General features: G+C 66.9%; 100 protein-coding genes, 1 tRNA gene, 1 other RNA gene and 1 pseudogene (2 of these 103 running past the window's edge). 41 read left to right on the top strand and 62 right to left on the bottom strand.

Features of this window, described 5'->3' with window-relative positions; translation table 11 throughout:
* Positions 1 to 37, bottom strand: the 5' end (the start) of a protein-coding gene (locus SOM39_RS13080; RefSeq protein WP_320458560.1) for an AraC family transcriptional regulator. It extends 692 nt beyond the left edge of the window; the window shows 37 of its 729 coding nt (coding positions 1-37); it begins with the start codon at positions 35 to 37; the stop codon falls past the left edge of the window.
* A 143-nt stretch (positions 38 to 180) separates the two neighbouring features.
* Between SOM39_RS13080 and SOM39_RS13075 the strand changes: the two genes are divergently transcribed.
* On the top strand, positions 181 to 666 hold the full coding sequence (locus SOM39_RS13075; protein WP_095363867.1) for a GNAT family N-acetyltransferase: 486 nt from the start codon (positions 181 to 183) through the stop codon (positions 664 to 666).
* Between the two features lie 6 nt (positions 667 to 672).
* On the opposite strand, the gene SOM39_RS13070 is transcribed toward SOM39_RS13075, so the two are convergent.
* From SOM39_RS13070 to kdsA, 5 genes are all read right to left on the bottom strand, one after another.
* Positions 673 to 957, bottom strand: coding sequence for a hypothetical protein (locus tag SOM39_RS13070; protein ID WP_068851393.1), 285 nt, complete (start codon positions 955 to 957; stop codon positions 673 to 675).
* 155 nt (positions 958 to 1,112) lie between these two features.
* A complete protein-coding gene (locus tag SOM39_RS13065) occupies positions 1,113 to 1,562 on the bottom strand; it encodes a PA2169 family four-helix-bundle protein (RefSeq protein ID WP_093534455.1) in 450 nt (149 codons plus the stop codon).
* A gap of 249 nt (positions 1,563 to 1,811) precedes the next feature.
* Positions 1,812 to 1,934, bottom strand: a complete 123-nt coding sequence (locus SOM39_RS13060) for a hypothetical protein (RefSeq protein WP_255220500.1) — start codon at positions 1,932 to 1,934, stop codon at positions 1,812 to 1,814.
* Between the two features lie 186 nt (positions 1,935 to 2,120).
* Positions 2,121 to 2,197: transfer RNA gene (locus SOM39_RS13055), tRNA-Arg, on the bottom strand.
* Between the two features lie 123 nt (positions 2,198 to 2,320).
* Positions 2,321 to 3,166, bottom strand: coding sequence for a 3-deoxy-8-phosphooctulonate synthase (kdsA, locus tag SOM39_RS13050; protein ID WP_093534453.1), 846 nt, complete (start codon positions 3,164 to 3,166; stop codon positions 2,321 to 2,323).
* A gap of 180 nt (positions 3,167 to 3,346) precedes the next feature.
* On the opposite strand from kdsA, the gene SOM39_RS13045 reads away from it, so the two are divergent.
* Genes SOM39_RS13045 through SOM39_RS13015 form a run of 7 tightly spaced genes read left to right on the top strand, consistent with a single transcriptional unit; the run spans position 3,347 to position 9,791 of the window.
* The gene (locus tag SOM39_RS13045; protein WP_320458559.1) at positions 3,347 to 4,879 is read left to right on the top strand and encodes an aldehyde dehydrogenase family protein; all 1,533 of its coding nucleotides are present in this window, start codon (positions 3,347 to 3,349) and stop codon (positions 4,877 to 4,879) included.
* Complete coding sequence (locus SOM39_RS13040) at positions 4,879 to 5,646, top strand: SDR family NAD(P)-dependent oxidoreductase (protein WP_320458558.1); 768 nt, start codon at positions 4,879 to 4,881, stop codon at positions 5,644 to 5,646. Before SOM39_RS13045 ends, SOM39_RS13040 begins: the two co-directional genes overlap by 1 nt.
* A 51-nt stretch (positions 5,647 to 5,697) precedes the next feature.
* Complete coding sequence (locus SOM39_RS13035; RefSeq protein WP_068851376.1) at positions 5,698 to 5,982, top strand: DUF4190 domain-containing protein; 285 nt, start codon at positions 5,698 to 5,700, stop codon at positions 5,980 to 5,982.
* A 7-nt stretch (positions 5,983 to 5,989) separates the two neighbouring features.
* A complete protein-coding gene (locus SOM39_RS13030; RefSeq protein ID WP_320458557.1) occupies positions 5,990 to 6,760 on the top strand; it encodes a class I SAM-dependent methyltransferase in 771 nt (256 codons plus the stop codon).
* Positions 6,761 to 6,769: 9 nt separating this feature from the next.
* The gene (locus tag SOM39_RS13025) at positions 6,770 to 7,825 is read left to right on the top strand and encodes a quinone-dependent dihydroorotate dehydrogenase (RefSeq protein ID WP_093534445.1); all 1,056 of its coding nucleotides are present in this window, start codon (positions 6,770 to 6,772) and stop codon (positions 7,823 to 7,825) included.
* Entirely contained in the window at positions 7,822 to 8,871 is a 1,050-nt protein-coding gene (murB, locus tag SOM39_RS13020) for a UDP-N-acetylmuramate dehydrogenase (RefSeq protein ID WP_320458556.1), read from the top strand. Before SOM39_RS13025 ends, murB begins: the two co-directional genes overlap by 4 nt.
* Positions 8,872 to 8,903: 32 nt before the next feature.
* The gene (locus SOM39_RS13015) at positions 8,904 to 9,791 is read left to right on the top strand and encodes a DMT family transporter (protein WP_320458694.1); all 888 of its coding nucleotides are present in this window, start codon (positions 8,904 to 8,906) and stop codon (positions 9,789 to 9,791) included.
* A 19-nt stretch (positions 9,792 to 9,810) separates the two neighbouring features.
* Here the strand turns inward: SOM39_RS13015 and SOM39_RS13010 are convergent, their stop codons facing one another.
* The 6 genes and pseudogenes from SOM39_RS13010 to SOM39_RS12985 all read right to left on the bottom strand — a co-directional run bounded on the left by SOM39_RS13010 (position 9,811) and on the right by SOM39_RS12985 (position 15,878).
* A complete protein-coding gene (locus tag SOM39_RS13010) occupies positions 9,811 to 10,836 on the bottom strand; it encodes an aminoglycoside phosphotransferase family protein (protein ID WP_320458555.1) in 1,026 nt (341 codons plus the stop codon).
* Between the two features lie 114 nt (positions 10,837 to 10,950).
* On the bottom strand, positions 10,951 to 13,149 hold the full coding sequence (locus tag SOM39_RS13005) for a hypothetical protein (RefSeq protein ID WP_320458554.1): 2,199 nt from the start codon (positions 13,147 to 13,149) through the stop codon (positions 10,951 to 10,953).
* Positions 13,146 to 14,357: a helix-turn-helix transcriptional regulator gene (locus SOM39_RS13000; RefSeq protein WP_320458553.1), complete on the bottom strand. Its 1,212-nt coding sequence runs from the start codon at positions 14,355 to 14,357 to the stop codon at positions 13,146 to 13,148. Before SOM39_RS13000 ends, SOM39_RS13005 begins: the two co-directional genes overlap by 4 nt.
* Positions 14,358 to 14,447: 90 nt before the next feature.
* A complete protein-coding gene (locus tag SOM39_RS12995) occupies positions 14,448 to 14,972 on the bottom strand; it encodes a DUF3592 domain-containing protein (protein WP_320458552.1) in 525 nt (174 codons plus the stop codon).
* Positions 14,973 to 15,122: 150 nt separating this feature from the next.
* Entirely contained in the window at positions 15,123 to 15,635 is a 513-nt protein-coding gene (locus SOM39_RS12990; protein WP_320458551.1) for a DNA-binding protein, read from the bottom strand.
* Positions 15,636 to 15,657: 22 nt separating this feature from the next.
* Positions 15,658 to 15,878 (bottom strand): annotated as a pseudogene (locus tag SOM39_RS12985) (hypothetical protein).
* A gap of 243 nt (positions 15,879 to 16,121) precedes the next feature.
* Here SOM39_RS12985 and SOM39_RS12980 point away from each other — a divergent pair.
* On the top strand, positions 16,122 to 19,211 hold the full coding sequence (locus SOM39_RS12980; RefSeq protein WP_320458550.1) for a discoidin domain-containing protein: 3,090 nt from the start codon (positions 16,122 to 16,124) through the stop codon (positions 19,209 to 19,211).
* Between the two features lie 24 nt (positions 19,212 to 19,235).
* Here the strand turns inward: SOM39_RS12980 and SOM39_RS12975 are convergent, their stop codons facing one another.
* The gene (locus SOM39_RS12975) at positions 19,236 to 19,733 is read right to left on the bottom strand and encodes a hypothetical protein (protein WP_320458549.1); all 498 of its coding nucleotides are present in this window, start codon (positions 19,731 to 19,733) and stop codon (positions 19,236 to 19,238) included.
* Between the two features lie 85 nt (positions 19,734 to 19,818).
* Positions 19,819 to 20,406 carry a TetR/AcrR family transcriptional regulator gene (locus SOM39_RS12970; protein ID WP_320458548.1) on the bottom strand — a complete coding sequence of 196 codons (588 nt, stop codon included), beginning with the start codon at positions 20,404 to 20,406 and terminating at the stop codon, positions 19,819 to 19,821.
* Between the two features lie 96 nt (positions 20,407 to 20,502).
* Here SOM39_RS12970 and SOM39_RS12965 point away from each other — a divergent pair, with 96 nt between their 5' ends.
* A complete protein-coding gene (locus tag SOM39_RS12965; protein ID WP_320458547.1) occupies positions 20,503 to 21,612 on the top strand; it encodes a two-component system response regulator in 1,110 nt (369 codons plus the stop codon).
* Positions 21,609 to 26,036, top strand: coding sequence for a response regulator (locus tag SOM39_RS12960; protein WP_320458546.1), 4,428 nt, complete (start codon positions 21,609 to 21,611; stop codon positions 26,034 to 26,036). Before SOM39_RS12965 ends, SOM39_RS12960 begins: the two co-directional genes overlap by 4 nt.
* Before the next feature lie 48 nt (positions 26,037 to 26,084).
* Here SOM39_RS12960 and guaA read toward each other — a convergent pair whose 3' ends face one another.
* The 12 genes from guaA to ndk form a co-directional block, all read right to left on the bottom strand.
* Complete coding sequence (guaA, locus tag SOM39_RS12955; protein ID WP_320458545.1) at positions 26,085 to 27,650, bottom strand: glutamine-hydrolyzing GMP synthase; 1,566 nt, start codon at positions 27,648 to 27,650, stop codon at positions 26,085 to 26,087.
* A gap of 112 nt (positions 27,651 to 27,762) precedes the next feature.
* A complete protein-coding gene (gene guaB, locus SOM39_RS12950) occupies positions 27,763 to 29,217 on the bottom strand; it encodes an IMP dehydrogenase (RefSeq protein WP_068854633.1) in 1,455 nt (484 codons plus the stop codon).
* Positions 29,218 to 29,405: 188 nt separating this feature from the next.
* Positions 29,406 to 30,281 carry a bifunctional methylenetetrahydrofolate dehydrogenase/methenyltetrahydrofolate cyclohydrolase FolD gene (gene folD / locus SOM39_RS12945; RefSeq protein ID WP_068851333.1) on the bottom strand — a complete coding sequence of 292 codons (876 nt, stop codon included), beginning with the start codon at positions 30,279 to 30,281 and terminating at the stop codon, positions 29,406 to 29,408.
* Between the two features lie 39 nt (positions 30,282 to 30,320).
* Positions 30,321 to 32,150 carry a monovalent cation:proton antiporter-2 (CPA2) family protein gene (locus SOM39_RS12940; RefSeq protein WP_320458544.1) on the bottom strand — a complete coding sequence of 610 codons (1,830 nt, stop codon included), beginning with the start codon at positions 32,148 to 32,150 and terminating at the stop codon, positions 30,321 to 30,323.
* 125 nt (positions 32,151 to 32,275) lie between these two features.
* Entirely contained in the window at positions 32,276 to 33,415 is a 1,140-nt protein-coding gene (gene moeB / locus SOM39_RS12935; RefSeq protein WP_320458543.1) for a molybdopterin-synthase adenylyltransferase MoeB, read from the bottom strand.
* Between the two features lie 92 nt (positions 33,416 to 33,507).
* Positions 33,508 to 34,905, bottom strand: a complete 1,398-nt coding sequence (gene der, locus SOM39_RS12930; protein ID WP_068851324.1) for a ribosome biogenesis GTPase Der — start codon at positions 34,903 to 34,905, stop codon at positions 33,508 to 33,510.
* Between the two features lie 12 nt (positions 34,906 to 34,917).
* Complete coding sequence (gene bamB / locus SOM39_RS12925) at positions 34,918 to 36,126, bottom strand: outer membrane protein assembly factor BamB (RefSeq protein ID WP_320458542.1); 1,209 nt, start codon at positions 36,124 to 36,126, stop codon at positions 34,918 to 34,920.
* Positions 36,126 to 36,764, bottom strand: a complete 639-nt coding sequence (locus SOM39_RS12920; RefSeq protein ID WP_184123873.1) for a YfgM family protein — start codon at positions 36,762 to 36,764, stop codon at positions 36,126 to 36,128. The genes bamB and SOM39_RS12920 overlap by 1 nt, the downstream gene beginning before the upstream one ends.
* A gap of 72 nt (positions 36,765 to 36,836) precedes the next feature.
* Positions 36,837 to 37,703 carry a helix-turn-helix domain-containing protein gene (locus SOM39_RS12915; protein WP_320458541.1) on the bottom strand — a complete coding sequence of 289 codons (867 nt, stop codon included), beginning with the start codon at positions 37,701 to 37,703 and terminating at the stop codon, positions 36,837 to 36,839.
* A gap of 6 nt (positions 37,704 to 37,709) precedes the next feature.
* Positions 37,710 to 38,507, bottom strand: coding sequence for a tetratricopeptide repeat protein (locus SOM39_RS12910; protein WP_068851312.1), 798 nt, complete (start codon positions 38,505 to 38,507; stop codon positions 37,710 to 37,712).
* Positions 38,494 to 39,699 (bottom strand): 23S rRNA (adenine(2503)-C(2))-methyltransferase RlmN, encoded by a 1,206-nt coding sequence (gene rlmN, locus SOM39_RS12905; protein ID WP_093534407.1) that lies wholly within the window; start codon positions 39,697 to 39,699, stop codon positions 38,494 to 38,496. Before rlmN ends, SOM39_RS12910 begins: the two co-directional genes overlap by 14 nt.
* 10 nt (positions 39,700 to 39,709) lie before the next feature.
* Positions 39,710 to 40,135, bottom strand: coding sequence for a nucleoside-diphosphate kinase (gene ndk, locus SOM39_RS12900; RefSeq protein WP_068851305.1), 426 nt, complete (start codon positions 40,133 to 40,135; stop codon positions 39,710 to 39,712).
* 275 nt (positions 40,136 to 40,410) lie between these two features.
* On the opposite strand from ndk, the gene SOM39_RS12895 reads away from it, so the two are divergent.
* The 3 genes from SOM39_RS12895 (at position 40,411) to SOM39_RS12885 (ending at position 44,744) form a co-directional block, all read left to right on the top strand.
* Positions 40,411 to 41,073, top strand: coding sequence for a TetR/AcrR family transcriptional regulator (locus tag SOM39_RS12895; RefSeq protein ID WP_210132339.1), 663 nt, complete (start codon positions 40,411 to 40,413; stop codon positions 41,071 to 41,073).
* Between the two features lie 70 nt (positions 41,074 to 41,143).
* Complete coding sequence (locus SOM39_RS12890) at positions 41,144 to 43,516, top strand: 3-hydroxyacyl-CoA dehydrogenase/enoyl-CoA hydratase family protein (RefSeq protein ID WP_217538379.1); 2,373 nt, start codon at positions 41,144 to 41,146, stop codon at positions 43,514 to 43,516.
* A gap of 19 nt (positions 43,517 to 43,535) precedes the next feature.
* Positions 43,536 to 44,744 (top strand): acetyl-CoA C-acyltransferase, encoded by a 1,209-nt coding sequence (locus tag SOM39_RS12885; RefSeq protein ID WP_068851296.1) that lies wholly within the window; start codon positions 43,536 to 43,538, stop codon positions 44,742 to 44,744.
* A gap of 139 nt (positions 44,745 to 44,883) precedes the next feature.
* Here SOM39_RS12885 and galU read toward each other — a convergent pair whose 3' ends face one another.
* From galU to cmk, 8 genes are all read right to left on the bottom strand, one after another.
* The gene (gene galU / locus SOM39_RS12880) at positions 44,884 to 45,774 is read right to left on the bottom strand and encodes a UTP--glucose-1-phosphate uridylyltransferase GalU (RefSeq protein ID WP_068851293.1); all 891 of its coding nucleotides are present in this window, start codon (positions 45,772 to 45,774) and stop codon (positions 44,884 to 44,886) included.
* Positions 45,771 to 47,678 (bottom strand): nucleoside-diphosphate sugar epimerase/dehydratase, encoded by a 1,908-nt coding sequence (locus SOM39_RS12875; protein ID WP_320458540.1) that lies wholly within the window; start codon positions 47,676 to 47,678, stop codon positions 45,771 to 45,773. Before SOM39_RS12875 ends, galU begins: the two co-directional genes overlap by 4 nt.
* 16 nt (positions 47,679 to 47,694) lie before the next feature.
* Positions 47,695 to 48,669: an MraY family glycosyltransferase gene (locus SOM39_RS12870; RefSeq protein WP_217538373.1), complete on the bottom strand. Its 975-nt coding sequence runs from the start codon at positions 48,667 to 48,669 to the stop codon at positions 47,695 to 47,697.
* A 3-nt stretch (positions 48,670 to 48,672) separates the two neighbouring features.
* On the bottom strand, positions 48,673 to 49,851 hold the full coding sequence (lapB, locus tag SOM39_RS12865; RefSeq protein ID WP_068851284.1) for a lipopolysaccharide assembly protein LapB: 1,179 nt from the start codon (positions 49,849 to 49,851) through the stop codon (positions 48,673 to 48,675).
* A gap of 6 nt (positions 49,852 to 49,857) precedes the next feature.
* Complete coding sequence (locus SOM39_RS12860; protein WP_320458539.1) at positions 49,858 to 50,142, bottom strand: LapA family protein; 285 nt, start codon at positions 50,140 to 50,142, stop codon at positions 49,858 to 49,860.
* A gap of 56 nt (positions 50,143 to 50,198) precedes the next feature.
* Positions 50,199 to 50,504 (bottom strand): integration host factor subunit beta, encoded by a 306-nt coding sequence (locus SOM39_RS12855; RefSeq protein ID WP_017355596.1) that lies wholly within the window; start codon positions 50,502 to 50,504, stop codon positions 50,199 to 50,201.
* 90 nt (positions 50,505 to 50,594) lie between these two features.
* Positions 50,595 to 52,280, bottom strand: a complete 1,686-nt coding sequence (gene rpsA / locus SOM39_RS12850) for a 30S ribosomal protein S1 (protein ID WP_068851279.1) — start codon at positions 52,278 to 52,280, stop codon at positions 50,595 to 50,597.
* Positions 52,281 to 52,474: 194 nt separating this feature from the next.
* Positions 52,475 to 53,155: a (d)CMP kinase gene (gene cmk, locus SOM39_RS12845; protein WP_068851276.1), complete on the bottom strand. Its 681-nt coding sequence runs from the start codon at positions 53,153 to 53,155 to the stop codon at positions 52,475 to 52,477.
* A 193-nt stretch (positions 53,156 to 53,348) separates the two neighbouring features.
* Here cmk and ykgO point away from each other — a divergent pair, with 193 nt between their 5' ends.
* The 6 genes from ykgO (at position 53,349) to SOM39_RS12815 (ending at position 58,293) form a co-directional block, all read left to right on the top strand.
* Positions 53,349 to 53,474, top strand: a complete 126-nt coding sequence (ykgO, locus tag SOM39_RS12840; RefSeq protein ID WP_017355593.1) for a type B 50S ribosomal protein L36 — start codon at positions 53,349 to 53,351, stop codon at positions 53,472 to 53,474.
* A gap of 148 nt (positions 53,475 to 53,622) precedes the next feature.
* Positions 53,623 to 53,949, top strand: a complete 327-nt coding sequence (locus SOM39_RS12835) for a hypothetical protein (protein ID WP_068851273.1) — start codon at positions 53,623 to 53,625, stop codon at positions 53,947 to 53,949.
* A 44-nt stretch (positions 53,950 to 53,993) separates the two neighbouring features.
* Positions 53,994 to 55,031, top strand: coding sequence for an agmatine deiminase family protein (locus SOM39_RS12830; RefSeq protein ID WP_320458538.1), 1,038 nt, complete (start codon positions 53,994 to 53,996; stop codon positions 55,029 to 55,031).
* A gap of 592 nt (positions 55,032 to 55,623) precedes the next feature.
* Complete coding sequence (locus tag SOM39_RS12825; RefSeq protein ID WP_095364215.1) at positions 55,624 to 56,511, top strand: carbon-nitrogen hydrolase; 888 nt, start codon at positions 55,624 to 55,626, stop codon at positions 56,509 to 56,511.
* A gap of 23 nt (positions 56,512 to 56,534) precedes the next feature.
* Positions 56,535 to 57,065, top strand: a complete 531-nt coding sequence (locus SOM39_RS12820; RefSeq protein ID WP_320458537.1) for an N-acetyltransferase family protein — start codon at positions 56,535 to 56,537, stop codon at positions 57,063 to 57,065.
* Positions 57,058 to 58,293 carry a TraB/GumN family protein gene (locus SOM39_RS12815; protein ID WP_068851262.1) on the top strand — a complete coding sequence of 412 codons (1,236 nt, stop codon included), beginning with the start codon at positions 57,058 to 57,060 and terminating at the stop codon, positions 58,291 to 58,293. The genes SOM39_RS12820 and SOM39_RS12815 overlap by 8 nt, the downstream gene beginning before the upstream one ends.
* A gap of 118 nt (positions 58,294 to 58,411) precedes the next feature.
* Here SOM39_RS12815 and SOM39_RS12810 read toward each other — a convergent pair whose 3' ends face one another.
* From SOM39_RS12810 to SOM39_RS12800, 3 genes are read right to left on the bottom strand one after another with little or no spacing between them, the layout of a single operon-like run.
* A complete protein-coding gene (locus tag SOM39_RS12810) occupies positions 58,412 to 61,507 on the bottom strand; it encodes an efflux RND transporter permease subunit (RefSeq protein ID WP_320458536.1) in 3,096 nt (1,031 codons plus the stop codon).
* Complete coding sequence (locus SOM39_RS12805) at positions 61,504 to 65,019, bottom strand: efflux RND transporter permease subunit (protein WP_320458535.1); 3,516 nt, start codon at positions 65,017 to 65,019, stop codon at positions 61,504 to 61,506. Before SOM39_RS12805 ends, SOM39_RS12810 begins: the two co-directional genes overlap by 4 nt.
* Positions 65,016 to 66,164: an efflux RND transporter periplasmic adaptor subunit gene (locus tag SOM39_RS12800; protein WP_068851252.1), complete on the bottom strand. Its 1,149-nt coding sequence runs from the start codon at positions 66,162 to 66,164 to the stop codon at positions 65,016 to 65,018. The genes SOM39_RS12805 and SOM39_RS12800 overlap by 4 nt, the downstream gene beginning before the upstream one ends.
* Before the next feature lie 206 nt (positions 66,165 to 66,370).
* Here SOM39_RS12800 and SOM39_RS12795 point away from each other — a divergent pair, with 206 nt between their 5' ends.
* A complete protein-coding gene (locus tag SOM39_RS12795) occupies positions 66,371 to 66,766 on the top strand; it encodes a c-type cytochrome (protein ID WP_068851249.1) in 396 nt (131 codons plus the stop codon).
* An 8-nt stretch (positions 66,767 to 66,774) separates the two neighbouring features.
* Positions 66,775 to 67,236: a c-type cytochrome gene (locus SOM39_RS12790; RefSeq protein ID WP_320458534.1), complete on the top strand. Its 462-nt coding sequence runs from the start codon at positions 66,775 to 66,777 to the stop codon at positions 67,234 to 67,236.
* A gap of 204 nt (positions 67,237 to 67,440) precedes the next feature.
* Here the strand turns inward: SOM39_RS12790 and SOM39_RS12785 are convergent, their stop codons facing one another.
* Complete coding sequence (locus tag SOM39_RS12785) at positions 67,441 to 69,336, bottom strand: ATP-binding cassette domain-containing protein (RefSeq protein ID WP_217538363.1); 1,896 nt, start codon at positions 69,334 to 69,336, stop codon at positions 67,441 to 67,443.
* A 36-nt stretch (positions 69,337 to 69,372) separates the two neighbouring features.
* Positions 69,373 to 70,275, bottom strand: a complete 903-nt coding sequence (locus tag SOM39_RS12780) for a LysR family transcriptional regulator (RefSeq protein ID WP_320458533.1) — start codon at positions 70,273 to 70,275, stop codon at positions 69,373 to 69,375.
* Between the two features lie 114 nt (positions 70,276 to 70,389).
* Here SOM39_RS12780 and SOM39_RS12775 point away from each other — a divergent pair, with 114 nt between their 5' ends.
* Together SOM39_RS12775 and dbpA are read left to right on the top strand one after the other, a co-directional pair.
* Positions 70,390 to 71,454: a YeiH family protein gene (locus tag SOM39_RS12775; protein WP_320458532.1), complete on the top strand. Its 1,065-nt coding sequence runs from the start codon at positions 70,390 to 70,392 to the stop codon at positions 71,452 to 71,454.
* Positions 71,455 to 71,470: 16 nt separating this feature from the next.
* Entirely contained in the window at positions 71,471 to 72,847 is a 1,377-nt protein-coding gene (gene dbpA / locus SOM39_RS12770) for an ATP-dependent RNA helicase DbpA (RefSeq protein ID WP_068851234.1), read from the top strand.
* On the opposite strand, the gene SOM39_RS12765 is transcribed toward dbpA, so the two are convergent.
* The 5 genes from SOM39_RS12765 to SOM39_RS12745 form a co-directional block, all read right to left on the bottom strand.
* Complete coding sequence (locus SOM39_RS12765; RefSeq protein WP_320458531.1) at positions 72,848 to 73,384, bottom strand: adenine phosphoribosyltransferase; 537 nt, start codon at positions 73,382 to 73,384, stop codon at positions 72,848 to 72,850.
* 40 nt (positions 73,385 to 73,424) lie between these two features.
* The gene (locus SOM39_RS12760; protein ID WP_320458530.1) at positions 73,425 to 74,990 is read right to left on the bottom strand and encodes a protein adenylyltransferase SelO; all 1,566 of its coding nucleotides are present in this window, start codon (positions 74,988 to 74,990) and stop codon (positions 73,425 to 73,427) included.
* A 37-nt stretch (positions 74,991 to 75,027) separates the two neighbouring features.
* Complete coding sequence (locus tag SOM39_RS12755) at positions 75,028 to 75,720, bottom strand: glutathione S-transferase (protein ID WP_320458529.1); 693 nt, start codon at positions 75,718 to 75,720, stop codon at positions 75,028 to 75,030.
* 102 nt (positions 75,721 to 75,822) lie between these two features.
* On the bottom strand, positions 75,823 to 76,032 hold the full coding sequence (locus SOM39_RS12750) for a cold-shock protein (protein WP_068851222.1): 210 nt from the start codon (positions 76,030 to 76,032) through the stop codon (positions 75,823 to 75,825).
* A 321-nt stretch (positions 76,033 to 76,353) separates the two neighbouring features.
* Positions 76,354 to 77,238 carry a pseudouridine synthase gene (locus SOM39_RS12745; protein ID WP_320458528.1) on the bottom strand — a complete coding sequence of 295 codons (885 nt, stop codon included), beginning with the start codon at positions 77,236 to 77,238 and terminating at the stop codon, positions 76,354 to 76,356.
* Between the two features lie 42 nt (positions 77,239 to 77,280).
* Between SOM39_RS12745 and SOM39_RS12740 the strand changes: the two genes are divergently transcribed.
* The 3 genes from SOM39_RS12740 (at position 77,281) to SOM39_RS12730 (ending at position 81,190) form a co-directional block, all read left to right on the top strand.
* Positions 77,281 to 77,835: a YaeQ family protein gene (locus SOM39_RS12740; protein WP_184123933.1), complete on the top strand. Its 555-nt coding sequence runs from the start codon at positions 77,281 to 77,283 to the stop codon at positions 77,833 to 77,835.
* A 10-nt stretch (positions 77,836 to 77,845) separates the two neighbouring features.
* Positions 77,846 to 79,030 (top strand): NAD(P)/FAD-dependent oxidoreductase, encoded by a 1,185-nt coding sequence (locus SOM39_RS12735; RefSeq protein ID WP_320458527.1) that lies wholly within the window; start codon positions 77,846 to 77,848, stop codon positions 79,028 to 79,030.
* A gap of 90 nt (positions 79,031 to 79,120) precedes the next feature.
* Positions 79,121 to 81,190, top strand: a complete 2,070-nt coding sequence (locus SOM39_RS12730) for a GGDEF/EAL domain-containing response regulator (protein ID WP_320458526.1) — start codon at positions 79,121 to 79,123, stop codon at positions 81,188 to 81,190.
* 461 nt (positions 81,191 to 81,651) lie between these two features.
* On the opposite strand, the gene fabV is transcribed toward SOM39_RS12730, so the two are convergent.
* The 6 genes from fabV to queA all read right to left on the bottom strand — a co-directional run bounded on the left by fabV (position 81,652) and on the right by queA (position 88,714).
* Positions 81,652 to 82,908, bottom strand: coding sequence for an enoyl-ACP reductase FabV (fabV, locus tag SOM39_RS12725; protein ID WP_320458525.1), 1,257 nt, complete (start codon positions 82,906 to 82,908; stop codon positions 81,652 to 81,654).
* Between the two features lie 172 nt (positions 82,909 to 83,080).
* The gene (gene secF / locus SOM39_RS12720; RefSeq protein WP_068851203.1) at positions 83,081 to 84,061 is read right to left on the bottom strand and encodes a protein translocase subunit SecF; all 981 of its coding nucleotides are present in this window, start codon (positions 84,059 to 84,061) and stop codon (positions 83,081 to 83,083) included.
* Positions 84,062 to 84,077: 16 nt separating this feature from the next.
* Positions 84,078 to 85,934, bottom strand: a complete 1,857-nt coding sequence (gene secD / locus SOM39_RS12715) for a protein translocase subunit SecD (protein ID WP_068851200.1) — start codon at positions 85,932 to 85,934, stop codon at positions 84,078 to 84,080.
* A 61-nt stretch (positions 85,935 to 85,995) separates the two neighbouring features.
* Positions 85,996 to 86,340, bottom strand: a complete 345-nt coding sequence (gene yajC / locus SOM39_RS12710) for a preprotein translocase subunit YajC (RefSeq protein ID WP_068851197.1) — start codon at positions 86,338 to 86,340, stop codon at positions 85,996 to 85,998.
* Positions 86,341 to 86,493: 153 nt separating this feature from the next.
* Positions 86,494 to 87,624: a tRNA guanosine(34) transglycosylase Tgt gene (gene tgt, locus SOM39_RS12705; protein WP_184123948.1), complete on the bottom strand. Its 1,131-nt coding sequence runs from the start codon at positions 87,622 to 87,624 to the stop codon at positions 86,494 to 86,496.
* A gap of 58 nt (positions 87,625 to 87,682) precedes the next feature.
* Positions 87,683 to 88,714, bottom strand: a complete 1,032-nt coding sequence (gene queA, locus SOM39_RS12700) for a tRNA preQ1(34) S-adenosylmethionine ribosyltransferase-isomerase QueA (protein ID WP_099047392.1) — start codon at positions 88,712 to 88,714, stop codon at positions 87,683 to 87,685.
* A gap of 248 nt (positions 88,715 to 88,962) precedes the next feature.
* Between queA and SOM39_RS12695 the strand changes: the two genes are divergently transcribed.
* Together SOM39_RS12695 and SOM39_RS12690 are read left to right on the top strand one after the other, a co-directional pair.
* Positions 88,963 to 90,459: an aminotransferase class III-fold pyridoxal phosphate-dependent enzyme gene (locus tag SOM39_RS12695; protein WP_320458524.1), complete on the top strand. Its 1,497-nt coding sequence runs from the start codon at positions 88,963 to 88,965 to the stop codon at positions 90,457 to 90,459.
* Between the two features lie 41 nt (positions 90,460 to 90,500).
* Positions 90,501 to 91,100 carry a TIGR00730 family Rossman fold protein gene (locus SOM39_RS12690; RefSeq protein WP_068851186.1) on the top strand — a complete coding sequence of 200 codons (600 nt, stop codon included), beginning with the start codon at positions 90,501 to 90,503 and terminating at the stop codon, positions 91,098 to 91,100.
* Here SOM39_RS12690 and SOM39_RS12685 read toward each other — a convergent pair.
* On the bottom strand, positions 91,090 to 93,975 hold the full coding sequence (locus SOM39_RS12685) for a bifunctional diguanylate cyclase/phosphodiesterase (protein WP_093534353.1): 2,886 nt from the start codon (positions 93,973 to 93,975) through the stop codon (positions 91,090 to 91,092). The genes SOM39_RS12690 and SOM39_RS12685 overlap by 11 nt on opposite strands.
* A 205-nt stretch (positions 93,976 to 94,180) precedes the next feature.
* Between SOM39_RS12685 and SOM39_RS12680 the strand changes: the two genes are divergently transcribed.
* The 5 genes from SOM39_RS12680 to SOM39_RS12660 all read left to right on the top strand — a co-directional run bounded on the left by SOM39_RS12680 (position 94,181) and on the right by SOM39_RS12660 (position 98,302).
* Positions 94,181 to 94,735, top strand: coding sequence for an RNA polymerase sigma factor (locus tag SOM39_RS12680; RefSeq protein ID WP_068851180.1), 555 nt, complete (start codon positions 94,181 to 94,183; stop codon positions 94,733 to 94,735).
* Entirely contained in the window at positions 94,732 to 95,667 is a 936-nt protein-coding gene (locus SOM39_RS12675) for a hypothetical protein (protein ID WP_320458523.1), read from the top strand. Before SOM39_RS12680 ends, SOM39_RS12675 begins: the two co-directional genes overlap by 4 nt.
* Before the next feature lie 10 nt (positions 95,668 to 95,677).
* Complete coding sequence (locus SOM39_RS12670) at positions 95,678 to 96,286, top strand: IMPACT family protein (protein WP_307107116.1); 609 nt, start codon at positions 95,678 to 95,680, stop codon at positions 96,284 to 96,286.
* On the top strand, positions 96,279 to 98,045 hold the full coding sequence (locus SOM39_RS12665) for an ABC transporter transmembrane domain-containing protein (RefSeq protein WP_068851174.1): 1,767 nt from the start codon (positions 96,279 to 96,281) through the stop codon (positions 98,043 to 98,045). The genes SOM39_RS12670 and SOM39_RS12665 overlap by 8 nt, the downstream gene beginning before the upstream one ends.
* Before the next feature lie 68 nt (positions 98,046 to 98,113).
* Entirely contained in the window at positions 98,114 to 98,302 is a 189-nt protein-coding gene (locus tag SOM39_RS12660; protein ID WP_095364199.1) for a hypothetical protein, read from the top strand.
* A gap of 116 nt (positions 98,303 to 98,418) precedes the next feature.
* On the opposite strand, the gene SOM39_RS12655 is transcribed toward SOM39_RS12660, so the two are convergent.
* The 6 genes from SOM39_RS12655 to hrcA all read right to left on the bottom strand — a co-directional run bounded on the left by SOM39_RS12655 (position 98,419) and on the right by hrcA (position 105,563).
* On the bottom strand, positions 98,419 to 99,531 hold the full coding sequence (locus tag SOM39_RS12655) for a prephenate dehydrogenase (RefSeq protein ID WP_320458522.1): 1,113 nt from the start codon (positions 99,529 to 99,531) through the stop codon (positions 98,419 to 98,421).
* Positions 99,528 to 100,436, bottom strand: a complete 909-nt coding sequence (gene pdxY / locus SOM39_RS12650) for a pyridoxal kinase (protein ID WP_320458521.1) — start codon at positions 100,434 to 100,436, stop codon at positions 99,528 to 99,530. The genes SOM39_RS12655 and pdxY overlap by 4 nt, the downstream gene beginning before the upstream one ends.
* Positions 100,437 to 100,544: 108 nt before the next feature.
* Complete coding sequence (dnaJ, locus tag SOM39_RS12645) at positions 100,545 to 101,672, bottom strand: molecular chaperone DnaJ (RefSeq protein WP_068851162.1); 1,128 nt, start codon at positions 101,670 to 101,672, stop codon at positions 100,545 to 100,547.
* 160 nt (positions 101,673 to 101,832) lie between these two features.
* Positions 101,833 to 103,767, bottom strand: a complete 1,935-nt coding sequence (gene dnaK / locus SOM39_RS12640; protein WP_068851160.1) for a molecular chaperone DnaK — start codon at positions 103,765 to 103,767, stop codon at positions 101,833 to 101,835.
* Between the two features lie 130 nt (positions 103,768 to 103,897).
* Positions 103,898 to 104,413: a nucleotide exchange factor GrpE gene (gene grpE / locus SOM39_RS12635; protein WP_068851157.1), complete on the bottom strand. Its 516-nt coding sequence runs from the start codon at positions 104,411 to 104,413 to the stop codon at positions 103,898 to 103,900.
* 82 nt (positions 104,414 to 104,495) lie between these two features.
* Positions 104,496 to 105,563, bottom strand: a complete 1,068-nt coding sequence (gene hrcA, locus SOM39_RS12630; protein WP_068851154.1) for a heat-inducible transcriptional repressor HrcA — start codon at positions 105,561 to 105,563, stop codon at positions 104,496 to 104,498.
* A 92-nt stretch (positions 105,564 to 105,655) separates the two neighbouring features.
* Between hrcA and recN the strand changes: the two genes are divergently transcribed.
* Positions 105,656 to 107,320 (top strand): DNA repair protein RecN, encoded by a 1,665-nt coding sequence (gene recN / locus SOM39_RS12625; protein WP_320458520.1) that lies wholly within the window; start codon positions 105,656 to 105,658, stop codon positions 107,318 to 107,320.
* Between the two features lie 45 nt (positions 107,321 to 107,365).
* On the opposite strand, the gene SOM39_RS12620 is transcribed toward recN, so the two are convergent.
* Positions 107,366 to 108,283 (bottom strand): LysR family transcriptional regulator, encoded by a 918-nt coding sequence (locus SOM39_RS12620; RefSeq protein ID WP_320458519.1) that lies wholly within the window; start codon positions 108,281 to 108,283, stop codon positions 107,366 to 107,368.
* 96 nt (positions 108,284 to 108,379) lie between these two features.
* Here SOM39_RS12620 and SOM39_RS12615 point away from each other — a divergent pair, with 96 nt between their 5' ends.
* On the top strand, positions 108,380 to 109,612 hold the full coding sequence (locus SOM39_RS12615) for an SGNH/GDSL hydrolase family protein (protein WP_320458518.1): 1,233 nt from the start codon (positions 108,380 to 108,382) through the stop codon (positions 109,610 to 109,612).
* A gap of 51 nt (positions 109,613 to 109,663) precedes the next feature.
* Here the strand turns inward: SOM39_RS12615 and fur are convergent, their stop codons facing one another.
* Positions 109,664 to 110,080, bottom strand: a complete 417-nt coding sequence (gene fur / locus SOM39_RS12610) for a ferric iron uptake transcriptional regulator (RefSeq protein WP_068851145.1) — start codon at positions 110,078 to 110,080, stop codon at positions 109,664 to 109,666.
* Between the two features lie 104 nt (positions 110,081 to 110,184).
* On the opposite strand from fur, the gene SOM39_RS12605 reads away from it, so the two are divergent.
* Positions 110,185 to 110,580, top strand: a complete 396-nt coding sequence (locus SOM39_RS12605) for an outer membrane protein assembly factor BamE (RefSeq protein ID WP_068851142.1) — start codon at positions 110,185 to 110,187, stop codon at positions 110,578 to 110,580.
* 50 nt (positions 110,581 to 110,630) lie between these two features.
* On the opposite strand, the gene SOM39_RS12600 is transcribed toward SOM39_RS12605, so the two are convergent.
* Positions 110,631 to 110,888 carry an RnfH family protein gene (locus SOM39_RS12600; RefSeq protein ID WP_217538738.1) on the bottom strand — a complete coding sequence of 86 codons (258 nt, stop codon included), beginning with the start codon at positions 110,886 to 110,888 and terminating at the stop codon, positions 110,631 to 110,633.
* Positions 110,889 to 110,891: 3 nt separating this feature from the next.
* A complete protein-coding gene (locus SOM39_RS12595; RefSeq protein WP_068851136.1) occupies positions 110,892 to 111,320 on the bottom strand; it encodes a type II toxin-antitoxin system RatA family toxin in 429 nt (142 codons plus the stop codon).
* 56 nt (positions 111,321 to 111,376) lie between these two features.
* Here SOM39_RS12595 and smpB point away from each other — a divergent pair, with 56 nt between their 5' ends.
* From smpB to ssrA, 3 genes are all read left to right on the top strand, one after another.
* On the top strand, positions 111,377 to 111,880 hold the full coding sequence (gene smpB, locus SOM39_RS12590) for an SsrA-binding protein SmpB (protein WP_068851133.1): 504 nt from the start codon (positions 111,377 to 111,379) through the stop codon (positions 111,878 to 111,880).
* A 69-nt stretch (positions 111,881 to 111,949) separates the two neighbouring features.
* On the top strand, positions 111,950 to 112,306 hold the full coding sequence (locus SOM39_RS12585) for a hypothetical protein (protein WP_184123990.1): 357 nt from the start codon (positions 111,950 to 111,952) through the stop codon (positions 112,304 to 112,306).
* A 111-nt stretch (positions 112,307 to 112,417) separates the two neighbouring features.
* Positions 112,418 to 112,810: a transfer-messenger RNA gene (gene ssrA, locus SOM39_RS12580) on the top strand.
* Positions 112,811 to 112,877: 67 nt separating this feature from the next.
* On the opposite strand, the gene SOM39_RS12575 is transcribed toward ssrA, so the two are convergent.
* Complete coding sequence (locus tag SOM39_RS12575; RefSeq protein ID WP_095364192.1) at positions 112,878 to 113,189, bottom strand: hypothetical protein; 312 nt, start codon at positions 113,187 to 113,189, stop codon at positions 112,878 to 112,880.
* A gap of 391 nt (positions 113,190 to 113,580) precedes the next feature.
* On the opposite strand from SOM39_RS12575, the gene SOM39_RS12570 reads away from it, so the two are divergent.
* Positions 113,581 to 113,797: the 5' portion of a deaminase domain-containing protein gene (locus tag SOM39_RS12570; protein ID WP_320458517.1), read on the top strand. Its footprint extends 7,328 nt past the window's final position; only the first 217 of its 7,545 coding nucleotides appear in the window; the start codon lies at positions 113,581 to 113,583; its stop codon lies off the right edge, out of view.

The following is a 113,797-nucleotide window of genomic DNA, read 5'->3' as shown; positions in this document are numbered from 1 at the left end:
GGCCATAGCGGCGAAGGTTGAACGCGGGTGAAGACATTGTGAGCGCAGGCGTGACCGAGGATCCAAGTCTGCGCGCGGTTCTCAAAACCTGCAACGCGTCACGGCAAGGGGCCAATACCCCAGTGGTATAACGGGGGCGTAGTCATGGGAAGTACCGTCGCGCCGTACAGGGAGTACCCGATGCCGTTTCTGACCCTGAGCCATGCACCGCACCTGTTGCCCGTTGTTGCACGCTGGTATTTCGACACCTGGGGCCACCGCGTGCCCGGTTGGACGCTGGAAGACGAACAGCAGCGGCTGGAAGTGTTCCTGCACGACAACGAGCTCCCCGTGCTGCTGATGGCCACCGACAACGAGGTGCCCGTTGCTGCCGCGCAGCTCAAATTCCATGAACGCACTGAACGCCCCGAGCGGCTGCACTGGCTGGGTGGCGTTTACGTGCGTCCGTCGCATCGTGGCCATGCGCTCGCCAGCGAACTGATCGCGGCACTGATGCAGAAAGCGCAGGGCTACGGCGTGCGCGAAGTGTTCCTGCAGACCGAGCACGATGATGGTGGCCTGTATGCGCAGCTCGGCTGGGAGCCACTGGAGCGGCAGACACATCGCACGGGCGTGCCGGTGCGCATCATGCGCCGGGTACTGCCCCTCGCCCGCCAGGCAAGGTAGCCTGGCTCAGCGGAAGCGCACCGGCTGCGGCGCTGGGCGATCGGCAAGCGAGCCCATGGTGAAGGTGTAACCGGCTTTTTCCAGCAGCTCCCGCATGCGCAGCTCGGCCCGCTTCGGGTAGGCCAGCGAAGTGGGCGCGTGCAGCGCATAGGCGGTCGAGCGGCCGTCCGTATCGCGGGTCACCGACGACTGGTTCGTCTCGCACGCGTTGGACCACAGGTCCTTGAGAACGCCAGGACCGATGGACTGGTTATTGCCAAGACGAAGCGTGAGCCAACGCATGTGTTCCATGAGCAATTCCGCCGGTAACTGTGATCGAGTATGCACCATATCCGACAGGGCCGTACGCGGGTGTGTGGAGTCGCTTCGCCGGCCGATACGCAGACGCCCCGGGCTGAACCGGGGCGTCTGCTTACAGGACGGGCGACCGGGGTCGCCGCGGCCGGTTAGTGCTTCATGGCGTGCTTGCGGTTGCGCATCACGTCGTGGGTTTCCTGGACCAGCGGCAGCAGGCGGCTGACTTCCGCGCGGGCGGCCGGCGGGGTGTCGCTGTCGGTCAGGGTGTCCTTGAACGCCTTCAGCAGGCGGTCTTCGGATTCCTCGAGTTCGGCAACGTAGCCGTACTGGGTATCGCCCAGCGTGGCGCGGACCTTGCCGTAGAACTGCTGCATCGAGCCCACCACGGTGCCATGCTCGGCCGGCTTGGCGCCGGTGGCGGCAACGGTGCTGCTCAGCGAGGTGACAATCTGCGACTTGACGCCGGCAATCTTGGTAAACAGCGCGGACAGCTCAGCATCTTTTACCTTGTCGGCCGCTTCGGTGTAGAAGTCCTGGCCATCGCGGGCAATCTCGATGATGTCGTTGAGGGTATGCGCGGTCTTGGATTCGGTGCTCACTGATTTCTACTCCTGAAAGAATTTCGTGTTGACCCGTGTCGGGGTGAGTCCACTTTTCCGCAACTGCAATGAAGTCGGCGTGACCTTTGAGCCCTCGGAAAATGCGGCGTTAAGTGTTGTCTGCGCCATGGAAAGCTGGCGTCGTCAGGACGTGTTCGCACCGCGACAGCACCATCACGTCGGCGTACGACACATCCTCGCCACAACAAAAAACGCCGCATTGAATGCGGCGTCTCAGCAACAAGCGTGTCATTCCTGGCGGGAAGGAACCGGCGCCTCCAGCGGCGGCTCCGCCGGTGGAGGATCACCTTCGGGCGGCGCTTCGCTGGGTGGCTCGGTGACCGGCGGCTCGCGCAGAGGCGGCTCTTCCATCGGCGGCTCCGGTGCAGCAGGAGACGGCTCGGGCGCAGGCACCTGAGCAACCGGTTGCCACGGAAATTCGAGACGGTTGTCCAAGGTCGACATGGGGGTTCCTTCGGTGGCGTCGAAGCAACCCTGACAGGTGGTTCGTCAATGGACAGCGAGGGAAGCGTGCAGACAGCGTCCTGCGGGACGTGATGGTGACCCCGGCCCGATTCGAACGGGCGACCTTCCCCTTAGGAGGGGGACGCTCTATCCAGCTGAGCTACGGGGCCATGTGCCGGCCAGGCGTGCAGCCTGGCTGCAGGCTGCATGCACCTTGCGTGCATGCAGCGGTGAAGGATACCGGTATTCAGCGACAGGACCAAGGCCGATGGTGCCGCACGGGTACGCCCGGATCAGCGGATTTCCAGCTCCGCGAAGCCCTTGACCAGCTCGTCCACGGCCTTGATCTGGGCCAGGAACGGTTCCAGCGCGCTCAGCGGCAGGGCGCTGGGGCCGTCGCAACGGGCATGGTCCGGGTCGCGGTGCGCTTCCAGGAACAGGCCGGCCAGGCCCAGCGCCATGCCCGAGCGGGCCAGTTCGGCCACCTGGCGGCGGCGGCCACCGGAGGCCTCGCTGCCGGCATCGCGGCGCTGCAGGCTGTGGGTGACATCGAAGATGGCCGGCAGGCCCCCGGTGGATTCAATCATTTCGCGGAAGCCGAGCATGTCCACGACCAGGTTGTCATAGCCGAACTGCGAACCGCGTTCGCACAGGATGATGTTCTCGTTACCCGCTTCGCGGATCTTGGACACGATGTGCTTGATCTGCGTGGGGCTGAGGAACTGCGGCTTCTTGATGTTCACGGCACGGCCGGTCTGGGCGATGGCCACCACCAGGTCGGTCTGGCGGGCCAGGAACGCCGGAATCTGCAGCACGTCGACCACTTCGGCCACCGGGGCGGCCTGGGCGACTTCATGCACGTCGGTGATCACCGGCACGCCGAGCTGGCGCTTCACTTCCTCGAAGATGCGCAGCCCTTCGTCCAGGCCCACGCCGCGGAAGGAATGGATCGAAGAGCGGTTGGCCTTGTCGAACGAAGCCTTGAACACGTACGGGATGCCCAGCTTGGCCGTGACCTTGGTGAAGTGTTCGGCCGCGTGCAGGGTCGAATCGAGGTCTTCGAGCACATTCAGGCCGCCAAACAGCACGAACGGGAGACGGTTCCCGACGACCACGCCTTCTGCAACGGTAACGTTCATTCAGATTCCTGGGGGGCGAACAATGGTGTCCATTCTAGCGGCCGCCGCGACCGGGCGGGCGGCGCCGTGTGGCGCTGCGGCAATGCCGGCGGGGCGCTCCTGATAGAATGGCGGGTCTGCACGCCGCACCCCCCACCCTGCCAGCGGCTGCGCCCTTTTCGATCCGCAACAGGAGTTTGCATGTCCTCTGACCTGCTCAAGGCGCTCGGCCTCGACGCGACCAACGCTGGCACCTACCTCGGCAACGGCGAGTGGTCGTCGGCCACCAGCGCGGGCGTGATCACCTCGGTCAACCCGACCACCGGCGAGGCCATCGCCCAGGTGCACGCCACCACCGACGCCGACTACGAAACCATCGTGGCCCGTGCCCAGGAAGCCTTCAAGGTGTGGCGCACCACCCCGGCCCCGCGCCGTGGCGAAGCCGTTCGCCTGTGCGGCGAAGCGCTGCGCGCCAACAAGGATGCGCTGGGTTCGCTGGTTGCGCTGGAAATGGGCAAGAGCAAGCCGGAAGGCGACGGTGAAGTGCAGGAGATGATCGACATCGCCGACTTCGCCGTGGGCCAGAGCCGCATGCTGTACGGCTACACCATGCATTCCGAGCGCCCCGGCCACCGCATGTACGAGCAGTACCAGCCGCTGGGCCTGGTCGGCATCATCAGCGCGTTCAACTTCCCGGTCGCCGTGTGGGCATGGAACTCGTTCCTGGCCGCGATCTGCGGTGATGTGTGCCTGTGGAAGCCGTCCAACAAGACGCCGCTGACCGCCATCGCGTCCATGCGCATCTGCAACGAAGCACTGCGTGGCGCCGGCTTCCCGGATATCTTCTTCCTGGTCAACGACGCCGGCACCGAGCTGTCGCAGAAGCTGGTGGCCGACAAGCGCGTGCCGCTGATCAGCTTCACCGGTTCGACCCAGGTCGGCCGCCAGGTCGCCGAAAAGGTTGCCCACCGCCTTGGCCGCTGCCTGCTGGAACTGGGCGGCAACAACGCCATCATCCTGGATGAGAGCGCGGACCTGAAGCTGGCCATCCCGGGCATCGTATTCGGCGCGGTCGGCACTGCCGGCCAGCGCTGCACCACCACGCGCCGCCTGATCGTGCATGAATCCATCTACGACAACGTGCTGGCCACGCTGGTCAAGGCGTACAAGCAGGTGGAGGGCAAGATCGGCGATCCGACCGATGCGGCCAACCTGATGGGCCCGCTCAACAGCGACAGCGCCGTGCAGCAGTTCCTGGCCTCGATCGAAAAGGCCAAGGCCAGCGGCGGCACCATCGAAACCGGCGGTACCCGCATCGACCGCGCCGGCAACTTCGTGCTGCCGGCCATTGTCACCGGGCTGAAGAACAGCGACGAAGTGGTGCAGCACGAAACCTTCGCGCCGATCCTGTACGTGATGAGGTACAGCACCCTGGACGAAGCCATCGACATGCAGAACGGCGTGCCGCAGGGCCTGTCTTCGTCGATCTTCACCCAGAACCTGAAGGTGGCCGAGCGTTTCCTGTCGGCAGCCGGTTCGGACTGTGGCATCGCCAACGTCAACATCGGCACCTCTGGTGCGGAAATCGGCGGCGCGTTCGGCGGCGAGAAGGACACCGGCGGTGGCCGTGAGTCCGGTTCGGATGCATGGAAGGTCTACATGCGCCGCCAGACCAACACCATCAACTACTCCGATTCGCTGCCGCTGGCCCAGGGCATCAAATTCGACCTGTGATGGTTGAACGCCCCAGCCTGGATTACACCGGCCGCCGCGTACTGGTGGCCGGTGGCAGCAAAGGCATCGGCCGCGCGATGGCGCTGGCCTTTGCCGCTGCCGGTGCCCGTGTCTCGGTGTGCGCCCGCGGCGAACCCGGCCTGGCCGCACTGCGCGATGACGCCGCCGCCCAGGGACTGTCGCTGCACACCGCGGTGGCCGATCTTTCGCGCCTGGCCGATATCGAGCACTGGCTGGCCAGTGCCGCCGATGCCCTCGGCGGTATCGATGTGCTGATCAACAACGCCACCGGCTACGGCATGAGCGACGATGAAGCCGGCTGGGAAGCCAGCCTCGGCGTCGACCTGATGTCGGCGGTGCGTGCCTCCCGCCTCGCCCTGCCCTGGCTGAAGCAGTCGCCCGAGGCCTGCATCCTCAACCTGGCCTCGATCGCCGCCCAGCAGCCGCGCCCCGGCGCCGCCCCGTATGGCGCCGCCAAGGCCGCACTGATGCACTACACCACCTCGCAGGCGTTGGCGCTCGCCCCGCACCGGATCCGGGTGAATGCCATTGCCCCGGGCTCGATCGAGTTCGAGGACGGGCTGTGGGCACGCCGGCGCGAGCAGGACCCCGACCTCTACCACGGCACCCTGGCCAGGATCCCGTTCGGCCGCTTCGGGCAGCCGCAGGAAATCGCCGATGCCGCCCTGTTCCTGTGCTCGCCGATGGCGCGCTGGATCACCGGGCATACCTTGAATGTCGATGGCGGCCAGGTCCTGATGGGATAAACCCGTCGCTGGCCCTATGATTCCCTTGTCCCACCTTCCCCCAGGAGCCGCATGAGCCTCCCGCCCCGCCAAACCAGCGCCATGGCCCTGATCAGCCTGATCGCCGGCATCCTCGGCTGGACCGCCCTTCCCTTCCTGGGCAGCGTGGTCGCCATCGTCACCGGGCACATGGCCCGCGCCGAAATCCGCCGCCGCCCGCTGGAACTGGAAGGCGATGGCCTGGCCTTGGCCGGCCTGATCATGGGCTGGGTGGTGGTGATCGGCAGCCTGTTGGCGCTGCTGGCCATCGTGCTGTTCTTCGGCGGGCTGGCCTGGTTCGTTTCCCTGCAATCGTGAGGTGCCCATGAGCGGATCGGACGCAACCGGACGTTTCAGCAACCGCGTGGCGGATTACGTCCGCTACCGTCCCGACTACCCACCGGCGCTGCTGGACTGGGTGCATGGCGAGATGGGCGTGCCCACCGAAACCCTGGTCGCCGACATCGGCGCCGGCACCGGCATCTCCACACGCCTGTTCCTGGCCACCGGGCATCCGGTGATCGCGGTGGAACCCAATGCGCCGATGCGCGAGGCGGCCGAGAAGCTGCTGGCCGCCGAGTACCTGCGCCTGAAGCTGGTGGACGGCACCGCCGAAGCCACCACGCTGGCCGACGACAGCGTCGGCCTGGTCGCAGCGGCGCAGGCCTTCCACTGGTTCGACACCGATGCGGTGCGCACGGAATGGAAGCGCATCCTGCACCCGCAGGGCCTTGCGTTGGTGTTCTGGAACTCGCGCCTGCTCGACGCCTCGCCGTTCCTGGTCGGCTACGAACAGCTGCTGCTGGAGTTCGGCACCGATTACACCCAGGTGGCTGAGCGCTACCAGGATGACGATGCCATGCGCGCGTGGTTCGGCCCGGGCCTGCGCGGCACCGCCCGGTTCCCGAACGCGCAGTACATGGATGCCGACGGCCTGCGCGGTCGCCTGCTGTCGTCGTCCTATGCCCCGCCGCTGGGCCACCCGCGCCACGCCCCCATGCTGGACGCGCTGCAGCAGCTGTTCGATGCGCACGCGGTCGATGGCAAAATCGCTTTTGAATACCAAACCCGTGCCTTCATCGGCACGCTGGACTGACTGGACGCCATGTACTCGCTTGCCCGACCCTTCCTGTTTTCCCTGGACGCCGAACGCGCCCATGGCCTGGGCCTGAGTGCGCTGGACCTCGCCTACCGTACCGGCACCACGCCGCTGCTGGCACGCCGCCCGGCCCCGTTGCCGACCAACGTGTTCGGGCTGAACTTCCCCAACCCGGTCGGTCTGGGCGCCGGCCTGGACAAGAACGGCGAGCACATCGACGCGCTGTTCGCGCTGGGCTTCGGGTTCGTGGAGATCGGCACCATCACGCCGCGTCCGCAGGAAGGCAATCCCAAGCCGCGCCTGTTCCGGCTGCCCGCCCACCAGGCGATCATCAACCGCATGGGCTTCAACAACCTCGGCGTGGATGCACTGGTGCGCAATGTTGAACGCGCGCAGCGCCGCAGCGGCCTGCTTGGCATCAACATCGGCAAGAACAAGGACACTCCCAACGAGCAGGCGTTCGACGATTACCAGCACTGCCTGCAGAAGGTGTACCCGCTGGCCGATTACATCACCGTCAACATCTCTTCGCCCAACACCGCCGGCCTGCGTGAACTGCAGGAAGAAACCGCGCTGCGCCAGCTGGTTTCGCAGCTGCGCGAAAGCCAGGAAGCGCTGGCGGCCAAGCATGGCAAGCGCGTTCCGATGCTGGTCAAGGTCGCCCCGGACCTGAGCGACCGCGACATCGATGCCGCAGCGCGCGTGCTGGGCGAATTGAAGGTGGACGGAGTGATCGCCACCAACACCACCATTGACCGCAGTTCGGTTGCCGCCGACCGGCATGCCAGCGAAGCCGGCGGCCTGTCCGGCGCGCCGCTGCTGGGCCAGTCCACCCTGGTGCTGCGCCGCCTGCGCGCGCGCCTGCCCGAATCCACCCCGTTGATCGGTGTCGGCGGCATCCTGTCCGGTGCCGATGCCGTGGCCAAGATGGCTGCTGGTGCCGCGCTGGTGCAGTGCTACAGCGGCCTGATCTTCCGCGGCCCGGCGCTGGTGCACGACTGCGTGGAGGCGATCCGCCGACGCCGCGAAGCACCGAGCCGTGGCGCGGTGGCCCCCCTATGAGTACTGCAATGCCTGCCTGGTCACTGACCGAAAACGCCTCGCTGAAGGCCCTCAACACCTTCCACGTCGACGCGGTTGCCGAACAGCTGCTGGAGCTGCACGACGCGGCCCTGCTGCCCGATGTGCTGGCCCTGCCCCAGGTCGCCGGCCACCCCCTGCTGGTACTGGGCAGCGGCAGCAACGTGCTGATCGCCGACGACGTGCCCGGCACCGTACTGGTATTCGCCAACCGCTCGATCGAAGTGCTGGAACACCGCGCCGACCACACCGTGGTGCGTGCCGGCGCCGGCGTGAACTGGCATGGGCTGGTGATGTGGTCGCTGCAGAACGGCCTGTCGGGGCTGGAGAACCTGGCGCTGATTCCCGGCACGGCCGGTGCGGCCCCGATCCAGAACATCGGCGCCTATGGCGTGCAGGTTGATGAGTTCATCCAGGCGGTGGAAGCCTGGGACCGCCAGAACAACGAATGGGTGCGGCTGGATGCCGACGCGTGCGCCTTCAGCTACCGCGACAGCGTCTTCAAGCACGATGCGGACCGCTACCTGATCAGCGCCATCGAACTGCGCCTGCCCCTGTTGCATGACCTGCGCCTGGGCTATGCAGGCATTGCCGAGGAAATGCAGGCGATGGGCGTGGAGCTGCCGGTGGCCGCCGACGTGGCCAATGCGGTGATCGCCATCCGCCGGCGCAAGCTGCCCGACCCGGATGTGCTGGGCAATGCCGGCAGCTTCTTCAAGAACCCGGTACTGCCGCTGGAACAGGTGGAGGTGCTGCTGCAGCACTTCCCCGGCCTGCCGGTGTACCCGGCCGACCAGGACGACCGGCGCAAGCTCTCGGCCGCCTGGATGATCGAAGCCTGCGGCTGGAAGGGCTTCCGCGAAAGCGATGCCGGCGTGGCGCCCCAGCATGCCCTGGTGCTGGTCAACCACGGCGACGCCACCGGTGCCGAACTGCTCGCGCTGGCGCGGCGCATTTCCGCCTCGGTGCTGGAGAAATTCGGCGTCCCCATCGAACCGGAGCCGCGCCTGATCGGCGCACAGTGGTGACCGTCCAGCTTGCCCTTCCCGCGCCGACACCGATGCGTGCGGCGCTGCTGATGCTGGGCAGTACCCTGGCCTTCGGGTTGATGGCCGTGGCGATCCGCTATGCCACCCGCTACGTGCCCACCCAGGAAGTGGCGTTCTTCCGCAACGCGTTCGGCCTGCTGGCGCTGCTGCCGTTCCTGTTGCGCCCGGGCAGCTCGCCGTTCCGCACGACACAGTTGCCCCGCTATTTCGTGCGCAGCCTGATCGGGCTGGCCTCGATGCTCTGTGCGTTCTGGGCCATCGGCCACCTGCCGATGTCGCAGGCGATCTCGCTGTCGTACTCCACGCCCCTGTTCGTCACCATCGCGGCCGTGCTGTTCCTTGGCGAGAAGGTACGCGCGCGCCGTTGGGCGGCCGTGGTCTGTGGCTTCATCGGGGTCCTGATCATCGTTCGCCCCGGCGCCGCCACCTTCAGCCCGGGCGTGCTGGTGGCGGTGCTGGCCGCCGTGCTCAGTTCGCTGGTCGCCATCCAGATCAAGCAGCTGACCCGCGTGGACGGGGCCGATACCGTGGTGTTCTACACCTACGTGTTCTGGGTACCGCTGTCGCTGGTGCCTGCCCTGTTCGGCTGGGTCTGGCCCAGCGGCGTTGCGTGGACCTGGCTGGCCGCTACCGGCGTGCTGGGCACGTTGGGCCAGCTGTTGTGGACCCGCGCGTTGCGGTTGGGCGAAGTGTCGGCGCTGACCCCGATCAGCTTCATGCAGCTGCCGCTGGTCAGCCTGCTGGGCTGGCTGCTGTTCAATGAAACGCTGGACCGCTGGACCGTCATCGGGGCGGGCATTATTCTTGCCGCCAATGCCTACATCGCGCACCGCGAGGCGGTACTGGTGCGGCGCGCGGCATCCGAAGCCGCCACGGCCGGCGCCAAGCCGGGCGAGTAAGCACGGTCGACGACCCGCGCTACGCCACGGCAGCCCAACTGCGGGCAGCTGCGTCGATCACGTTGCCCGGCGCGAACTGCTCCTCCATGAAACGCAACGCCTGGCGGCGCTGGCTGGGCGGACGCGAGGCCGCACCCGGCTCCAGCAGCAGGTCGTGGAACTCCTGCAGGTCGTGCAGGATCCGCCAGTGGCGGTAGTACGCCAGCCGGACCGGATCCAGCGCCACCGCGCCATAGCCTTCGCGGAACCGCGGCGGATCATCGCGTCCCCAGCGACCGCCCACCCCTGCGCCGACGAACATCAGGTCGCGCTCGCGCGGCGCCAGCACCATGTCGTCCCAGTCGATCAGGTGCAGCCCACCATCGGCGCGCAGCAACAGGTTGCCGGCGTGCAGGTCGCCATGGCACAACCCCCGTGACCAGTGCTGCCCGGCAAGGCGCTCACGCAGCGCCATGCAGTGCTGCCAGACCTCGGCCACCCGCGCCTGCCGCTGCCGCCAGACCCGCCGGTAGTCCTCCGCCAGGGCATCGGGAATGGGCCAACGCTCATCACCGCGCTGCAGCCACGACCCCACCCGCTCCACCGCCGTGTCATCGTCGAAACCCGGTTGCGCAAGACCGGATGCCAACCGGGCCGGCAACGCGGTGTCGTGCACCTGGCGCAACACCTGGCCCAGCCGGTGCCACTGCGCCTGCGACAGGGCCACTTCGAACCCCGACTCGCCCTCCACATAGGCAAACAGCGTCCACTGCAGGCCCTCGGCATACGTGGCCGGGGCACCATCAAGCGCGGGCTGCGGGGCCACCACCTCGTCCAGGCCGAGCGCGCAGCGCAAATGCTGCATGACCTCCCACACGGCATCGGCCACGGCATAGCGGCGGCACTTCAACCACCAGCGCGTGCCGTCATCGGAGGTCACCTGGTACACCGTGGCGCCCGCATCGGCACCCGCCGGCCGCTGCATGACGTGGCTGACCTGCAGGCCGTAGGCCTGGGCCAGCACGGCGCCGATCTGCGACGAAGACAAATCCTGTGGATGCAGCATCAACTCCGCCGTGGCGCACGAACATCGCACCACTATCCCAGAATCGCGTCGATACACACAGGGAAATGCGTCACGAAGAGACGTAATTTCTCATTCGTTATCTTGATACGGGAGTCATACCGCCGCGCCCAGCGCCTGCAGTTCGCGCTGCAGCAGTGCCTGCACTTCTTCACGCTGGAACTGGGTAACGAACACCGGCACCGCAAATACGTAGGGCAACCCATCGGCGTCACGGCGAACCACATACGCCAGCTGCAACCGTGCCAGGGCGTGGCGGACCTGCTCCGGATCGACCCGCGCGCCCGCCGCATCGAATGCAGCCAATAGTTCCACCAGGGTGATGCCACGCTCGCCGCTGCCGACCAGCTGCGCACCGGCGACCTGGTACACCACGATGCGGTCGATACGGCACGCCAGGGGATCGGGACTCAGCCGCGCCCAGCCGGCCAATGCATCGAACATCGGCTCGCTCACCAGCGCCGCGTGTACCTGCGTTGCATCCAGTACGCGCTGGCCACGGTCCAGCTGGCCCAGCAGCTGCTGGCAGGCAATGGCGACCAGGTTGGCGCGGCGACCACACGCCGCCACCAGCCGCTGCGGCAGGTCCGGGCTGGCAAAGTGCACGCCCAGGCGCGCCATCGGTTCGGTCGCCAAGGCCACGCAGGCGTCCTGTTCCAGCCCGCCGATATGGATCACCTCGCCGAAGTTGCGCAGCGGCGATGCGAAATCCAGGGTGACCGCTTCGTACAGGTCCCAGAACCCGGCCAGCATGAAGTGGCAGCGTCCCTCTTCGCTCAGCGCGCGCAGCGCCGCCAGCTGCGGATAACCCTGTGCCGCTTCCGCGCGCAGGAACAGGTCGGTCTCGTCGATCAGCAGCAGCAGGCCGCGCCCCGCTGCCCGCGCGGACAACTCGGCGACCAGCGCATCGATCCCGGTGTCCTCGGCCAGGCCCAGTTCCAGCGCCAGCCGCATTGTCAGCCGATGATCGCGCAGCGACAGATACACACAGTGCACGCGCGGGTGGCCGACAAAGCGTCGCTCGATGGCCTTCATCAAACTTGTCTTGCCCAGCTGCCGACCGCCCACCAACAGGTAGTTGCCGGGCTCGCGGTTGAGCACGCGCGCCAGCAGCGACTCGCGTCCAAAGAAGGCCGCCGGACGGGTGATGCCGCCGTGGGTCTGGTAGGGCGAGATGCGGGTCACCCGGAGCTGCCGGGCCAGCAGCCCGACCAGCGCGTCGAGCGCGCCCGGCTGCAGCAGCCAGCGGGTCTGGGCGGCCTGGCCAAGGCACACGCACAGGTTGGCCGGATCCTCGGCGTAGGCAGCCAGTTCGGCATCGACCGCCAGCGATGGGCTCACCACCAGCACCACGTCCTGCCCGTTGGGCATGGCGCGCAACTGCTGCACGATGGCATCGGCCGCCAACGCCGGATCGGGCTGGTACAGCCACAGCCGTTCCAGGGCCAACGGCAGCTTGTCCGGCAGGGTCCATTCGCGCACCAGGCCGGTGAGCGACCAGCCCGTTGCCGGCGCATCGATCGCACCGATGCGCGCGGCCAGCTGCAATGCGCGTGTGCTTGGCGTGGCCTGCAGGTGGCGCAGCGCGTCGCGCCAGCGCACCGTGGCGATCCCGGCACCGGCCAGGACGCGATCTCTGAGCCGCAGCCATCCCAATTGGCGGTCGATGGCGGGCAATGCCTGCAACGGCTGGGCAAGCAGCCCTTGTGGCTCGCGCACGATGTCGGCCACCGCCGGTCGCACCCAGTACCAGAGCATGCCAAGCCCGGCCAGGCCCAGCACCGACAGCCCCAGCACCACCGACAGCCACTGCACGATGCCCCACGGTGCCTGTGCCCGGCAGTTGGCCGGCAACCAGCGTGACGGTGGCGCAGGATCGCCAGGGCGGCAACGCCAGTACTGGGTGCGCGGCTCCAGCGTCTGCTCGATCACCGCACCGCGCAGTCCGCTGTTGGCCGGGAAGCGGTCGGTGAAGCGCAGGCGCAGCACGAACGGCTGCGGCAGTTCGGCAACCACCAGCGTTTCTTCCGGATCATGCACGCCCGGCACGTGCACCTGCTGCGGCCAGCTTTCATGCTGCAGCCAATACGACAACGCCTCTTCGCGAAGGAACATCATGTCGATGTTCGCCCGCTGCATGAGCATCATGCTTTCGCCGTCGCGCTGCATGCGCAGCAGCTGCACCGGGTTGAGCCAGGGCACGAACAGGTAGCTGCCGACGAACCAGGTCAGGCCGGCCACCAGCAGCAGCCACCACCAGCGCAGTACCGGCTGCCGGCGCGGTGGCCTGCTCATGCGGTCTGCACCTGCATGCCATCGATCACCTGCCGCACGGCGCGGCGGATCGCCTCGCAGCGCCATTCCAGGCAGTGCCCCTGCGGGTGCGGGCGCGCGGTCAGCAGGTTGTTCCAGTACAGGTGGCGAAGCAGCGGATCGGCCAGGTACGGCCGCGCCGGCGCCACCACCGGCTGTGCCAGCCAGCCCTGCACGGCGGCACGCGCCGCGTCATCCCGCAACAGCGGTACCAGCGCTTCCCACAGGCGCGGATGGCTGGACAGCGTATCGGTGACCGCCTCATCGTCGACAGTAGTGTCAACGAGCAACGTCAACGCCGCCTGCGCCAACAGCGGATGCCCGCCGGACAACCGCAGCGCGCGCGACAGCGTGTCATCGCCAATGCCAGGGGCACTGCGCCGCATGTCCTCGATTCCCAGCTCCGGCCAGCTCTCGCTGGCCGCGATGTTGAGCAGCGAAAGATCGCCGCCCTGGTACTTCAGGTCGGCCAGCGCGGCCCCGCCACAGATCAGCAGGTGCAGCTTGCCGCTGTACATTTCGCTGAGGCTGCGCAGGATGCCGGCCAGCACGTCGCGCGGCCCGGACTCCCCCTGCTCGAACCGGCTCACCAGGCAGAACAGCGCACCGGGCTGCTGCAGCCGACGCGCCAGCGCCATCTCGAAACTGGCGTCCGAGCCAACGCCGTCCAGCCCGCACTGCGCGGCCAGCAAGGCAAAGTAGTCCTGGTCGCCCTCGCCGGAGCGGAACGGCGGCTGCAGGTGCAGCACGCGCGCCTGCCCATAGCGTGTGGCTGCTTCAACGAGAATCGCCGCGCGCTCGGGGGGCTGCCCCCAATGGGCCTGGGTCAACAGCAGGCTCACCGGATACGGGCGCAGCAACTGCAGCCGGTCGAACAACCGGGTGACGGTGGGCGGAACCGAAACGGCGGGATCGGCGTGCTCTTCCCGTGCCGATACCGGCTCCACCGGGAATTCCGGCTCGAACCCCACCGACTGCAGCAATGCATTGCATTCGGTTTCGGTCAGGCGCAGGTAATTGGCGCAGGCCAGTACCCGGTCGCGGTGCCGGCGGCTTGGCCGCGAGGTGCCGGCCCGCCAGTTGTTGACCGCCTCGCGGCTGATGCCGATTTCGGCGGCCACCCCCCCGGCACTGGCCCGGATCCGCCGCATGTGTCGAGACAGCAGGTCCGCGAACTCAGGGGCAGGCATCGGAAACGACCAGAACGGAAGAGAGTCGCACACCCTACCGTGACCGTATGGACTGTCAACCATGCCTGCGCTCCCCTGCCTGCCGCCGGCTCAGACCGCAGGAAGCGCAGGGCCCTGGCGCACGAACAGCTTGCGCGTCACCAGCAGGTGCACCACGAAGACCAGGATCGCCAGCATGCCCAGCGCCACGATCACCCGGCCCAGTACCGAACCCAGCCCTTTCTGGCCTTCGAGCCGATCAAGCCGATCGAACTGCGCGGGGTTGCTGCGTGCGTAAGCCACGTCGACCTGCGGCGCTTCGCCCAGGTACGGCGTGGCGTTGTCCTCGGAGGTGGAGAAGTGGCCGGTGTACTCAACGCCATCAACGCTGAAGTCGTAGCGGAAGTGGTACTGGTAGGACACCCGCCCCTTGCGGCGCTTTTCCTCGATGTGGTCGACCTGTACCGGTGCCTGCACGGTCACCGCATCCTTGAGGATGGCTTCGGCCTGGCGGTGTCCGCTGAGGGCCGACCAGGCAAAGAACACTGCAAGGAAGGCGTAGCCGATGCTGCACAGCCAGCGCGAGGCGCGGGACAGGCGGGCATGCGAGGTGTCTGAAACAGGAATGCTGATCATCTGGTTTTCCCCTTGATGGTTCGACTGCGTCGGCAGCCGGGTGGCTGTGACTTCGTGAACCAGTCTGGGGAAAGCGCGGGCATGCTTGAACCAGCAGCCCGTCAAGTCGCGGCCTGCACCACTTGACGATTCGTCAAGGCAGGCAGGTGCTCAGTTCGCTCCGGCAGGATTCGACCGGGAACGCCGCATCCCTTCCCTGGCGACATTCACTTCGAGCGCTGCCCGGGCAACTTCCACAAGGCCCGCGGTCAACGCATAGCCACCGCGTGCCTGCAGCCAGGCCAGGACATCGGCCAGGTGCCAGATCGAGGTGCTGCCGTCGTGTACGGGGAGGGGAAAACTGTCTGGATGGGACAGCATCAGTTTCCGCATGTTCTGCCGCGACACCCCTACCAGGGCAGCGACGTCGGTGAGGCCGACCAGATCGGGCGTCACCTCGATCAGGGTCGCGCCTGGCAGGGCACGCCGCACATCGTCAAGCGCACTGCGCACCGCAGCCTCAGCACTCCCGGCCTCACGCGTGAACTCCAGCGCGATGCGGCCTGGCAATCCGGTACCGACCAGGGCGTCATCGCACCCCTGCTCCCCGAGCTGTTCAACCAGCGCCTGCAGGTCGCCGTGGGCGTCTGGCAACTGGTACTTCAGGGTGAAGATGTACTCCATGATCCTGCTCCTCGGACATTGATCACCTGCGCTTCGCGCAGTTGTTTACGACGCGACGCAATGCGTCTGCGTGGTTGCCTGGATTCTTCGGCGTACTCCACCACAGCGGCAGTCCTTGTCGTTGAAGGGGCAGTAGATGCGCCCCCATGCATGGCTCCCGCCAACCACTACCCGCCAACCCATCAATTCGGCGTGCGCGATGGCAGCTTCTACTTCCCGCTTTGGATGCTTCGGTCTTGCCATCGGACGGCTCCAGTGTGGCGGTGCGGGCAGCAGTTGTCAACTGACAACCATCACCCTCTTCCGTGAACAGGTGTCCTGATCGTGCTTTGCTGGGCGGACTCCTTCCACCTCTATGTGAAGAATGTGTGGAGTACCGCACCTTTACGCGGGTCCCGATATTGCATCGCGTCGTGTAACCGATTACAGCGCCTGATAGCGTTGGCGCTACCTCATTGGCGAGGCATATCAGGCAAGGACTTTTTGATGGGTTTGCACATCGCTCGTCGCGCCGCGCTGCTTTCCGTTCTCGGCCTGGCCTTCGCTCCGGCCAGCCTGGCCCAGGACCTCCCTGACCTTGGTCAGTGGCGTGCCAGCAGTTCCTCCCAGCAAGTCCCGGCCATGGCGGTCAGCCACCTCATCGACGGCGATCCCAAGACCGTCACCGGGGGAGCGTTCAGCCCGGGCCACTGGTTCCAGGTGGATCTGGGAAGAACCAGCACGCTCAGCGGCGCGCGCCTCACTTGGGACGTCTCAAACCCGGAGGGCTACAGCCTGCAGACCTCGCTGGATGGAACGCAGTGGCAGACCGCTTACACCATGCGCGACTCGCTCGGCGGCATCGAAACCCTCTACTTCACGCCGCGCCAGGCCCGCTACCTGCGGCTGGCCAGTCCTGAGCGGACATCGGACTGGGGCGTGTCCATCTTCGAACTCGAGCCGCTGGACCAGCGCGCGACAGCACGCATGCCCGGATTGGACGCGACCCAGGCAGCGGCCGTGTGGCAAGGCGGCAGCGCCGTGGCCATCCCCGCCGGGAAGGACGGCAGTCACGTGTTGGAGATCTCTCTGCCGAGGGCCCTCTCCACCACCGGGTTGGCAGTGGACTGGGCAGGCGCACACGGCGGCGCGCGCCTTCAGGTACAGGATGCACACGGACGCTGGAGCGAACTCGCGCATGACCCGCAGGCCGGCAGCCGGCAGCAGAGCTGGCTGGCCGGCACCGCGCCGGTAACAGCACAGGCGCTGCGCCTGCAGGTGCAGGGTGATGCGCCGAAGATCGCGCGCCTGCGCCTGCTCGGTCCGGCGGCAGTGATGACGCCGATGAAGCGCTACCAGAGCGCGGCCAACGGTGCGCGCCGGGCCCTGTTCCCGGCCTCCCTGCACCTGCAGCAGACCTACTGGACGGCGGTGGGCGTGCACGGCGGCCTGCAGAAATCGATCTTCGACGAGTACGGCAACATCGAGGCGTTCAAGGGCGCACCGTTGGTACAGCCGATCTGGCGCAATGCCGATGGCACCGCCGCCGGCGGCGCCGACCAGCCAGTGCGGCACGCGCTGCGCGACGGTTGGAAGCCGATGCCGTCGGTGACATGGAAACCGCAACGCGGCCTGGAATTGAACAGCGAGGCCTTCGCCGTGGAGCTGGGCGGGCAACCGGTCACGCTGGTGCGCCACCGCCTGCGCAACGTGGGCACTGCGCCCATCGCCGGCAGCCTGTCGCTGGTGACGCGCCCGATGCAGATGAATCCGCCGTGGCAGAACGGAGGCCTCTCGCCGATCCGCTCGGTGGCCATCGACGGCACCACGGTGCGGGTCAACGGGCGCTCACTGCTGCATTCGCTGACGCCGGTGGATGCTTCAGGCGTGGCGCCGTTCGGCCCCGATGGCAGCACCGAGATCACCGCTGCGGTGGCGAAAGGCGAACTGCCCACTGCGCAACACGCCGATGACCCGGATGGCCTGGCCGCGGCCGCCCTCGCCTACCGCATCGACCTCGCCCCGGGCGCCACCCAGTCGGTCGTGGTCGCGTTCCCGCTGGGTACCGCGGCTGCCAACGGCGACGGCGCGCTTCCGGAGCCGCCGCCGATCGCGTTCGGCGTCAACAGCCGCGATCCCGATGCGATTTTCGACAGCCTTGCCACCCGCGTTTCCGGAGATTGGCAGACGCGGCTGGGCCAGGTCGGCCTGCGCCTGCCCGACCCTTCGCTGGTGGATATGCTGCGCGCCCAAGCAGCGTACATGCTGATCAACCAGACCGGCCCGGCGATGCAACCGGGGCCGCGCAACTACAACCGCTCCTTCATCCGCGACGGCATGGCCACCTCGGCAGTGCTGCTGCGCATGGGCGAATCACGGATCGCGCGCGACTACCTGGCCTGGTACACCGAACATGGCGTGCACGCCAACGGCCTGGTTTCGCCGATCCTCAACAACGACGGCAGCGTCAACACCGGCTTCGGTTCGGACATCGAATACGACAGCCAAGGCCAATACGTTGCGTTGGTAGCCGATGTCGCGCGTCTGGACGGTGGCCCGGAATCGGTGCGCGCCTACCTGCCGAAGGTGAAAGCAGCCCTGCGCTTCCTGCAGGAGCTGCGCGAGCGCACGCTGGTGCCCGGCTACATGGCCAGCCAGCCCGCACCGGAGCGGTTCGCCGGCATCCTGGCACCGTCGATCAGTCACGAAGGCTACCCCTCGCCGACCCACAGTTACTGGGACGACTACTGGGGTCTGAAGGGCTGGCACGACGGTGCGTGGCTGGCCGAATCGCTGGGTGATCACGAAACCGCCGCGTGGGCGCGCGAACAGTACCGCTTGCTGCACGACGCGCTGGCCGCTTCGATCCGCGCCACCATGGCGTGGAAGGGCATCGACTTCATCCCCTCCTCCGCCGACCTGGGCGATGGCGACCCTACCGGCGTTTCGATCGCGCTGGACCCCACCGGCGCGCAGGACGTGCTGCCCGAGCAGGCCCTGCGCACCACCTTCGCGCGCTACCTGGAAGACGTGCGCAAGCGCAACCAGCCCGACGCGCTGTATGCCTACACGCCGTACGAAATCCGCAATGTGCTCAGCTACGTGCACCTGGACCAGCCCGACGCCGCAGACGAACTGCTGCAGGGCCTGCTGCGCGACCGCCGGCCGCTGGAATGGCAGGTGCTGGCGGAAGTCGTCCACTCGCGGCTGCGCTTCCCGCGCTACCTGGGCGACATGCCGCACACGTGGATTGGTGCCGAGTACGGGCGCACGTTGTTCGGCATGTTGATGCGCGAAGACGACGATGCGCTGTCGCTGCTGCCGGGTACGCCGCCGTCGTGGCTGGCGGGCGACGGGTTGGCGGTGGAGCGGTTGCCAACGGCGTTCGGGACGCTGCAGATGGACGCGGCGCAGCGTGGCAACACGCTCAAGGTGGCGTTGGGCAAGGGCCTGCGGAACGATGCTGCGGTCCGGGTGTGGTGGCCTTCGCGCACGCGGCCCACCCAGGTGCGGGTGGATGGGCGGGATGTGCAGGACTTTGATGCGAAAGGGGTTCTGATCAGCAAGCCGTTCCGGACGCTGGAAGCAGTCTGGTAGAGCCAAGCCCTGCCCGGCTGCACGTCACTCCATGCGCCTGTTGCGCGCATGGATCATCCAGCCCTGTGCGGTGATGCCGATGAGGTACACGACAAAGCAACCCAGCAGGGTCTGCAGCACTACCGGCGCCATCGGTGCGGCGGCCAGCGGATGCGACACCGGCAGGCGGGTCAGCGATTCATTGACGGCAGGCACCAACCCGAGCAGGAAACTGAAGGACAGTGCGAAGGCGGACAGGTACGGTCGCAGTCGCCCAAGGAAGCCGATCCGGTTCACCAGCACCCCGCCGAACGCCACCAGCAGCACCACGATGCCAAATGCGTGGCCGGGGTTGAGGCCACCGGTGCTGGAGACGGTAAACGAGGTCGCCACAGCAAGCACCAGGCCGACCAGATAGAGCTTTCCGGCCCCGGTCGCGGGGTCGATTTTCCGATGGCGCACGAAGCCGTAGATGCCTGCGAGCACCGGGATGAGGCTGATGGCGGTATGCAGTACACCGAGTGCGGAGAGCGGGTGTGTCATGGGAGCAATCCTCAAATAAACCTACTAGTAGGTAGGTACGCTGGTCATGGAATAGCCCGCACAAGGCGGGCTTACGAAAAATTGTTCAACGCTGTGCAGTCACCCGCGCAACCGACAGCCGCGCCAGGGCAGCGAACGTCTGCGCGTCACCAAACCCACGCGCGGCGAGCATCGCCCCATGCACGGAGGCCATGAAGGCCTTGGCCTCATCCGAAGGGGCGCCCTGCAGCTGGAACTGCCCCTGCGCTACCCCCTTCTCCAAGGTGGCGGTCAGCCAGCCACTGAGATCCTCGAAATGCCCGCGCACTTCTTCTGCGATTTCCGGCGGAATCATCGGCGACTCCGCCGCCAGCATGGCGCAGATGCAGAACGAGGCCGTGCCACCTGCGATGCAGCTGGACCAGTAGTCGACGTACGCATTGAGCTCTTTCAGCGGATCACCCAGCTGCCGGTCCAACATGGCCAGGCCTTCACGGGCCTCGGCGCGGTACAGCGCCACCACCGTGCGAACCAGCTCGGACTTGCTCGGAAAGTGATGATGAATGCTGGCCTTGCTGATGTTCACCCTGGCCGAGATATCGGCATAGCTGAAGCCGTTGTAGCCGCCGGCCTCCAGCAACGTACGGGCGTGGGCGACGATTTCAGCGGCTTTCGGGGAGAGGTCGTGAACCATTCCTCATCCTACTAGTTGGTAGCCTGCTGATCAAGACCGCTTGCACGTGTCCCGTCGGCTGGAGGATAGTGCCGAAAATGAACCGGGGGTAAGGGAATGGATACCGTTACGGAAGCCGCTTCCCGCCCGACCATACTTGCGGTCGACGATTCACCCGAGAACCTCTGGCTGATCTCCGGCCTGTTGAAGTCGCGTTATCGAATCAGGATGGTCAACTCCGGCGAGGCAGGCCTCGAGGCCGCTGGCACCGAACCGCTTCCCGACCTGATTCTCCTGGACGTCATGATGCCCGGCCTCTCAGGACATGATGTCTGCAGGGCACTGAAGGCATCACCGGTGACCCGGCACATTCCGATCATCTTCCTCACGGCAATGGCCGAACCCGAAGATGAAAAGAAAGGGCTGGAACTCGGGGCGGCGGACTTCATCACCAAACCGATCAACCCGCCAGTCCTGATCGCCCGTGTCGCCACGCAACTGCAGGCCAAGGCAGCAGCCGATTTCCTGCGGGACCAGAACGCATTCCTTGAAAACGAGGTACAGCGACGCACGCGCGAGCTGACCGCGATCCAGGACGTCACCATCCATGCCCTCGCGTCGCTCGCCGAAACGCGCGACAACGAAACCGGCAATCACATCCGCCGCACCCAGCATTATGTCCGTGCCCTGGCGACTGCGCTCCAGAATCACCCGCGTTTTCGTTCGCAGCTGGATGACGCCACCATCGACAGCCTGTTCAAGTCCGCCCCCCTGCATGACATCGGCAAGGTGGGCATCCCGGACAGCATCCTGCTCAAGCCCGGCCCCTTCGAACCCCACGAGTTCGAGATCATGAAGACCCACACCACGCTGGGGCGCGACGCGATTCAGCACGCAGAAGACGCGCTCGGCATGCCGGTGGAGTTCCTGGCGTACGCAAAGGAAATCGCTTACGGGCACCAGGAGAAATGGGACGGCAGCGGGTATCCGCAGGGGCTTGCAGGCGAGGCGATCCCGTTGTCGGCGCGGATCATGGCGGTCGCGGATGTGTATGACGCGCTGCTCAGCCGTCGGGGCTACAAGAAGGCCATGTCCCAGGAAGAAGCGGTCGCGATCATGCGTGAGGGCCGCGCCAGGCATTTCGACCCTGACATCCTGGATGCTTTTCTCGGGCTGCTCCCCGAGCTGGAGCGGATATCCCGTCAGTTCGAGGACACTTCGCGATGAACGCCCTGAGCCGCTACCTGCAGGGTGCGTCGCTGGGCCACAAACTGGCGGCGGCCTTCGCCGTCATGCTGTTGCTGGCCGTGGGGCTGGGCATCCTCGGCGTCCACGCGCTGGGCAGGTTCAGCGCGGAGATCCAGCGCATGTACGAAAAAGACCTGCAGGGGGTCTCCAACGCGCGCGCCGTGCAGTTCCACTACGCGACCATGGGCCGCCACCTGCGCCAGGCGCTGCTCACCGCCGATCCGTCGCTGCAGGCCTTGGCGTCACAGCAGATCGAACGCGAGCACGCGCAGCTGCAGCGAGAGCTGGACCAGCTGCACCAGCGTGTCTTCCGCGACATCAACCGTGCGCACCTGGCGGTGTTCGAGCGGGACTACGCCACCTACCGGCGGAACATGACCGCCGTACTCCAGCTGGCGCGCCAAGGCAGGCTCCAGGAAGCGCGTGCTCAAGCATCGAGCCCGCAGTTCGCTGATATGGGCGACGCGGTAGCCAACGCCATGGAAGCGGTCGCCACGACCAAGGAAGAAGGCGCGCGGCTGTCGTTGCAGAAGGTGCAGGCACTGGCCGTTGATACGAAGTGGTGGGTGTGGACGATCCTGCTCCTGGGTGGTGTGTTCAGCACGATCTTCGCCTGGCTGATCACGCGCTCGATCGGCATCCCCGCAGTCGAGCTGAGGAAGGCGGTGGAGCGCATTGCGGGCGGGGACCTCCAGCACGAGGTACCGCATACCGCATATCCCAATGACATGGGCGCCCTCGCCCGCGCCGTTGCCGTCCTTCAGGTGGCTGCGCGTGAGCTGGAAGACCAGCGTTGGGTCAAGGCATCGTCGGCCGCCTTGTCGGCCGAACTGCAGTCCGCGACGAGTACCCAGGAACTCGCCAAGGTCTTCTTTGCCTTCATGGCGCCCCTGCTCGGCGTCGGCCGGGGTGCCCTGTACCTCCATGACGAAGTGCATAACAGGCTGCGCCTGCTCTCGGGCTTCGCCAACGATGGCCATGACGCCCCGCCGGGCCAGATCCGCCTGGGCGAGGGCCTGGTCGGCCAGTGCGCGGCAAGCAGAGCGCCGATCCTCCTTACCGATCCGCCCGCCGACTACCTGCGCATCGGCTCCGCGCTGGGCAGCGCGGCGGCAAGGTCCGTAAGCGTGATCCCACTGATCCGGGGTGCCCGACTGCTCGGCGTACTCGAAGTCGCCAGCCTCGACCTACCCAGCCCTGCGCGGCAGGCGTTGCTCGAGGCCGCCTTGCCTGCGCTGGCGGGCAATCTGGAGATCATGCAACGCGCCGAGCATACCCAGCTGCTGCTTGAGGAAACCCGGGCCCAGGCCTCGGAACTGGAAATCCAGTCCACCGAATTGGCCGCACAGAAGGATGCGATCCAGGCGACCGAAGCATGGTACCGGGGCATCTTCGATTCCTCCCCCGATGGGTTGCTGGTGGCCGGCGCGGACGGCCGCATCACCATGGTCAACCCTCAACTCGAGCGCATGTTCGGCTATGCCACTGGCGAGCTGCACGGCAAGCTCATCGAAACGCTGGTGCCCGATGCCGTGCGCGCGGCCCATCCCGGACTGCGAGACGGTTTCATGCAGGCCGGCGGCATGCGTTCCATGGCGGTGCGCAACAACGAACTGTCGGGGCGACGCCGGGACGGCAGCACATTCCCGATCGACGTGGGCCTGTCGCGGCTTCCCGCGTTCGGGGGCGGCGGGGTCTGCGTATGCGCGGCAGTGCGCGATGTCACCCGCCTGCGTGCCACCGAGCAACGGCTGGGCTTCGCCCTGCGCGGCGGCAACCTTGGCCTGTGGGACTGGGACGTGGCCACGGGCACCAGCGAGGTCAACACGATATGGGCGCAGATGCTGGGATACACCTTGGATGAGCTGAGCAGTGCCGGTGGAGCGGCGAAAGCGTGGAACGCGATGCTGCATCCGGATGACAGCGTCGAGGTCCATCGACAGTTCGACCATTGCATCAACGACCCCGAGGCCGACGACTTCGACGCCCATTTCCGCATGCGGGACCGTTCGGGCGCGTGGCGCTGGATCCACTCGTTGGGTCGCGCCACCGAACGTGACCACGGCGGACGCGCCGTGCGCCTGGTCGGCATCCACCAGGACGTGACCGAGCGCAGGCAGCTGGAGGATGAGACGCTTCGGGCCAAGGAAGCAGCCGAAGAAGCGACCCGCGCCAAGAGCGAATTCCTGGCGAACATGAGCCACGAGATACGTACGCCGATGAACGCCATCATCGGCATGTCCCACCTTGCGCTGCAGACCGAACTCGCGCCACGGCAGCGAAACTACATCGAAAAGGTGAACCGCTCTGCCGAAGCGCTGCTGGGCATCATCAACGACATCCTGGACTTCTCCAAGATCGAGGCCGGCAAGATGGGGATGGAGCGCCTCGACTTCCGGCTGGAGGACGTACTCGACCACGTAGCCAATCTGGTGTCGATGAAGGCGGAGGATAAAGGGCTCGAACTTCTGTTCAGCTGCGCTGCGGACGTCCCTACGGCGCTGGTCGGCGACGCGCTTCGTCTTGGCCAGGTGCTGCTGAACCTGTGCAGCAACGCGCTCAAGTTCACCGAGCGTGGCGAAGTGATCCTGGGCATTGAAACCGCGGCCCGCACCGAGGACGGTATCGCGCTGCACTTCTGGGTGAAGGACACCGGCATCGGGATGACCCCGGAGCAATGCGCCCGCATGTTCCAGTCCTTCAGCCAGGCCGACGGTTCGACAACGCGCCGGTACGGCGGCACCGGGCTGGGGCTGGCGATCTCGCGCACCCTGGTGGAGCTGATGGGTGGCCGGATCTGGGTGGACAGCATGCCGGACCAAGGCTCCACCTTCCACTTCCATGCGCACTTTGGCCTGCAGGCGGACCCTGCCCCGCGCCGCATGTTCCGGGCGGAGGAACTGCAGGGGCTGCGCGTACTCGTGGTCGACGACAACGCGGCGGCGCGCGAGATCCTGTCGACGATGGCCAGGCAGTTCGGGCTGGAGGTGGATACCGCGCGCAACGGCACGCAGGGGCTGCGCATGGTGCGCCAGGCCTACGCAAAGCAGCTTGCCTACGACCTGGTACTGATGGACTGGAAAATGCCGGCGATGGACGGCGTGGAAGTCGTCCGCAGGCTGCAGTCGCTCAGCGAGGGCGAGGCACCGGCGGTCATCATGGTGACCGCCTTCGGGCGGGACGAAGCGATTGCCGAAGCGGCGACCACCGGGGCGCGCCTGAAGGGTGTGCTGACCAAGCCGGTTACGCCGTCAACCCTGCTTGAGTCGATCGGCCAGGCACTCGGCACGGGCACCGTTGGCGATGACCGCATTGAACTCAAGGCGTCAGCCGGTTCAACGCGGTTCGAGCAGCTGCGGGGTTCGCGTGTGCTGCTGGTCGAGGACAATGAACTGAACCAGGAGGTTGCGCGCGAATTCCTTGGTCAGGCCGGCATCGAGGTCACGTTGGCGGTCAACGGGCAGGAAGCATTGGACATCCTGTCGCGCGAATCCACGTTTGATGGCGTGCTGATGGACTGCCAGATGCCGGTGATGGACGGCTACGAGGCGACCCGTCGCCTGCGCGCCCAGCCGCGGTTCCAGCACCTTCCCATCATCGCCATGACCGCCAATGCGATGGCAGGCGACCGCGAAAAGGTCCTGGCCGCTGGAATGGTCGACCATATCGCCAAGCCCCTGCGCATGGAGGCCATGTTTGCGTGCATGGCAAAGTGGATCGGCACCGACCGCGCCTTCAGTGCGGCGTCCGCGGTCCGCGTCAGCGCCCCCCCCGCTTCCGCGTTCCCCGCCATCACGGGCATTGATGTCGCCCGGAGCCTGGCCGGCGTCGATAACGATGTGAAGTTCTACCGTCGCCTGCTGGGCCTGTTCCGGACCGAGAACATGAGCTTTCTGGGCGATTTCACCCGGGCCCTGCGCGAGGGCGATGCCGAAGCCACGATGCGCCGTGCCCACACGCTTCGAGGGACGGCCGGAACCGTGGGCGCCACTGGCGTTGCGGAAGCGGCGGCCAGGCTGGAAAGGGCGTGCCTCGACCGCGCCGACACGGACAGCTTGGAAGCCCTCCTGGCCGAGACGGTGGGGCGGCTGCAGCCGGTACTTGACGCGATTGCGTCGGCAGGCATCGATGAACGCCGGACAGCAGCCGACGCTCCCGTGACTGGCGTGCCAACGGCCGCTCCCGGGCCAGCCGCGGCGCTGCTGCTGACGCGCCTGCGCGCGCTGCTGTCGGAGAACGATGCCGACGCCCAGGAGGTATTCGAACGCCTCACGCATCAACTGCACGCAGAAGGCAATCCATTGGCTGCAGCGTTGGCGCCGATGGCCCGCTTGATCGACACCATCCGCTTTGTCGAAGCGCTCGACTGTCTGGATGCAGCGATGCGCGCCGATGGGCCATGACCCGTTTCGGCAGGGCGCAGCGGGGCAGAGCCCCGCTCTACCGGGTGGTTACTCCCACTCGATGGTTGCCGGCGGCTTGCCGGAAATGTCGTAGACCACGCGCGAGACGCCACGCAGCTCATTGATGATCCGGTTGCTCACCGTGCCCAGGAAGTCATACGGCAGGTGCGCCCAGTGCGCGGTCATGAAGTCGATGGTTTCCACCGCGCGCAGCGCGATCACCCACTCATACGCGCGGGCATCGCCCACCACGCCCACCGACTTCACCGGCAGGAACACCGCGAAGGCCTGGCTGGTCTTGTCGTACAGGTCGGCCTTGCGCAGCTCGTCGATGAAGATCGCATCGGCCTTGGCCAGCAGCTCGGCGTACTCACGCTTCACTTCGCCCAGGATGCGCACGCCCAGGCCCGGGCCCGGGAACGGATGGCGGTAGACCATGCTGCGCGGCAGGCCGAGTTCGACGCCGAGGCGGCGCACTTCGTCCTTGAACAACTCGCGCAGCGGTTCCACCAGGCCCAGCTTCATGTGCTCGGGCAGGCCGCCGACGTTGTGGTGGCTCTTGATCACGTGGGCCTTGCCGGTCTTGCTGCCGGCCGACTCGATCACGTCGGGGTAGATGGTGCCCTGCGCCAGCCACTTGGCGTTGCTGAGCTTGTTGGACTCTTCATCGAAGATGTCCACGAACAGGTTGCCGATGATCTTGCGCTTGGCTTCCGGGTCGCTCACGCCTTCCAGCTTGCTGAAGTAGCGGTCCGCTGCATTTACGCGGATCACCTTGACGCCCATGTGCTCGGCGAACATCGCCATCACCTGGTCGCCTTCCTGCCAGCGCAGCAGGCCGGTGTCGACGAACACGCAGGTCAGCTTGTCGCCGATCGCCTTGTGCAGCAGCGCGGCAACCACCGACGAATCGACGCCGCCGGACAGGCCCAGGATCACTTCGTCATCGCCCACCTGCTCGCGCACGCGCGCGATCTGGTCGTCGATGATGTTGGCCGCGGTCCACAGGGTCTGGCAGCCGCACACGTCCACCACGAAGCGGCGCAGCAGCGCCTGGCCCTGCAGGGTGTGGGTGACTTCCGGGTGGAACTGCACGCCGTACCAGCGCTTTTCCTCGTTGGCCATCGCGGCCACGGGAATGCGATCGGTGGTGGCGGTGATGGTGAAGCCCGGGGGCGCCACCGAAACGTGGTCGCCGTGGCTCATCCACACATTCAACTTCGGCTCGCCGCCGTGGTCGCTCAGGCCCTTGAACAGCGCGTCCGGGTGCACGACGTTGACTTCGGCATGGCCGAACTCGCGCTGGTCGGCCGCTTCGGTAGCGCCGCCGAGCTGGGCCGCCAGGGTCTGCATGCCATAGCAGATGCCGAAGATCGGCAGCCCGCTGTCGAACACTTCCTGCGGCGCGGCCGGCGCGCCCGGCAGCGTGGTGGATTCGGGGCCGCCAGACAGGATGATGCCCTTGGCGCCGAACGCGGCAATGTCCGCCGGGTTGTGGTCCCACGCCCAGATTTCGCAGTACACGCCGAGCTCGCGGATGCGGCGCGCGATCAGCTGGGTGTACTGCGCGCCGAAATCGAGGATGAGGATCTTGTCGTTATGGATGTTGGTCATGGCGCCCGGCAATGCTGGATGGAAAACGGAGAAACGAAAATCAGGCAACGAATGGCAGATAGAGAAAGAGGAACGGGAATCAGCTTCCTCGTTCCTCTTCGCTCATGCCGCGTCAGGCGCGGTAGTTCGGCGGCTCTTTGGTGATCTGCACGTCATGGACGTGGCTCTCACGTTGGCCGGCGCCACTGATCTTGACGAACTTCGGCTTGCTGCGCATGTCTTCGATGGTGCCGCAGCCCACGTAGCCCATGGTGGCGCGCAGGCCGCCCATCAGCTGGTGGATGATGCCGCCGACCGGGCCGCGATACGGCACGCGGCCTTCGATGCCTTCGGGCACCAGCTTGTCGGCACTGGAAGCATCCTGGAAGTAGCGGTCCTTGGACCCCTTCTCCATCGCCGCCAGCGAACCCATGCCGCGGTAGCTCTTGTACGAACGGCCCTGGAACAGCTCGGTTTCACCGGGCGATTCCTCGGTACCGGCCAGCAGGCCGCCGATCATGATGGTCGATGCACCGGCGGCCAGCGCCTTGCCGATGTCGCCGGAGTAGCGGATGCCACCGTCGGCGATCAGCGGGATGCGGTCCTGCAGCGCTTCGGCCACCAGGTCGATGGCGGTGATCTGCGGCACGCCGACACCGGCGACCACGCGGGTGGTGCAGATCGAGCCCGGGCCGATGCCGACCTTGACCGCGTCTGCGCCGCTGTCCAGCAGCGCCAGTGCGGCTTCGCCGGTGCAGATGTTGCCCCCCACGACCTGCACCTGCGGGAAGTGCTTCTTGACCCAGCTGACGCGGTCCAGCACGCCCTGCGAATGGCCGTGCGCGGTGTCCACCACCAGCACGTCCACGCCGGCAGCGACCAGCGCTTCGACGCGGCGATCGGTATCGCCGCCGACGCCCACCGCGGCACCCACCAGCAGGCGCGTGGCGACGTCCTTGGCGGCGTTGGGGTAATCGGTGTTCTTCTGGATGTCCTTGACGGTGATCAGGCCGCGCAGGGCGAAATCATCGTTGACCACCAGGATCTTTTCGATGCGGTTGCGATGCAGCAGCTGCAGCACTTCCTCGGACGCGGCGCCTTCCTTGACCGTGATCAGGCGATCCTTCTTGGTCATGATGTGGCGGACCGGATCGTCCAGCTCGGTTTCAAAGCGCATGTCGCGGTGGGTCACGATGCCCACCAGCTGGCCGCCATCGACCACCGGCACGCCGGAGATGTTGCGCGCCTGGGTCAGCGCCAGCACGTCGCGGATGGTGGTTTCCGGGCCGACCGTGATCGGATCGCGGATGACACCCGCTTCGAACTTCTTGACCTTGGCCACTTCGGCGGCCTGCTGGTCCACGCTCAGGTTCTTGTGGATGATGCCCATGCCGCCGAGCTGGGCCATGGCGATGGCCAGGCGTGCTTCGGTGACGGTATCCATGGCAGCCGACAGGATCGGAAGCTTCAGCCGCAGGTCTCGCGTCAGGCGCGTTTCCAGGGTGACATCCTTCGGCAGGATGATGGAATGGGCGGGGACGAGCGAGACGTCGTCGTAAGTCAGTGCTTCAGCCTGGATGCGCAGCATCGGCATACCCGAGATGTGGGGAAGCGCGACATTTTACCCTGATTTCGCCCCGTTGGGCAGGGGGCGGATGCGACGCTGTGTCGCGCCGGCGCGGCGCGTTCATGCAGCGGTTCGGCGGCCGGGCCGCACGACCAACGGTCGTGCGCTACCGGTAGGTGACGACCGTTGGTCGCCACGGCGGTCCGGCGTCAGGACGCTTCAGCAGCTTCGATGGTGTTCTGCATGAGGGTGGCCACGGTCATCGGCCCTACCCCGCCCGGGACCGGGGTGATCCAGCTGGCCCGTGCGGCCGCCGCCTCGAAGCCCACGTCGCCGACCAGGCGGCCATCGTCCAGGCGGTTGATGCCCACGTCGATCACCACCGCGCCCGGCTTGACCCACTCGCCCGGCACGATGCCGGGGCGGCCTACCGCCACCACCAGGATGTCGGCATTGCGCACCGACTGCTCCAGCACGTCCTTGGGGGTGAACTTGTGGCAGCTGGTGACGGTGCAGCCGGCGATCAGCAGCTCCAGGCCCATCGGCCGGCCCACGTGGTTGCTCACGCCGACGATGGTGGCGTTGCGGCCGCGCACCGGCTGGTCGGTATGGCCCAGCAGCGTGGTGATGCCACGCGGGGTGCACGGGCGCAGGCCGAATTCGCGCAGGGCCAGGTGGCCGACGTTCTCCGGGTGGAAGCCGTCCACGTCCTTGCGCGGGTCGATGCGGTGGATCAGGCGGCTGGCGTCGGGGATCCCCGGCAGCGGCAGCTGGACCAGGATGCCGTGGATCTTCGGGTCGGCATTGAGCTGGTCGATCAGGGTCAGCAGCTCGGCTTCACCGGTGCCGGCCGGCAGGTCGTAATCGAACGCCTCGATCCCGACCTTTTCGGCGGCACGGCGCTTGTTGCGCACATACACCGTCGAGGCCGGGTCGCCGCCCACCAGCACCACGGCCAGCCCCGGCCGACTGCCACCGGCCGCCAGGCGGGCGTCTACGCGCACCTTCAGGCTGTCCAGCAGGTCTTCGGCGATGCGGCGTCCGTCCAGGATGCGGGCGGAATGACGGGGGGCGGAATCGTTCATCGAATGCGGGGCGTGCGGCGGCGGGGACGGTATTGTCCCCTATTCCTCTTCTTCCGGCACTTCGTCGGCGTTGAGGGTGCGTGCCTTGCGCTTGGGCGCGGTGAACGGGGTCGGCGTGGGCACGCCCGGCAGCGCGGTGCCGAACACCATGTGCGCACCGGCACGCAGGTCGCCGCCGGCCATCTCCAGCTCGAAGCGCTCGGCGTCGCGTTCGCGGATCTGCTCGGCGATGTCGCGTGCGTCGTCCTCGTCGGCGCCCAGCTCGACCAGCGCGGCCTGGCCGAACATCAGCGCGGATTCGAAGGTTTCGCGGATCTGGAAGTCCACCCCGGCGTGGATCAGGCGCAGCGAGTGCTCACGGTCGAACGAACGCACCAGCAGCTTGGCCTGCGGGAACTCGTGCGCGACCAGTTCGACGATGCGGTCCGCATCCTGTGCGTTGTTGACGCACACCGCGATCGCGCGCGCGGTGGCCGCGCCCGATGCATGCAGCACGTCCAGGCGGGTGCCGTCGCCGTAGTAGATCTTGAAGCCGAAGCGCTCGGCGTTGTGGATCATGTCCACGTCGTTGTCGATGATGGTCACGTCCACGTCGCGGGCCAGCAGCGACTGGCTGGCCACCTGGCCGAAGCGGCCGAAGCCGATCATCAGCACGCTGCCGGACATGCCCTCGGCGGTGTCCACGCCTTCCAGCGAGACTTCCCGCGCCGGCATCAGCTTGTCGTGCAGCAGCACGAACAGCGGGGTGAGCGCCATCGACAGCACCACGATGGCGGTCAGGTTGGCGTTGACCTCGATACCGATGACACCGGCAGCAGCGGCGGCCGAGAACAGCACGAAGGCGAATTCGCCGCCCTGTGCCATCACCACGCCACGATCCAGCGCCTGCCGGTGGTCGCTGCCCAGGATGCGCGCCACGGTGTAGATGCACACCGCCTTGGCCAGCATCAGCGCCAGCACGCCGGACACGATCAGCGGCCAGTTGTTGGCCACCACGGTCAGGTCCAGCGCCATGCCCACGCTGAGGAAGAACAACCCGAGCAGGATGCCGCGGAACGGTTCGATGTCGGCTTCGATCTGGTGGCGGAAGGTGGATTCGCTGAGCAGCACGCCGGCCAGGAACGCGCCCATTGCCATCGACAGCCCGCCCAGCTGCATCAGCAGTGCCGCGCCCAGCACCACCAGCAATGCGGCGGCGGTCATCACCTCGCGCGCCTTGGCGGCGGCCAGGATGCGGAACAGCGGGTTGAGCAGGAAGCGGCCGACCAGCACCAGCCCGATGATCGCGCCGGCGGCGATGGCCACGCTGATCCAGCGCGAGCCGGTACCGGCATCGGCCTGCACCGGCGCCATGAAGGCGACCACCGCCAGCAGCGGCACGATCAGCAGGTCCTCGAACAACAGGATCGAGACGATCTTCTGCCCGGACGGCAGCGCGATATCCCCGCGCTCGGCCAGCAGCTGCATCACTACGGCGGTGGAGGTCAGCACGAAACCGGCCGCACCGATGAAGGCCACCGGCAGCGGGAAGCCGAACAGCATGCACACGCCGGTGAGTACCGCACCGCAGACCACGATCTGCAGCGTGCCCAGTCCGAAGATTTCCCTGCGCAGGCTCCACAGGTGCGAAGGTCGCATTTCCAGTCCGATCACGAACAGGAACATCACCACGCCCAGTTCGGCCGTATGCAGGATCGCCTGCGGATCGGAGAACCAGCCGAAGCCGAATGGACCGATCGCCAGCCCGGCCGCGAAATAGCCCAGCACCGAGCCCAATCCCAGCCGGCGGAACAACGGCACCATCACCACTGCCGCCCCCAGCAGGGCGACTACTTTCACCAGTTCACTGGCACCTGCTTCCACCGCCATGCGGTTTGTTCCTTGCAACTCCGATCAGCCATCACGATAGGACAAGTTGATGCAGGGACATAGCACGCAGGTGCGCAAGATCGTGCCGGGAATGGAACGATCGGTCAGCAAATCGCCATATCGTCCTACGGACCTGCGCAGAATGCGGCGAAGTCGATGTAACCCGGGAACGCCTGCCCGGGCGCACACAGTGGGCAGGCGGGGTCCGGCCCGAGGCGGATCTCGCGGAACCGCATGCCCAGCGCGTCGAACGTCAGCAGGCGCCCCACCAGCGGCTCACCGATCCCAAGCAGCAGCTTGAGCACTTCCGTGGCCTGCAGCAGGCCGACCATGCCCGGCAGCACGCCCAGCACCCCGGCCTCGGCACAGTTGGGCGCGAACTCCGGCGGCGGCGGCTCGGGGAACAGGCAGCGGTAGCACGGCGCCTGTCCGCGATGGCGGCCGGCGTCGAATACCGACACCTGGCCGGTGAAACGCTCGACCGCGCCGTAGACCAGCGGGATCGCGTGCTGGATGCAGGCATCGTTGAGCAGGTAGCGCAGCGGGAAGTTGTCCGAGCCGTCCAGCACCACGTCCACGCGGTCGAGCAGCGCGTCGATGTTGTCCGAGGTCACCCGCGCCTGCACCGCTTCCACGTCCAGCCGGGGGTTGAGCGCCAGCAGCCGCGCGCGGGCCGAATGCACCTTGGGTTCGCCGATGCTGGCGTCGGTATGCAGGATCTGCCGCTGCAGGTTGCTGCGCTCCACCACGTCGTCGTCGGCGATGCGCAGGTGCCCTACCCCGGCGGCGGCGAGGTAGAAGGCGGCCGGCGAGCCAAGCCCGCCCGCGCCAAGCAGCAGTACCCGGGCGCCGAGCAGCGCCTGCTGGCCGGCAACGCCGACCTGCGGCAGCAGCAGGTGGCGTGAGTAGCGTTCGTTGAAATCGCGCTCGTCGTCGCTCTGCAGCGGCTGCACGAGTGGCAGCCCGGCAGCACGCCAGGCAGTGGTGCCGCCGTGGACGGACGCGATGTGGGTGTAGCCGAGATCGAGCAGGGCCTGCGCGGCGTCCATGGAGCGTTTGCCGCTCTGGCAGATCAGCAGGATCTCGCGGTCAAGCGCTGGGAGCTGCGTGCTGGCTTCGCTCAGGAGATCGCCCTGCGCGACTCCCCTTGCGCCCTCGGCCATGCCGGTAGCGCGCTCGTGCGGTTCACGCACGTCGATCAGCAGCGCGCCGTGGAGGGTGCGTTGGCGGGCGTGCTCGGGGCTGAGTTCGGGTACTGCGGTCATGGCCCATTATGGGCGGGTTGGGTCCGCCTGGGACACGCGTGGCGTGTCGCTACCGTGGGATGGCGCCCCGGTGTGCCGGGACGCCATGGGCTTCAGCGACCCTTGACGTGCTTGATCAGGCGCTTCTTCTTGGCAATCTGGCGTTCGCTCAGCACGTTCTTCTTGCCTTCGTACGGGTTGGCACCCTCGCGGAAGATGAACTGTACCGGCGTGCCGATCAGCTTGAAGCGCTTGCGGAAGAAGTTTTCCAGGTAGCGCTTGTACGACTCCGGCAGCTCCTTCAGGCGCGTGCCATGCACGATGAAGGTCGGCGGATTGGAGCCGCCCGGGTGCACGTAACGCAGCTTGGACACGTGACCCCGGATCGCCGGCGGCGGGTTGGTCTCGTAGGCGATTTCCAGCGCCTTGTTGACTTCGCTGGTGCTGAACTCGTGGGTCGCCGAGGCATGCGCCTGGTGGATCGCACGGAACAGCTCGCGCAGGCCCGAGCCGTGCTTGGCCGAGATGCGCACCGTTTCAGCCCACGGCACGAAGCCGAGCTTGCGCGAGACCAGCGCTTCGGCCTGTTCGCGCTGGTAATCGGTCAGGCCATCCCACTTGTTGATCGCCACCACCAACGCGCGGCCGGCATCCAGCACCGCGCCCAGCACGGTAGCGTCCTGATCGGTCACGCCTTCGCTGGCGTCCAGCATCAGCACCGCCACCTGGCATTGCTCGATGGCCTGCAGGGTCTTGATGACGCTGAACTTTTCCACCACCTCTTCGACCCGGCCGCGGCGACGCAGGCCGGCGGTGTCGATCAGGCGGTATTCGCGGCCGTCACGCTCCAGGTCCACCGCGATCGAGTCGCGGGTGGTGCCGGGCACTTCCGAGGCGATCATCCGTTCTTCGCCGAGAATGCGGTTGACCAGGGTCGACTTGCCCACGTTGGGGCGGCCGACGAAGGCAATGCGCATCCGGTTCGGATCGTTGTCCATCTCCTCGCCGCTGCCCTCTTCGGGCAGGCGCTGGACCACTTCTTCAAGCAGGTCGTCCAGGCCCTGGCGGTGGGCAGCGGACACGGTCAGCATTTCGCTGAACCCGTAGCGGGCGAATTCCGCGCGCACGGTGTCTTCGTTGGTGCCGTCGATCTTGTTGATCAACAGCAGGGTCGGCCGCGACAGCTTGCGCAGCCACGACAGGATCTCGTCATCCAGCGCGGAGGTCCCGTCACGGGCATCCACCACGAACAGGATCAGATCGGCTTCGCCGGCGGCAGCACGTGCCTGGTCGGCGGTTGCGCCGGCCAGGCCTTCGTCATCCTCCGAGATACCGCCCGTGTCGACGACGAGGAACGGGTTGTCCTCGTCCAGACGGCAAACACCATAGTTGCGGTCCCGGGTGACGCCGGGCTGGTCATGGACCAGGGCGTCACGGGTACGGGTCAGCGCATTGAAGATGGTGGACTTGCCGACGTTCGGCCGTCCAACCAGGGCGACCAAGGGCAGCATCGCGGTAACTCCTTATTGTGCCAACCGGAATGCGGTCAGCTTTCCATCAACGTTCTGCACCAGCAGAATCCCATCGGCGACCACCGGCTGCGCCAGCAGGGCATCGCCGCCACTCTTGGCGCGCGCGGCCAGTTCACCATTGTCTGTCCGCAACCAGTGCAGATAACCCTTGTAGTCACCCACCACAACGTAATCGCCGTGGATGGCCGGCCCGGTCAACGAGCGGCGGGCCAGGCCGGTCTGCGACCACATGGCGCTGCCGCTGGCCTTGTCCAGGCCGAACACGCCGCCCTTGTTGTCGGTGACGATCACATTGCCCGAGGTCAGGGCCACGCCACCGGCGCCGCCATGGTCACGTGCCCACAGCGGGCGGCCGGTCGGGCCTTCGATCGCCATGGTCTGGTTCTTGAAGCTGCTCACGAACAGGGTATTGCCTTCCAGCACCGGCGCGCCGTCCACGTCGGACATGCGCTCCAGTTCGGTACGGCCTTCACCGTTGGAGACCGTCTGGTCCCACACGGTACGGCCGTCCTGCATGCCCAACGCGGCCACGCTGCCGTCATCGTTGCCGATGAACAGCACGCCCGGGCCGGCCACCACCGGCGCGTTGCCGCGCACCGTCAGCATGGGCAGCTCACGCGGGTTGAACCACTTCTGGGTGCCGTTGCCGGCATCAAAGGCGGTCACCCGGCCATCGTTGCTGCGCACGAACACGATGCCCTGGGCGATCGCCGGCGCGGCGATCACTTCGCCCGGCACCTTGGCGCGCCACTTTTCGCTGCCGTCGTTGGCGTCCAGCGCGATGACCTGGCCATCCAGCGTACCGATCACCACCAGGCCTTCGCCGACGCCCGGGCCACCGGACAGACGCAGCTTGGGCTGCTTCTTGACCTTGGCCGGCTCGTAGGTCCAGACCGTCTTGCCGGTCTGCAGGTCCAGCGCATGCACGCCGCCGGTGATCGCGGCCGCGTACACGCGGCCATCGGCCACGACCGGGCCCTGGCGCACGCCGATGCGCTTCTCGCCCTTGCCCAGGTTGGCGCTCCAGATCCGGTCGACCTTGGCGGTCGGCTCGAACTTGACCAGCTCTGCCGGTTCCAGCGCCTTCTTCGCCTCCGCGTCCTTGCCGGCGAACCAGCCCTTGACGGTGGTGCAGCCGGACAATGCCACGCCCATCAATACCAGGGTGGCTACGCGCTTGATCATGACCATCTGCTTCATTACACCGACTCCGCAGGCTCGGTGACGGTGCCACCGGCATCCATCACTTTGGTTTCCAGCACGCGCCGCTGGGGCGCTGCCACATCCAGCGTCTTGAGCGCCTTCTCATACTGCCCGCGGGCTTCGTCACGCTTGCCCAGCGCCATCAAGGCGTCGCCATGGATTTCCAGGCTCGCACTGTCGGTGGCACTGCCCAGCAGCGCGATGGCTTCATCGTTCTTGCCGGTGGCGATCAGCAGGCGCGCAATGCGCTGATCGATCGCCGCCTTGTATTCCGGGTCGGCCTTGATGGCACGAAGGGTGGCCAGGGCCTCCTCGTTCTTGCCTGCATCGACCTGCGCCTTGGCCAGCTGCAGCGCTGCGAGGTCGCCGTAGACCTGGACCTTGCCGCCTTCCAGCGTCTTCACGCCCTTGGCCGCTTCGTCCAGTTTCTTGTCCTCCAGCTGCTTGAGCACCACCTGGTACTCACCGTGGGCACCCGCCAGGTGGCTGCCCTGTTCTTTCTGCCACCACTGCCAGCCGGCGATGCCGCCGATGGCAATCGCCACGCCGGCGATGATGCTGACACCATTCTTCCGCAGCCAGCTGCGGACGCGTTCACTTTGTTCGTGCTCGTCGAGCAGGTCGTCGATCGCCATGCGTACTCTCGCCCCTGCCCGTCAGGAGGGACTGTTTGAATTGGATTGTCGAAATGAATCGGGAAACGCGGCTCAGTGTGAAACCGGAGCCACGGAGCCGTCAGAGGATACCGTAAAGCGTGCCACGTTGGCTCGCTGGTAGGGCGAAAGGTCGATGATGGTACCGGCCTGCTGAACCTCCACCGCCGACGCATTGCCGAGCACCATGCGGGCCACCTGGCCCGGGCTGAAGGCGCGGGTTTCGCCTGACTTGATCAGGGCTTTCTCGACGGTGCTGCCGTCGGGCGCGACGATATCCACCCAGCTGTCGCCCTTGAACTGCAGGCTGAGGGCACCGGCCGGCGCCGGCGCCGGCGCGGCGGCCGTCGGACGGGGCACCGGGGTCAACGAGGCCAGGTAAGGGGCCGACGGCGCCGTCGACGGCGCAGGCGTCACCACCGGCGCTGCCTGGTCAGACGGCGCGGTGCCCGCCACCGGTACGGCAGCGGGAATCACATCCAGCGAAGCGGTATTGGGGGTGGTCGAGGCACTGTCGAAGTGGCCGCGTGTAGCGAACCACACCGGCACGGCCAGCACCGCGGTGATGCCGACATACAGGGCACGGCGGCCGAGGCTCTCGGCGATTCGGCGGGCCCGCGGGGTATGGGTGTGGCTGACCAGCTGCGGCGGCACCACCGGCCCGATGTGGGCCTGGTCCAGCACATCGCCCAGGTCGACCTTGAGCAGGCGCGCGTAGCTTTTGAGCTGGCCGCGGACGAACACCGGCGCACCGAGGCGGTCCCACTGCTCGGCTTCCAGTGACTTCACCACCTGCACCGGCATGCGCAACTGCTGCCCCACTGCTTCGAGCGTCAGTCCTGCCGCTTCCCGCGCCTGCCGGAGACGTGCTCCACAGCCGGCTGCGGTGTCAAAAGCGTTCACAGTCTGGTCATCAATCACAATGCTTCAACCCCGGGAATTAGGAGCCGCATCCTGCGGAAATTCGTCGCGAATTCGCTGCAGATAACGACCGGATGCCACTGTGTCGCCAAGCTGCGCCTCGATTTGAGAGGCAAGTTGTAACACGGAACGTGTGGCCGGTGCAGCCGCAAGACGCCGTTGCACGAAGGCCCGGGCCTCGAAAAAGCGTCCCTGGGCGTGCTCGTTGCGGGCCATGGCCTCCAGCGCATAGGGGTTGGCCGGATCCAGCGCCAGGGCCCGGCGCAGGTCACGCACGGCGCGCTCGGGCTGGCCGGCGTCAAGCGCACAGCCGCCTGCATTGGCCAAGGCTGCGGCCGGCGTGCGGTAACCCGGCGCGGCAACGGCCCGGTCGAACAGTGGCAACGCTTCGGTGGCGCGGCCATGACCACATAACCAGGCGCCATAGTTGTTGAGCACCTCGCCGCTGTCCGGCGCCAGTTCGGCCGCCTTCTGGAACAGCGGACCGGCGGCGGCATCGTCACCGCGCCGGTTGGCCAGCGCCGCCAGCATGATGTAGGCATCCGGCCGGCCCGCGTCGAGCTTGAGCGCGCTTCGGGCGCGCTTTTCGGAAGCATCCAGCGCTCCGGCGCGGAACGCCTCGGCCGACAATGTCATCTGGTCCTGGTAGCTGACCCGGCGACGGGTGTCAGCGTTGTCGCGCGCCACATACTCGGGCGCTACGCCCAGCGGAGCGGTCATGGGTTTGACGCCTTTGTTGCCACACCCGGCGAGTGCCAGCGCGACGAAAAAAACGGCTGGCAATCGGCGGTCAGGCAGCGGCATCCCGGTTTTTCCCGTCCTGGAGCGTTTTGTTGAACTCGGCCTGGCGGCGGGTACGATCCATCACCTGGCCCTTGAGCTGGCCACAGGCGGCATCGATGTCGTCGCCACGGGTCCGCCGCACCATCGTCAGCACCTGCTGGTCGAGCAGGATCTTCTGGAAGGCGCGGATCTCCGCATCACCGGAGCGCTCATAGCGGGTACCGGGGAACGGATTGAACGGAATCAGGTTGACCTTGCCCGAATGCGAGGCCTGTACGGCATTGTCGAACTGGCGCATCAACCGCGCCAGCTGGCGGGCGTGCTCGGGCTGGTCGTTGATGCCCTTCATCAGGGTGTATTCGAAGGTGACCGATTCGCGGCGCTTGTTCGCACGCAGGTAGCGCGCGCACGAGGCCATCAGTTCCACGATCGGGTACTTCTTGTTGAGCGGCACCAGGGTCTCGCGCAGCGCATCGTTCGGCGCATGCAGCGACACCGCCAGCGACACATCGCTTTCGGCCGACAGGCGGTCGATCTGCGGCACCAGGCCGGAGGTCGACAGGGTCACGCGCTTGTTGGCCAGGCCGTAGCCCAGGTCGTCGCGCATCACGCTCATGGCGCGCACGACGTTGTCGAAATTCATCAACGGCTCGCCCATGCCCATCATCACCACGTTGGTGAGGCGACGCTGCTTGTGCGGGATGTTGCCCAGGTGGCGCGCTGCCACCCACACCTGCCCGATGATCTCGGCGGTGGAGAGGTTGCGGTTGAAGCCCTGGGTGGCGGTGGAGCAGAACGTGCAGTTCAGTGCACAGCCCACCTGCGACGACACGCACAGCGTGCCGCGGTTCTTGTCCGGGATGTAGACCGCTTCGATCGCGTTCTTGCCATCGGTGCCCATGGCCAGCAGCCACTTGTGGGTACCGTCGGCCGACGGCTTGTCGAAGACGATGTTCGGCACGCGGACTTCGGCGTGCTGCTGCAGCTTGCTGCGCAGCGCCTTGCCCAGGTCGGTCATCTGGTCGAAATCGGTGACGTAGTGGTGGTGGATCCACTTCATGACCTGGTGGGCACGGTAGCGCGCTTCGCCGAGTGTCTCGGCGAAGAAGCGCTCCAATCCCTCGCGATCGAGGTCGAGCAGGTTCTGCTTGGCCACCGGCGCGCCCTGGGCGAGCACGATGGGGATGGCGTTGGGCTGTACGACCTCGTTCACGGCATTACTCTCAGCGCGAGACCACTTCGGTCGCGGCGAAGAAGTACGCGATTTCAATCGCGGCATTCTCGACCGAGTCCGAGCCGTGGGCAGCATTGGCATCGATGGAATCGGCGAAGTCGGCGCGGATGGTGCCCGGCGCAGCGTCCTTCGGATTGGTGGCGCCCAGCAGGTCGCGGTGGGCCAGCACGGCGTTGTCGCCTTCCAGCGCCTGGATCATCACCGGGCCGGAGATCATGAACTCGACCAGCGCGTTGAAGAACGGACGCTCCTTGTGCACGGCGTAGAAGCCTTCGGCTTCACGGCGCGACAGCTGCTTGTACTTGGCAGCCACGACCTTCAGGCCAGCCTTTTCGAAGCGGGCGTAGATTTCACCGATGACGTTCTTGGCGACGGCGTCCGGCTTGATGATGGAAAGGGTGCGCTCCAGCGCCATGGGAATTCTCCGTTGGGCGGGCCACTGATCGGCCCGAGAGTAACATGAAAAAAACCCGCGTCGAAACGCGGGCTTAGCCTATATACGTGGCGTGATTCTACAACCTCTCGGTACGTCTTGCCACGCCCTGCGCGGCAACCTCGCGCTGGCGGCGACTGCCCGCCGTTCAGGTTGATGGGCATGAACGAGGACCAACATCTTGTGCGCCGCAGCATGCCACCGAGGATGCCGGGGTCTAATATCAAACAATCGTTTGATTGAACCCCTGCCCGCCCATGGCCAAACCCGCCCACTTTTCCACCAAGGACCGCATTCTCGGCGCCGCCGAGGAGCTGTTCGCCCTGCACGGGTTCGCCGGGACATCGCTGCGCCAGGTGACCAGCCAGGCCGATGTGAACATCGCTGCGGTGAATTACCACTTCGGATCCAAGGAAAACCTGGTCAACGAGGTGTTCCGCCGGCGCATGGACGAAATGACCGCCGCCCGGCTGTCGCAGCTGGACACCGCCCGGCGCGACCACCCCGGGCAGCTGCGGCCGGTGCTGGCTGCGTTCGTCGAACCGGCGCTGGCCATGGCCCAGGACCGCCAGACCGGGGGCGCGTTCGTGCGTGTCATCGCCCGCGCGTACGCGGAAAAGAACGACAACCTGCGCAAGTTCCTCTCCGACCACTACGGCCACGTCCTGCGCGAGTTCGGCAAGGCGATCGCCGCCAGCGTGCCGGGCCTGAGCAAGGAAGAGCTGTATTGGCGACTGGACTTCCTGGCCGGCGCACTGACCTACGCCATGGCCGATTTCGGGCTGATCAAGCGACCCGCCGGTGTCACCGAAGCGGCGCATCGTGCCCATGCAGCCCAGGAACTCATCCATTTCGCCGAAGCCGGTTTCCGCGCCAGCGCGGCCACCGCCCCTGCGGCGGCGACCCTTGCCACCCCGTAACGCCGGGCCCCATATCACCCCCGTAGAGCCGGGCCCTGCCCGGCTTCCAGACCAACAAAGGCTTATCGACATGTCCAATTCCCTGCTAGTCCGCCGCGCCGCCGTGCTGGGTGCCGGCGTCATGGGTGCCCAGATCGCGGCCCACCTGACCAATGCCGGCGTCGACACCGTGCTGTTCGACCTTCCCGCCAAGGAAGGTCCTGCCGACGGCATCGTGCTCAAGGCCATCGCCAACCTGGGCAAGCTCAGCCCTGCCCCGCTCGCCAGCAAGTCCTACGCCGAAGCGATCACCCCGGCCAACTATGAAACCGGCCTGGAACAGCTGCGCGACTGCGACCTGATCATCGAAGCCATCGCAGAACGGATGGACTGGAAGCAGGACCTGTACAAGAAGATCGCCCCGTTCGTGGCCGATCATGCCGTGCTGGCCTCCAACACCTCCGGCCTGGGCATCAACAAGCTCGCCGACGTGCTGCCCGAACAGCTGCGCCACCGCTTCTGCGGCGTTCATTTCTTCAACCCGCCGCGCTACATGCACCTGGCCGAGCTGATCCCGGCCACCACCACCGACGCCGCCGTGCTGGAAGGCCTGGAAAGCTTCCTGGTCACCACCCTGGGCAAGGGCGTGGTGTACGCCAAGGACACCCCGAACTTCATCGGCAACCGCATCGGCGTGTTCTCGATCCTGTCCACCATCTTCCACACCCAGCAGTTCGGCCTGGGCTTCGATGAAGTCGATGGCCTGACCGGCCCGCTGGTCGGCCGCCCGAAGTCGGCCACCTACCGCACCTCCGACGTGGTCGGCCTGGACACCATGGCCCACGTCATCAAGACCATGGGCGACACCCTGCCCAACGACCCGTGGCACCAGTACTTCGCCTCGCCGAAGTGGCTGGACGCGCTGATCGCCAAGGGTGCGCTGGGCCAGAAGACCGGCGCCGGCATCTTCCGCAAGGTTGGCAAGGACATCGTGGTGCTGGACCTGGAGAAGCAGGACTACCGCGCTGCCGATCGCACCGCCGCCCCGGAAGTGGTCGAGATCCTGAAGATCAAGAACCCGGCCGAGAAGTTCGCCAAGCTGCGCGAAAGCCAGCACCCGCAGGCGCAGTTCCTGTGGGCGACCTTCCGCGACCTGTTCCATTACAGCGCCTACCACCTGGCCGACATCGCCGAAACCGCGCGCGACGTCGACCTGGCCATCCGCTGGGGCTACGGCTGGTCGCTGGGCCCGTTCGAAACCTGGCAGGCCGCCGGCTGGAAGCAGGTCGCGCAGTGGATCGCCGATGACATCGTGGCCGGCAAGAGCATGAGCAACGCCCCGCTGCCGGACTGGGTGTTCGATGGCCGCGATGGCGTGCACGCCGCCGAAGGCAGCTACAGCCCGACCCGCAACGCCAAGCTGCCGCGTTCGGCGCTGCCGGTGTACCAGCGCCAGCGCTTCCCGGATCCGCTGCTGGGCGAAACCTTCAGCCCGGGCGAAACCGTGTTCGAGAACGACGGCGTGCGCATGTGGCACGACGGCGACGGCATCGCCGTGGTCAGCTTCAAGACCAAGATGAACACCGTGTCCGACCACGTGCTCAACGGCCTGCAGGAAGCCATCAAGCGCGCCGAGCAGGGCTTCAAGGGGCTGGTGATCTGGCAGCAGAAGGAACCCTTCTCCGCCGGTGCCGACCTGGCCGGCGCGCTCGGCCTGCTGCAGGCCGGCAAGGTCGACCAGTTCGAAGAAATGGTGCACAACTTCCAGCGCACCAGCCAGGCCATCAAGTACGCGCTGGTGCCGGTGGTGACCGCCGTGCGCGGGCTGGCCCTGGGCGGCGGCTGCGAATTCCAGATGCACAGCGCCAAGAGCGTGGCCGCACTGGAAAGCTACATCGGCCTGGTCGAAGCCGGCGTCGGCCTGCTGCCGGCCGGTGGTGGCCTGAAGGAACTGGCGGTACGCGCCTCCCAGGCCGCCGGCCCGGGCGGTGATGTATTCGCCGAACTGAAGAAGACCTTCGAAACCGTGGCCATGGCCAAGGTCTCCAACTCCGCGGTCAACGCCAAGGAACTGGGCCTGATGCGCGCCACCGACAAGGTGGTGTTCAACAGCTTCGAAGCGCTGCACATCGCCAAGGCCGAAGTGCAGGCGCTGGCCGAAGGCGGCTACCGTCCGCCGATGCCGGCCCGCCGCATCCAGGTGGCCGGTGACGTGGGTATCGCCACCTTCAAGATGATGCTGGTGAACATGCTTGAGGGCCGTTTCATCAGCCCGTACGACTACGAAATCGCCGTGCGTATCGCCACCGTGCTGTGTGGTGGCGAAGTGGACCGCGGCACGCTGGTGGACGAAGAGTGGCTGCTGACCCTGGAGCGCAAGCACTTCGTCGAACTGGCCCAGCAGGAAAAGACCCAGGCCCGCATCGCGCACATGCTGAAGACCGGCAAGCCGCTGCGCAACTGACCCATAAGAGACCACCACAATGACCAAGCAGATCCAGGACGCCTACATCGTCGCCGCCACCCGTACCCCGGTTGGCAAGGCGCCCAAGGGCGTGTTCCGCAATACCCGTCCCGACGACATGCTGGCCCACGTGCTCAAGTCCGTGGTCGCGCAGGCACCGGGCATCGACGTCAACCGCATCGATGACGCCATCATCGGCTGCGCCATGCCCGAAGCCGAGCAGGGCATGAACGTGGCGCGCATCGGCGTGCTGCTGGCCGGCCTGCCGGACACCATCGCCGCGCAGACCGTCAACCGCTTCTGCTCGTCCGGCCTGCAGGCCGTGGCGATGGCAGCCGACCAGATCCGTCTCGGCAACGCCGACCTGATGCTGGCCGGCGGCACCGAATCGATGTCGATGGTGCCGATGATGGGCAACAAGATCGCGATGGCGCCGAGCGTGTTCGACAACGACCACGTGGCCATCGCCTACGGCATGGGCATCACCGCCGAGAAGGTCGCCGAGGAATGGAAGGTCTCCCGCGAAGAGCAGGATGCGTTCGCCCTGGCCTCGCACCAGAAGGCCATCGCCGCGATCCAGAACGGCGACTTCAAGGATGAGATCAGCCCGTATGACGTGCGCACCCGCCAGCCGGACCTGGCCGACGGCCGCCGCATCATCACCCGCGACCGCATCGTCGACACCGACGAAGGCCCGCGCCTGGACTCGTCCGCCGAAGGCCTGGCCAAGCTGCGCCCGGTGTTCCGCAACGGCCAGTTCGGCGGCACGGTGACCGCCGGCAACTCCTCGCAGATGAGCGACGGCGCCGGTGCGGTGCTGCTGGCATCGGAACAGGCGGTCAAGGACTACGGCCTGAAGCCGCTGGCCCGCTTCGTGAGTTTCTCGGTCGCCGGTGTGCGCCCGGAAGTGATGGGCATCGGCCCGATCGCGGCCATTCCCAAGGCGCTCAAGCAGGCTGGCCTGACCCAGGACCAGCTGGACTGGATCGAGCTCAATGAAGCGTTCGCCGCGCAGTCGCTGGCGGTGATCCGTGATTGCGGGCTGGACCCGTCCAAGGTCAACCCGCTGGGCGGCGCCATCGCACTGGGCCACCCGCTGGGCGCCACCGGCGCGATCCGGACCGCCACGCTGCTGCATGGCCTGCGCCGTCGCCAGCAGAAGTACGGCATGGTCACCATGTGCATCGGCACCGGCATGGGCGCAGCGGGTATTTTCGAATCGCTGTGATCCGGGATCCAGGTACCGACCAACGGTCGGTACCTGCCGGCCGGAAGAGATGGCCGCCTGCCGTTGTCGGGCGGGCGGAGAAGCAAAAAGGCGACCCGTCCGGGTCGCCTTTTTCATGCGCGTGCATGGGACGCGGGGCTTACCCCTCGTCTTCTTCCAGCATCTGCGCCAGCTTCTCGCGCGCCGGCTTGCCCAGTTTGTGGCTTTCCAGCGCGAAGCGGATGGTGGCTTCCACCAGCCCGAGGTGGGTGCCGCAGTCGAACCGGGTACCTTCGAAACGGTACGCGTTGACCTCTTCGGTTTTCAGCAGGTCGGCAATGGCGTCGGTCAGCTGGATCTCACCGCCCGCGCCCTTGCCGGTGGCTTCAAGCAGTTCGAAGATCTTCGGGCTGAGCACGTAGCGGCCAACCACGGCCAGATCGCTCGGCGCGTCTTCCGGCTTGGGCTTTTCCACGATCTGCGCGATGCGCCCCTTGCGGCCGTCGAAGGCCTCGGTCGCCACGATGCCGTAGCTGGCCGTGTTCTCGTGGGGCACGTCTTCAACCGCGATCACGCTGGCGCCCGTGGCCTGGTTGAGATCGGCCATCTGCTTGAGGGCGCCGTCGCCGCGGTTCCAGATCAGGTCATCAGGCAGCAGCACCGCGAAGGGCTCGTCGCCCACCACGGATTTGGCACACAGCACCGCATGGCCCAGGCCCAGCGCTTCGGTCTGGGTCACGAACACCGCGCGCACGCCTTCCGGCAGCACGTTGCGCACCAGTTCCAGCAGCTCGGTCTTGCCCGCGCGCTCGAGCTTCTGCTCCAGCTCGTACGCCTTGTCGAAATAGTCCGCGACCGCGTGCTTGTAACGATTGGTGACGAAGATCAGGGTGTCGCACCCTGCTTCGATCGCCTCATCGACGGCGTACTGGATCAACGGCCGGTCGATGATCGGCAGCATTTCCTTGGGAACCGTCTTGGTTGCGGGAAGGAACCGGGTGCCCAGCCCCGCCACCGGGAAAACCGCCTTGCGAATGCGCTTGTTCGTCACAGCCTGTTGGCCTCTCGTGCCGGAAAGGGAAGCACCTTAGCCGACTCGACGTGAGATTCGTGTTGCAACGGCGCAAATTCCGGCATGGTCGCGAACAGGATGCTGTTGATCTCATCGGTATCGTAGTTGGCGATGGCCTCGCGCAGGCGCGGCACGTTGCCCAGCACCTGCTCGCGGGCGAAGGTGCGCACACCGGCCTCGAGGATCTTGGGATGCGCGGTCGGGCGGTAGTCCTCGTCCGAATAGAACAGGGTCTCGTGCAGCTTTTCGCCGGGACGAAGGCCGGTGTAGATGATGGCGATGTCCTTGTACGGCTGCTTGCCGGCCAGGCGGATCATCTGCTCGGCCAGCACCCGGATCGGCACCGGTTCGCCCATGTCGAGCGTATAGATCGCGCCGTGCGAGGCTGATGCCGCCGCCTGCAGGATCAGCTGGCAGGCTTCGGGAATCGTCATGAAGTAGCGGGTTACTTCCGGGTCGGTGACCGTGACCGGGCCGCCCTTGAGGATCTGCTCGCGGAATACCGGCACCACGCTCCCCGCCGAGGCGAGCACGTTGCCGAAGCGCACGGTGACGAAGCGGGTATGGCTGGTCTTCTGGTCCAGGCTCTGGCAGATCATCTCGGCGTAGCGCTTGCTGGCACCCAGGGCGTTGACCGGGTCAACCGCCTTGTCGGTGGAGATGAACACGAAATGTTCGATCCGCGCTTCCACGCAGGCCCGGGCCACCGTTTCGGTGGACAGGATGTTGTTGCGCACCGCTTCGCGCAGCTGCCGTTCCAGCACGGGCACCTGCTTGTAGGCCGCCGCATGGAACACGGCATCCACCTGCGACAGTGACAAGGCGTGGCGGATCACCGCCGGGTCGCCACAGTCGCCCAGTACTGCCTCCACGACCAGGTCGGGGAAGCTGCGCTTGAGTTCGGCCTCGATGGTGAGCAGCAGCAGCTCGCTCATTTCAAGCAGTACGACCCGCCCTGCCCCGTGGCGCGCGCACTGGCGGCACAGTTCCGAGCCGATCGAACCACCGGCGCCGGTCACCAGCACGGTGCGCCCGCCCAGCCAGCCGCGGATCAGCGACCAGTCCGGCAGGATCGGCTTGCGCCCCAGCAGGTCCTCGATCGCCACTTCCTTCAGCTCACCGGGCAGCGAATGGCCCAGCAGCACGTCGTTGAGCTTGGGCACCATGCGGAACGGCACCCCGGTGCTTTCGCAGATGGCCACCACGCGCTGCATGCCGGCGGCATCCAGCGACGGAATGGCGATCACCAGCAGCTTGGCCGCGGTTTCGCGTACCACCGAGGCGGCATCGTCCAGCGTGCCCAGGATAGGCAGGCCCTGAAGCTTCGCCCCCTGCAGGTGCGGCGCGTCGTCGAGCAGGCCAACCGGTTCGAAATCCCCCGACCGGCGCAGGTCGCGGACCAGCGCTTCGGCAGCCTGGCCGGCGCCCAGGATGAGCACCCGGCGCGCGGTCGCATCCGACTGCAGCGCCTGGTAGTCCTTCCATGCCCGGTACAGCAGGCGGGGCGCGCCCAGCAGGGCCGACAGCGCGAAGGGATAGATCACCAGCACCGACATCGGCACGCCATTGAAGCGCTTGTAAGCCAGCACCACCACGATGGCCAGCAACCCGATGAAGCTGGATTTGAAGATGTGCAGCAGGTCGGCCACGCTGGCGAACCGCCACAGCCCGCGGTACAGGCCCACTCGCCAGAAGACGATGGCCTGGATCACCAGCACCAGCGAGGTATCGATGTTCCACAGCGGCAACGAGGGCGCATCGGCCAGCATCGAATAGCGGCCGGCATGCAGCAACTGCCAGCACGCCCAGACCATGAACAGGTCGTGGACCACGATGGCGGCACGGGGAAGCAGACTCGTGAAACGGTCCTGCCAAGGCGTCATAAAGCAAACAATCCTTCTAGTAGCGCATTCCCTTGCGCAGGAGCAGCCAAAGACCGGTCGCGAGGAACATCCACGCTACGGCTACGGCAGCCTCCCACCTCGGCTGCAAATACGTGCAAGCATTAAACACTGTAATACTGAACAGACCAAAAACAAAGTACGTCCCTGTAACCGAAGTGTGCGTTGCACCACTTTTGACGGCACGTTGATACAGATGTTGGGTGTGGGGCTCCATCCATCTTTGCCCCGACAGCATGCGCGAAAGCAGTGTGAAGCCAGCGTCCACGAGGAAAGCCGTCAGCGGTACCAGCAGCAGCAGCCATGAGATGTCGGTTGCCACGCTGGCCAGGCAGACCAGGGCTGCGACGGCATAACCTAACGCCCCGCTGCCCACATCGCCCATGAAGATCCTTGCATTCGGAAAATTGAATGGCAGGAAACCCAGGCAGGCCAGTGCCAGGACAATCCCGGCCAACGCCAGCGGACCCGGCAGGACAAGCGCGAACGCGGCGCCGGCCAGAATGGCCTGGCTGGTCGCGATCCCGTTGATCCCATCCATGAAGTTCCAGATGTTGATCAGGGATGTCGTAAACAGCAGCGCCAGCAGCGCCTGCCAGGGGTTGCCCGTTGCATCCCACACCAGACCTGCCAGCAGGCCGGCGGCCAGCAGATGGACCAGCAACCGGCGCACCGCCGGCAGCGGCCGGTGGTCGTCCCACCAGCCGATCCCGGCCACCAGCACCAGGCCCAGCCCCGACACCAGCAACGGCGTCCGGGCGCCCGGCCAGATGACCGCCGCCGCGGCCAGCGCCAGCAGCAGGGTCACCACGATGGCAATGCCGCCCCCGCGCGGGGTCGCCACGACATGGCTACGGCGTTCCCCGGGCTGGTCGAACAGCTTGCGCCGCAGCGCGTACCGGCGGGCGCACCACGTGAGCACCGCCGCCACCGCCAGCACGGCCGGCAGCCCCATCCACCACCCTGCCGGCATGGCTCAGAGCACCGCGTAGTTCAACAGCGGCTTGACCGTACCCCACTCCTTGCAGCTGGGGCATTGCCAGTGGTGGGTGCGCGCACCGAAGCCACAACGCGTGCAGCGATAGGCCGGATTGCGGACCAGCAGCTGGTCGGTGATGTGCTTGAGGTCATGCAGGGTGGCGGTGGAGTCGGCGCCTTCGGCCAGGGTGAGGTCGATCAATGCCGACTCGCCGCGTACCGACGGGCGATCCTTCAGCTGCCGGCCCAGGTAGGCGCGGGCCGGGGCCACGCCCTCCTGCTCTTCCATCAGCTGGGTCAGGGCCAGTACCGGGGCGATGCCACGATAGTGCTCGGTCATTTCCGACAGGAACGCGCGCGCGCCGCCCAGATCGCCGACCTTGCGGTAGTTCTGCATCAACGGCTGCAGCACCTCGGGCAGGTATTCGGGATCGTTGCGGGCGGCCCGCTCGAACGCGCGCACCGCGGCTTCGGCATTGCCGGCATCGGTTTCCAGGCGCCCTTCAATGATGCCGGCACGCACCGACATCGCATCGGCCTGGTAGGCACGGGCAATGGCCGCGCGGGCTTCATCGATCTTGCCGGCGCCACGGAAGCGTTCGGCCAGCTCGCACTCGAACTGCCCCACCAGCTTGCCCATCGGCTCGCCGGTGACTTCTTCGTAACGGGTGGCGTTGTCGATCGCCTTTTCCCAGTCACGCTCGGCCTGGTAGATGCCGATCAGGTGCTTGAGCGCCTGCGGGGCGCGCTGGTCGATCTGGGCCAGTTCGGTAAAGACGGTTTCGGCACGGTCGAGCAGGCCGGACTTCATGTAATCCTCGCCCAGCGCCAGCAGGGCCTGGACGCGCTGTGCGTCGCTGAGGTCGGTACGGTTGACCAGCCCCTGGTGCAGGCGGATGGCGCGATCAACCTCGCCCCGGCGGCGGAACAGGTGGCCCAGCGCGACCTGGGTCTCGAAGGTTTCCTTGTCCAGCTCGGCAATGTGCAGGAACAGTTCGATGGCCTTGTCGGGCTGCTCGTTGAGCAGGTAGTTCAAGCCACGGAAGTAGGTGCTGGACAGGTGGCTGACCTGGTTGTCGCCATGGCGCTGGCCACCGCGACGGCCGATCACCCAGCCCGACAGTGCTGCCAGCGGCAGGAACAGGAAAAACCAGAACCACTCGGATACAAATTCCATCGGCGCTCAACGTCCGTCGAAAGGTGAAGAAGAAGACGCCACGGGGGCGGCGGCCGGAGCCGCTTTCTGCGCTTTGCGCAGTCGGGAATACAACGGAATCACCAGCCCCACCAGGACGAGCCCGGCACCGATGATCGCACCGGTCAACAGGGCCACGGTAATGGCCAGGCCGGTGCTGGAATGGATGGCAGTGAACCCCAGGTTGAGGGTCATGTCCTGCGAATTGAGGGCACCGATGACGAGCCCGGCCACCAGCACGGCGAGCAGGATCAACAGACGTGCGACTTTCATTGTGGCAGCTCCCATTCCCTTTGAGGTAGAGAGTAGCGGACTAACCATCCGCTCTACTAGGCCGGATCGCTTTCCAGCGGCACCACGGCGCTTACGCGCTCACGGAGTTCCTTGCCCGGCTTGAAATGCGGGACATGCTTGCCCGGCAGTGCGACCGATTCCCCGGTCTTGGGGTTGCGCCCCAGCCGCGGCGGCCGGTAGTGCAACGAAAAACTGCCGAACCCGCGGATCTCGATGCGATCCCCGCCGGCCAGCGCCCCGCCCATCATTTCCAGCAACGACTTCACCGCCAGATCGACATCGTCCGACTTCAGATGCGCCTGTCGGCGCGCCAGGATTTCGATCAACTCGGATTTGGTCATTGCGGACTCGCGTCGAGGGTCTCAAACCCTGAAACGGCCCGGACAATTGTCCGGGCCGTCCAGGAAACTACTGCTACGGGTAAAGGCCGATTACTCGGACTTGTTGCCGTTCAGCTGTGCACGCAGCAGCGCGCCGAGCTGGGTGGTGCCGCTGGAAGCCGAAGAGGACTGGTATTCCTCCAGCACTTCGCGCATTTCCGCGTCGTCCTTGGCCTTGATCGACAGCTGCAGGGTACGACCCTTGCGATCCATGCCCACGAACTTCGCTTCAACCTTGTCGCCGACCTTCAGGAACTGGGTCGCGTCGTCGACGCGCTCGTTGGCAACGTCACGCGCAGCGACATAGCCTTCGATGCCGTCAGCCAGTTCGATGGTAGCGCCCTTGGCGTCCACTTCCTTGACCACGCCTTCGACCTTCGAACCCTTCGGGTTGGCAGCCATGTACTGACCGAACGGATCCTGCTCCAGCTGCTTGACGCCCAGGCTGATGCGCTCGCGCTCCGGATCGACGGCCAGGACGACGGCGTCCAGGTTGTCGCCCTTCTTGAAGTTGCGGACCACGTCTTCGCCGGTGGTGTTCCAGCTGATGTCGGACAGGTGCACCAGGCCGTCAATACCGCCGTCCAGGCCGATGAAGATGCCGAAGTCGGTGATCGACTTGATCTGGCCCGACACCTTGTCGCCCTTCTTGTGGATGGCAGCGAAGGTTTCCCACGGATTGGCGGCAACCTGCTTCATGCCCAGCGAGATGCGGCGACGCTCCTCGTCGACGTCCAGGACCATGACTTCAACTTCGTCACCGACCTGCACAACCTTGGACGGGTTGACGTTCTTGTTGGTCCAATCCATCTCGGAGACGTGCACCAGGCCTTCGACGCCCGGCTCGATCTCGACGAACGCGCCGTAATCGGTGACGTTGGAGACCTTGCCGAACACGCGGCTGTTGGCCGGGTAACGGCGGGCGATGTTGTCCCACGGATCCTCGCCCAGCTGCTTCAGGCCGAGCGAAACGCGGTTGCGCTCGCGGTCGAACTTCAGCACGCGCACGTCCAGCTCGTCGCCGACGTTCACGACTTCGGACGGATGGCGCACGCGCTTCCAGGCCATGTCGGTGATGTGCAGCAGGCCGTCGATGCCGCCCAGGTCCACGAATGCGCCGTAATCGGTCAGGTTCTTGACGACACCCTTCAGGATCGCGCCTTCCTGCAGCTTGTCCATCAGCTGCTCGCGCTCTTCCGAGTGCTCGCTTTCGACGACAGCGCGGCGCGAGACCACGACGTTGTTACGCTTGCGGTCCAGCTTGATGAGCTTGAATTCCAGCTCCTTGCCTTCCAGGTAGGCCGGGTCGCGCACCGGGCGCACATCCACCAGCGAACCGGGCAGGAACGCGCGGACATCCTTGATGTCCACGGTGAAACCACCCTTGACCTTGCCGCTGATGCGGCCGGTGATGGTTTCGTTCTTTTCCAGGGCTTCTTCCAGCTCGTCCCACACCATGGCGCGCTTGGCTTTCTCGCGCGACAGGACGGTTTCACCGAAGCCGTTCTCGATCGAGTCGAGGGCGACCTTGACGACATCGCCTTCGGCGACGTCGATTTCGCCGGCGTCGTTACGGAACTGTTCGATCGGCACGATGCCTTCGGACTTCAGGCCGGCGTTGATCACCACGACGTCGCCGCGGACTTCAACGACAACACCGCTGACGATGGCGCCCGGCTTCAGCTTGGCCAGATTGGCCTGGCTGGCTTCAAACAGTTCGGCAAATGATTCGGTCATTAGATTTACTCTGTTGGACACATGGGCATTGGTCCCCGCGAGGGTTCCGTTTACTGCCCGCCTGTTGGTCGACCCCGGAAACGCAGGTCGTGTGTGAAGTAGGAAAACCGCCACGCATCATTGCGGGACGGAGCTTTTACTGCATTGCATTGGTGCGACTACCGCCGATGGATTGGCGGCCTCCTTGCCACGGATCAGGCACCCGAAACCGGAAGCAGATCCAGTACCTTGGCAACGACTTCGTCGATGCCGATACCACTGGTGTCGATGACGACGGCATCGTCTGCCGGCTTCAGGGGCGCCACTGTGCGCTGTGCATCACGGGCGTCGCGGGCCATGATCTCGCGCAGGAGGTCATCAAAGTTAACAGAAACCCCCTTGTCTTTCAACTGGTTATGCCGGCGCTCGGCGCGCTCCTCGGCACTGGCCGTCAGGAAGACCTTGAATGGGGCGTCGGGGAAGATGACCGTCCCCATGTCCCGCCCGTCGGCTACCAGGCCCGGGAGAACCCTGAATGCGCGTTGACGCTCTTTAAGGGCGGCCCGGACCTCGGGAATGGCGGCAATGGCCGAGGCCAGGGCCCCGGTGGTTTCCAGCCGCAGCTCGTCGGTGGCGTCGGTCTCATTGACGATGACACGCAGGCTGCCATCGTCGGCCTCGACGAAGCGGACATGGGTGTCGAAGGTGCAGCGGACCAGCGCCGAGGCGTCGGAGGTGTCGATATCGGCCCAGCTGGCAGCCACGCCCACGGCGCGGTACAGGGCGCCCGAATCCAGGTAATGCCAGCCCAGCCGGCGTGCGACAATGCGGCTGACGGTCCCCTTGCCGGCCCCGGACGGGCCGTCGATGGTGAGCACGGGAGAAGGCTGGTTCATGGGGTTCCCTGTGGATTTGACCCCCCATTCTAGCCCCTGCCCGGCCCCGTCCAAGACATTTTTAGTGCAAGCACTTGAAAGGATGGAAAAAAGCCCGGTAGAATGGCGGGCTTGAACGGGCGTCACCTGCCGATTGTCATCTGCATATCGCGGCCGCGCTCCAACCGAATCCACGTTTACGCCGAGGTATGCAATGAAAGTCCTGTCTTCCCTGAAGTCGGCCAAGTCCCGTCACCGTGACTGCAAGGTCGTCCGTCGTCGCGGCAAGATCTTCGTGATCTGCAAGTCGAACCCGCGTTTCAAGGCTCGCCAGCGCTGAGCCTGGGCCGTCGCGACCACCGGTCGCGACCTGCCTGAATAAAAAGCCGCCTCCGGGCGGTTTTTTATTGCCAATTTTGTTGTAATCGCCGGATAAGTCACGACCGTCGGTCGTGGTTCCTTTCTTGACCACTGGGGAGTAGATCGAGATGAAGCGTTACCTGACCACACTGCCGTTGCTTGCCCTGCTGGCCTGCGCCAGCGCCCACGCCGACACCCTGCTGATCGACCGCACCAAGGAACAGGTGGCGCCGGTAGTGCCGGTGCGCGGCGAGACCACCAGCCAGGTCCTGAGCCGCTTCGGTGAGCCCAGCGAGAAGCTGGAGCCGCGCGGCGGCCAGAAGCGCCAGTGGCCGACCATCAACCGCTGGGTCTACCCGATGTTCACCGTCTACTTCGAGAAGCAGAAGGTGATCGACGTGGTGGCCAACAAGGCTGACAGCAACGAAGTCGGCCCGAAGCCGCCGATCCGCTGATCCATCAGAACGCCCGCCGCCCGGCGGGCCATCGCACCGAGACCATGAACGATACGCTCCGCTTTCCGGCCGAATGGGAATCCCAGTCCGCCATCCTGATCGCCTGGCCCCACGCCGACACCGACTGGGCCGACCGCCTGGGTGACGTCGAGGACACCTACATCGCGCTGGTCGCGGCCATCACCCGCTTCCAGCCGGTGGTGATCATCGTGGCCGATGACGACCTGGAGGCGTACGCCGACGCGCGCCTGCGCTCCAACCGGATCGACACCGACCGCGTGCGTTTCGTCACCGCGCCGTACGACGACACCTGGCTGCGCGATTCGGGCCCGATCACGCTGCGCCGCGCCGACGGCGGCTTCCGGCTGCTGGACTTCCGCTTCACCGGCTGGGGCGGCAAGTTCGAGGCCAGCCTGGACGACCAGCTGGTAGGCGTGCTGCACGCCGCCAACCTGTTCGCCGACGCGGAGCTGCAGAGCATTCCGTTCGCGCTGGAAGGCGGCGCCATCGAAACCGACGGTGCGGGCACCCTGCTCACCACCTGGAAGTGCCTGCACGAACGCCACCCGGACCGGGATCGTGCGTCGCTGAGCGCGGACATGGCGAGCTGGCTGGCGCAGGACCGGGTGCTGTGGCTGGACCACGGCTACCTGGAAGGTGACGACACCGACGCGCACATCGACACGCTGGCGCGTTTCGCGTCGGTGGACAGCATTGTCTACCAGGCCTGCGATGACGCCAGCGATTCGCACCATGCCGAGCTGCAGGCGATGGGCAACGAACTGGCCGCGCTGCGCACCGCCGACGGCCAGCCGTACCGCCTGTTCCCGCTGCCGTGGGCACGCCCGGTGATCGACGAAGGCCGCCGCCTGGCCGCGTCCTACGCCAATTACCTGATCCTCAACGGCGCGGTGCTGATGCCGGCCTACGGTGACGTGGCCGACGACGCGGCACGCGACGTGCTGGCCCAGGCGTATCCGAACCACGAGATCGTGCAGGTGCCCTGCCGCTCGCTGATCTGGCAGAACGGCAGCCTGCATTGCATCACCATGCAGTTGCCGGCTGGGTTGCTGGCGGCGTAACGCACTTCGGCAATCGCGAGTTTCCCAGGCGCCGGGCTTTGCCCGGCGCTTTTGGTTTTGGGCGAACAGCCGGTGGGCACCGCATGGCCTGAGCTGGGTCGGCGGGTGCGGGTTTGCGGGACACGCCGTAAACCCATCCATGGGGGCTTGGCAAAAACATCCATGTTTTTGACAGTCCCGCAAACCCGCCCCCGCCGACCCTCGACGGTGTATTGGTGGCCATGGAAGATCAAATGCCAGATCCCAGAACGAAGACGCAGTCGATGTTGGCTGCGGCCGTTGCTTTCCCCTGGCCTCCGGCCAACGTCGAAGGCGGGTCGGGGCGGGTTTGCGGGGGTGTGAGCCGCATGGATGCGGCGACCAAGCCCCCATGGATGGGTTCACGGCGTCCCCCGCAAACCCGCACCGTCCCGCCAAGCCTCGGAGCCGCTGCACCAAGGCTGTTCGCCTGGATCCACCAGCAGCCGGGCAACGCCCGGCGATCCGCAAACCCGGCTACTTAAGGCGTTAACAGCACCGGTTTAACAACCAGCACGCCGCACACACCCATCCGCGATAAACTGCGTTTTTCCCCCTGCAGGACCCGCCCCGGATGAGCTCACGCCACACCCTTTCCGTCGCCCTGATCCAGGAGCGCAACCACGGTGACGCGGCCGCCAACCTGGCCGTGATCGAAACGCGCGTGGCTGAAGCGGCTGCCCAGGGTGCCAAGCTGGTCCTGCTGCAGGAACTGCACAACGGCGCGTACTTCTGCCAGCACGAATCGGTGGATGAGTTCGACCTGGCCGAACCGATCCCCGGGCCGAGCACCGAGCGCCTTGGCGCGCTTGCGAAGAAGCATGGCGTGGTGATCGTCGGCTCGCTGTTCGAGCGCCGCGCCGCCGGCCTGTACCACAACACCGCCGTGGTGTTCGAAAAGGACGGCACCCTGCTGGGCAAGTATCGCAAGATGCACATCCCGGACGATCCCGGCTTCTATGAGAAGTTCTACTTCACCCCCGGCGACATCGGCTTCAAGCCGATCGATACCTCGGTGGGTCGCCTTGGCGTGCTTGTCTGCTGGGACCAGTGGTACCCCGAAGCCGCGCGCCTGATGGCGCTGGCCGGTGCCGAACTGCTGCTCTACCCCACCGCCATCGGCTGGGATCCGGATGACCAGAAGGACGAACAGGGCCGCCAGCGCGATGCCTGGGTGCTCAGCCACCGCGGCCATGCCGTGGCCAACGGCGTGCCCGTGCTGAGCTGCAACCGCGTCGGCCATGAGCCGTCGCCGCTCGGCGCCTCGGGCATCCAGTTCTGGGGCAACAGCCACGTGCTGGGCCCGCAGGGCGAGTTCATCGCCGAAGCCGGTGGCGAACCGACCGTTCTGGTCTGCGATGTCGACCTGCAGCGCAGCGAACACGTGCGCCGCATCTGGCCGTTCCTGCGCGACCGCCGCATCGACGCCTATGGCGACCTGCTCAAGCGCTACATCGACTGACCTTCCCACAGGAACCCTGCCCCGTGACCGTGCTGCTGCGCGACGCCACCGATGCCGACATTGCGGCCATCACCGCCATCTACGCGGTGGAAGTAACCGATTTCGTCAACACCTATGAGTACGACGTTCCGGATGCGGCCGAGATGCAGCGGCGCATGCGCGACATCGTCGCACGCGGTTTCCCGTACATCGTGGCCGAGGTTGACGGCCACGTGGCCGGCTACGCCTATGCCAACACCTACCGTGGGCGTATCGCCTACCAGTGGACGGTCGAAAACTCCGTCTACGTCGATGCCGCGCTCCAGGGCAAGGGCGTCGGCACCGCGCTGATGCAGGGCCTGATCGACGCCTGCGTCGCGCGCGGCTACCGGCAGATGGTGGCGGTGATCGGCGAACCGACCAATACCGCATCGATCAAGCTGCACGAACGCTTCGGCTTCCACCTGGTCGGCATTTTCCGTGGCCTGGGCCGCAAGCATGGGCGCTGGCTGGATACGGTGCAGATGCAGCGCGCGCTCGGCGACGGTGTCGACAGCGCCCCTTCGAATGAATGATGAAATGACTGAAAACCTGATGGACGACAACGGCGACACCCTGTTCGCCGGCCAGCCCGTGCGCGTGGTCGAGCGCGACGGCGTGCGCTACACTCTGCTGGGCACCGCGCACGTCTCGCAGGCCAGCGTGGAGGTGGTGGAACGGGCCATCAACAGCGGCCGCTTCGATGCGGTCGCGGTGGAGCTGGATCCGCAGCGCCTGCAGGCGCTGACCAATCCCGATGCGTTGGCCAAACTGGACCTGGTCGAAGTGATCCGCAAGGGCCGCGTGGCGCTGTTCGCCGCGAACCTCGCCCTGGCCGCCTACCAGCGGCGGCTGGCCGAGCAGCTGGGCATCGAGCCCGGTGCCGAGCTCAAGCGCGCGGTCGGCCTGGCCAACGCGCACAACCTGCCGGTGCACCTGATCGACCGCGAAGTGGGCCTGACCTTCAAGCGCGCCTCGCAGCGGCTGGGCTTCTTCGGCAAGATCAAACTGGTCATGGGCCTGGGCGCCGGCCTGTTCGCCTCCGACGACGTCGGCGAAGACGAGATCGAGAAACTCAAGCAGGGCGACATGCTGGAAGCCAGCTTCGGCGAGTTCGCCAGCGAAAGCCCGGCCCTGTACGAAACCATCATCGGCGAGCGCGACCGCTACATGGCCACCCGCCTGCGCGAAGTGCACGATCCGGCCCAGCGCGAAGTGCTGGCCGTGGTCGGTGCCGGCCACCTGGCCGGGCTGGCGAAGTACCTGGAATCGGACACCGAAGCGCCCGGCCCGCTGCGCGCGTCGCTGGAAGACGTGCCGAAGAAGCGCAACATTCCGTGGATCACGCTGACCATCCTGGCGGTGGTGTTGGCCGGTATTGCCGTGGGGTTCTATCGCGGCGGACTGGGCGTGGGCACCGAGCTGCTGGCGGTGTGGGCGATGTACACCGGCGGCCTGGCGGGTTTGGGCTGCCTGCTGGCCGGCAGCCACCCGCTGAGCATCCTCACCGCGATCGTGGTGGCACCATTCAAGCCATTCCGCCTGAGCATCCCGACCGGCGCCTTTGCCGCGCTGGTCGAGGCGCGCCTGCGCAAGCCGGCGTACGAGGATTTCCTCAAGTTGCGCGATGACGCGCAGAGCGTGCGCGGCTGGTACCGCAACCGCGTCACCCGGGTGGTGCTGACCTTCATGCTGACCAACCTGGGCAGCATGCTGGGCTTGTGGCTCACCGGCTTCCAGGTCTGGAACAAGGTCGGCGGCTGACGGCGCCGTACCGACCAACGGTCGGTACCTACCAGTGCGGAACAATGTTGTTCGACCTCGGTAGGTATCGACCGTTGGTCGATACGAAAAGGGCCACGCATTGCGTGGCCCTTTTCGTTCATGCCGGTTCGATCACCGCGCCGCTGCCCTTGGGCGGCAATCCCCTCGCCCGCCGCACGATGCGGGCCACGTTGATGCTCATGTCGTCGAGCATGGCGTAAATGGTCGGCAGGAACAGCAGGCTGACCACGGTGGAGAACGCCAGGCCGCCGGCAATGGCACGCGCCATCGGGTAGTACGGCGGGCCATCGCCCAGCAGCTGGGTGTCGGTGAGCGAGATCGGGACCATCGCCAGGATCGCCGTGCCCATCGTCATCATGATCGGGCGCAGGCGCTCGCGCGAGCCTTCCACCAGCGCCTGGGTGCGCGCCAGGCCGCGCCGGCGCAGGTTGTTGATGTGCTCGATCATCACGATGCCGTTGTTCACCACCACCCCCATCAGCACCAGGATGCCGATGAAGGACATGATGCCGAACGAGGTACCGGTGAGCCAGAACAACCAGAACACCCCGAAGATCGAGAACAGCACCCCGCTCATGATGGCGGCCGGGAACAGCAGCGATTCGAACACCGCCGCCATCACCACGTAGATCATCACCAGCGCGATGACCAGGTTGAACAGCATCTGCTGCATGGCCTCGTTGTCGTCACCGAAGTCGCCGCCGTCGAAGGTGAAGTTGTAGCCGGCCGGGAAGCTCATCGGCTTGAGCGTTTCCTCCATCGCCTTGCGGCCTTCCGGCGCGGTCACCTTCTCGGCCAGGTTGGCCTTGATGGTCAACGTGGTCTGGCGGTTGGTACGGCCCACGCGGGTGGCGGAGGGCTTGATGCTGACATCGACCAGGCTCAGCAGCGGCACCGAGCGACCGTCGCCGGTGCGCACGGTGAAGCTGGCCAGGTCTTCCGGGCTGCTCTGTTCGGCACCGGCAAAGCGCACCCACACCGGCACTTCACTGTCACCGCGACGGAACTCGCGCAGCGGTGCACCGCGCAGCGCCAGGCCGACGAAGCTGGCAACCTGCTCGGCATTGAAGCCGAACGCAGCGGCGCGCTCGCGGTCCACGTGGATGGACAACTCGCTGCCCTTCTCGCCATTGTCGATGCGTACATCGCGCAGTTCCTTGCGCTGGGCAAGCAACGGCACCACGTCTTCGCCGATCTCCTGCAGCATCTGGGTCGAATCACCGACCAGCTGCACTTCCACGCCCTTGCTGCCACCGGCACCGCCGCCATCGCCGCCCTGGTTGCCGACGATGTAATCGGCGCGCGCCGAGCGCGGCAGTCCCTTGCGCAGCGACTCCTGCACGGCGGCCATGTTGCCCGCGTGCTTCTGGTCCAGAGTGACAATCGTGCTGCTGCCTTCCTGTTCGCTGTACCAGGAATACACCTGGGTGATGTGCAGCTTCTCGCGGTTCTGGTCCAGGTACTGCTCCACCCGCATGATCTCGTCGGACATCTGCGCGCGGGTGAAGGCCCCCTTCCAGTTGTAGCCGATGAAGACATCGGTGCCACCTTCGCCACCGAACATGTCGATCTTGGTCAGCTTCATCGGCACCAGGCTGACCAGCACCACCATGATGATGCCGAACACGCTCCAGCCGCGGTGTTCCAACGTCCATTGCAGCAGCTGGGCATAGCGGCGCTGCAGGCGGGCGATCACGCCGGTCTGCGAATGCACCAGCTTGGGCGTCTGCATGCGCGCGGACAGCATCGGGATCAGGCTCACCGCCACCAGCCACGAGGCCATCAGCGAGACCGAGATGGTGATCGCGATCTGCGCCATGAAGATGCTGATGTTGTTGGTTTCGCCAAACAGGTTGGGCACGAAAACGATGCAGTGGCACAGGGTGCCGGCGCTGAGTGCGATGGCCACGTTGCGGGTGCCGATGATCGAGGCCTGAACCGGCTGGTCGGGCATGCGCTCGCGTTCCTGGTAGATGCTTTCCACCACCACCACGGCGTTGTCCACCAGCATGCCGACCGCCAGCAGCAGGCCCATCATGGTCAGGATGTTGAGGGTCACCCCGACGAAGTACATGAAGCCCAGGGTGATCACGAAACAGATCGGGATCGCCAGCGTCACCATCAGCGTCGATGGCCAATGGCGCAGGAAGAAGAACAGCACCGTCACCGACAGCAGCAGGCCGACCGCGCCGGCTTCGGCCAGCTCCAGCAGCGAGGACGTCACCGTCTTGCCCTGGTTGTCGATCACCTTGATGTTCACATCGCGCATCGACGGCTGCCGGCGGATGGCTTCCACCTCGGCCAGCGCGCCTCGCGAGACTTCCACCAGGTTGGCGCTGCGCTCCTTGTAGATGTCCAGGCCCACTGCCGGATTGCCATCCAGGCGACGGCCGTAGTTCATGCGCGCTGCCTTGAGCCGCACGTCGGCAATGTCGCCCAAGCGCAGGCCCTTCGTATCGATGACCAGATCGCGCAGTTCCTGCAGGTCGGTGATCTCGCCGACCGGCTGGATCCGGACCCGCTGGCCGTTATCGTCGATCTGCCCGGCCGAGATGGAGAAGTTGAGCGTGCGCAGGCGGTCGCTGAGTTCGTTGATGCTCAGGTTGTGTGCGGTCAGGCGATCGGCATCGATCGCGATCTCCACCTCATTGGGTGGCGCGCCCGAAATCTCCACCCGGGCCACGCCGGGAATGCGCTCGATCCGCCGCTTGAACTCGCGGTCGAGCATGTCGTAGGCACCGGTCAGGTCCGATGCACTGGCCAGGCGCACCTTGAGTACCGGCTCGTCGCTGCTGGACCACTTGAACACGTTGTAGCGCTGCAGGTCATCGGGCAGGTCGCTGCGGATCGCGTCGATGCGCTCGCGTGCGTCGGAGGCGGCGATGGCGATGTCGCGGTCCCAGTCGGTGAACTCGATGAAGATGCTGGCGCCTTCGGCGGTCGCCTGGGAGCGCATGCGCTTGATCCCGGTCATCGTGGCCAAGGCTTCCTCGGTCGGCCGGATGATGGTGCGCTCCACTTCTTCCGGTGTCGAGCCGCTGTAGGGCACCTGCACGAACAGGAACGGCGCGGAGATGTCCGGCAGCGCCTCCAGCGGCAACCGGAACGAGGCGATCAGGCCCACCACCACCAGTGAGACGAAGCACATGATGGTGGTGATGGGGCGGCGGATGGAGAACTCGGCGATGCTCATGCCGGCTCCTGGGCCGCACTACCGGCGCTGCCGGCATCGGGCGTACCGCGGTGGTGATGGCGGCCACGTTCGCGGTAATAGGCATCGCCACGGCGATCAAGCAGGTCGTACACCACCGGGATCACCAGCAGGGTGAGCAGCGTGGACACCAGCAGGCCGCCGATCACGGTGATCGCCATCGGGGCGCGCACTTCGGCACCCTCGCCCATCGCCACCGCCAGCGGCAGGAAGCCGAACAGCGTGCACAGGGTGGTCATGATGATCGGGCGCAGGCGCGAGCGGGCGCCTTCCACCAGCGCTTCATGCTTGGCCACGCCGGCCTCGCGCAGCTGGTTGACCTTGTCGATCAGGATGATCGCGTTCTTGGTCACCAGCCCCACCAGCAGGATCAGGCCGATGAACACCACCACCGAGATCGGCTTGCCGGTGAGCATCAGCGCCAGGATCGCACCGACCAGCGCCAGCGGGATGGTGAACAGGATGACGAACGGGTGCAGCAGCGATTCGAACTGCGAGGCCATCACCAGGTAGACCAGGAAGATCGCCAGGCCGAAGGCGAAGATCAGCGAGCGCGCCGATTCGGCCAGCTCCTCGCCCTGCCCACCGATGTGCATGCTGACGCCGGCACCCAGCGGGTCGTTGGCGACCATGTCCTGCACTTCGCGCACCGCGCCGCCCAGGTCGATGTCGCGCAGGTTGGCCGACACCACCGCCACGCGGGTCTGGTCGGCCCGGTGGATCTCGCTGGGGCCGTTGGTGGCCACCACGTCGGCCACCGCGTCCAGCGTCACCGGGCGCGTGCTGCCCGGGTTGACGATCAACCGGCGGATGCTCTCCACGCTGGCGCGGTCGCCTTCCTGGGCGCGCACCAGCACGTCGATCTTGCGGTCACGGAAGCTGTAGCGCGTGGCCACGTCGCCGCGCACCTTCTTGACCACCACGTCGGCGATCTGCCGCGTGGTCAGGCCCAGCGCACCGGCGCGCTCCTGGTCGAAGCGGATCTGGATCTCCGGGAAGCCCTCTTCCACGGTCGATTTCACGTCGGCGTAGTGCGGGTTGCTGCGCAGGCGCGCGGCCAGCGCCTGCCCGGCACGTTCCAGCGTGGCCATGTCCTGCCCGCGCAGCTCCACTTCCAGCGGCGTTGAGAAGCTGAACAGTGCCGGCCGCGCGAAGTCGACCTGCACGCCCGGGTGGTCCTGCATCGAAGCGCGCAGGCGCTCGGTGATGGCCGCCTCGGTGCGGGCACTGCCGCCGTCGGCCATCACCACGGTGAGCTTGCCGATGTTCTCGCCGCTCTCGGTCGGGCTGGCATCCAGCCGCGTGCCGCTGCCGCTCACCCCGTACAGCGAGGTGATGCTGTCGTCCTTGGCGTGGGCCAGCTGCAGCTCGCGCACCAGCGCATCGGTCTGCTTCAGCGGCGTGCCGGCCGGCAGCTTTGCGGTCATCTCAAAGCGATCCTGGGCCAGCTGCGGAATCAGGTCCGCGCCCAACATCGGCACCAGCGCCAGCGTGGCCACGAAGGCCAGCGCCGCCATGCCCAGTACTTTGCCCGGGTGGGCCAGTGCGTTCGGCAGCAGGCGCAGGTAACCGCGCTCGGCACCGGCGTACGGCTTCATGGCCAGGTCGCTGGCCTTGCGCATCACCGGGCCGATCACCGCCACCAGCAGGCGCCATACGCGCACGATGGCCCACGCGATGCCGAACACGGTCCAGCGGACCAGTGCGCCGAAACCACGGCGGCTGCCGGCGACCGGCTTGAGCCAGCGACGCTGCGGCTGCCATGCGGCATGCGCGGGCTCTTCCGGGAACGCCAGCGGCGGACGGCCCTTGAGCGAGCTCAGCATCGGGATCAGGGTCATCGCCACCAGCAGCGAGATCGCGATGGCGATCGCCACGGTCAGCGCCTGGTCGCGGAACAGCTGGCCGGCGATGCCGTCAACGAACACCAGCGGCAGGAACACCGCGATGGTGGTCAGGGTGGAGGCGACCACGGCCATGCTGACTTCGCGGGTGCCGGTGATGGCCGCCTGCAGGATGCCCAGGCCGCGTTCGCGCGCCTTGGCGATGCTTTCCAGCACCACGATGGAATCGTCCACCACCAGGCCGGTGGCCAGCGCCAGCCCGCCCAGCGACATCACGTTCAAGCTCAGCCCCAGCTGGCCCATGAAGAAGAACGTAGTGATGATCGAGACCGGCAGCGACAGGCTGATCACGAACGTGCTCCAGCCATCGCGCAGGAACAGGAAGATGATCAGGATGGCCAGCAGGCCGCCGATCACCGCATCTTTCTTGACGTCGCTGATGGCGTGCTCGATGAAGCGCGACTGGTCTTCGATGGTGGTCAGTTCGGCATCACCGGGAATCTGCGCCTTGATCTGCTCAAGCTTGGCGCGCAGTGCTTCGGCGGTGGCCACCGTGTTGGCATCGCCTTCCTTGTAGATGGCCAGTTCCACCGCTTCGCGGCCGCCCAGGCGGATGATCGCTTCGCGTTCCTTGAAGCCCTGGCGCACCGTGGCCACGTCCTTCAGCCGCACCGGCACGCCGTTGGCCACCGTGGTGGAGCTGCTGCTGGAAGCGCTCTGCGCGGCGGACGCGGCGGCGACCGCGGCATCCGAACCGGTCGAGGCGGCGATGGCGAACATCTGCTGCATGGCCGCGTCGGCGGCACTGCCGTTGCTGCCCTGGGTGGTCACCAGCAGGTTGCGGATGTCTTCCAGGTCGGCGAACTGGTTGACGGTACGCACCAGGAAGCGCTGCGACCCTTCTTCCAGGCGGCCGCCGGAAATGTTGATGTTCTCTTCCTTCAGCCGCTTGATGACGGTATCGATCGGCAGGTTGAGCTGGGCCAGCTTCTGCTGGTCGATGTCGACCTGGATTTCATCTTCCAGGCCGCCGCCCACCTTCACCGCCGCCACGCCGGCCACCGGTTCGAGCTTCTTCTTCAGGTCTTCATCGGCATAGCGGCGCAGCGCGGTGAGCTGGCGCACGGCGTCGGCATCGCTGGCCGGGTCGTCCTTGGCCGCGATCACCAGGCGCATGATCGGCGCGGTGGAGGGATTGAAGCGCAGCAGCACCGGGGCCTTGGCCTCCAGTGGCAGGTTCAGCGCTTCCATCTTGTCGCGCACCTCCAGGCTGGCCTGGTCCATGTTGGTGCCCCAGGCGAACTCCAGCACCACATCGCTCTGCCCGGTGCGCGAGATCGACTTCAGCTTGCGCAGGTTCTTGACCACGCCCACCGCCTCTTCGACCGGTTCGGTGATCAGCGTTTCGATCTCGGTCGGTGCCGCGCCGGTGTATTCGGTGCGCACGGTCAACGTGGGATAGCTCAGGTCCGGCAGCAGGTTGACCTTGAGGTTGCCCAGCGCGATCAGGCCGAACAGCACCAGGGTGATCATGAACATGAAGATGGTGACGCGGCGGCGGGTGGCGAATTCCACCAGGCCGCCACCAGGCGCCGCCGGGCCTTCGCCCGGCTGCGGATCGTTACCGTGGTCGTGCCCGACCGAACTCATTGACGGGTCTCCGCCTTGGCCGGGGCGGCCTTGCTGGCCACCGCGGTGGCCGGCTTGTCGCCGATCACCTGCACAGCGGTGCCGTCGCGCAGGGCGACCTTGCCGGCCGTCACCACCTTGTCTCCCTCGGCCAGGCCCTCGCGGATCTCCACCCACGGGCCTTCGGCGTAGCCCAGCTTGACCGGCACGCGGGCAACCTTGCCCGCGCGCACGCGGAACACCGCCGGGTCACCGTCGTCGAGCAGCGCCAGGCGCGGCACCACCAGCGCGTCGGCGCGCTGGTCGTAGTCGATGCGGATCCGCCCGAACATGCCCGGCTGCAGGCCGGCGGCATCTTCGCCGAAGCCGCTGACCACGCGGAAGGTGCCGCTGCCGGCGTCGACCACCGGGGAAATGCGGTCCACGGTGCCGGGGAAGGACTTACCCGGCAGCGCGTCGGCCACCAGGGTTACCGGCTGCCCGGCACGCAGCGTGGCCAGTTCGCGCTCGGGCACGTTGAGCGTGGCTTCCAGCCGCGAGTTGTCGACGATGCGGAAGATCGGCGTATTGATCTGCACGAAGTTGCCGGTCTTGATCGAGCGCGATGCGATCACGCCGGAGATCGGCGCCACCACCGTGGTGTAGGACAGCTCAAGGGTCGCCAGGCGGTACTGCGCGCGCGCGTTTTCCAGGTCGTAGCGCAGCTGGTCGACATCGGCGGCGCTGACCATCTGCTGGCCCACCAGTTTCTGGGCGCGCTGGTAGCTGTTCTCCAGCTTGCGCATCTGCGCTTCGCTCTGGGCCACGGCCAGGCGCGCCCGGTCCGGGTCCAGCCGCACCAGCGGCTGCCCGGCGCGGACCTGCTGGCCTTCCTCGACCATCACGGCCAGGGCCACGCCCGACGTTTTTGCCACCACCTGCGATTCGGCGCGCGCCTCGAGCGCGGCCGTGCCGGTGTAGCTGGCCGCAACCGCACGGCGGCTGGCCGCCACGGCCTCCACCGGGACGGCGTCGGGGGCTTTTTCGGCCTTGGGATCCTTCTCGGCCGCCGCGGCATCGCCGGCGGGGCCACCGGCGCCGCAACCGCCCAGCAGCAGGGTCGTAGTGATCAGCAGCGCCGCGGCGCAGGTTCCGGTGCGGCCGGGCAGAAGAGAGATTCGCAACATCGTCGTGTCCCTGAAGGATGCGTGAGCAGGTGTGGTAGCAAAGTAATGCACCACGTCACGACAACACCATATCCCAAAGGTCATGGTGACCTGCGACCACTCGTCGGCATTGCCCGGTTTCAGCTAGATGAAAACGCAGGCTATACTCGGGACAGTTCCGTACCCCACGCCGGAACGACCAGAACCCGTATACCGGAAACGACATCATGCGCCCGCAGCCGCTCGCCGCTTGTCTTGCTCTGGCCGTCCTCCTGCCCTTCGGGGTTGCCGTCCAGGCCGCACCTGCTCCTGCCGTACCCGCGCCACCCGCCGCTGCCCCGGCAGCCGCGCCCGCCGCCCCGCCTGCCCTGACCGGCAGCTTCGACAATGGCCGCGTGCTGGCCTACACCTGCCAGGGGTGCCACGGCATCACCGGCTACAAGAACGCGTACCCCAGCTACCGGGTGCCCAAGATCGGTGGGCAGACCCAGCAGTACCTCAGCCAGGCGCTGAGCGAGTACCGCCAGGGCAAACGCCGGCATCCCACGATGCAGGCGCAGTCCATGAGTTTCTCTGAACAGGAGATCGCCGATCTCGCTGTTTACCTGTCCACCGTCAAATAAGCGCGCTCATGACGAAAGCCACGCCCTTCAAGCGTCACGCCATCGCCCTGTCCGTTGCCCTGCTGCTGGCTGCCTGTTCGCAGTCGCAGGTGGAAAACAGCGCAGATTCCGCCGCCGACCCGGGCCACGCCAGTGGCGAGCACGGGTCAGGCTCCTCCGCCGGCCTGCCGGCAGGCCGCATCGCCGCCGGTGAAGCGCGGGCCAAGGTCAAGGGCAAGGCGACCGGGCAGAGCTGCATCGACTGCCACGGCGCCGACGGCAACCAGCCGATCGATCCGACCTACCCGAAGCTGGGTGGGCAGTACGGCGATTACCTGGCCCACGCCCTGCAGGCCTACCGCGCCGGGGACCGCCAGCATCCGCTGATGACCGGGCAGGCCACTGACCTGAGTGATCAGGATATTGCCGACCTGGCCGCGTATTTCGGTTCGCGGCCGAGCCAGCTCAGGGATCTGCACGGGGTCAAATGATCTGCGCGCCATGTGTGATCCCACGGGGTCCGTGGGACACGCATGGCGTGTCGCTACGATCCAACGCCATGGTCCTGCGCACATAAGAATTCGTAGGGACACGCCATGCGTGTCCACCGCGCGCAGCGCGGCCCAAGCATCCGAAGGCATTACAACGCCGCCCCCGGCACCGGGACCGGCGTTTGGATCCGCCGAAGCCGCAGATCAGGCGTCCAGTTCTTCCCACCGCGCGTAGGCCGCATCCAGCTCAGCCTGCACCGCCCCCAGCTTCTGGGTATGCGCCGCCATGTCCGGCGCGCTGCGCTGGTAGAACGCGGGATCGTTCATCGCGGCGGTCAGGCCTTCGACATCCTTTTCCAGCGTTTCGATCTTCAACGGCAGCTGCTCCAGCTCGCGCGCGTCCTTGTAGCTGAGCTTGCGCTTGGGCGCGGCCGGTTCGGCGCTGGCCGCCGGCGCCGGTGCCGCTGCGGGACGCGGTCCGGCAACCGCTGCCGGTGCTGCTGCAGCCGCCGCTTCCACGCGTGCCGCATGCCGTTGCCAGTCGGTGTAGCCACCCACGTACTCGCCGACCACGCCATCGCCTTCCATCACCATCGTGGAGGTCACCACGTTGTCGAGGAAGTCGCGGTCATGGCTGACCAGCAGCAGCGTGCCGGTGTAATCACCAAGCAGCTCTTCGAGCAGCTCCAGCGTTTCCACGTCGAGATCGTTGGTCGGTTCGTCCATCACCAGCAGGTTGGACGGCTGCGCGAACAGCTTGGCCAGCAGCAGCCGGTTGCGCTCGCCGCCGGACAGGCGGGTGATCGGCGCGCGCGCACGCTCGGGCGTGAACAGGAAATCCTGCAGGTACGCATGCACGTGCTTGCGCTTGCCGTTGACCTCGAGGAAATCGCGGCCTTCGGCCACGTTCTCGATCGCGGTCCAGTCCTCGCGCAGCACCGAACGGTACTGGTCGAAGTAGGCGATCTGCAGGTTGGTGCCGGCGCGCACTTCGCCGCTGTCCGGCGCCAGGTCGCCCAGCAGCAGCTTGAGCAGCGTGGTCTTGCCGCTGCCGTTGGGACCGATCAGGCCGATCCGGTCGCCGCGCAGGATGGTGGTGCTGAAATCCTTGACCATCACCCGCTCGCCGAACGCGAACGAAATGTCCTTGACGTCGATGACCTTCTTGCCGGAATTCTCCGCCTGCGAGGCTTCCATGCGCACGTTGCCGCCGAGTTCACGGCGCTGCGAACGCTCGCTGCGCATCGCCTTCAGGCGGCGCACGCGGCCTTCGTCGCGGGTGCGGCGGGCCTTGATGCCCTGGCGGATCCAGACTTCTTCCTGTGCCAGCATCTTGTCGAAGCGCGCGTTTTCCTGTGCCTGCGCGTTCAAGCGCTCTTCGCGGCGGCGTTCGTAGTTGGCCCAGTCGCCCGGCCAGCTGGTGACCTGGCCGCGATCGATCTCGACGATGCGGGTGGCCAGCGCACGCAGGAAGCGACGGTCATGGGTGACGAACACCACGCTGCCGTTCCAGTTTTTGAGGAACATTTCCAGCCAGTCGATGGCTTCGATGTCCAGGTGGTTGGTCGGTTCGTCCAGCAGCAGCAGGTCCGGCGCGGACACCAGCGCGCGGCCGAGCAGCACGCGGCGCTTCATGCCGCCGGACAGGCGCGCGAATTCGGCATCGCCGTCCAGGTCGAGCTTCGTCAGCGTTTCGCTCACGCGCTGGTCCAGGCCCCAGCCGTTGGCGGCATCGATCTTGGCCTGCACCGCCGACAGCGCATCGCCATCGAACTCGTCGGCCACGCTGAGGTGGTGGAACTCGGCCAGCCACTGGCCCAGCTCGCCCAGGCCATCGGCGACCACGTCGAACACGCTGCCGGCCGCGCCGTGCGGCACTTCCTGCTCCAGCCGGGTGATGCGCACCCCCTGCTGCACGCGCACTTCTCCGTCGTCGGGCTTGTGGTCGCCGGACAGCAGCTTGAGCAGGGTGGATTTGCCGGCGCCGTTGCGGCCGATCAGGGCGATGCGTTCGCCCGGCTCGATCGACAGTTCGGCTTTTTCCAGCAACAGCGGGCCGCCGACGCTGAAGTCGACGTTTTGCAGAGTAATCAGAGGCATCCCGCCATTGTACGGGCTGGCGGCCTGCGGCGTCGCTCAGCCGGACGCAAAAGCGGATGCCGGCAGCCCCAGCAGTGCGGCCAGTTCCGCCGGCACCCGCTTGCCCGGATGGCGCACCACCCACAGCTGGCGCGCCAGGGGCGGCAGCGGGGTCTGCAGGACCCGCAGGCTGCCCAGCGCGACCAGGTCGGCCACCGCGTGCCGCGACAGGCAGGCCAGGCCCAGCCCCGCCGCCGCCGCCTGCTTGATTGCCTCGGTGCTGCCCAGCTGCATGGCGCGCCCGAAGTGGTGCAGGTGCGGCAGCAGGGCCTGTTCAACCGCCTCGCGGGTGCCCGAACCGGGCTCGCGCAGCAGCCAGCGCGCCGCGGCCAGTGACGCGACATCCACCGCATCCGGCAACGGCGAGGCGGCCGCCGCCACGATGACCAGGGCATCGCGCTGCCAGGGCAGCACCTCCAGGCCGCTTTCGTGGCACGGTCCTTCGATCACGCCCAGGTCGACCTCCAACCGCTGCACCGCCGCCACCACGTCGGCGCTGTTGCCGATCCGCAGGTCCACCTGGGCCTGCGGATTGGCCGCCAGCAACGAAGCCACCCGGGTCGGCAGCAGGTAATTGCCGATGGTGGTGCTCGCGCCTATCCGCAACTGCAGGGCCAGTGTGCCAGCCGCGTGCGACTGCCCTGCCCCGGCCTGCTGTTCCAGCTCCCTCGCCGCCACCAGCAGCGCGCGGGCCGGGTCCAGCAGCGCGCGTCCGGTGGCGTTGAGCACCAGCCGGCGCCCGATCCGGTCAAACAGCGGTGCGAGAAGCTGCCCCTCCAGTTCGTTGAGGGCGGCGCTGGTGGCCGACTGCGACAGCTGGAGCTGGGCGCCGGCCGCAGCGGTGGATCCGGCATCGGCCACGCTCACGAAAACCTGCCATTGGCGCAGCGTCAGACGCATCGTGGATTAACCTTCTTTGTCGGTTGATTCGACACAAACAATGCGTTTTACCAGTTGAATCGTCAAGGGCACGCTGTAGCCCTGTTTCGACGAGAACGAGCCGTGACCACTTCAATGGCGAGCGCCCCCACCCCGGGTGCATTCCAACGCTGGCGCCGCCGGGTGCCCGGCCTGCTGCTGACCGCCAGCCTGGCGGCGGCGGGCATCGGCCTGTCCTCCGTGCCATGGCTGCAGGCGCACGGCATCAGTGCACTCACCCTGGCCATCGTGCTGGGCATCGCACTGGGCAACACCGTGTACCCGCACCTGGCCGCATCGTCGGCAGACGGTGTGGGCTTCGCCAAGCACTGGCTGCTGCGCGCCGGCATCGTCCTGTACGGCATGCGCCTGACCTTCCAGGACATCGGCCAGGTCGGCGCAGGCGGCGTGCTGATGGACGCACTGGTACTGACCAGCACCTTCGGGCTGGCGTGGTGGGCCGGGACCCGCTGGTTCGGGGTAGACCGCGATACCGCGATGCTGATCGGCGCCGGCAGCGCGATCTGCGGGGCGGCCGCGGTGATGGCCGCCGAGCCGGTGGTACGTGGCCGCGCCGAACAGGCCACCGTGGCGGTGTCGACCGTGGTGGTGTTCGGCACGCTGGCAATGTTCCTGTATCCGGCGCTGTACCAGCTGAACCTGGAACACGCCTGGCTGGCGCTGGGTGAACAGGCCTATGGGGTGTTCACCGGCTCGACGGTGCATGAAGTGGCCCAGGTGGTGGCGGCCGGGCGCGCGGTCAGCGAAGGGGCCGCCGATACCGCCGTGATTGCCAAGATGGTGCGCGTGATGATGCTCGCCCCGTTCCTGGTAGCGCTGTCGCTGCTGCTGGCCCGCGGCCATGCGACGCAGCCCGGCACGGCGCGGGCCAGGATCGTGGTGCCCTGGTTTGCGTTCGGTTTCGTGGCGGTGGCAGGCATCAACTCGCTGCACCTGCTGCCGCCCGCCGTGGTCGGCGCGGCCATCGATCTGGATACCGTGCTGCTGGCCATGGCGATGGCCGCGCTGGGCCTGACCACCCACGTGTCCGCCCTGCGCCGGGCGGGGCCGAAGCCACTGCTGCTGGCGCTGCTGCTGTTTGCATGGCTGCTCGTTGGTGGGTTGGGGATCAACCTGGCGGTTCACTGGCTGATCGGCTGAGCGGGTAGAATGTGGCATGAACGAATTCTCCGAACTGCCCCTGTCGGCCTCGCTGGCGGCGGGCATCGACGCGCTGGGCTATACCCAGATGACTCCCGTGCAGGCGCAGGCGCTGCCCGCCATCCTCGCCCGTCGCGACCTGATCGCCCAGGCGCCCACCGGCAGCGGCAAGACCGCCGCCTTCGGACTGGGGCTGCTGCAGGCGCTGGACCCGGCGGTGATCCGCGCGCAGGCGCTGGTACTGTGCCCCACCCGCGAACTGGCCGACCAGGTCGGCAAGCAGATCCGCAAGCTGGCCACCGGCATTCCCAACCTCAAGCTGGTGGTGCTGACCGGTGGCATGCCGCTGGCGCCCCAGCTGGCGTCGCTGGAAGCACACGACCCGCACGTGGTGGTCGGCACACCCGGTCGCATCCAGGAACTGGGTCGCAAGCGCGCCCTGAAGCTGGGCGGGGTGACCACGCTGGTGCTGGACGAAGCCGACCGCATGCTCGACATGGGCTTTGAAGAACCGATCCGCGAAATCGCCGGCCGCACCAGCAAGGACCGCCAGACGCTGCTGTTCTCGGCCACCTACCCCGACGAGATCCGCGAGATCGCGCGCGTGCTGCTGCGCGATCCGGTGGAAGTGACCGTGGAAGGCGCCGACCACGCCCCGGCGATCCGCCACCTGTTCTGCGAAGTGGACCTGGCCAGCAAGCAGAAGGCGCTGGCCGGCCTGCTGCTGAAGTACACGCCGGAATCGACCGTGGTGTTCTGCAACACCCGCCGCGACGTGGATGACGTGGCCGTATCGCTGCAGCAGTTCGGCTTCTCCGCGTTGCCGCTGCATGGCGAAATGGAGCAGCGCGACCGTGACGAAGTGCTGGTGCGCTTCGCCAACCGCAGCTGCAACGTGCTGGTGGCCAGCGACGTGGCCGCGCGCGGGCTGGACGTGCAGGACCTGGCGGCGGTGATCAATTACGAGCTGCCCACCGACATTGAAACCTACGAACACCGCGTGGGCCGCACCGGCCGCGCCGGCGCCACCGGGCTGGCGATCAGCCTGGTGACCCACCGCGAGCGCAACCGCGCCGATGCGCTGGAAGCGGCGCAGGGCAAGCCGCTGGACTGGCAGAAGACCCCGCTGGCCACCGCACGCCCGGCGGTACTGCCGCAGGCGGCGATGGAAACGCTGCGCATCGACGGCGGCAAGACCGACAAGCTGCGTCCCGGCGACATCCTGGGTGCATTGACCGGCGATGCCGGGCTGTCGGCCAAGGTGATCGGCAAGATCGACATCTACGCCACCCGTTCCTACGTGGCGATCGCCCGCGAACACGTGGGCAAGGCCATCGCCCGCCTGGAAGCGGGCAAGATCAAGGGCCGGCGTTTCCGCGTGCGGAAGATGTAATCAGTACACCAGGTTCGCGACCAGCGGCACATCGCTGGTCCAACGTTCGCGGCCGCCGAGGCCAGCCAGTTCGACCAGCACGGCGGCGCCGAGCACCTCGACCTGCAGCTGCCTGGCCAGCGACAGCGCGGCCAGCAGCGTGCCGCCGGTGGCGAGCACATCGTCCACCACCAGCACGCGCGCGCCCGGCGGCAATGCATCGGCATGCACTTCGATGCAGTCGGTGCGGTATTCCAGCGTGTAGTCCTGCTTCAGCGTGCGGCCGGGCAGCTTGCCCGGCTTGCGCACGGGCACGAAGCCCACGCCCAGTACGCGGGCCATCGCCGCGCCGAGGATGAAGCCGCGCGACTCGATCCCCATCACCGCATCCAGCCGTGCCTCGCGCCACGGCGCGACCATCGCATCGATGGCGGCGGCAAAATCATCGCCATCGGCCAGCAGCGGCATGATGTCCTTGAACAGGATGCCCGGCTTGGGGAAATCAGCGACGTCGCGCAGGCGGCCGGCCCAGGCGGGCGTGGCGGGAAGATCGGTCATGGCGGGAAACAACGAATGGGTGGCATAGGGTAACCCGGCCTCATGAACTGCAGGACAGCATCGAGCAGCCGGCCTTGTTGCGCGCCCACTCCGGCCGCTTGGCCGCATAGTGTTCACGCCCGGGCTGGACCTCATACGGACGGCGCAGCACCTCCTGCAGCGTGTGCACGCCACTGAGGTCGCCCTGCCCCGCCAGCTCGATGGCTTCCTGCGCCAGCCAGTTGCGCAGCACGTACAGCGGATTGGCTGCGGCCATGCGCTCCCGGCGCTGCACGGGGTCGAGGGCGTCCGCCTGCAGCCTGGCCACATACCGCTGCAACCACTGCTGGAGCGCAGGCAGCACGGCCTCACGTCGTGCCTCGCTGTAGAACGCCTCTTCCAGTACGGCGAGCCGGGGCGCCTGCGGATCGAGGTCGATCAGGCCACGGAACGCGAGCGTCATGTCCATCTCGCCATCGTGCAGGAGGGTCAGCCAATCGGCCATCAATGCCAGGTCCGCATCCTGGCACTCGGCAAGGCCCAGCTTGGCGGCAATGTCGTCACGCTCGCAGCGCGCATGCACGGCCTGGAAACGCGCCAGTCCTTCGTGCAGCGGGGCCACGTCGTCGAACAGCGGCGCCAGCGCCTGCGCCAGCCGGGTCAGGTTCCAGTACGCCACCTGCGGCTGGGTGCCGAAGCGGTAACGCCGGCCCTGCGCATCGGTGGTGTTGGGGGTCCAGTCCGGATCGTAGTCGTCCACCCAGCCATACGGGCCGTAATCGATGGTGAGGCCGAGGATGGACAGGTTGTCGGTGTTCATCACCCCATGCACGAAGCCGACCCGCATCCAGTGCGCCACCAGCACCGCCGTGCGCTCGCAGACCTGCGCGAACCAGGCGGCGTACCGTTGTTCGCCGGCATCGTCCAGTTCGGGAAAATCGCGCGCGATGCACAGGTCGACAAGCTGCCGCAGCAACGTCACGTCACCGCGCGACGCGGGCAGCTCGAAGCTGCCAAAGCGCAGGAACGAGGGCGCCACCCGGCACACCACCGCACCCGGTTCCGCTTCGGGATGGCCGTCGTAGAACATGTCGCGCACCACGCTGTCACCCGTGGCAACCAGGCTGAGCGCACGCGTCGTCGGCACGCCAAGGTGATGCATCGCTTCGCTGCACAGGAATTCGCGGATCGACGAGCGCAGCACGGCACGGCCGTCGGCGCCGCGCGAATAGGGCGTGCGCCCCGCCCCCTTCAGCTGCAGCTCCCAGCGCGCACCCTCCGGCGCGACCAGCTCGCCCAGTGAAATGGCGCGGCCGTCGCCGAGCTGGCCGGCCCAGTGCCCGAACTGGTGCCCGCCATAGTTGGCGGCCCAGGGCTGCATGCCGTCATACAGGGCGTTGCCGCCGAACACGCGGGCAAAATCCGGGCTGTCCAGCAGATCCTGGCCCAGACCCAACTGCTCCGCGAGTCCAGGCGAGTACGCCAGCAGCGTGGGCGCGGCCACCGGCGTGGGCATCACCGCCGACCACGCCGCGCCGCGCACCTCGCGCACGCGGGGGCCGGTTTCGTCGTCGCCGGGCAGGTCCCGGATGAATCGGTTGTCGAAGCGCAGCGGTTCAGTGCTCATCACGACAAGGTGGGGGCGTCGGAACGCCCCCGCAAGCTCAGGCCGCGCCCGCGCCCAGGTCGAGCGGGCCACCGCGCTCCACGGCACGCTGGAACGCGGGGCGCTGTGCGATCCGGGCCAGGTATGCCTGCAGCTTGGGATAGCGCTCCATGCTGCCGGCGCGCGCGGCCGCGGCCTGGATCGGGAAGCTCATCTGGATGTCGGCGGCGGTGAAGCGCTCACCCGCGAACCAGGGCGAGCTGGCCAGTTCGCGCTCCATCCAGTCCAGGTGCAGCTTCAGCTGCGGGCCTACGAAACCCTTCATCACCTTGTCGGCGATTCCGCGCGCGATCGGTTTGGCGAAGAACGGCATCGGTGCCTTGCGCACCCGCGCGAACACCAGGCTCATCAGCAATGGCGGCATCGCCGAGCCTTCGGCGTAATGCATCCAGTAGCGATAGCGCACGCGCTCGGCGGCCTGCGCCGGCATCGGCTCGGGCGACAGCTGGCGGCCACTGTCGTAGCGGTCAGCGAGGTATTCCAGGATCGCGCCGGATTCCGCCAGGACCAGGGCATCGTCCTGCAGCACGGGCGATTTGCCCAGCGGATGGATGTCGCGCAGCGCCTGCGGGGCCAGCCAGGTTTTCGGGTCACGCTGGTAGGTAACCAGCTGGTACGGCAGGTTCAGCTCTTCAAGCATCCACAGCACGCGCTGTGAGCGCGAGTGGTCCAGATGGTGCACCTTGATCATCGGCAGGTCCGCAGGGGGGCAAACGCCCATGCTACCCGCAATAAAAAACGCCGGAAGCTTTCGCTTCCGGCGTTCTTGGCACCTTGCGGTGGCAGGAGCCTATTAGGCGGCCTGCACCTGGTCAGCCTGCATGCCCTTCTGGCCCTGCACGGCGACGAAGGTCACCTTCTGGCCTTCCTGCAGCGACTTGAAGCCGGTGCCCTGGATGGCACGGAAGTGCACGAACAGGTCCGGGCCGCTTTCCGGGGTGATGAAGCCGAAGCCCTTGGCATCGTTGAACCACTTGACGGTACCGCTCTGACGATCAGACATGTAACTAACTCCTGAAACATAAGTTGAAATAATCGCGACCACCGGATTTCCGGAGCCGAGACTGAGTTGCAGGCGTTGGTAAAGCGGATCGATGAGCGGATCGTGAGATCAACCGCATCAGGCCACGATTCACGGTGACCCTAGCAAACACAGTGTGGGGGACGATACGCGTCTTTTACCGAAAAAGCGATAGCTGGGTTATTCAGCCACCTCCCCCCTCCCGCCTGACAGGACAAGGGATTGGGGAATGCTACACGAATTCCGACACCCTATTCATGTATTTTCCGCCTTAATTGCAGCCAAACGGCAGGCCCAGCGGCCCTAAAGGTTCAGCCCGCTGCTGAACTGTCTGGACTCGCCGGTCAGCGGGTCCTCGAACGCGAGGGCCTTCGCCAGCAGTTGAAGCACAGGTGCAGCAGCGCCCTGCCCGGCCGGGTTCAGTTCCGGATACAGGTCATCCCCGCAGATCGGCGCCCCAAGCGCGGCCATATGCACGCGCAGCTGGTGTTTGCGGCCGGTCTCCGGATGCAGGCGATAGCGCCAGAACGGGCCCGCCGCGTCGATCACCTCGACCCGCGTCCGCGCATTCGGCTCGCCCGGGGCCTCGGTCATGCGGAAGAACGGCTCGCCCGGCACCAGCCGGCTGTGCCGCTCCAGCGGGAACGCCCGCCCGGGCAGTCCCGGCGCAATGGCCTCATAGGTCTTTACGATGCGCCGCTCCCGGAACAGCCGCTGGTATGCATCGCGCGTCTCAGGGCATGTAGAGAAAAGCACCAGACCGGCCGTCAATCGGTCCAATCGATGCAATGGCACCAGGTCGGGATTGCCGGTCCGCGCCACCAGCCGCGCCAGCAGGGTCTGCTGCACGTACCCGCCGGCCGGGGTCACCGGCAGAAAGTGCGGTTTGTCCGCCACCAGCAGGTGCGCGTCGACATGCACGATGGCCTCCTGGTGCGGAATCACCGGCTCGTCCGCCACCTCACGGAAGTAGTGGATCTCCAGCCCCACCTGCCAGGGGTGCTCGGCCGCCAGCGCCCTGCCCTGCGCATCGCGCACCCGGCCGCGGGCGAACCGGTCCTGCCATTGGCCACGGTCGATGCGCGGGAACCGCGCGCACAGCCCATCCAGCAGGCAGCGCCAGTCGCCCGGGGGCAACTGCAGGCGGCTGGCGGCAACGTGGCCGGTAATCGGATCGGACGGGTGCATACCCCACGCATTATCATGGTGCTCTTTGTTTACGGTACCCCCATGGCCCTCACCGCCACCATCCGCAAGGCCCAACTGCAGATCAGCGACATGGATCGTGGCTACTACGCCACCCATAACCTGACCCTGGCCCAGCACCCGTCGGAAACCGATGAGCGCCTGATGGTGCGCATGCTGACCTTTGCCCTGAACGCCGACGAACGGCTGGAATTCGGCCGCGGGCTGAGCGTGGACGACGAGCCGGACCTGTGGCGCCGGGACTACACCGGCGACATCGAACTGTGGATCGATCTGGGCCAACCGGACGAATCCCGCCTGCGCAAGGCCAGTGGGCGTGCCCGCGCGGTGCAGCTGGTGATGTACGGCAGCAGCAACCTCACCGACACCTGGTGGAAGCGCAACAGCGCGGCGTTGAACAAGCTGGCGTCGCTGGAGGTCATGGACCTGCCGGGCGACCTCGTCACCGAGCTTGGCGAGCAGATCGAGCGCACCATGCGCTGGGACGTGATGATCCAGGACGGCGAAGTGCGGCTGATCTCGGACACGAAGGAACTGACCTTCACCCCGACCTGGCGCAAGCAGAAGCCGCAGGCCTGATCCAGCGCCGATGAGTACGATCCGCTGCGATGTCCTGGTGATCGGTGCCGGCGCTGCCGGGCTGATGTGCGCGCTCACCGCCGGCCGGCGCGGGCGCATGGTGCAGGTGATCGACCATGCCAACAAGGTCGGCAAGAAGATCCTGATGTCCGGCGGTGGCCGCTGCAATTTCACCAACACCGGCACCACCCCGGCCAACTTCCTGTCGGCCAACCCGCACTTCTGCAAGTCCGCGCTGGCGCGCTACACGCCATGGGACTTCATCGACATGGTCGAGCGGCACGGCATCGCCTACCACGAGAAGGAGCTGGGCCAGCTGTTCTGCGACATCTCGTCCAAGCAGATCGTGCGCATGCTGGTGGACGAATGCACGGCCGCCGGCGCGCAGATCCGGACCGACTGCGCGGTGGAGAAGGTCGAGCGCGGTGCGGACGGCTTCCACGTGCAGACCGCGCAGGGCCGCTTCCATGCCGCCTCGCTGGTGGTCGCCACCGGCGGCCTGTCCATCCCCAGCCTGGGGGCCACCGGCTTCGGCTACGAGCTGGCCCGCCAGTTCGGCCACGAGGTGCTGTCGACCCGCGCCGGGCTGGTGCCGCTGACCCTGAGCGGCAAGCACCAGGAGCGCTTCCATGACCTGAGCGGGGTGGCGCTGCCGATCGCGGCGCGCTGCAACGACATGGAGTTCCGCAACTCGATGCTGATTACCCATCGCGGCATCAGCGGCCCGGCGATCCTGCAGATCTCCTCGTTCTGGCAACCGGGCGACGACCTGCGCCTGGACCTGCTTCCGGGACAGGATGCCGAAGACTGGCTGCGCACCATGAAACGCGACCGGGGCGCGGCCGAGCTGCGCACGGTATTGTCCGAGGTGCTGCCGCGCCGGTTGGCGCTGCGCCTGTGCGAACACTGGCTGCCGGACCGTCCGGTGCGCCAGATCGACGAGCGCGAGCTGCGCCAGGCCGCCGCGCTGCTGCAGGATTTCCCACTGGTGGCCAGCGGCACCGAAGGGTACCGTACCGCGGAGGTCACGCTGGGGGGCGTGGACACCCGCAAGGTGTCGTCCAGCACGTTCGAGTCGCAGCTGGTGCCGGGTCTCCATTTCGTCGGCGAAGTGCTGGATGTCACCGGCTGGCTGGGGGGATACAACTTCCAGTGGGCCTGGGCCAGCGGCCATGCCGCCGGCCAGGTCGTGTAGCGGCCCCTTCATTCCGTGATCGGCGCCCGCCGCCGGCATGGACGAAGTCACATGCATCGTGTATCAAGTTTGCAGTCCGGGGAGTAGTGAATGCAGAACGCGAATGACATCACCGTCCGCCTGCTGATCGTGGATGACAGCGGCGAGAACGCCGAAACCATCGTCAGCATGCTGCGCAACAGCGGCATTGCCGTGCGCCCGGCGCGCCCGCAGAACGTCGAGGAGCTGGGCCAGATCATCGGCGGCCAGCCGATCGACCTGGTGCTGGCCGCGCCCGCGCAGAGCATCCCGCTGCTGCAGGTCACCCAGCAGATCGCGGCCAGCGGCAAGGACATTCCGATGATCCTGCTGGCCGAGACCATCAACGAAACCGAATGGGTGGAAGCCAGTGCCAACGGCATCCGCGCGGTGGCCCTGCGCAGCCGCCCCGAGCACCTGCTGGCGGTGGTGCGCAACGAGTGGACCGACCTGCACGCGCGCCGTGGCCTGCGCCGCATCGAGGCGCAGATGCGCGAGACCGAGCGCCGCTGCGACGCGCTGATCTCCTCCTCGCGCGACCCGATCGCCTACGTCCATGAAGGCATGCACATCCGCGCCAACGAGGCGTACCTGGAGATGTTCGGGTTCGAATCGTTCGACGACGTGGAAGGCATTTCGCTGCTGGACATGGTCGCCCCGCAGCACGTGGACGGCTTCAAGCAGCTGCTCAAGTCGCTGAGCAAGGGCGAAGCGCCGCCGCCGCAGTACCAGGTGGACGCGCGCAACCAGGACGGGGCGGTGTTCGCCGCCACGATGGAATTCACCCCGGCCACCTATGAAGGCGAAAGCTGCCTGCAGGTGGTGTTCCGCCGCCGCATGGAATTCGACCCGGAGCTGGCCCGCGAGGTCGAGGACCTGCGCCAGCGCGACCAGGTCACCGGCCTGCTCAACCGCCAGACCTTCATGCTGCACGTGGAAAACGCGGTGGCCCAGGCCGGCCGCAGCGAGGGCCGGTTCGGCCTGTTGCTGATCGAACCGGACCACTACGCGCGCCTGCTGCCGGATATCGGGCTGGACTCGGCCGATGCCCTGATCGCAGCGCTGGCGCGGGTGCTGGCCGACACCGTCGGCGACACCGCGCAGCTGGCCCGCTTCGGCGAGCACAGCCTGGCGGTGCTGACCGAAGGTGCGTTCGCCCAGACCGAGGCACTGGCGGACCGGATCCGCGAGGCGTTCGCGGCGCAGGTGTTCAGCATCGGCGAGCGTTCGGCCACGGTCACGGTCAGCATTGGCGGTGTACAGGTCGGCGAGAAGATCGCGAGCATCGGCCAGGTGCTGGCGCGCGCCACCGAATGCCAGCAGGCTGCATCGGAGCTGGGCAACACCAGCCGGATCTTCGATCCGGCGGCAGTGGACCGCGTGGAAGAAGAACGCATCCAGCGCTGGGTGGCCCGGATCAACGAGGCGCTGGCCGGCGACGGCTTCCAGCTGCATTACCAGCCGGTGCTCAACCTGGGCGGCGAACCGCTGGAGCTGTACGAGGCGTACCTGCGCCTGGACAACAACGGCGAGCTGCTCAGCCCGACCGCTTTCCTGGGCATTGCCGAGGAACATGGGCTGCTGGCAGACATCAACCGTTGGGTGGTGGCGCATGCGATCAGCGTGCTGGGCGAGCGCGAGCGCGCGGGCCATGCCACGCACATGATGGTGAAGATCACGCCGGAGTCATTCAACGACCCGCAGATGGTGGCCACCATCCGCCGCGAGCTGCAGGCGCACGGCGTACCGGGCGAGCGGCTGTGGCTGCATGCACCGGAAGCGAAGGTGTTCACCCATCTGCGCAACGCGCAGCAGTTCCTGGCCGACGTGGCGCCGCTGGGCTGCCGGATCGGCCTGGAGCAGTTCGGCTCGGGCCTGGATTCGTTCCAGCTGCTGGCACACTTCCAGCCCCAGTTCCTCAAGCTGGACCGCGACTTCACCAGCGACTTCGCCCGCACCCGCGAGAACAGCGAGAAGATCGCCGAAATCACCACGCGCGCGCAGGAAGCCAACATCCGCACCATCGCCGAGTTCGTCGCCGACAACGGCTCGATGAGCCTGCTGTTCAGCGCAGGCGTTGATTACGTGCAGGGTGAGTTCGTGGGGCCTGCCGCGCCTGCGATGAACTTTGATTTTGGTTGATTGCTGACAGCAAAAGCAGGGGCCTGCGGTTTCACTGTTTTGGGCCGGCGGGGGTGGGTTTGCGGGACACGCCGTGAACCCATCCATGGGGGCTTGTAGAAAACATCCATGTTTTCTACAGTCCCGCAAACCCACCCCCGCCGACCCATTGACGGTTGGCTGGTGGCCAGTGGTATAGAGCCGTAGAGCGACGCCCTGCGTCGCTGCTCTTGATCTTGATCTTCCAACCGCATGCGGCCATCTGTCGGGGGCGGTTGGCGGGCAGCCCTCGTAGGGACTGTCAAAAACATGGATGTTTTTGCCAAGCCCCCATGGATGGGTTTACGGCGTGTCCCGTAGAGGGCTGCCCGCCAGCCGACCCACTCGCAGGGATCGAGACGCTGCTCTACGCGGAACCAAAAAACAAAAATGCCGCCCAGACCGGGCGGCATTTTGCTTTTCAGCTTTTCAGCAGCCCAGACTCAGGTCAGATCAACCAGGTTCGGAATGGCCACATCGGTGGGCACGTCCGCGTCGTAATCCACGCCGTCCACGCCGAACCCGAACAGGCGCAGGAAGTCGGCCTTGTAGCCGGCCAGGTCGCTGATCTCGTACAGGTTCTCGTTGGTGACCTGCGGCCACAGCGCCACCACTTCGGCCTGCACGTCCGGCGCCATTTCCTTGTAGTCCGCACGCAGGCGTCCGGCTTCGTCGACCAGCTCCACCGTGCGGCCATCGGCCAACAGCTGGTGGCGAAGGCGCTCGACCGCCGCGCCGCTTTCCTTGCCGCCGTAGATGATGTCGTAGAGCGTGTCGAGCTGCTCGATGCAGCCCTCGTGCGTGCCGCGCTCCTTCATCACCTTGAACAGCAGCGACAGGTACAGCGGCATGGTCGGGATCGCCGAGCTGGCCTGGGTCACCACCGCCTTGAGCACCGACACGCGCGCGTCGCCGTTGATCGGCGCGAGCTTGGCGCGGATGCCCTGCACCTTCTGGTCCAGGTCCTTCTTGGCCGCACCGATCGAACCGTTCCAGTAGATCGCCTGGGTGATCTCTTCGCCCACGTAGGTGAAGGCCGTGGTGGTGGCGCCGTCCGCCAGTACGCCGGCTTCCAGCAGCGCGTCGATCCACATCTGCCAGTCTTCGCCGCCCATCACCGCCACCGTGCCGGCGATCTCTTCCGGCGTGGCCGGCTCGATCGTGGTTTCGGTGATCACTTCCTTGTCCGTATCCAGCCCGCGCAGCGTGATCGGCGCGCCGATCGGCTTGAGCGTGGAACTGATCACTTCGCCGGTCTTCGGGTGCTTGCGGCGCGGCGCCGCCAGGCTGTACACCACCTGGTCGACCTGGCCCAGGTCCTGCTTGATCAGCTCGATGACCTTGGCCTTGACCTCGTCCGAGAACGCATCGCCGTTCACGCTGCGCGCGTACAGGCCCGCCTGCTCGGCGTACTTCTGGAACGCGGCCGAGTTGTACCAGCCTGCCGTGCCCGGCTTGGTTTCGGTGCCCGGACGCTCGAAGAACACGCCCAGCGTGGCCGCACCGCTGCCGAACGCGGCGGTGATGCGCGCGGCCAGGCCATAACCGGTGGACGCACCCAGCACCAGCACCCGCTTGGGACCGTTCGGCACCTTCGGCTGGGCCTGGATGTAATCGATCTGCTGCTTGACGGCCGCGTCGCAGCCGACCGGATGGGTGGTGACGCAGATGAAGCCGCGCACACGCGGTTTGATGACCATGATGACCTCGATGGGAATGGTGGGCCTCGGGAACGGCCGCACGCAACCCGGGAATCGTAGTGCGCACGGCCAGACAGCACAACCGACGCCCCGGTACGGTAGACATGAAAAAACCGCGCAGCGCGCGGTTTCTTCATGTGCCACCGGAGTTGCCGGCCTGGGCCGGCAACCGTTACGGCCGGCGTTCCAGGGCTTCGACGTCCTTGGCCTTGGGCAGCAGGTCCTGCTTGCTCACGCGCAGGAAGCCGATGGTCAGCATCGGCACGGCCACCAGGATCGAGGACAGCACCACGATCACCGCACCCACCATGTGGGTTTCGGCCAGGCCTTCCAGCGAGGCGCCGCCGTACATGTACAGGGCGAGTGCCGACAGGAAGAACATCACCGCGGTGATCACCGTACGCGACAGCGTCTGGTTGATCGAGCGGTTCAGCACTTCCAGCGGGTCGGCACGCAGGCTGCGGAAGTTTTCGCGGACACGGTCGAACACCACGATGATGTCGTTGATCGCAAAGCCCATCACCGACAGCAGACCGGCCAGCAGGTTCAGGTCGAACTCGCGGCCCATCAGCGACATGTAGGCCAGCGTCACCAGCAGGTCGAACAGGGCCACGATGCTGGCAGTGACCGCGAACTTCCATTCGAAGCGGAAGCCGATGTAGATCAGGAAGCCGGCCAGCATGAAGATCGTCGCGTACAGGCCGTTCAACGCCAGGTCCTTGCCGATCTGCGGGCCCACGAACTCGTTGCGCAGGATCGTGGCCGGGTTCTCGCTGGTGGTGATCGCCTTGAGGACCGCGTCGCCGGTGGCCTTGTCTTCGGCGCTGGCCGCACCGGTACCCGGTGCATGTTCGCCGTGCGGGGCCAGGCGGATCAGCACGTCGGTGTTGCCACCGAAGCTCTGCACCTGGGTGCCCTCGAAGCCATTGGCTTCCAGGCGCGAGCGGACCTCCTCGACGTCCATCTGGCGATCGAAGCGCGCTTCGATCAGGGTGCCGCCGGTGAAGTCCAGTGCGAAGGTGAAGCCCTTGATGCCGATGATGGCAACCGAGGCCAGGAACAACGCGATCGTGACTGCCATGGCGACATGGCGCCAACGCATGAAGTCGATCTTGGTGTCGTTCGGGAGGATGTGCAGCGGAAACAGTTTCATTGTGCGTGTCGTCCCGTCAGATGGCCACGTTCTGGAGCTTCTTGCGACGGCCGTAGATCAGCGTCGCAAGTGCGCGCGATACGGTGATCGCGGTGAACATCGAGGCGAAGATACCGATGATCATCGTCAGGGCGAAGCCCTTCAGCGGACCGGTGCCGAAGGCGAACAGCGCCACACCGACGATCAGACCGGTCAGGTTGGCGTCGAGGATGGTGCCGCTGGCGCGTTCATAACCGGTCACAATCGCGGTCTTGCCCGGCATGCCCGCACGCAGTTCCTCGCGGATGCGCTCGTTGATCAGCACGTTGGCGTCGACCGACAGGCCCACCGACAACGCCAGGCCGGCAAAGCCCGGCAGGGTCATGGTGGCACCGAACAGCGACATCACCGCCACCACGATCAGCAGGTTGAACAGCATCGCCACCGAGGTGATCAGGCCGAACATGCGGTAGTAGATGGTGAAGAAGACCAGGGTGAACATGAAGGCGTAGACCACCGCCGTGATGCCGCGCTCCACGTTCTCCGCACCCAGGCTCGGGCCGACCACGCGCTCTTCCACGAAGTCCATCGGCGCAGCAAGCGAGCCGGACTTCAGCAGCTTGGCGAGTTCTTCCGATTCCTTCTTCTCCAGGCCGGTGGTCTGGAAGTTCTTGCCGAACACGCCGTTGATGTTGGCCACCGAGATCACTTCCTCGTTGACGCGGAAGCTGCGCACTTCCTTGCCATCAACCATGGTCACGGTCGGCACGCGCTCGGTGTACACCACCGCCATCGGCTTGCCGACATTGGCACTGGTGAAATCGAACATGCGCTGGCCGCCGACGCTGTTGAGCGTCACGCTCACCGACGGGGTGCCGGTGGTGGCGTCGTTGACCGCCTGCGCGGCCACCATCTGGTCACCGGTGACGATCACGCGCTTGTTCAGCAGGATCGGGACGCCGCTGTCGCGACGCTTGTAGACCTTGGCTTCCGGCGGAATGCGGCCGGTGTCGATGGCGTCCTGCGCGTTGCCATCGACCACCGCGCGGTATTCGAGCGTTGCGGTCGCGCCGATCATGCGCTTGGCTTCGGCGGTGTCCTGCACGCCCGGCAGCTGCACGACCACGCGGTCGGCACCCTGGCGCTGGATGATCGGTTCGGCCACGCCCAGCTGGTTGACGCGGTTGCGCAGCGTGTTGATGTTCTGCTCGATCGCACCGTTGGTGATCTGGCTCAGCTCGGCGTCCGGCACGGTCACCGTCAGGCGCTTGCCGGACACGTCATAACCGAGGGTCGGCTGTGCCTTTACCAGCGCCAGCCGTGCACGCTCGGCGGCGGCATCGTCGGTCGACGGGCTCAGCGTGGCGACGATCGAATTGTCAGGGCGTCGCTCCACCGACTGGAACGGAACGCGCGCCTCGCGCAGCGTGCCGCGCACGTCTTCGGCGTAGGCATCCATGCGCTTGTCGATGGCCGCCTTCTGGTCCACCTGCAGCACGAAGTGCACGCCACCCTGCAGGTCCAGGCCCAGCACCATCGGGCGACCGCCCAGGCGCTGCAGCCAGTCCGGCACGGTCGAGGCCAGGTTCAGGGCCACCGTGTAGTTCTCGCCGACGCTGTCGCGCAGCCGGGCGCTGGCCGCCGCCTGCGCCTGCAGGTCCGGCAGGCGCACGATCAGGCTCTCGCCTTCCTTGTCCGCGCCGATGGTGTTGATCCCGGCCTGCTTCAGGTCGGCCAGCACGCGGGTGCGAAGGGCGTCATCGACCTGGCCGCCACGGTTGGCGGTGATCTGGACGGCGGGGTCCTTCTGGTAGATGTTGGGCAGCGCGTACAGCGCGCTGAGCGCCAGTACGATCAGGATGACGACGTACTTCCAGCGTGGAAATTCAAGCATTGCCAGGTTCCTGCGCGGCGCCAGTCCCGGCGCCGCGGTTGTGCTTCGGAAAGGGAGTGGCTTAGTTGGCCGACTTCAGGGTGCCGGTCGGCAGCACGTTGCCCACGGCGCCCTTCTGCACGCGGATGTTCACGTTGTCGGACACTTCGATGGTGACGAAGTTGTCGCCGATGGCCTTGACGGTGCCGGCGATGCCGCCATTGGTCAGCACTTCGTCGCCGATCTTGATCTTCTCCAGCATCGCCTTGTGTTCCTTCTGGCGCTTCATCTGCGGGCGGATCATCAGGAAGTACATGATCGCGATCAGGATGATCGGGAACAGCAGCGTGGTCAGGCCCATGCCCTGCGGCTGGCCACCAGCGGCTTGGGCGTGGGCGGCGGGAATCAGGAAGGCGATCAGGTTCATGGTGTGTCCTTGGGTTGGGAGGCGCCCTACCCCTTATGGGGTCGGGAGTCGCCGCGAAACAGGGGTCAGCCGCGAAGTATGCCACGGCCCCGGGAGTTCGTCCTTGGGCCGTTTGGCAGGGTCCGCGCGCCGGATCGGGGCCGGGCCGGCCGCTTACAGCGGCGGCGTGGCCATGCCCCGGGCCGCATAGAAGGACTCGCGGAAGGCCTCGAAGGTTCCCGCCGCGATGGCCGCGCGCATGTCGGCCATCAGCTTCTCGTAGTAGTACAGGTTATGGAGGGTGCCCAGCATCGGCGCCAGCATTTCGTTGCAGCGGTCCAGGTGGCGCAGGTACGAGCGGGTGTAGCCACTGGTGCAGGCATGGCAGCCGCAGCCCGGCTCGATGGTGTCCATGTCGCGCTCATAGCGGGCGTTGCGGATGCGCACGGTGCCGAACGAGGTGAAATAGTGGCCGTTGCGTGCGTTGCGGGTCGGCATCACGCAATCGAACATGTCCACGCCGCGGGCGACGCCTTCGACCAGGTCTTCCGGCCGACCCACGCCCATCAGGTAACGCGGGCGGTCGGCGGGCAGGATCGGGTGCATGTGGTCGAGCATCGCGTTGCGCTCGTGCTCGGGCTCGCCCACGGCCAGGCCACCGATGGCGTAGCCGTCGAAGCCGATCTGCTGCAGGCCCTCGGCCGAGCGGCTGCGCAGGTCGTGGTGGACCCCGCCCTGGACGATGCCGAACAGCGCCGCGTCATTGCCCAGTGCGTCGTGCGCGTTGCGGCTGCGCTGGGCCCAGCGCAGGCTCAGCTCCATCGAGGTGCGCGCCACCGGCTCGGTGGCCGGGTACGGGGTGCACTCGTCGAAGATCATCACGATGTCCGAATCGAGCACCTTCTGGATCTTCATGCTCTCTTCCGGGCCCAGGAACACCCGGGCACCGTCGGTCGGCGAGGCGAAGGTGACGCCCTGTTCGGTGATCTTGCGGCGATGCGCCAGCGAAAACACCTGGAAACCACCGGAATCGGTCAGGATCGGCCCGTTCCAGCGCGCGAACCCGTGCAGGCCGCCGTGGTCGGCGATCACGTCCAGGCCCGGGCGCAGGTACAGATGGAAGGTGTTGCCCAGGATGATCTCGGCGCCCAGCGCGCGGATCTGCTCCGGCAGGATGCCCTTGACCGTCCCATAGGTACCCACCGGCATGAAGGCCGGGGTTTCCACCGTCCCGCGCGGGAAGGTCAGGCGGCCACGGCGGGCGCGCCCGTCGGTGGTCTGGAGCTGGAACTGGAGTCGGGACATGGAGCGGGCATTCGGGCAAATAATTGCCGATTATCGCCGAAAACCGCCGCCGACGCGCTCAATCCGCCTGCGGGAACAACAACATGGCGTCGCCATAGCTGAAGAAGCGGTACTTTTCCTCGATCGCGGCGCGGTAGGCCTCGAACACCCGCGCCTGCCCGGCGAAGGCGGAAATCATCATCAGCAGCGTGCTTTCGGGCAGGTGGAAGTTGGTGACCATCGCGTCCACGCTGCGGATCCGGTAGCCCGGGGTGATGAAGATCTGGGTTTCGCCCGCGTATGGCAGCAGCTCGCCGTCGCGCATGGCGCTTTCCAGCGCGCGCACCACGGTGGTGCCCACGCCGATCACCCGGCCACCGGCGGCGCGCGTGCGGCGTACCTGCTGGACCAGTTCGGGGCCCACGTTCAGCCACTCGCGGTGCATCACGTGGTCCTTGAGGTCGTCGGCACGGACCGGCTGGAAGGTACCCGCGCCCACATGCAGGGTCACGTGGCCGAAGCCCACGCCCTGCGCGGCCAGCGCCGCCAGCAGGCCTTCATCGAAGTGCAGGCCGGCCGTCGGTGCGGCCACCGCGCCCACTTCGCGCGCGAACACGGTCTGGTAGCGCTCGCGGTCGTCCAGCCCCGGCTCGCGCTGGATGTAGGGCGGCAATGGCAGCCTCCCCGCGTGGAGCAGCCACTGTTCCAGCGGCTCGGGCACGTGGAACCGCAGCACGTAGAACTCGCCATCGCGGCCCAGCACCTCGGCCTCGCCGCCGGCATCGAGCGCGATCCGGCTGCCTGGCTTCGGCGATTTGCTGGCGCCCACCTGGGCCCGGGCCTGCTGCCCGCCCAGCAGGCGTTCGATCAGGATTTCCACCCGGCCTCCGCTGGCCTTCTGGCCGAACAGCCGGGCCGGGATCACCCGGGTATCGTTGAAGACCAGCAGGTCGCCGGCCTGCAGCAGCGACGGCAGGTCGCGCACCTGGCGGTGTTCGAACGCGGCCGGGGCCTGCGGCACCACCATCAGGCGGCTGGCCGAGCGCTCGGCGAGCGGGGCCTGGGCGATCAGTTCAGCGGGAAGGTCGTAATGGAAGTCGGACTTCTTCAAGGGAGCGCACGGCAACGTGTAGACAATGTCGGGCATTGTACGACTGGCCCCCGGTGGCAACGCCAGAAGCGTTGAACGTCGCGCAAAATGCTGCTTTGCAACAGTTTTTTGCGGGGTTATCGCGCGAAAAACCGCGTGATAGCATCGAACCGGAAGTCTGATGCATGAGCCGCATTGCCCCAGGCGCGCGCCCCCGGTCGCGCGTTTTGCATTTGCGCCATGCCGCCAATCGTTTCAGGAGATCTGCAATGAGCTTCATCGAACGCCTCGCCCCCCTTCGCGCCCAGCCCGGCACCCGCCTCACCACCGGCCTGGATGACGCCACCCTTGAACGCCTGGCTACCGGCCACCCGCAGCTGGTGGCAGCCGTTGACGCCGCCGCCGCCGAATTCGAGCGCGTCCGCGCCGACCTGGAGGAGGTGCTGGCGCTGGATGAGCGTGCCCAGATCGATGCGATGCAGGACGGCTTCGTCAATTTCTACGCCGATGACGCCGTGACCCCGTACGTCGCCCTCGCCGCCCGCGGCGCCTGGGTGGTGACCCTCAAGGGTGCGGTGCTGTACGACGCCGGCGGCTACGGCATGCTCGGCTTCGGGCATACCCCGGAGGCGGTACTGGAGGCGATGGCCGCCCCGCAGGTCATGGCCAACGTGATGACGCCGAGCCTGTCGCAGCAGCGCTTCATCAAGGCGCTTCGCGCCGAGATCGGGCACCGCCGTGGCGGCTGCCCGTATGCGCGGTTCATGTGCCTGAACTCCGGCTCCGAAGCGGTCGGCCTGGCCGCGCGCATCGCCGATGTCAACGCCAAGCTGCAGACCGACCCGGGTGCGCGCCACGCCGGCGCGAAGATCAAGCGGGTGGTGGTCAAGGGCAGCTTCCACGGCCGTACCGACCGCCCCGGCCTGTACTCCGATTCCAGCCGCAAGACCTACCTGCAGCACCTGGCCAGCTACCGCGGCGAGGACACGGTGATCGCGATCGCGCCGTACGACGAGGAGGCCCTGAAGCGGGTCTTCGCCGAGGCCGAGCAGAACCACTGGTTCATCGAAGCGATCTTCCTGGAACCGGTGATGGGCGAAGGCGACCCGGGGCGTGCGGTGCCGCCGTCGTTCTATGCGCTGGCGCGTGAACTGACCCGCCAGCACGGCAGCCTGCTGCTGCTGGATTCGATCCAGGCCGGCCTGCGCGCGCACGGCGTGCTGTCGATCGTGGATTACCCCGGCTTCGAGGGCCTGGACGTGCCGGACATGGAGACCTATTCCAAGGCCCTGAACGCCGCGCAGTTCCCGCTGTCGGTGCTGGCGGTGACCGAGCATGCCGCGCAGCTGTACCGCAAGGGCATCTATGGCAACACGATGACCAGCAACCCGCGTGCGCTGGACGTGGCCTGCGCGACGCTGTCGTTGCTGACCCCGCAGGTGCGCGACAACATCCGCCAGCGCGGCGAAGAGGCCGTGCGCAAGCTGGAGCAGCTCAAGGCCGAACTGGGCGGACTGATCACCAAGGTGCAGGGCACCGGCCTGCTGTTCTCCTGCGAGCTGGCCCCGCAGTTCAAGTGCTACGGCACCCATTCCACTGAGGAATGGCTGCGCAACCATGGCATCAACGTGATCCATGGCGGCGAGAACTCGCTGCGCTTCACCCCGCATTTCGGGATGGACAGCGACGAACTGGACCTGCTGGTGAACCTGGTCGGCCGCGCCCTGAAAGAGGGCCCGCGCCGGGAACAATCGCAGGCCGCCTGACGGCCGTGCGAGAATGGGAGGTTTCCAGCGGAAACCTCCCCATGAAATCCATCTGCGTCTACTGCGGCTCCAACGCCGGCAGCAAGCCCATCTACACCGAACGTGCCATCGCACTGGGCGACCGCATCGCCCGCGATGGCCTGCGCCTGGTCTACGGCGGCGGCAACGTCGGCCTGATGGGCACCGTCGCCAATGCGGTGCTGGCCGGCGGCGGCGAAGTCACCGGGGTGATCCCGCAGCAGCTGGCGGACTGGGAAGTGGCCCACCGCGGCCTGACCGAACTGGAAATCGTCGGCTCCATGCATGAGCGCAAGTCGCGCATGTTCGAGCTCTCCGACGCGTTCGTGGCCCTGCCCGGCGGCTTCGGCACCATGGAAGAAATCTTCGAGATGCTCACCTGGCGCCAGCTCGGCATCGGCAACAAGCCGTGCGCCTTCCTGGACGTGGATGGCTTCTACGCGCCCCTGATCGGCATGATCGACCGCATGGTCGAAGAGCGCTTCCTGCACCCGGACCAGCGCGCGGACCTGTGGTACGGCTCGGACATCGACGCCATGCTGGACTGGATGCGCGCCTATGAGCCGGCGCAGGCCTCGAAGTGGATCGACGAGAAGCGCCGTACCGCGCTGATCAACCCGTAACGAAGGTATCCATCGGCGCGGGGCGACCCAGCAGGTAGCCCTGGCCGTAGTCACAGCCCAGCTGCAGCAGGGTCTGCCGCTGGGCCATGTTCTCGATGCCCTCGCCCACGGTTTCGATGCCCAGCGTGCGCGCCAGCGACAGCACGCCCTGCACCAGCGCGTAGGTGCTCTGCAGGTCCTGGCCATGCAGGCCGGCGATGAAGCTCTGGTCGATCTTGAGCGTGGAGATCGGGAAGCGGTGCAGGTAGGACAGCGCCGAGAAGCCGGTGCCGAAATCATCCAGCTGCACCAGCACGCCGCGTTCGCGCAGTGTCTGCAGGATCCGCAGGGTGCGCGGACCGTCGTCCAGCAGCGCCACCTCGGTGATCTCCAGCCGCAACCGGTGCGGGTCGGCACCCGCCGCTTCGATCAGGCCGAACAGGCGTGAGCTGAAATCGGCCGAACGGAAATGCCGCGGCGACACGTTCACCGACAGGTAGCCCTCGCCCCCACGTGCGAGCTGGCCAATCACGTCTTCGTAGAGCAGCCAGTCGACCTGCTCGATCAGCCCGCTTTCCTCGCCCAGGTCCAGGAACGCGCTGGGCAGCAGCAGCCCGCGCCGTTCGTGGCGCCAGCGCAACAGTGCTTCATAGCCCACCACCTGGCCGTCGGCCAGGCGCACGATCGGCTGGTAATACGGCAGGAAATCGCGGTTGTTGATCGCCCGGCGCAGGTCCGCTTCCAGGTCCAGGCTGCGCAGCGCTTCTTCGCGCATGGCTTCGTCGAACACCGCGAAGCGGTCCTTGCCCTGGGCCTTGGCCCGGTACATCGCCGCGTCGGCGTCGCGCACCATTTCCTCGCCGTTGCGGTAGCGTGGGCTCCACATCGCGATGCCCAGGCTGCCGGAGGGGAACAGCTCGCGGCCCTGCACCCACATCGATTCTTCCAGCGCCATCAGCATCCGCTGCGAGAACTCGCGCGCCGAGGCCAGCCCCTGCTCGCATTCGAGCAGGATCGCGAATTCGTCGCCGCCCAGCCGCGCGACCACGTCATCGCTTCCCACCATCGAGACGATGCGCTTGGCCACTTCCACCAGCATCTGGTCGCCGGCGGCGTGGCCGATGCTGTCGTTGACCAGCTTGAAGCGGTCCAGGTCCAGGAACAGCACGGCAAAGCGCAACCCGTCGCGCGAACGTGCACGGGCAATGGCATCTTCCAGCCGGTCCAGCAGATGCGCGCGGTTCGGCAACCCGGTCAGCGCGTCATGCAGCGCCTGGTGGGTGAGCCGCTGTTCGGCGCGCAGGCGCTCGCCGATCTGGCCCAGCAGCTTGCCGTTGACGTCGGCCAGCTCGCGGGTGCGTTCCTCCACCCGTTTCTCCAGCTCGGCATGCGCGTTGCGCAGGCGCTCCTGGTCGCGCTGGCGGGCCAGCCCGTTGCCGATGTTCTGGGCCACGAAGGTGAGCAGGCGCTGGTCGTGGGCGGTGAAGCTGATCTCCGGCGAATAGCTCTGCACCACGATCACGCCGACCACGTCGTCATCGCTCAGCAGCGGCACCCCCAGCCAGCAGTGCGAACGTGCACCGAACTCGTTCACCGTGCCCGACGCGCGCAGTGCATCGATGTGCTCGCGCGAGGCCAGCAGCGGCTGCCGGTTGCGCACGATGTATTCGGTAAGGCCCTTGCTGAACGGTCGTGGCGCACGCGCCGGGTTGTACTCGTCCACCGAGTAGACGAACTCCAGGCCTTCGCCGGATTCATCGACCAGGGCGATGTAGAAATTGCGCGCATCGAGCAGCGTGCCCACCACCCCATGCACCTGCACGTAGAACTGGGCCAGGCTTTCAGCGCTCATCGCCATCTCGGCGATGTTGAACAGGGCCAGCTGCAGCTTCTCGGCGCGGCGGCGTTCGATCACCTCGTCCTGCAGGCTGTGGTTGGCCCGCTGCAGTTCCAGCGTGCGTCGCTCCACCTGGCGCTCCAGCTGCACCTGCGCCTGGCGCCGGTCCATCGCGGTGAGGATGTGCTGGGCCACGTAGCCCAGCAGCGTGCGGTCGGCTTCGTTGTAGCGCACCCGGTGTTCGTAGCTCTGCACCACGATCGCACCGCACACGCGACCCTCGCGCAGCATCGGCACGCCGAGCCAGTCCAGGCTCTCCGGCCCGCGGCTGGGGTCGTATTCGTCGCTCATCGCCGCCAGCAGTTCATTGGACGGCCCGCTCAGCGGCTGCCCATGGCGCAGCAGCGCGAAGGTCAGGCTGCGCGGCATTTCGTGTTCTTCGTAGCTGCGATCGGGATCGGCCACGAAGCTGTCGCGCTGGTCGGCGAAATACAGGAAGCGGATCCGCCGGCGTACATCGTCGTACTCGACGATGTAGCAGTTCTGCGCGTACATCAGGGTATTGAGCACGCGATGGAAGTGCCGCAGCATCTCGGCCATTTCCAGATCGGCACCGGCCAGGTCGGCGATCTCGTACAGCGCCTGCTGCAACCGCTTTGACGTTTCCAGCGAACGGATCTGCTCACGTTGCCGGGCCAGCGCCAGGGCGTCCTGCAGGCCGGTGCGGGCCGCCGCCCACCAGGCGCCATGCGGCGCGGCGCCGTCGGGCAGCGCCACGCGGATGGCGAGCTCGCCGCCCTGGTGCTGCCAGCGGTACAGCGCAGCGGTGTCCGGCGCTGGCGGCGTGCCCAGCAGCGCTTCCAGCAGCGCGTGCTCCGGTTGGGCCGACGGCGGGTGGCTGATGCAGCCCTCGCCCAGCGCGGCGTCGGACCAGCCCAAGGTGAGCTGCGCCCCCTCGGGCAGCAACGCGCACAGCGTCCGCGCAAGCGCGGTGGACACCACCGCGCCACGGTCCGGATGCCCCGAGGTCGTCACTACCTGGCTGGACAACATGTTCATCTCTTCTGGCACCGGAGAACCGGCACCTCCCCTGTACCCCGAGCATAACGCGCTCCCCGGGGGGCAATGGAAGCCCTTGACCCCATTGCCTGCCCTGGGCCGTTGTTCGCTGTGTCTTCCGGCCGGGTCCACCCTTGTGATTTCCGCTGCAGCCCCCGCTCCGCGCCGCTATGCGCAGGCCCATTCAGCGCTTACTCTGTGCGCCGTGGATGCCGCCGCCCTGCCAACCGATGAATCGCTGATGCTGGCCTGGGCCGGCGGCGACCTGCCTGCGTTCGAGGCCTTGTACGCCCGCCACCGCAACCGCCTGTACAGCTTCCTGCTGCGCCAGCTGCGCGATGCGGCGCTGGCCGACGAAATGTTCCAGGACGTGTGGCAGCGGGTGATCGCGGCGCGTGCCGGCTGGCAGCCCGAAGCGGCCTTCACCACCTGGCTGTTCCGCATTGCCCATAATCGGCTCAATGATCATTGGCGGGCGTCACGCCATCGCCCCACGGCGCCCGGCGATGCCGAGGAGCGTGTGGCGCGGATGAGCGACACCCGCACCCCGGAGAGCCAGCTCTCTGATTTCGAACAGCGGCGCCGGCTGCAGCTGGCCATGGAGCAGCTGCCCGATGACCAGCGAACGGTGCTGCAGCTGCGGCTGGAGCAGGAACTGAGCCTGGAGGAGATCGCGCAGATCACCGGTGTCGGCCGTGAAACGGTCAAATCGCGGCTGCGCTACGCGATGGACAAGCTGCGCGCGGAGTTGAGCCCATGAACCGCCCTGATCCACTGACGCCGGAAGAACGCGAGCTGGCCCGCCTGCTCGGTCGCCCTGCGCCGGCGGCGCCGCCTGCGGCCGTGGACGAGGCGGTGCTGGCCGCCGCCCGCGCGGCGGTGCGCCCCGCCGCCGCTGCGGATGCCCCCGCGGCCGCAGCCGCCCCAATGCGCAGCGCCACCCGCCCGCGCTCGCGCCTGCCTGCGGTGTTCGGCCTGGCGGCATCGTTGGTGTTCGCGGTGGGCATCGCCTGGCAGCTCAAGCCCGAGGCGCCGCCGCCCGCTGCCCCGGTACCCGCGGCTGCGGAAGCTGCTGCGGATGCGCCTTCCGGTGACCCGGCAGCTGCCGGTGCAGACGCCGCTGCCGCAGCCACGGCTGAAGCCGCCGCGCCGGTGAGTGCCGAGCCGGCACCGCCCGCTGCCGCGGCGAAACCACGGGCCGCGCGCGCCGCGCCAGCGCCGAACGCCGTGCCAGCGCCCTTGCCGCCGCCTCCGCCCGCACCGCCGGTTGCGCTTCGGGCCGAGGCGCCCGCACCGCCGGCTCCCATGGCGGCGCCGATGGCAGCGCCCAGCCCGCCCGATGCCAGCGTGCAGGCCGATCAAGCCTCCGCACTCGACCGCGTGGTGGTGACCAGCAGCCGCGTCGACGAATCACGTGAACGTGCGCAGGCCAAGGGCGCCCCGGGTGTCATGCGGCGCGCTGCACCGACCCCCGCTGCGGCGCCGGGCGACAGCCCGCTGTCGGCCAGCGCGATCACCGTGGCGGTGGATGCCGACGCAGCGTTGCCCCGCCGGCAGTGGATCAAGCGCATCCGCGAGCGCCGCGACGACCGCGACCTGGATACCGCGCGGGCCAGCCTGGAGCGTTACCTGCAGCAGTATCCGGAAGCGCGTATTCCCGAGGATCTGCGCGAGCTGCTCGACCCCCACTAGAATGGCGGGGATGCCCGATACACTCGCCACCGCCGTCAACCACAGCCTGGAAATCAAGCACAGCCGGTTCGTCGCGCATGCCGCGCCGATCGGCTCTGCCGAAGACGCACTGGCGTTCCTGCAGCAGGTAGCGGTGCCCGACGCCACGCACAACTGCTGGGCCTACCGGCACGGCAACGAGTACCGTTCCAGCGACGACGGGGAACCGGCCGGCACCGCCGGCCGCCCGATCCTGGCGGCGATCGACGGCCAGGGCTTTGATCGCGTCATGGTGGTGGTGATCCGCTGGTACGGCGGCATCAAGCTGGGCGCGGGCGGGCTGGTGCGGGCCTATGGCGGCACTGCCGCCGAGTGCCTGCGCACCGCGCCACGGCTGCCGCTGGTGGCGCTGGCCGAGTTGACCGTGCAGGCCGCGTTCGAGGACCTGGGTGCGCTGCATGCCGCCCTGGCAGCGCACCTGGCCGAAAAACTGGACGAAACGTTCACCGCCTCGGGCGTGGAACTGCACGTCCGCCTTCCCGCCGATCAGGCCGACCCGTTGAAAACCCGCCTGCGCGACGCCACTCGTGATCGTATCCGCGTGCAACCGCGCACCGAACCAGGCCTTGTCCATGACTGAACCCTCTTCCGCGCCGGAACCGGCGCTGCGCCGGCTTGGCAGCCTGGGCACGCTGTGGCCGTTCGTGCGTCGGCACGGTGGGCTGTTTTCAGCGTGGCTGGTAGCGCTTGCCGTCTCTTCCACCGCCACGCTGAGCCTGCCCCCGGCGGTGAAGCTGATGATCGACCACGGGTTCAGCGGCAACGGGCAGATCAACCGCGCGTTCGCCCTGCTGTTGCTGGTGGCGGTGGTGCTGGGGCTGGCCACGGCCGCGCGCTTCTTCTTCGTTTCGCTGCTGGGCGAGAAGGTGGTGGCCGACCTGCGCAGCCGCCTGTATGCGCACCTGATCTCACTGGGCGCCGGCTTCCACGACCGCAGCCGCAGCGGCGAGCTGGTCTCGCGGCTGACCGCCGACAGCGAGCTGCTGCGCAGCGTGATTGGTTCCACCATGTCGGTCGCGCTGCGCAGCAGCGTCACCGTGGTCGGCAGCCTGGTGATGCTGTTCGTGACCAGCCCACGCCTGGCCGCATGGTCGCTGGTCGGCATTCCGCTGGCGGTGCTGCCGATCGTCATCGGGGCGCGGCGCGTGCGCGGCATTTCGCGCGCCAGCCAGGACCGCATCGCCGATGCCAACAGCCTGGCCGCCGAAACACTGGGCGCGGTGCGCACGGTGCAGGCGCACGCGCGCGAACCGTATGAACGCAACCGCTTCAATGAAGCACTGGCCGAATCCATCCGCGCCGCCCGACGCCGCATCGGCGCGCAGTCGCTGGTGACGGCCACCGCGATCGTGCTGGTGTTCGGTGCCATCGTGGGCGTGCTGTGGCTGGGTGCGCATGACGTCAACGATGGCCGGATGACGGCCGGGACCCTGGGCCAGTTCGTGCTGTACGCGCTGATCGGCGGTGGCTCGGTCGGTGCGCTGGCCGAAGTATGGAATGAACTGCAGCGCGCGTCCGGCGGCATGGGGCGCATCGCCGAGCTGCTGCACGAAGACATCGAAATCACCGCACCGACCGACCCGCTGCCGCTGCCCACCCCGCTGCGTGGCGAGATCCGCTTCCAGGACGTGGTCTTCCACTACCCGCAGCGCCCGGACACCGCGGCACTGGCCCATTTCGACCTGCATGTGCGCCCGGGCGAAACCGTGGCGCTGGTCGGGCCCTCGGGCGCCGGCAAGAGCACGGTGTTGTCGATGCTGCTGCGCTTCCATGATCCTGCCGCCGGCAGCGTGCTGGTGGATGGCGTGGACGTGCGCCGGGTCGATCCGGCGCAGCTGCGCGCACAGATGGCACTGGTGCCGCAGCAGCCCACGCTGTTTGCCAGCAGCGCGCTGGAGAACATCCGCTACGGCCGGCTGGAAGCCAGCAACGAAGAGGTGCAGCGTGCCGCGGAAGCGGCCGAAGCCGATGAGTTCCTGCAGGCACTGCCCGACGGCTACCTGAGCGAGCTGGGCGAGCGCGGTGCGCGCCTGTCCGGCGGCCAGCAGCAGCGCATCGCGATCGCGCGTGCGCTGCTCAAGGACGCGCCGATCCTGTTGCTGGACGAGGCCACCAGCGCGCTGGATGCGCAAAGCGAGCGTGCGGTGCAGCAGGCGCTGGAGCGCCTGATGGCGGGGCGCACCACGCTGGTGATCGCGCACCGGCTGGCCACGGTGCTCAAGGCCGACCGCATCGTGGTCATGGACCACGGGCGGATCGTGGCGCAGGGCACCCACGCCGAGCTGCTGGCCGAAGGTGGACTGTACGCTGAACTGGCCAAGCTGCAGTTCATCGATTGATGACGCACCGATAACGCGGCAGGTTGCATGGTGGCAGCGCCCCATGAACCTGCTGCAGGAGGTGTTTGATGTCGTTCCGTCAGTTTCCCGCGACCGATGCCAATGGCGAAGACCATGTGGTCATCGAATTCAAGGACGAGGCCGGCGATACCGCTGCCGACCCTCACGTCCGTTACGAGTTGGCCGATGGCCGTCACCTGGTGCGCGAGGGCCGGGTGTTCCGGACCAGCGGTGGCGAGCTCACCCTGACCACCTGACTGGTCAATTATTCGCCACCCATCTTGACAGCGTTGCCCCACGGGGGCTGCGCACGGTTATCCACATGCTTGTCCGCATTTCATCCACACCCCCTGTGGATGAATGCGACAGGCTGTCAGCGCGGCAGTACCCGCCCGATGCCGCTGGCGTCGATTTCCACCGCCGCCCGCTGCAGCGCATCCAGGTCACTGCCGGCCACGAACCCCATGCGGAAATGCACTTCGCCACCGGGGGTGCGCGAGGAATGGATTGACGCCAGGCTGACCCCGTGCCGCTCGAACACATGCAACAGCTCACGCAGTGAGCCGGGTCGATCTTCCGGCAGGTGCACGCTGATCGCGTTGCGCTCGGTCAGGTCGGCCAGCAGGTAGCCCACGCGTTCGAAGGTGTAATTGCCCGCCTGCAGCAGCGCCTTGCCCTGGTGATCGCGGTTGTCCTGCAGCAGCTGCTCACGGAACGCGGCGCGTGCGGCATCATCGCCCTGCTCCACCTGGCTGCGGAGGGCCTGCAACTGGCCCAGCAGGCGGTCCAGCATCGGCGCCACATGCGGGTTGCCGAACTGGATGTCTTCGTAGATGGCGGGGTTGAGCGAGAGGATGCGCGCGATGATCGCGGTATCCAGTTCGAATGAAGCCGACCGGTACGGCATCAGCTCCGACAGCGGCCCCAGCAGTGGCGCGTATTCGCGCAGCACCCCTGCCTGGGCCAGGTGGGTGGCATGCACCATGGCCTGCACCAGCGCCATCACCTGGTCGTGGTGTTCGGGCGTGGCGCGCACGCATTCGGCTTCCAGCGCCGCGCACAGCCCGCTTACCCACGGCTGCCACTGCGACAAGCGCGCTTCGCACACCACCATCACCCTGCCTTTCAGCGTGGGTGCCTTGGGCGGTGCGGTCATCGGGTGCAGCCCGACCACCTCGGCCCGTGAGGCCAGCATCGCAGCCACCGGCTCGCTCTTCACCGAGGTCACGTCCAGCCACAGCCGGCCGGCTTCGCGGCCGGCGGAACGCCTCACGTAATCGGCAATCAAGGCGGGCGTGTGCCGGATCGGCGCGGAGAACACCAGCACGTCCGCGCGCTCCAGCAGTGTTTCCGGATCGTCCGACTGCGGATCGGCCGGATCATGCCCGATCACTTCCAGCCCCAGGCGCTGCTCGAGGAACGTGCGCAGCCAGCGCCCATACGCGCCGGCGCTGCCGACGATGCCGACAACCGGGCGCAGGCTCACGCCAGCCGCTCGGCGCGGAAGCGGTGCGGCTGCGCCAGCGCGGCCGGTGCGGCGGCCAGCACGTCGAATTCTTCGTGGTCGTTGGCCAGGGTGGCCTCCAGCGCGGCGTGCACGCCCGAGATCGAGCGCGACAGCGCCTGCTCGAAGCGCTCACCGCGCAGCAGGAACGCCACCAGCAGCGACATCAGCACGTCGCCGGTGCCGGCCACGTCCACCGGCAGGTGCGGCGAGGACCAGCGCCAGATCGCATCGCGGCTGACCGCCAGCGTCACCAGCTCACCCGGGTCGCCGCCGACGCTGTGCGCCAGCACCCATTCCGGCCCGCGTGCCAGCAGCGCCTGCGCGGCGGCAATCGCATCGGCCTCGGCCAGGCTCGGCATGCCGGTCAGCCGGCCCAGCTCGAACGCGTTCGGGGTGACCAGCCAGGCATGCGGCAGCAGGCGCTCGGCGAAGATGGTTTCCAGGCCCGGCTCCACGTAAGGACCGGTGTGGGTATCGCCGATCACCGGGTCCAGGCAGTAGCGCAGCTGCGGCGACGCGGGCAACACCGTGTCCAGCCAGTCGGCGAACGCCGCGCCATTGCCGACGCTGCCGAAGTAACCGGACACCAGCATCTTCGCGCGCGCCGGCAGGCCGCGCTCGCTGGCGCCCAACAGCAGGTCGGCAAACCAGTCGGCCGGCAGCACGCGGCCGCGCGTGCTCGGATAGAACGGCGCATTGCTCAGCAGCGTGGTCGGCACTTCGGCCACGCGCACGCCCAGCGCACGCAGCGGCGGCACCGCCGCGCTGTTGCCGGCGTGGCCGTAGACCAGCTGCGACTGGACCGAGATGACGTCGACCGGCGACGGACCGTCCGGGCGCTGGCGGCGCCCATGGACCAGATGGCTTTCGAGGGTATCGTTCATGGCCCATTTTAGAGCGTACCGACCAACGGCCGGTACCTGCCCGCTGAATCGCAGGCACAAAAACGCCGGGACGTGCCCGGCGTTTTCGTTACCGATGGAACCAACCACTTACGAGGTCATGCGATCCCAGAAGCCCTTCACACCATCGATGAAGGTCGCCGACTTCGGCGAGTGCTTGCGCGCTTCTTCGCCAGTGAAGGTGGTTTCGAACTGTTCCAGCAGCTTGCGCTGCTCGGCGGTCAGGTTGACCGGGGTTTCCACCACCACGCGGCAGTACAGGTCGCCTTCACTGCGGCTGCGCACCGAACGCACGCCCTTGCCGCGCAGGCGGAACAGCTTGCCGGTCTGGGTTTCGGCCGGGATGCGGATTTCCGCATAGCCGCCCAGGGTGGCCACGCGCACGGTGTCGCCCAGCGCGGCCTGCGAGATGCGGATCGGCACTTCGCAGTGCAGGTCATCACCGTCGCGCTGGAAGATGGCGTGCTCGCGCACCCGCACTTCCACGTACAGGTCGCCCGGCGGCGTGCCGGCCGGACCGGCCTCACCCTCGCCCGCCAGGCGGATGCGGTCGCCGGTGTCGACGCCCGCGGGCACCTTGACCGACAACACCTTGTCTTCCTCTACCCGGCCATTGCCGTGGCAGGTCTTGCAGGGGTTCTGGATGATCTGGCCGCGGCCGTTGCAGTTGTGGCAGGCCTGCTGCATGGCGAAGATGCCACGCTGGATGCGCACCTGGCCCTGCCCGCGGCACACGCTGCAGGTTTCCACCTTGCCGTCGTCCGAACCGCTGCCGTGGCAGTCGTCGCACTCGGCCAGGGTCGGAATCTCGATGCGGCGCTCGATGCCACGCACCGCTTCTTCCAGGTCCAGCTCCATCACGTAGCCGATGTCGGCGCCGCGACGGGCCTGGCGCGGACCGCCGCCGGCACCGCCAAAGATGTTGCCGAAGATGTCGCCGAAGATGTCGCCCATGTCCGGGCCACCCGGGCCGCCGCCACCGCCCATGCCGTGCTCGAAGGCCGCGTGGCCGTGTGCATCGTACATGCGACGCTTGTTGGCATCGGACAGGGTTTCGTAGGCTTCCTTGCACTCCTTGAAGGCCGCTTCGGCGGCGCTGTCGCCGGGGTTGCGGTCAGGGTGGTGCTTCATCGCGCAACGGCGATAGGCCTTCTTCAGTTCTTCTTCGGTCGCCGTGCGGGTAACACCCAGCACTTCGTAGTAATCGCGCTTGCTCATGGTGTGAATCAGTATCCGGAAGTCGGGATTCGTCAAAGCGGAAGAGCGGAACCAGGTCCGCTCTTTCGTCGGGCGCCCCGGCACACCGGGGTACGGCGGTCAGGACCCAGTGGAATGACAACGGGACGTTGCCTGCGCAACGTCCCGCGTCGTGTCCGGATCAGGACTTCTTGTCGTCCTTGACTTCGGTGAACTCGGCGTCGACCACATCGTCATGCGCGCCGCCATTGTTGCCGGCGCCGGCATCGGCACCCGGTGCGGCACCGCCCTGCTCGGCCGCGGCCGACGCAGCGAACAGCGACTGGCCGGCTTCTTCCAGCACCTTCGACTTGGCTTCGATCTGGGCCTTGTCGTCACCCTTCATCGCGGTTTCCAGGTCGGCCAGGGCCGATTCAACCTTGCCGATGACATCGCCACCGACCTTGCTGCCGTGTTCGTTGATCGCGGTACGGGTACCGTGGATCAGCGCGTCGGCCTGGTTGCGGGCCTGGACCAGCTCGTGGAACTTCTTGTCTTCTTCGCGGTTGGCTTCCGCGTCGGCGACCATGCGCGCGATCTCGTCCTCGGACAGACCCGAACCGGCCTTGATCTCGACCTTCTGTTCCTTGTTGGTCTTCTTGTCCTTGGCCGACACGTGCAGGATGCCGTTGGCGTCGATGTCGAAGGACACTTCCACCTGCGGCAGGCCGCGCGGGGCCGGCTCGATGCCGGAGAGGTCGAACTTGGCCAGCGACTTGTTGTAGCGGGCCTGTTCGCGCTCACCCTGCAGCACGTGCACGGTCACCGCCGACTGGTTGTCCTCGGCGGTGGAGAACACCTGCGAGGCCTTGGTCGGGATGGTGGTGTTCTTTTCGATGATCTTGGTGAACACACCGCCCATGGTTTCGATGCCCAGCGACAGCGGGGTCACGTCCAGCAGCAGCACGTCCTTGACGTCGCCGCCAAGCACGCCGCCCTGGATCGCCGCACCCAGTGCCACGGCTTCGTCCGGGTTGACGTCCTTGCGCGGTTCCTTGCCGAAGAACTCGGTCACGGCCTGCTGCACCTTCGGCATGCGGGTCTGGCCGCCGACCAGGATCACTTCGCTGATGTCGCTCGAACGCAGGCCGGCATCGTTCAGGGCGATGCGGCACGGCTCGATCGACTTCTTGATCAGGTCTTCCACCAGCGCTTCCAGCTTGGCGCGGGTCAGCTTGATGTTCAGGTGCTTCGGACCGGACGCATCGGCGGTGACGTACGGCAGGTTCACTTCGGTCTGCTGGCTGGTCGACAGCTCGATCTTGGCGCGCTCGGCAGCATCCTTCAGGCGCTGCAGGGCGAGCGGATCCTTGCGCAGGTCGATGCCCTGGTCCTTGTTGAACTCGTCCACCAGGTATTCGATGACGCGGTTGTCGAAGTCTTCGCCGCCCAGGAAGGTGTCGCCATTGGTGGCCAGCACTTCGAACTGCTTCTCACCGTCGACGTTGGCGATTTCGATGATCGACACGTCGAAGGTGCCGCCGCCCAGGTCGTAAACCACGATCTTGCGGTCCTTGCCGTCACCCTTGTCCAGGCCATAGGCCAGGGCAGCAGCGGTCGGCTCGTTGATGATGCGCTTGACTTCCAGGCCCGCGATGCGGCCGGCGTCCTTGGTCGCCTGGCGCTGGCTGTCGTTGAAGTAGGCCGGCACGGTGATCACGGCCTCGGTGACGGTCTCACCCAGGAACGCTTCGGCGGTCTTCTTCATCTTCTCCAGCACGCGCGCGGAGATTTCCTGCGGCGCCATCTTCTTGGCATCGCTGGTCTGCACCCAGGCATCGCCGTTGTCGTGGGCCAGAATGCCGTAGGGCACGTGCGCGATGTCCTTCTGGACTTCAGCGTCGGTGAACTTGCGGCCGATCAGGCGCTTGACGGCGTAGAAGGTGTTCTTCGGATTGGTGACGGCCTGGCGCTTGGCCGAGGCGCCGACCAGCACTTCGCCATCCTTGGTGTAGGCGACGATGGACGGCGTGGTGCGGTCGCCTTCCGCGTTTTCGATGACGCGGGCCTTGCCGCCGTCCATGATCGCCACACACGAGTTGGTGGTGCCGAGGTCGATACCAATGATCTTGCCCATGAGGGAGACTCCTGAAAATTTGGGGAACATCCGGCAGCTGCCGGGTTATGAATGGGATGTGTGGGATGCTGCTGACACTTTCAACCCATCCATCGAACGCTGTGTCCGATGGCGGCCAAACGCGTTCAGGTCAGTCCCGGGCGACCACGACCAGGGCCGGCCGCAGCAGGCGATCGTTGAGCAGGTAGCCCTTCTGGAACACCTGGACCACGCTGCCCGGCGCCGCGCCGGGGGCGTCGACCTGGCTGATGGCCTGGTGGTGTTCGGGGTTGAAGGTCTGGCCGGTGGGGTCCAGCAGGGTCAGGCCGTTGTCGGCGGCGACCTTGAGCAGCTGCTTGTAGGTCAGCTCCAGGCCTTCGCGCAGCGGGCTGGGTTCGGCGCCGGCGGCATTGAGCCCGGCGTCCAGGCTGTCGAACACCGGCAGCAGCTCGCCCAGCAGTTTTTCGTTGGCGAAGCGGCGCGCCTGTTCAACGTCGCGGGCCACGCGCTTGCGCTGGTTGTCCAGGTCGGCGCGCTCACGCAGCGACTCGGACCGGAGCAGCGCCACTTCGTTGTGCAGGGCGTCGAGCTGCTGCTGCAGGGTATCGCCCGTGGCGGCGTCGCCGGCCGGGGTCTGGGATGCGATATCAGGCTGATCTTGGTTCATTTCCGGATCCTTGGCGGTGACTCTCCGCCTCCACCCACCCCAATGTGGGCGACCGGACCCGATTCAAGAGCTGGGGGCGTGTTTAGGTGCGATCCCGGGACAATCCGCCGCCGGCCGGGGCATCCAGGGCCGCACCGAGCACCTGGGCGGTGGCCTCCACCAGCGGAATCATGCGGTCGTAGGCCATCCGCTTGGGGCCGATCACCCCCAGCACGCCCAGCACCTGGCCGCCGGCCGAGTACGGGGCGGTCACCAGCGAGACGTTCTCCAGCGGCATCACCCCGGTTTCCTCGCCGATGAAGATGCGCACGCCCGGGGCCTGGATGGTGCGCTCAAGCAGCTGCAGGATCTCGCGTTTGCTGGCGAACAGGTCGAACAGCTCGCGCAGGCGGTCCAGGTCGGACAGGTCCTGGACCCCCATCAGCCGTGTCTGCCCGGCCAGCACCATGTCGTCGGCCGGCGGCGCCATCGCCTGCTCGGCCAGCTCCACGCTGTGGGCCAGCAGCTGCTCCATTTCCGTGCGCGCCTGGCGCAGCTCCACCAGCAGGGTGGCGCGGATCTCGGCCAGCGGGCGGCCGGCGCAATGGGCATTGAGGTAATTGGCCACCTTCTCCAGCTCGGCCGGCTCCCAGCTGCGCTTGGGCTCGATCACCCGGTTCTGCACCTCGTTGTCGGCGAACACCAGGATGGCCAGCACCCGGCGCGCATCCAACGCCACGAAATCGATGTGGCGGAACGCGAACTGTTCGCGCCGCGGCGCGCCGACCACGCCGACGAAATGGCTCATCGCCGACAGCAGCTCCGAGGCACTGCCGAGCAACGCCTGGGTGCCCGCCCCGGTGGACAGCTCGCTGCGCAGGCGGCTCAGCTCGCTTTCGCCGGGCGGCTGCATCTTGACCAGGCTGTCGACGAACACCCGGTAGCCGTGCGCGGTGGGCACCCGCCCGGCCGAGACGTGCGCCGAGCTGAGCAGGCCCAGGTCTTCCAGGTCACCCAGGATGTTGCGGATGGTGGCCGGACTGACGTCCAACCCGGCCAGCCGCGCCAGCGTCTGCGAGCCGACCGGCTCGCCGTCCTGGATGTGGCGCGCGATCAGCGTCCGCAGCAGATGGCGGGCGCGCGGCGCAAGATGGGGCGCGGAAGGGTGCATGGAATCAACCTGTGAGACGCGACGTTGGATAATGGCAGGAACACTGCCTGCCCCACCCATGCTAGCGTTGCGCGGCTCAAGAACCCAATACCATGCTCAGACATCTATCGATCAAGGATTTTGCCGTTGTCCGCGCCACCGAACTGGAATTCGGCGCAGGCATGACCGTGGTTTCCGGCGAGACGGGCGCAGGCAAGTCGCTGATGGTCGACGCGTTGGGCTTCCTGTCCGGGCTGCGCGCCGACAGCGGCGTGGTCCGCCACGGCGCGGCGCGCGCCGAGCTGTCGGCCGAATTCGCGCCGGGCGAACAGGCCCCGGCCCGGCAATGGCTGCGCGACAACGAACTGGATGACGAGGAGCAGTGCCAGTTGCGCCGGATCATCCGTGCCGACGGCGGCTCGCGCGCCTGGATCAACGGCCGCCCGGTGACCCTGTCCCAGCTCACCGAGCTGGCCGGCATGCTGGTGGAAATCCACGGCCAGCACGAACAGCAGGCGCTGCTGGCACGGCCCTCGCAGCTGGCGCTGCTGGACGCCTACGCCCGCAACGAGGCCGAGCGCGTCCAGGTGCGCCAGGCGGCTGGCCGTTGGCAGGCCCTGGTCGACGAAGCCGAGTCGCTGTCGCGACAGGGCGATGTCAGCGACCGCATCGGCTTCCTGGAACACCAGCTGGGCGAACTGCAGCGCGAAGACCTGGAGCCAGCCTCGATCGCCGCCCTGGGCAGCAGCCACCGCCGCCAGGCCCACGCCGGGGCGCTGGTGAGCGCCTGCGACGTGGCCGCCGCCCGGCTCAATGGCGAGGATGAGGTGTCGGTGCTGCAGCTGCTGCAGCAGACCCGGCATGACCTGGCCCGCGTGGCCGAACACGACACCCGCCTGGGCGAGGTGGACGCGCTGCTGGACAGCGCGGTCATCCAGCTGCACGAAGCGCTGGCCCTGCTCGACCGGGTCCACGACGACCTCGACGCCGATCCGGAGCAGTTCGAGGACATCGAACGCCGCCTCGGCCGCCTGCACGACCTGGCGCGCAAGCACCGCGTGCCGATGGAAGGCCTGGCCGAACACCGCGATGCGATGGAAGCCGAAGTCGAGCAGCTGCGCGGTGCCGATACCCGCCTGCAGGCGCTGGCCGGCGAGATCGACCGCGCGGCCGCCCAATGGCAGACCGTGGCGACCACGCTCAGTGCCAGCCGCGCCACCGCGGCCAAGGCGCTGTCGGAAACCACCACCACGCTGATCGGCGAGCTGGGCATGGGCGGGGGCCAGTTCCTGATCGAGATCGAACCGCACGCGGCCGCCAAACCGGACCCGAACGGGGCCGAGCGCGTTGAATTCCTGGTGGCCGCCAACGCCGGCCAACCGCCGCGCGCCCTGCGCAAGGTGGCCTCGGGCGGCGAACTCTCACGCATCTCGCTGGCCATTGAAGTGGCCGCACTGGGCCTGGATGCGGTGCCGACCATGGTGTTCGACGAAGTCGATTCCGGCATCGGCGGCGCGGTGGCCGATATCGTCGGCCAGAAGCTGCGCGCGCTCGGCGAGAAACGGCAGGTGTTGTGCGTCACCCACCTGCCGCAGGTCGCCTCCAAGGGCCACGCCCATTACCGGGTCAGCAAGGCACCGGTGGAAGGCATGACCCAGAGCGCGGTGGAGAAGCTGGATGCCAAGGCCCGCGAGGAAGAGCTGGCGCGCATGCTCGGCGGCGTGGAAGTCAGCAAGGAAGCCCGCGCGGCCGCGCGCAAACTCCTGCAGGAGACCTGACGGCGTACCCACCAACGGTGGGTACCTGCCGATGGCCTGACCGGGTTACGCCAACGGCTTGGCCAGGTCCACCTGTTCCACCAGGAAATCCAGGAACGCCCGCACCCGCAGGGGCAGGTAACCCCCCTGCCCGACGAACACCGCGTGCACATCTTCCAGGTCGCCCGGGTTGGCCTGTTCCAGTACCGGCAGCAGCCTCCCTGCGGCGACATCGGCCTGCACCTGGAACGCGGCCAGCCGCGCAATGCCCGCGCCGCCCAGCACCAGCCGCCGCAACGCCTCGCCATCGCTGGCACGTGCGTTGCCGCCGGTCGGCACTGTCTGCACCTGCCCCTGTTCGCGCAGCGGCCAGCCGGTCTGCGCACGTGCATGACCGATATCCAGCCGGTTGTGCGCCAACAGCGCAGCCGCATCCCCGGGCAGTCCATGCCTGGCTGCGTATGCCGGCGCCGCCACGATCATCATCCGGGTACTGCCCAGCCGCCGCGCAACCAGGCTGGAGCTCTTCAACGGGCCGGCCCGTACCGCCACATCGGTACGCTGCTCCAGCAGGTCGATCACCTCATCGGTCAGCATGAGGTCCACCCCCACCTGCGGGTGCCGCTCCAGGAAGGCCGGCAGCAGCGGCAGCAGGAAATGGTGGGCGAACGGCACGTTGCTGTTCACCCGCAGCCGCCCGCGCGGTTCGGCATGCGCGCTGGCGCAGCGTTCGGCCTCGTCCAGGTCGGCCAGCACGCGCAGGCCACGCTCATAGAACGCGCAGCCTTCCGGGGTCAGCTGCAGCTGGCGGGTGGAACGCTGCAGCAGGCGCGTGCCCAGCCGTTGTTCCAGCCGCGCTACCAGCTTGCTGACCGCGGAAGGACTCATGTCCAGCGCGCGGGCCGCCGCCGAGAAACTGCCGGCTTCGATCACCCGCACGAAGATCTCCAGCTGGCCGGAGCGATTGATGTCGGGTGTGGGCATTGGATGAATTCAGTTCACAGATGATTGTCCATGGCCAGTCTATTTCACAGATGGTCCGCCGCGCACCATGGCCTCCTCTTCCACGGGATGGCCCGCATGAACCGCTTGATCCGCTTTGCCACCGGCACTCTGCTCACCATTTCAGCCGCGACGTCCGCCGCCGCGTCTGGTGCCCCCGCGCCGCCGCACTGGGTTGCGAGCTGGCAGGCCAGCCCGCAGCCGGTGTGGGGCGCCGACTTCCTGTTTCCGACCGGTATCCCGCAGCTGCTGGACAACCAGACCTTCCGCCAGACCGCGCGGATCAGCCTGGGCGGGCCACGGCTGCGCGTGCGCTTGAGCAATGCCTACGGCACCACGCCCCTGCGGATCGGCGCAGCCAGCGTGGCCGGCAGCGCCGGGGCAGCGCCGGTCGCGCTGTCCTTTGATGGACACCCGGGCACGGACATCCCGCCCGGCCAGGACCGTCTGAGCGACCCGCTTGCCCTGCCCATTGCCGCCCAGCAGGCTGTGCAGGTCGACGTGTACGTTGCCGGTCCCACGCCCCTGCAGACCTTCCACTGGGATGGGCGCCAGACCAGTGCGATCGCCCCGGGCGACCAGACCGGCAGCGTTGCGCTGCGCGGCAGCGCCCCCACCACCGCGCGGCTGTTCCTGACCGGGATCGAGGTGGAAGCGCCAGCGGCGGCGCGCGCCGTGGTGGTGATCGGCGATTCGATCACCGACGGCGCCACCGCCAGTCTCGACCGCGACCAGCGCTGGACCGACCACCTGGCTGCCCGGCTGGCGCCGCAGGGGATGGCAGTGGTCAACGCTGGCATTTCCGGCGGGCGGCTGCTGCGTGACGGGATGGGCGACTCGGCGCTGGCCCGGTTCCAGCGCGACGTGCTGGGCGTACCTGGCGTGGCCAGCGTGGTGGTGCTGGTCGGCATCAATGACATCAGCTGGCCCGGCACCGCCTTCGCCCGCGAGCAGCCGCGACCGTCGCTGGCTGAACTCCAGGCTGGCTACCGCCAGTTGGTCGAGCGCGCGCATGCCCACGGCGTGCGGATCATCGGCGCCACCCTGACCCCGTTTGCCGGGGCGCTGCCGGGCACCCCGCTGGACGACTATTACGCCGCGGACAAGGACGCCCTGCGCCAGCAGCTCAATACCTGGCTGCGCGAGGAGGCCCCGTTCGATGCCGTGATCGACCTGGACGCCGCCCTGCGCGATCCGGCCGACCCGGCCCGGATGGCACCTGCGTTCGACTCCGGCGACCACCTGCACCCGGGCGATGCCGGCAACCGGGCGATGGCCGAGGCGGTGGACCTGGCGGTGTTCGGGCAATAAAAAACCCGGGCGCGGCCCGGGTTTTCAGATCGGAAGGCAACGGCGAAGCCGTTACTTCCTTTTCTTGCGCACGTAGAGCACCAGCGAGTGCTCTTCCAGCTCGTAGCCGTGGTCGGCGGCGATCTTGCGCTGAAGTTCTTCGATCTCGTGGCTTTCGAACTCGATGATCTTGCCCGAGTCCACATCCACCATATGGTCGTGGTGGCCGCCCCGGTCCAGTTCGTAAACGGCCTGGCCGCCTTCGAAATTGTGCTTCAGCACCAGGCCGGCGGCCTCGAACTGGGTCAGCACGCGGTACACCGTCGCCAGGCCGATCTCGTCACCGTGCTCCAGGAGCTGGCGGTAGATGTCTTCGGCCGTCATGTGGTGCTGGTGCTTCTGGGCGTCGCGCTGCTCAAGCAGGGCAAGGATCCGCATACGCGGATGGGTCACCTTCAGGCCAACTTTGCGCAGGTCGTGGGTTTCCATAAGTCTCCGTTCATTGGCGATTTAGCGCCAGCTGCCTCGGATTGGGTCGCGGCGACACGTTCGGAGTGTATCATCGACTGGATTTCCCAAAACGCCATTCCCCGATGCGCAATCTCCTGCTGGTCGCCGCCGTTGCCCTGTCCACCACGGGCTGCGGCATCATCTATAAGCAACCCATCTATCAGGGCAACCTGATCCGGGAGCAGGCCGTCGGTCAGCTGCAGGTGGGCCAGAGCAAGCAGCAGGTCAACGCGCTGCTCGGCACCCCCTCCATTGACGACCCCTTCCACGCCCAGCGCTGGGACTACACCGCCAGCCAGCGGCTCGACCGCCTCGGCCGCACCGAAGTGAAGAACTTCGTGGTGTTCTTCGAAGGCGACCAGGTCACCCGTTGGGAAGGCGACTACTTCCCCAACAACGATGCCCAGCTGGCCCGGGACCAGGTGCGCCAGTTCGGCCGCAACCTGGCCAAGGACAAGAAGAAGCAGCGCAGCCGCTGATCCGGCGCACCGCCCGGCACTTCACTGACCGGGCGGGTGGCGACGCGGCATCAGCGCGCGCGGGCCCGCTTGCGCCGGTTGTCCTTCGGATCGGCCAGCAGGGGCCGCAGCAATTCCACGCGGTCCCCGTCGTTGAGCACCTGGCTGGCCTTGGCCAGCAGCCCATGCACGGCCACGGCCGGGCAGGCCGCGCTGCCCTCGATGGCGGCGGCGGCAATGGCGTCGGCTACGGTGGCGCCTTCAGCCAGTTCCAGCGGGCGCGACTCGGCACGGTCGGGCCAGGCCAATACCACTTCCACCCGGATCACGGCTCAGTCCTGCTCGTCGGCGACGCGGACGAAGTCATTGACCATGCGGTCGGCCAGGCCCTGGAAGCCCAGTGCCAGCGCCGGCCCCAGCAGGCGTGAGTTGGGTTCGAACTCGAGCGTGAGGGTGACCTTGCAGGCATCTTCGGCCAGCGCATGGAATTCCCAGCGGCCGTGCAGGCGCTTGAACGGGCCATCGCGCAGCTGCATGTCGATGTGGTGCGGGCGCTGCAGGGTGTTTTCGGTCATGAACCAGGTGGAAAACGACCCCAACCCCAGGTCCAGCCGCGCCACCAGCCGGTCCGGACCGGATTCCAGGATCTGCGACGCCGAGCACCACCGGAAGCGGTGCGGGTAGGCCTCGATATCATTGACCAGGTCGAACATGCGGGCAGCCGAATGTTCGACCAGGGCACTACGTTTGATGGTTGGCATGCGAAGGCTTGGCTGGCGAATCGACCGCGGGGGCCCGAATCGGAGACAATAGGTAAATGAGCAAGAACAGCGGCAAGGATAAAGCAAAGAACGCGACGGCCAACAAAACCATCGCGCTCAACAAGCGTGCCCGCCACGAATACACACTCGAGGACCGTTTCGAGGCCGGCCTGGCCCTGCAGGGCTGGGAAGTGAAATCGATCCGCGCCGGGCGCGGCAACATCATCGACGCCTACGCCTACGTCAAAAGCGGCGAGATCTTCCTGATCGGCGCCCAGATCACCCCGTTGATCCAGGCCTCCACCCACGTGGTGGCCAATGACCGCCGCGAGCGCAAGCTGCTGCTCCACCGCAGCGAGATCGACAAGCTGGTCGGCAAGGTCGAACGTGACGGCTACACCATCGTCCCCACGGCGATGTACTGGAGCAAGAACAAGATCAAGCTGGAAGTGGCGCTGGCCAAGGGCAAGCAGACCCACGACAAGCGCGACGCCGAAAAGGACCGCGACTGGGCCCGCGAAAAGCAGCGCACCATGCGCCGCCACAACCGCGACGCCTGAGAGTCACCCCATCCGTAGAGCCGGGCCCTGCCCGGCTGCCCTACCCGCCCCAACTGTCCGGAGCACCGCGTGACCCAGGAAATCCCCCAGGAGACCGCCCCGAGCGCGGACCCCATCGCCACGCTGCAGGCCGACGTCGCCGCCTACGAGACCATCTTCGGCGAACTGGCCCGCGCCATGGACCCGGCCGCCCTGCTCAAGGTGCTGACTTACACCCTTCGCAACGCCAAACGCGTGGCCTCGGAGGCCCAGAGCTACGACTCGCTCGAGCACCGCCGCCTGGTCGCCCGGATCGAAGCCCTGATGGCGCGCGCCGAACCCGAAGCCCGCAAGCAGGCCATGACCCAGCGCAACGCCCAGAACCACGACCGCAAGGTCCGGGCCAAGCACCAGGCCGACAGCAAGCGCCAGCGCGAAGGCCGGTAGATCCGACAAGGCCGTGACGTTTTCAGGTGACTGTTCAGCTGAATCGGAGTAGGATCAGTCCCATCAAGTAACGTCTGGGTCGCCAGACGCCTTGCAGTTCTTGAAGAAACCGGGGGTGCATTGGTTTCGACGGGGGTTGTGAAGTCACTTGGTGCATGCCGAGGGGGCAGCTTTCCTCGTTAATCCAGCAGCAAACTTCTAGTTGCCAACGACGACAACTACGCTCCGGTCGCTCTCGCAGCCTAAAAGCTGTTTGAGTTACCTTCTGCCGACTTAGGCGGAGCCCCGAACCCACTTGTGTCCATGCTCGTCGGTGTAGGGTCATTATCATGGAATCGGTTGCGATGGCTGCCTGTCAGTTGCGACCTAACCTAAAGCAGGCTGATCCTGGGGTGCGTTTCGCACACCGTACTGCCACAGGACGACACCAAACGGTGAGCTAAGCATGTAGAACTGGGGATGGAGTGCCTTCGGACGGCGGTTCAATTCCGCCCACCTCCACCAATGCGGGGTCTGCGAAGACCCTGGAAAGCCGAGAGATCCTTTGGGACTCTCGGCTTTTTTATTGCCTTCAGGGCAGCGTGAACTTCCGCGCCATGCGGGTCGGCCACAGCGAGGTGAACTGCGCGCCGCCCTCCAGCCGGTAGGCGGCCGACACGCTGTGCAGCACGCCCAGCCGTTCCAGCACATCCTTGGCGCGACGGAAGGCCGGGCGCGGGTCGGCGGTGAACATGAAGAGGTTGATCTCCTTGGCGCTGACGTCGTACCCGTCCAGCTTGGCGGCGCTGCCCAGGGCGGTGCCCAGTTCGGCCTCGAGCGTGGCCAGGAAGGCTTCGTCGTCCAGCGACTTTCTCCAGAACTTGATGATCAGCTGGTAATCCATGCGGCGGGCCCGGGGTTGGCGATGGGGACTGCCCAGAGTACCCCCTGTTCCGGCACCCGGGTATTGCTGTCCGGGAACGCCTGCCTCGGTCGGCACGTCACTACAACAATTCCGATCCCGACACCGCCGCCCGATGGCGCACGGGTGATGACGGCCTGCCGGGATCCCGCGCCCTGCAACGACTTCTAAGCAGTGCTTGAATGGTTTAGTCAGGTTCGATGGATGTAGTGGATTGCAGCAGCAGAGCCCGTGGGTAGGATCGGCGCCCTTCCGCGCCCCCTGCGCCTGCCGCGACGCCCTGCCTGTGCCGACGATGTCTCCCTCCCCCGTCCTCTCCACTCGTTTACCTGGCGTGGCACGCGTGCCAGCCGTCGCGTCGCCGCCAACGCGCATGCCCAGCCCGCGCCAGGTGCACAACCGTACGGTGATGGGATCAGTGATCACGCTGCCGCTGCGCGGAGTACCCCACACGCAGCTGCGCGCGCTCGCCGACCGCCTGGCTGCGGCACCGATCGACACCACGCTGTTGCACGCGCTGATCGAGGGAGGGTTGCCGGGCACGCCACTTGGGGATGGCATTGCCGAGTGGCTGGCAGAGCGCTGCGTGC

This window comes from Stenotrophomonas sp. CFBP8994, from assembly GCF_034044835.1.
In the GTDB taxonomy this organism is placed as follows: domain Bacteria; phylum Pseudomonadota; class Gammaproteobacteria; order Xanthomonadales; family Xanthomonadaceae; genus Stenotrophomonas; species Stenotrophomonas rhizophila_A.
The sequence above is the reverse complement of the archived record's forward strand: the minus strand, read 5'-3'. Positions and strand labels throughout refer to the sequence as shown.

Bases quoted from the DNA above. Each gene is read 5' to 3' on its own strand.
- SOM39_RS13005 (WP_320458554.1), bottom strand. From the start codon at position 13,149: ATGAGCAGGCCACCGCGCCGGCAGCCGGTACTGCGCTGGTGGTGGCTG.
- SOM39_RS12665 (WP_068851174.1), top strand. From the start codon at position 96,279: ATGACTGAACCCTCTTCCGCGCCGGAACCGGCGCTGCGCCGGCTTGGC.
- SOM39_RS12885 (WP_068851296.1), top strand. From the start codon at position 43,536: ATGACCAAGCAGATCCAGGACGCCTACATCGTCGCCGCCACCCGTACC.
- SOM39_RS12980 (WP_320458550.1), top strand. From the start codon at position 16,122: ATGGGTTTGCACATCGCTCGTCGCGCCGCGCTGCTTTCCGTTCTCGGC.
- ndk (WP_068851305.1), bottom strand. From the start codon at position 40,135: ATGGCGCTGGAGCGCACCCTTTCCATCATCAAGCCGGACGCCGTCGCC.
- SOM39_RS12790 (WP_320458534.1), top strand. From the start codon at position 66,775: ATGACGAAAGCCACGCCCTTCAAGCGTCACGCCATCGCCCTGTCCGTT.
- SOM39_RS12800 (WP_068851252.1), bottom strand. From the start codon at position 66,164: ATGTTGCGAATCTCTCTTCTGCCCGGCCGCACCGGAACCTGCGCCGCG.
- SOM39_RS12860 (WP_320458539.1), bottom strand. From the start codon at position 50,142: ATGAAAGTCGCACGTCTGTTGATCCTGCTCGCCGTGCTGGTGGCCGGG.
- SOM39_RS12825 (WP_095364215.1), top strand. From the start codon at position 55,624: ATGAGCTCACGCCACACCCTTTCCGTCGCCCTGATCCAGGAGCGCAAC.
- SOM39_RS12685 (WP_093534353.1), bottom strand. From the start codon at position 93,975: ATGAACATGTTGTCCAGCCAGGTAGTGACGACCTCGGGGCATCCGGAC.
- SOM39_RS12765 (WP_320458531.1), bottom strand. From the start codon at position 73,384: ATGACCGATCTTCCCGCCACGCCCGCCTGGGCCGGCCGCCTGCGCGAC.
- SOM39_RS12830 (WP_320458538.1), top strand. From the start codon at position 53,994: ATGAACGATACGCTCCGCTTTCCGGCCGAATGGGAATCCCAGTCCGCC.
- yajC (WP_068851197.1), bottom strand. From the start codon at position 86,340: ATGAACCTGATCGCCTTCCTGATTCCCGCCGCCCACGCCCAAGCCGCT.
- SOM39_RS13025 (WP_093534445.1), top strand. From the start codon at position 6,770: ATGTACTCGCTTGCCCGACCCTTCCTGTTTTCCCTGGACGCCGAACGC.
- cmk (WP_068851276.1), bottom strand. From the start codon at position 53,155: ATGAACCAGCCTTCTCCCGTGCTCACCATCGACGGCCCGTCCGGGGCC.
- smpB (WP_068851133.1), top strand. From the start codon at position 111,377: ATGAGCAAGAACAGCGGCAAGGATAAAGCAAAGAACGCGACGGCCAAC.
- SOM39_RS12795 (WP_068851249.1), top strand. From the start codon at position 66,371: ATGCGCCCGCAGCCGCTCGCCGCTTGTCTTGCTCTGGCCGTCCTCCTG.
- fabV (WP_320458525.1), bottom strand. From the start codon at position 82,908: ATGGTCATCAAACCGCGTGTGCGCGGCTTCATCTGCGTCACCACCCAT.
- SOM39_RS12755 (WP_320458529.1), bottom strand. From the start codon at position 75,720: ATGATCAAGGTGCACCATCTGGACCACTCGCGCTCACAGCGCGTGCTG.
- SOM39_RS13060 (WP_255220500.1), bottom strand. From the start codon at position 1,934: ATGGAAGAGCCGCCTCTGCGCGAGCCGCCGGTCACCGAGCCACCCAGC.
- rpsA (WP_068851279.1), bottom strand. From the start codon at position 52,280: ATGACCGAATCATTTGCCGAACTGTTTGAAGCCAGCCAGGCCAATCTG.
- SOM39_RS12595 (WP_068851136.1), bottom strand. From the start codon at position 111,320: ATGCCAACCATCAAACGTAGTGCCCTGGTCGAACATTCGGCTGCCCGC.
- der (WP_068851324.1), bottom strand. From the start codon at position 34,905: ATGCTGCCCTTGGTCGCCCTGGTTGGACGGCCGAACGTCGGCAAGTCC.
- pdxY (WP_320458521.1), bottom strand. From the start codon at position 100,436: ATGAACGATACCCTCGAAAGCCATCTGGTCCATGGGCGCCGCCAGCGC.
- guaB (WP_068854633.1), bottom strand. From the start codon at position 29,217: ATGCTGCGCATCCAGGCTGAAGCACTGACTTACGACGACGTCTCGCTC.
- SOM39_RS13075 (WP_095363867.1), top strand. From the start codon at position 181: ATGCCGTTTCTGACCCTGAGCCATGCACCGCACCTGTTGCCCGTTGTT.
- SOM39_RS12855 (WP_017355596.1), bottom strand. From the start codon at position 50,504: ATGACCAAATCCGAGTTGATCGAAATCCTGGCGCGCCGACAGGCGCAT.
- SOM39_RS12730 (WP_320458526.1), top strand. From the start codon at position 79,121: ATGCAGAACGCGAATGACATCACCGTCCGCCTGCTGATCGTGGATGAC.
- SOM39_RS12895 (WP_210132339.1), top strand. From the start codon at position 40,411: ATGGCCAAACCCGCCCACTTTTCCACCAAGGACCGCATTCTCGGCGCC.
- SOM39_RS13015 (WP_320458694.1), top strand. From the start codon at position 8,904: ATGCGTGCGGCGCTGCTGATGCTGGGCAGTACCCTGGCCTTCGGGTTG.
- SOM39_RS12910 (WP_068851312.1), bottom strand. From the start codon at position 38,507: ATGCCGCTGCCTGACCGCCGATTGCCAGCCGTTTTTTTCGTCGCGCTG.
- SOM39_RS12965 (WP_320458547.1), top strand. From the start codon at position 20,503: ATGGATACCGTTACGGAAGCCGCTTCCCGCCCGACCATACTTGCGGTC.
- SOM39_RS12575 (WP_095364192.1), bottom strand. From the start codon at position 113,189: ATGGATTACCAGCTGATCATCAAGTTCTGGAGAAAGTCGCTGGACGAC.
- kdsA (WP_093534453.1), bottom strand. From the start codon at position 3,166: ATGAACGTTACCGTTGCAGAAGGCGTGGTCGTCGGGAACCGTCTCCCG.
- SOM39_RS12960 (WP_320458546.1), top strand. From the start codon at position 21,609: ATGAACGCCCTGAGCCGCTACCTGCAGGGTGCGTCGCTGGGCCACAAA.
- SOM39_RS13030 (WP_320458557.1), top strand. From the start codon at position 5,990: ATGAGCGGATCGGACGCAACCGGACGTTTCAGCAACCGCGTGGCGGAT.
- SOM39_RS12745 (WP_320458528.1), bottom strand. From the start codon at position 77,238: ATGCACCCGTCCGATCCGATTACCGGCCACGTTGCCGCCAGCCGCCTG.
- murB (WP_320458556.1), top strand. From the start codon at position 7,822: ATGAGTACTGCAATGCCTGCCTGGTCACTGACCGAAAACGCCTCGCTG.
- recN (WP_320458520.1), top strand. From the start codon at position 105,656: ATGCTCAGACATCTATCGATCAAGGATTTTGCCGTTGTCCGCGCCACC.
- lapB (WP_068851284.1), bottom strand. From the start codon at position 49,851: ATGGAATTTGTATCCGAGTGGTTCTGGTTTTTCCTGTTCCTGCCGCTG.
- moeB (WP_320458543.1), bottom strand. From the start codon at position 33,415: ATGACCGCAGTACCCGAACTCAGCCCCGAGCACGCCCGCCAACGCACC.
- SOM39_RS12890 (WP_217538379.1), top strand. From the start codon at position 41,144: ATGTCCAATTCCCTGCTAGTCCGCCGCGCCGCCGTGCTGGGTGCCGGC.
- fur (WP_068851145.1), bottom strand. From the start codon at position 110,080: ATGGAAACCCACGACCTGCGCAAAGTTGGCCTGAAGGTGACCCATCCG.
- SOM39_RS12805 (WP_320458535.1), bottom strand. From the start codon at position 65,019: ATGAGTTCGGTCGGGCACGACCACGGTAACGATCCGCAGCCGGGCGAA.
- SOM39_RS12815 (WP_068851262.1), top strand. From the start codon at position 57,058: ATGAATGATGAAATGACTGAAAACCTGATGGACGACAACGGCGACACC.
- SOM39_RS12605 (WP_068851142.1), top strand. From the start codon at position 110,185: ATGCGCAATCTCCTGCTGGTCGCCGCCGTTGCCCTGTCCACCACGGGC.
- SOM39_RS12690 (WP_068851186.1), top strand. From the start codon at position 90,501: ATGAAATCCATCTGCGTCTACTGCGGCTCCAACGCCGGCAGCAAGCCC.
- SOM39_RS12620 (WP_320458519.1), bottom strand. From the start codon at position 108,283: ATGCCCACACCCGACATCAATCGCTCCGGCCAGCTGGAGATCTTCGTG.
- SOM39_RS12835 (WP_068851273.1), top strand. From the start codon at position 53,623: ATGAAGCGTTACCTGACCACACTGCCGTTGCTTGCCCTGCTGGCCTGC.
- grpE (WP_068851157.1), bottom strand. From the start codon at position 104,413: ATGAACCAAGATCAGCCTGATATCGCATCCCAGACCCCGGCCGGCGAC.
- SOM39_RS12780 (WP_320458533.1), bottom strand. From the start codon at position 70,275: ATGCGTCTGACGCTGCGCCAATGGCAGGTTTTCGTGAGCGTGGCCGAT.
- SOM39_RS12810 (WP_320458536.1), bottom strand. From the start codon at position 61,507: ATGAGCATCGCCGAGTTCTCCATCCGCCGCCCCATCACCACCATCATG.
- SOM39_RS13035 (WP_068851376.1), top strand. From the start codon at position 5,698: ATGAGCCTCCCGCCCCGCCAAACCAGCGCCATGGCCCTGATCAGCCTG.
- SOM39_RS12995 (WP_320458552.1), bottom strand. From the start codon at position 14,972: ATGATCAGCATTCCTGTTTCAGACACCTCGCATGCCCGCCTGTCCCGC.
- ykgO (WP_017355593.1), top strand. From the start codon at position 53,349: ATGAAAGTCCTGTCTTCCCTGAAGTCGGCCAAGTCCCGTCACCGTGAC.
- dnaK (WP_068851160.1), bottom strand. From the start codon at position 103,767: ATGGGCAAGATCATTGGTATCGACCTCGGCACCACCAACTCGTGTGTG.
- SOM39_RS12740 (WP_184123933.1), top strand. From the start codon at position 77,281: ATGGCCCTCACCGCCACCATCCGCAAGGCCCAACTGCAGATCAGCGAC.
- SOM39_RS12615 (WP_320458518.1), top strand. From the start codon at position 108,380: ATGAACCGCTTGATCCGCTTTGCCACCGGCACTCTGCTCACCATTTCA.
- SOM39_RS12990 (WP_320458551.1), bottom strand. From the start codon at position 15,635: ATGGAGTACATCTTCACCCTGAAGTACCAGTTGCCAGACGCCCACGGC.
- SOM39_RS12695 (WP_320458524.1), top strand. From the start codon at position 88,963: ATGAGCTTCATCGAACGCCTCGCCCCCCTTCGCGCCCAGCCCGGCACC.
- SOM39_RS12870 (WP_217538373.1), bottom strand. From the start codon at position 48,669: ATGCCGGCAGGGTGGTGGATGGGGCTGCCGGCCGTGCTGGCGGTGGCG.
- guaA (WP_320458545.1), bottom strand. From the start codon at position 27,650: ATGACCAACATCCATAACGACAAGATCCTCATCCTCGATTTCGGCGCG.
- SOM39_RS12675 (WP_320458523.1), top strand. From the start codon at position 94,732: ATGAACCGCCCTGATCCACTGACGCCGGAAGAACGCGAGCTGGCCCGC.
- SOM39_RS12785 (WP_217538363.1), bottom strand. From the start codon at position 69,336: ATGCCTCTGATTACTCTGCAAAACGTCGACTTCAGCGTCGGCGGCCCG.
- SOM39_RS12875 (WP_320458540.1), bottom strand. From the start codon at position 47,678: ATGACGCCTTGGCAGGACCGTTTCACGAGTCTGCTTCCCCGTGCCGCC.
- SOM39_RS13000 (WP_320458553.1), bottom strand. From the start codon at position 14,357: ATGCCTGCCCCTGAGTTCGCGGACCTGCTGTCTCGACACATGCGGCGG.
- SOM39_RS13010 (WP_320458555.1), bottom strand. From the start codon at position 10,836: ATGCTGCATCCACAGGATTTGTCTTCGTCGCAGATCGGCGCCGTGCTG.
- SOM39_RS12920 (WP_184123873.1), bottom strand. From the start codon at position 36,764: ATGGCGATCGACGACCTGCTCGACGAGCACGAACAAAGTGAACGCGTC.
- SOM39_RS12970 (WP_320458548.1), bottom strand. From the start codon at position 20,406: ATGGTTCACGACCTCTCCCCGAAAGCCGCTGAAATCGTCGCCCACGCC.
- SOM39_RS12735 (WP_320458527.1), top strand. From the start codon at position 77,846: ATGAGTACGATCCGCTGCGATGTCCTGGTGATCGGTGCCGGCGCTGCC.
- secD (WP_068851200.1), bottom strand. From the start codon at position 85,934: ATGCTTGAATTTCCACGCTGGAAGTACGTCGTCATCCTGATCGTACTG.
- SOM39_RS13070 (WP_068851393.1), bottom strand. From the start codon at position 957: ATGGAACACATGCGTTGGCTCACGCTTCGTCTTGGCAATAACCAGTCC.
- dbpA (WP_068851234.1), top strand. From the start codon at position 71,471: ATGAACGAATTCTCCGAACTGCCCCTGTCGGCCTCGCTGGCGGCGGGC.
- folD (WP_068851333.1), bottom strand. From the start codon at position 30,281: ATGAACGATTCCGCCCCCCGTCATTCCGCCCGCATCCTGGACGGACGC.
- SOM39_RS12775 (WP_320458532.1), top strand. From the start codon at position 70,390: ATGGCGAGCGCCCCCACCCCGGGTGCATTCCAACGCTGGCGCCGCCGG.
- SOM39_RS12940 (WP_320458544.1), bottom strand. From the start codon at position 32,150: ATGGCGGTGGAAGCAGGTGCCAGTGAACTGGTGAAAGTAGTCGCCCTG.
- SOM39_RS12975 (WP_320458549.1), bottom strand. From the start codon at position 19,733: ATGACACACCCGCTCTCCGCACTCGGTGTACTGCATACCGCCATCAGC.
- SOM39_RS12760 (WP_320458530.1), bottom strand. From the start codon at position 74,990: ATGAGCACTGAACCGCTGCGCTTCGACAACCGATTCATCCGGGACCTG.
- tgt (WP_184123948.1), bottom strand. From the start codon at position 87,624: ATGTCCCGACTCCAGTTCCAGCTCCAGACCACCGACGGGCGCGCCCGC.
- SOM39_RS12660 (WP_095364199.1), top strand. From the start codon at position 98,114: ATGTCGTTCCGTCAGTTTCCCGCGACCGATGCCAATGGCGAAGACCAT.
- SOM39_RS13045 (WP_320458559.1), top strand. From the start codon at position 3,347: ATGTCCTCTGACCTGCTCAAGGCGCTCGGCCTCGACGCGACCAACGCT.
- dnaJ (WP_068851162.1), bottom strand. From the start codon at position 101,672: ATGAGCAAGCGCGATTACTACGAAGTGCTGGGTGTTACCCGCACGGCG.
- SOM39_RS12670 (WP_307107116.1), top strand. From the start codon at position 95,678: ATGCCCGATACACTCGCCACCGCCGTCAACCACAGCCTGGAAATCAAG.
- SOM39_RS12750 (WP_068851222.1), bottom strand. From the start codon at position 76,032: ATGTCTGATCGTCAGAGCGGTACCGTCAAGTGGTTCAACGATGCCAAG.
- secF (WP_068851203.1), bottom strand. From the start codon at position 84,061: ATGAAACTGTTTCCGCTGCACATCCTCCCGAACGACACCAAGATCGAC.
- bamB (WP_320458542.1), bottom strand. From the start codon at position 36,126: ATGAAGCAGATGGTCATGATCAAGCGCGTAGCCACCCTGGTATTGATG.
- hrcA (WP_068851154.1), bottom strand. From the start codon at position 105,563: ATGCACCCTTCCGCGCCCCATCTTGCGCCGCGCGCCCGCCATCTGCTG.
- SOM39_RS13040 (WP_320458558.1), top strand. From the start codon at position 4,879: ATGGTTGAACGCCCCAGCCTGGATTACACCGGCCGCCGCGTACTGGTG.